The sequence below is a fragment of the Telluria antibiotica genome (genome assembly GCF_011682055.1).
Lineage (GTDB): Bacteria > Pseudomonadota > Gammaproteobacteria > Burkholderiales > Burkholderiaceae_D > Telluria > Telluria antibiotica.
Window position 1 is genome coordinate 298,059 of record NZ_JAAQOM010000004.1, and the last position, 100,311, is coordinate 398,369.

General features: G+C 65.5%; 88 protein-coding genes, 3 tRNA genes, 1 other RNA gene and 3 pseudogenes (1 of these 95 cut by a window edge). 48 read left to right on the forward strand and 47 right to left on the reverse strand.

The window, feature by feature from the left end:
• From HAV22_RS08935 to HAV22_RS08945, 3 genes are all read right to left on the reverse strand, one after another.
• Positions 1-243, reverse strand: the 5' portion of a protein-coding gene (locus tag HAV22_RS08935; RefSeq protein ID WP_166858616.1) for an RsmB/NOP family class I SAM-dependent RNA methyltransferase. 1,053 nt of this gene lie to the left of the window's left edge; 243 of the gene's 1,296 nt are visible here — the first part of the coding sequence; it begins with the start codon at positions 241-243; its stop codon lies off the left edge, out of view.
• Between the two features lie 20 nt (positions 244-263).
• Entirely contained in the window at positions 264-875 is a 612-nt protein-coding gene (gene purN / locus HAV22_RS08940) for a phosphoribosylglycinamide formyltransferase (RefSeq protein WP_166858618.1), read from the reverse strand.
• A gap of 64 nt (positions 876-939) precedes the next feature.
• The gene (locus HAV22_RS08945; protein ID WP_166858620.1) at positions 940-1,389 is read right to left on the reverse strand and encodes a barstar family protein; all 450 of its coding nucleotides are present in this window, start codon (positions 1,387-1,389) and stop codon (positions 940-942) included.
• 385 nt (positions 1,390-1,774) lie between these two features.
• Here HAV22_RS08945 and HAV22_RS08950 point away from each other — a divergent pair, with 385 nt between their 5' ends.
• The 4 genes from HAV22_RS08950 (at position 1,775) to HAV22_RS08965 (ending at position 5,139) form a co-directional block, all read left to right on the forward strand.
• A complete protein-coding gene (locus HAV22_RS08950; protein WP_166858622.1) occupies positions 1,775-2,296 on the forward strand; it encodes a glycine zipper 2TM domain-containing protein in 522 nt (173 codons plus the stop codon).
• 137 nt (positions 2,297-2,433) lie between these two features.
• Positions 2,434-3,222 carry a class I SAM-dependent methyltransferase gene (locus HAV22_RS08955; protein ID WP_166858624.1) on the forward strand — a complete coding sequence of 263 codons (789 nt, stop codon included), beginning with the start codon at positions 2,434-2,436 and terminating at the stop codon, positions 3,220-3,222.
• 10 nt (positions 3,223-3,232) lie between these two features.
• Complete coding sequence (gene tfpB, locus HAV22_RS08960; RefSeq protein ID WP_166858626.1) at positions 3,233-5,005, forward strand: type IV pilus assembly ATPase TfpB; 1,773 nt, start codon at positions 3,233-3,235, stop codon at positions 5,003-5,005.
• Between the two features lie 58 nt (positions 5,006-5,063).
• Positions 5,064-5,139 (forward strand) — tRNA-Lys (locus tag HAV22_RS08965).
• Positions 5,140-5,193: 54 nt separating this feature from the next.
• Here the strand turns inward: HAV22_RS08965 and HAV22_RS08970 are convergent.
• Positions 5,194-6,777, reverse strand: coding sequence for a methyl-accepting chemotaxis protein (locus tag HAV22_RS08970; protein ID WP_166858629.1), 1,584 nt, complete (start codon positions 6,775-6,777; stop codon positions 5,194-5,196).
• A 421-nt stretch (positions 6,778-7,198) separates the two neighbouring features.
• Between HAV22_RS08970 and HAV22_RS08975 the strand changes: the two genes are divergently transcribed.
• Positions 7,199-7,274, forward strand: a tRNA-Lys gene (locus HAV22_RS08975).
• 388 nt (positions 7,275-7,662) lie between these two features.
• On the opposite strand, the gene HAV22_RS08980 is transcribed toward HAV22_RS08975, so the two are convergent.
• Positions 7,663-8,790 carry an alkene reductase gene (locus tag HAV22_RS08980; protein WP_166858631.1) on the reverse strand — a complete coding sequence of 376 codons (1,128 nt, stop codon included), beginning with the start codon at positions 8,788-8,790 and terminating at the stop codon, positions 7,663-7,665.
• Between the two features lie 143 nt (positions 8,791-8,933).
• On the opposite strand from HAV22_RS08980, the gene HAV22_RS08985 reads away from it, so the two are divergent.
• The gene (locus tag HAV22_RS08985; RefSeq protein WP_166858633.1) at positions 8,934-9,881 is read left to right on the forward strand and encodes a LysR family transcriptional regulator; all 948 of its coding nucleotides are present in this window, start codon (positions 8,934-8,936) and stop codon (positions 9,879-9,881) included.
• A gap of 188 nt (positions 9,882-10,069) precedes the next feature.
• On the opposite strand, the pseudogene HAV22_RS31805 reads toward HAV22_RS08985, so the two are convergent.
• From HAV22_RS31805 to HAV22_RS09000, 3 genes and pseudogenes are all read right to left on the reverse strand, one after another.
• Positions 10,070-10,186, reverse strand: a pseudogene (locus HAV22_RS31805) (ankyrin repeat domain-containing protein); the annotation flags it as partial.
• Between the two features lie 86 nt (positions 10,187-10,272).
• The gene (locus HAV22_RS08995; RefSeq protein ID WP_166858635.1) at positions 10,273-11,379 is read right to left on the reverse strand and encodes an S-(hydroxymethyl)glutathione dehydrogenase/class III alcohol dehydrogenase; all 1,107 of its coding nucleotides are present in this window, start codon (positions 11,377-11,379) and stop codon (positions 10,273-10,275) included.
• A gap of 50 nt (positions 11,380-11,429) precedes the next feature.
• Complete coding sequence (locus HAV22_RS09000) at positions 11,430-12,200, reverse strand: alcohol dehydrogenase catalytic domain-containing protein (protein ID WP_166858637.1); 771 nt, start codon at positions 12,198-12,200, stop codon at positions 11,430-11,432.
• Between the two features lie 227 nt (positions 12,201-12,427).
• Here HAV22_RS09000 and HAV22_RS09005 point away from each other — a divergent pair, with 227 nt between their 5' ends.
• The 5 genes from HAV22_RS09005 (at position 12,428) to HAV22_RS09020 (ending at position 16,135) form a co-directional block, all read left to right on the forward strand.
• A complete protein-coding gene (locus tag HAV22_RS09005) occupies positions 12,428-13,174 on the forward strand; it encodes a LysR substrate-binding domain-containing protein (protein WP_308789205.1) in 747 nt (248 codons plus the stop codon).
• Positions 13,175-13,188: 14 nt separating this feature from the next.
• Entirely contained in the window at positions 13,189-13,377 is a 189-nt protein-coding gene (locus tag HAV22_RS31645) for a hypothetical protein (RefSeq protein WP_308789206.1), read from the forward strand.
• 451 nt (positions 13,378-13,828) lie between these two features.
• Positions 13,829-14,533, forward strand: a complete 705-nt coding sequence (locus HAV22_RS09010) for a glutathione S-transferase family protein (protein ID WP_166858639.1) — start codon at positions 13,829-13,831, stop codon at positions 14,531-14,533.
• A 618-nt stretch (positions 14,534-15,151) separates the two neighbouring features.
• Positions 15,152-15,784 carry an energy transducer TonB gene (locus HAV22_RS09015; protein ID WP_166858641.1) on the forward strand — a complete coding sequence of 211 codons (633 nt, stop codon included), beginning with the start codon at positions 15,152-15,154 and terminating at the stop codon, positions 15,782-15,784.
• 117 nt (positions 15,785-15,901) lie between these two features.
• A complete protein-coding gene (locus HAV22_RS09020) occupies positions 15,902-16,135 on the forward strand; it encodes a hypothetical protein (protein WP_166858643.1) in 234 nt (77 codons plus the stop codon).
• A 113-nt stretch (positions 16,136-16,248) separates the two neighbouring features.
• On the opposite strand, the gene HAV22_RS09025 is transcribed toward HAV22_RS09020, so the two are convergent.
• From HAV22_RS09025 to HAV22_RS09040, 4 genes are all read right to left on the reverse strand, one after another.
• Positions 16,249-17,823, reverse strand: coding sequence for a family 16 glycosylhydrolase (locus tag HAV22_RS09025; protein WP_166858645.1), 1,575 nt, complete (start codon positions 17,821-17,823; stop codon positions 16,249-16,251).
• A gap of 260 nt (positions 17,824-18,083) precedes the next feature.
• Positions 18,084-19,562, reverse strand: coding sequence for a M48 family metallopeptidase (locus HAV22_RS09030; RefSeq protein WP_166858648.1), 1,479 nt, complete (start codon positions 19,560-19,562; stop codon positions 18,084-18,086).
• On the reverse strand, positions 19,550-21,667 hold the full coding sequence (locus tag HAV22_RS09035; protein ID WP_166858650.1) for a tetratricopeptide repeat protein: 2,118 nt from the start codon (positions 21,665-21,667) through the stop codon (positions 19,550-19,552). Before HAV22_RS09035 ends, HAV22_RS09030 begins: the two co-directional genes overlap by 13 nt.
• 180 nt (positions 21,668-21,847) lie before the next feature.
• Positions 21,848-24,460 (reverse strand): putative bifunctional diguanylate cyclase/phosphodiesterase, encoded by a 2,613-nt coding sequence (locus HAV22_RS09040; protein WP_166858652.1) that lies wholly within the window; start codon positions 24,458-24,460, stop codon positions 21,848-21,850.
• A gap of 229 nt (positions 24,461-24,689) precedes the next feature.
• Between HAV22_RS09040 and HAV22_RS09045 the strand changes: the two genes are divergently transcribed.
• Positions 24,690-25,262 (forward strand): TetR/AcrR family transcriptional regulator, encoded by a 573-nt coding sequence (locus HAV22_RS09045; protein WP_166858654.1) that lies wholly within the window; start codon positions 24,690-24,692, stop codon positions 25,260-25,262.
• Positions 25,259-26,668: a hypothetical protein gene (locus tag HAV22_RS09050; RefSeq protein WP_166858656.1), complete on the forward strand. Its 1,410-nt coding sequence runs from the start codon at positions 25,259-25,261 to the stop codon at positions 26,666-26,668. The genes HAV22_RS09045 and HAV22_RS09050 overlap by 4 nt, the downstream gene beginning before the upstream one ends.
• Here HAV22_RS09050 and HAV22_RS09055 read toward each other — a convergent pair.
• Positions 26,634-27,071: a hypothetical protein gene (locus HAV22_RS09055; protein WP_166858658.1), complete on the reverse strand. Its 438-nt coding sequence runs from the start codon at positions 27,069-27,071 to the stop codon at positions 26,634-26,636. The genes HAV22_RS09050 and HAV22_RS09055 overlap by 35 nt on opposite strands.
• Positions 27,072-27,361: 290 nt before the next feature.
• Complete coding sequence (locus HAV22_RS09060; RefSeq protein ID WP_166858660.1) at positions 27,362-28,330, reverse strand: sensor domain-containing diguanylate cyclase; 969 nt, start codon at positions 28,328-28,330, stop codon at positions 27,362-27,364.
• A 182-nt stretch (positions 28,331-28,512) separates the two neighbouring features.
• On the opposite strand from HAV22_RS09060, the gene HAV22_RS09065 reads away from it, so the two are divergent.
• Positions 28,513-28,588: transfer RNA gene (locus HAV22_RS09065), tRNA-Lys, on the forward strand.
• A 53-nt stretch (positions 28,589-28,641) separates the two neighbouring features.
• Here the strand turns inward: HAV22_RS09065 and HAV22_RS09070 are convergent.
• Positions 28,642-29,391 (reverse strand): annotated as a pseudogene (locus HAV22_RS09070) (NmrA family NAD(P)-binding protein); the annotation flags it as partial.
• Between the two features lie 178 nt (positions 29,392-29,569).
• On the opposite strand from HAV22_RS09070, the gene HAV22_RS09075 reads away from it, so the two are divergent.
• From HAV22_RS09075 to HAV22_RS09085, 3 genes are read left to right on the forward strand one after another with little or no spacing between them, the layout of a single operon-like run.
• Entirely contained in the window at positions 29,570-31,603 is a 2,034-nt protein-coding gene (locus tag HAV22_RS09075) for a TonB-dependent receptor plug domain-containing protein (protein WP_166858662.1), read from the forward strand.
• A gap of 2 nt (positions 31,604-31,605) precedes the next feature.
• The gene (locus HAV22_RS09080; RefSeq protein ID WP_166858664.1) at positions 31,606-32,133 is read left to right on the forward strand and encodes a YfiR family protein; all 528 of its coding nucleotides are present in this window, start codon (positions 31,606-31,608) and stop codon (positions 32,131-32,133) included.
• Between the two features lie 25 nt (positions 32,134-32,158).
• Positions 32,159-34,231, forward strand: coding sequence for a putative bifunctional diguanylate cyclase/phosphodiesterase (locus HAV22_RS09085; protein WP_166858665.1), 2,073 nt, complete (start codon positions 32,159-32,161; stop codon positions 34,229-34,231).
• Positions 34,232-34,249: 18 nt separating this feature from the next.
• Here the strand turns inward: HAV22_RS09085 and HAV22_RS09090 are convergent, their stop codons facing one another.
• Positions 34,250-36,091 carry a glycoside hydrolase family 13 protein gene (locus tag HAV22_RS09090; RefSeq protein ID WP_166858667.1) on the reverse strand — a complete coding sequence of 614 codons (1,842 nt, stop codon included), beginning with the start codon at positions 36,089-36,091 and terminating at the stop codon, positions 34,250-34,252.
• Between the two features lie 126 nt (positions 36,092-36,217).
• Here HAV22_RS09090 and HAV22_RS09095 point away from each other — a divergent pair, with 126 nt between their 5' ends.
• Positions 36,218-36,832: an IMPACT family protein gene (locus HAV22_RS09095; RefSeq protein WP_166858669.1), complete on the forward strand. Its 615-nt coding sequence runs from the start codon at positions 36,218-36,220 to the stop codon at positions 36,830-36,832.
• Between the two features lie 115 nt (positions 36,833-36,947).
• On the forward strand, positions 36,948-38,117 hold the full coding sequence (locus HAV22_RS09100; protein WP_166858671.1) for an MFS transporter: 1,170 nt from the start codon (positions 36,948-36,950) through the stop codon (positions 38,115-38,117).
• Here HAV22_RS09100 and HAV22_RS09105 read toward each other — a convergent pair.
• Both HAV22_RS09105 and HAV22_RS09110 read right to left on the reverse strand, forming a co-directional pair.
• Positions 38,114-39,073, reverse strand: coding sequence for a choice-of-anchor A family protein (locus tag HAV22_RS09105; protein WP_166858673.1), 960 nt, complete (start codon positions 39,071-39,073; stop codon positions 38,114-38,116). The two genes, HAV22_RS09100 and HAV22_RS09105, sit on opposite strands and share 4 nt — an antisense overlap.
• 71 nt (positions 39,074-39,144) lie before the next feature.
• Positions 39,145-39,723, reverse strand: coding sequence for a cysteine hydrolase family protein (locus HAV22_RS09110; RefSeq protein ID WP_166858675.1), 579 nt, complete (start codon positions 39,721-39,723; stop codon positions 39,145-39,147).
• Positions 39,724-39,833: 110 nt separating this feature from the next.
• On the opposite strand from HAV22_RS09110, the gene HAV22_RS09115 reads away from it, so the two are divergent.
• Entirely contained in the window at positions 39,834-40,742 is a 909-nt protein-coding gene (locus HAV22_RS09115) for a LysR family transcriptional regulator (RefSeq protein ID WP_229421151.1), read from the forward strand.
• Positions 40,743-40,853: 111 nt separating this feature from the next.
• Positions 40,854-41,090, forward strand: a complete 237-nt coding sequence (locus tag HAV22_RS31655) for a hypothetical protein (RefSeq protein ID WP_208296120.1) — start codon at positions 40,854-40,856, stop codon at positions 41,088-41,090.
• A 6-nt stretch (positions 41,091-41,096) separates the two neighbouring features.
• Here the strand turns inward: HAV22_RS31655 and HAV22_RS09125 are convergent, their stop codons facing one another.
• The 7 genes from HAV22_RS09125 to HAV22_RS09155 all read right to left on the reverse strand — a co-directional run bounded on the left by HAV22_RS09125 (position 41,097) and on the right by HAV22_RS09155 (position 50,556).
• Positions 41,097-41,933 (reverse strand): HDOD domain-containing protein, encoded by an 837-nt coding sequence (locus HAV22_RS09125; RefSeq protein ID WP_166858677.1) that lies wholly within the window; start codon positions 41,931-41,933, stop codon positions 41,097-41,099.
• Between the two features lie 338 nt (positions 41,934-42,271).
• On the reverse strand, positions 42,272-43,438 hold the full coding sequence (locus HAV22_RS31140; protein WP_229421152.1) for a BON domain-containing protein: 1,167 nt from the start codon (positions 43,436-43,438) through the stop codon (positions 42,272-42,274).
• A gap of 153 nt (positions 43,439-43,591) precedes the next feature.
• Positions 43,592-44,284 carry an NUDIX hydrolase gene (locus HAV22_RS09135; protein WP_166858679.1) on the reverse strand — a complete coding sequence of 231 codons (693 nt, stop codon included), beginning with the start codon at positions 44,282-44,284 and terminating at the stop codon, positions 43,592-43,594.
• 163 nt (positions 44,285-44,447) lie between these two features.
• Entirely contained in the window at positions 44,448-46,163 is a 1,716-nt protein-coding gene (locus HAV22_RS09140; protein WP_166858681.1) for a DUF8614 domain-containing protein, read from the reverse strand.
• A 90-nt stretch (positions 46,164-46,253) separates the two neighbouring features.
• Entirely contained in the window at positions 46,254-47,735 is a 1,482-nt protein-coding gene (locus HAV22_RS09145; RefSeq protein WP_166858683.1) for an efflux transporter outer membrane subunit, read from the reverse strand.
• A gap of 22 nt (positions 47,736-47,757) precedes the next feature.
• On the reverse strand, positions 47,758-49,371 hold the full coding sequence (locus HAV22_RS09150) for a DHA2 family efflux MFS transporter permease subunit (RefSeq protein ID WP_166858685.1): 1,614 nt from the start codon (positions 49,369-49,371) through the stop codon (positions 47,758-47,760).
• A gap of 18 nt (positions 49,372-49,389) precedes the next feature.
• Complete coding sequence (locus HAV22_RS09155) at positions 49,390-50,556, reverse strand: HlyD family secretion protein (protein ID WP_166858687.1); 1,167 nt, start codon at positions 50,554-50,556, stop codon at positions 49,390-49,392.
• Between the two features lie 111 nt (positions 50,557-50,667).
• On the opposite strand from HAV22_RS09155, the gene HAV22_RS09160 reads away from it, so the two are divergent.
• The 7 genes from HAV22_RS09160 to HAV22_RS09190 all read left to right on the forward strand — a co-directional run bounded on the left by HAV22_RS09160 (position 50,668) and on the right by HAV22_RS09190 (position 56,330).
• Positions 50,668-51,333, forward strand: a complete 666-nt coding sequence (locus HAV22_RS09160; RefSeq protein ID WP_229421153.1) for a TetR/AcrR family transcriptional regulator — start codon at positions 50,668-50,670, stop codon at positions 51,331-51,333.
• 126 nt (positions 51,334-51,459) lie between these two features.
• Positions 51,460-51,645 carry a hypothetical protein gene (locus HAV22_RS09165; protein WP_166858170.1) on the forward strand — a complete coding sequence of 62 codons (186 nt, stop codon included), beginning with the start codon at positions 51,460-51,462 and terminating at the stop codon, positions 51,643-51,645.
• A 191-nt stretch (positions 51,646-51,836) separates the two neighbouring features.
• Positions 51,837-52,334: a GFA family protein gene (locus HAV22_RS09170; RefSeq protein WP_166858689.1), complete on the forward strand. Its 498-nt coding sequence runs from the start codon at positions 51,837-51,839 to the stop codon at positions 52,332-52,334.
• A gap of 136 nt (positions 52,335-52,470) precedes the next feature.
• The gene (locus HAV22_RS09175; protein ID WP_166858691.1) at positions 52,471-52,881 is read left to right on the forward strand and encodes a DUF2141 domain-containing protein; all 411 of its coding nucleotides are present in this window, start codon (positions 52,471-52,473) and stop codon (positions 52,879-52,881) included.
• A gap of 8 nt (positions 52,882-52,889) precedes the next feature.
• Entirely contained in the window at positions 52,890-54,389 is a 1,500-nt protein-coding gene (locus HAV22_RS09180) for a carotenoid oxygenase family protein (protein WP_166858693.1), read from the forward strand.
• Positions 54,390-54,396: 7 nt separating this feature from the next.
• On the forward strand, positions 54,397-55,509 hold the full coding sequence (locus HAV22_RS09185; RefSeq protein ID WP_229421154.1) for a sensor histidine kinase: 1,113 nt from the start codon (positions 54,397-54,399) through the stop codon (positions 55,507-55,509).
• Positions 55,510-55,538: 29 nt separating this feature from the next.
• Positions 55,539-56,330 carry a LytR/AlgR family response regulator transcription factor gene (locus HAV22_RS09190; RefSeq protein ID WP_166858829.1) on the forward strand — a complete coding sequence of 264 codons (792 nt, stop codon included), beginning with the start codon at positions 55,539-55,541 and terminating at the stop codon, positions 56,328-56,330.
• Here HAV22_RS09190 and HAV22_RS09195 read toward each other — a convergent pair.
• On the reverse strand, positions 56,317-57,171 hold the full coding sequence (locus HAV22_RS09195; protein WP_166858697.1) for a helix-turn-helix domain-containing protein: 855 nt from the start codon (positions 57,169-57,171) through the stop codon (positions 56,317-56,319). The genes HAV22_RS09190 and HAV22_RS09195 overlap by 14 nt on opposite strands.
• A 116-nt stretch (positions 57,172-57,287) precedes the next feature.
• Between HAV22_RS09195 and HAV22_RS09200 the strand changes: the two genes are divergently transcribed.
• The 3 genes and pseudogenes from HAV22_RS09200 to aqpZ all read left to right on the forward strand — a co-directional run.
• Positions 57,288-58,244 (forward strand): alpha/beta hydrolase, encoded by a 957-nt coding sequence (locus HAV22_RS09200; protein WP_166858699.1) that lies wholly within the window; start codon positions 57,288-57,290, stop codon positions 58,242-58,244.
• 264 nt (positions 58,245-58,508) lie between these two features.
• On the forward strand, positions 58,509-60,743 hold the full coding sequence (locus HAV22_RS09205; protein WP_166858701.1) for an NADP-dependent isocitrate dehydrogenase: 2,235 nt from the start codon (positions 58,509-58,511) through the stop codon (positions 60,741-60,743).
• Between the two features lie 345 nt (positions 60,744-61,088).
• A pseudogene (gene aqpZ / locus HAV22_RS09210) lies at positions 61,089-61,826 on the forward strand (aquaporin Z); the annotation flags it as partial.
• A gap of 15 nt (positions 61,827-61,841) precedes the next feature.
• Here the strand turns inward: aqpZ and HAV22_RS09215 are convergent.
• The 3 genes from HAV22_RS09215 to HAV22_RS09225 form a co-directional block, all read right to left on the reverse strand.
• Positions 61,842-62,351, reverse strand: a complete 510-nt coding sequence (locus HAV22_RS09215) for a hypothetical protein (RefSeq protein WP_166858705.1) — start codon at positions 62,349-62,351, stop codon at positions 61,842-61,844.
• Positions 62,352-62,460: 109 nt separating this feature from the next.
• Positions 62,461-63,111 (reverse strand): CCXG family PEP-CTERM protein, encoded by a 651-nt coding sequence (locus HAV22_RS09220; RefSeq protein ID WP_166858707.1) that lies wholly within the window; start codon positions 63,109-63,111, stop codon positions 62,461-62,463.
• A 123-nt stretch (positions 63,112-63,234) separates the two neighbouring features.
• On the reverse strand, positions 63,235-64,113 hold the full coding sequence (locus HAV22_RS09225) for an NAD(P)-dependent oxidoreductase (protein WP_166858709.1): 879 nt from the start codon (positions 64,111-64,113) through the stop codon (positions 63,235-63,237).
• A gap of 157 nt (positions 64,114-64,270) precedes the next feature.
• On the opposite strand from HAV22_RS09225, the gene HAV22_RS09230 reads away from it, so the two are divergent.
• Positions 64,271-64,549, forward strand: coding sequence for a hypothetical protein (locus HAV22_RS09230; protein ID WP_166858711.1), 279 nt, complete (start codon positions 64,271-64,273; stop codon positions 64,547-64,549).
• Positions 64,550-64,576: 27 nt separating this feature from the next.
• On the opposite strand, the gene HAV22_RS09235 is transcribed toward HAV22_RS09230, so the two are convergent.
• A complete protein-coding gene (locus tag HAV22_RS09235) occupies positions 64,577-65,131 on the reverse strand; it encodes a hypothetical protein (RefSeq protein ID WP_166858714.1) in 555 nt (184 codons plus the stop codon).
• 552 nt (positions 65,132-65,683) lie between these two features.
• Here HAV22_RS09235 and HAV22_RS09240 point away from each other — a divergent pair.
• Both HAV22_RS09240 and HAV22_RS09245 read left to right on the forward strand, forming a co-directional pair.
• Positions 65,684-68,113: a discoidin domain-containing protein gene (locus HAV22_RS09240; protein ID WP_229421156.1), complete on the forward strand. Its 2,430-nt coding sequence runs from the start codon at positions 65,684-65,686 to the stop codon at positions 68,111-68,113.
• A gap of 270 nt (positions 68,114-68,383) precedes the next feature.
• Positions 68,384-69,415 carry a S41 family peptidase gene (locus HAV22_RS09245; protein WP_166858718.1) on the forward strand — a complete coding sequence of 344 codons (1,032 nt, stop codon included), beginning with the start codon at positions 68,384-68,386 and terminating at the stop codon, positions 69,413-69,415.
• 237 nt (positions 69,416-69,652) lie between these two features.
• Here HAV22_RS09245 and HAV22_RS09250 read toward each other — a convergent pair whose 3' ends face one another.
• From HAV22_RS09250 to aceE, 4 genes are all read right to left on the reverse strand, one after another.
• A complete protein-coding gene (locus HAV22_RS09250; RefSeq protein ID WP_166858720.1) occupies positions 69,653-69,997 on the reverse strand; it encodes a DUF1840 family protein in 345 nt (114 codons plus the stop codon).
• Positions 69,998-70,166: 169 nt separating this feature from the next.
• Positions 70,167-72,011, reverse strand: coding sequence for a dihydrolipoyl dehydrogenase (gene lpdA, locus HAV22_RS09255; protein WP_166858722.1), 1,845 nt, complete (start codon positions 72,009-72,011; stop codon positions 70,167-70,169).
• 9 nt (positions 72,012-72,020) lie between these two features.
• A complete protein-coding gene (gene aceF / locus HAV22_RS09260; RefSeq protein ID WP_166858724.1) occupies positions 72,021-73,355 on the reverse strand; it encodes a dihydrolipoyllysine-residue acetyltransferase in 1,335 nt (444 codons plus the stop codon).
• A 126-nt stretch (positions 73,356-73,481) separates the two neighbouring features.
• The gene (gene aceE / locus HAV22_RS09265) at positions 73,482-76,178 is read right to left on the reverse strand and encodes a pyruvate dehydrogenase (acetyl-transferring), homodimeric type (protein ID WP_166858725.1); all 2,697 of its coding nucleotides are present in this window, start codon (positions 76,176-76,178) and stop codon (positions 73,482-73,484) included.
• A gap of 308 nt (positions 76,179-76,486) precedes the next feature.
• On the opposite strand from aceE, the gene folD reads away from it, so the two are divergent.
• From folD to HAV22_RS09295, 6 genes are all read left to right on the forward strand, one after another.
• Positions 76,487-77,341, forward strand: coding sequence for a bifunctional methylenetetrahydrofolate dehydrogenase/methenyltetrahydrofolate cyclohydrolase FolD (gene folD / locus HAV22_RS09270; RefSeq protein ID WP_166858727.1), 855 nt, complete (start codon positions 76,487-76,489; stop codon positions 77,339-77,341).
• Positions 77,342-77,538: 197 nt separating this feature from the next.
• The gene (locus HAV22_RS09275; RefSeq protein WP_166858729.1) at positions 77,539-79,626 is read left to right on the forward strand and encodes a M3 family metallopeptidase; all 2,088 of its coding nucleotides are present in this window, start codon (positions 77,539-77,541) and stop codon (positions 79,624-79,626) included.
• A 22-nt stretch (positions 79,627-79,648) separates the two neighbouring features.
• Entirely contained in the window at positions 79,649-80,317 is a 669-nt protein-coding gene (locus HAV22_RS09280; protein ID WP_166858731.1) for a glutaredoxin family protein, read from the forward strand.
• A 13-nt stretch (positions 80,318-80,330) separates the two neighbouring features.
• Positions 80,331-80,756, forward strand: a complete 426-nt coding sequence (locus tag HAV22_RS09285; RefSeq protein ID WP_166858733.1) for a DNA polymerase III subunit chi — start codon at positions 80,331-80,333, stop codon at positions 80,754-80,756.
• A complete protein-coding gene (locus HAV22_RS09290; protein ID WP_166858736.1) occupies positions 80,753-81,127 on the forward strand; it encodes a DUF2486 family protein in 375 nt (124 codons plus the stop codon). The genes HAV22_RS09285 and HAV22_RS09290 overlap by 4 nt, the downstream gene beginning before the upstream one ends.
• A gap of 160 nt (positions 81,128-81,287) precedes the next feature.
• Positions 81,288-82,424, forward strand: a complete 1,137-nt coding sequence (locus HAV22_RS09295; protein ID WP_166858738.1) for a branched-chain amino acid ABC transporter substrate-binding protein — start codon at positions 81,288-81,290, stop codon at positions 82,422-82,424.
• Positions 82,425-82,596: 172 nt separating this feature from the next.
• On the opposite strand, the gene HAV22_RS09300 is transcribed toward HAV22_RS09295, so the two are convergent.
• Positions 82,597-82,911 (reverse strand): c-type cytochrome, encoded by a 315-nt coding sequence (locus HAV22_RS09300; RefSeq protein WP_166858739.1) that lies wholly within the window; start codon positions 82,909-82,911, stop codon positions 82,597-82,599.
• 195 nt (positions 82,912-83,106) lie between these two features.
• Between HAV22_RS09300 and HAV22_RS09305 the strand changes: the two genes are divergently transcribed.
• Entirely contained in the window at positions 83,107-83,331 is a 225-nt protein-coding gene (locus tag HAV22_RS09305) for a TIGR04438 family Trp-rich protein (RefSeq protein WP_166858741.1), read from the forward strand.
• Between the two features lie 350 nt (positions 83,332-83,681).
• Here HAV22_RS09305 and ilvD read toward each other — a convergent pair whose 3' ends face one another.
• Entirely contained in the window at positions 83,682-85,367 is a 1,686-nt protein-coding gene (gene ilvD, locus HAV22_RS09310; protein WP_166858743.1) for a dihydroxy-acid dehydratase, read from the reverse strand.
• Between the two features lie 116 nt (positions 85,368-85,483).
• Between ilvD and HAV22_RS09315 the strand changes: the two genes are divergently transcribed.
• Together HAV22_RS09315 and lgt are read left to right on the forward strand one after the other, a co-directional pair.
• Positions 85,484-86,371 carry a LysR family transcriptional regulator gene (locus HAV22_RS09315; RefSeq protein WP_166858745.1) on the forward strand — a complete coding sequence of 296 codons (888 nt, stop codon included), beginning with the start codon at positions 85,484-85,486 and terminating at the stop codon, positions 86,369-86,371.
• Between the two features lies 1 nt (position 86,372).
• Positions 86,373-87,185, forward strand: a complete 813-nt coding sequence (lgt, locus tag HAV22_RS09320; protein ID WP_166858747.1) for a prolipoprotein diacylglyceryl transferase — start codon at positions 86,373-86,375, stop codon at positions 87,183-87,185.
• A 134-nt stretch (positions 87,186-87,319) separates the two neighbouring features.
• Here lgt and HAV22_RS09325 read toward each other — a convergent pair whose 3' ends face one another.
• From HAV22_RS09325 to HAV22_RS09340, 4 genes are all read right to left on the reverse strand, one after another.
• Entirely contained in the window at positions 87,320-87,781 is a 462-nt protein-coding gene (locus HAV22_RS09325) for an EVE domain-containing protein (protein WP_166858749.1), read from the reverse strand.
• A 71-nt stretch (positions 87,782-87,852) separates the two neighbouring features.
• Positions 87,853-88,033, reverse strand: a non-coding RNA gene (gene ssrS, locus HAV22_RS09330) — 6S RNA.
• A 50-nt stretch (positions 88,034-88,083) separates the two neighbouring features.
• Positions 88,084-88,389 carry a cell division protein ZapA gene (locus tag HAV22_RS09335; RefSeq protein WP_166858751.1) on the reverse strand — a complete coding sequence of 102 codons (306 nt, stop codon included), beginning with the start codon at positions 88,387-88,389 and terminating at the stop codon, positions 88,084-88,086.
• A complete protein-coding gene (locus HAV22_RS09340) occupies positions 88,386-88,613 on the reverse strand; it encodes a hypothetical protein (protein ID WP_166858753.1) in 228 nt (75 codons plus the stop codon). The genes HAV22_RS09335 and HAV22_RS09340 overlap by 4 nt, the downstream gene beginning before the upstream one ends.
• A 385-nt stretch (positions 88,614-88,998) precedes the next feature.
• Here HAV22_RS09340 and groES point away from each other — a divergent pair, with 385 nt between their 5' ends.
• The 4 genes from groES (at position 88,999) to HAV22_RS09360 (ending at position 92,177) form a co-directional block, all read left to right on the forward strand.
• Positions 88,999-89,289: a co-chaperone GroES gene (groES, locus tag HAV22_RS09345; RefSeq protein WP_036232227.1), complete on the forward strand. Its 291-nt coding sequence runs from the start codon at positions 88,999-89,001 to the stop codon at positions 89,287-89,289.
• A 39-nt stretch (positions 89,290-89,328) separates the two neighbouring features.
• Positions 89,329-90,975, forward strand: a complete 1,647-nt coding sequence (groL, locus tag HAV22_RS09350; RefSeq protein WP_166858755.1) for a chaperonin GroEL — start codon at positions 89,329-89,331, stop codon at positions 90,973-90,975.
• A gap of 154 nt (positions 90,976-91,129) precedes the next feature.
• Positions 91,130-91,552 carry a hypothetical protein gene (locus HAV22_RS09355; RefSeq protein WP_166858757.1) on the forward strand — a complete coding sequence of 141 codons (423 nt, stop codon included), beginning with the start codon at positions 91,130-91,132 and terminating at the stop codon, positions 91,550-91,552.
• Between the two features lie 175 nt (positions 91,553-91,727).
• Positions 91,728-92,177 carry a hypothetical protein gene (locus HAV22_RS09360; RefSeq protein WP_208296122.1) on the forward strand — a complete coding sequence of 150 codons (450 nt, stop codon included), beginning with the start codon at positions 91,728-91,730 and terminating at the stop codon, positions 92,175-92,177.
• Between the two features lie 131 nt (positions 92,178-92,308).
• Here HAV22_RS09360 and HAV22_RS09365 read toward each other — a convergent pair whose 3' ends face one another.
• A complete protein-coding gene (locus HAV22_RS09365) occupies positions 92,309-93,037 on the reverse strand; it encodes an AraC family transcriptional regulator (protein WP_166858831.1) in 729 nt (242 codons plus the stop codon).
• Positions 93,038-93,178: 141 nt separating this feature from the next.
• On the opposite strand from HAV22_RS09365, the gene HAV22_RS09370 reads away from it, so the two are divergent.
• Positions 93,179-94,396, forward strand: a complete 1,218-nt coding sequence (locus HAV22_RS09370; protein ID WP_166858759.1) for an MFS transporter — start codon at positions 93,179-93,181, stop codon at positions 94,394-94,396.
• A 96-nt stretch (positions 94,397-94,492) separates the two neighbouring features.
• Here HAV22_RS09370 and glk read toward each other — a convergent pair whose 3' ends face one another.
• From glk to HAV22_RS30805, 6 genes are all read right to left on the reverse strand, one after another.
• Positions 94,493-96,355: a glucokinase gene (gene glk / locus HAV22_RS09375; protein WP_166858761.1), complete on the reverse strand. Its 1,863-nt coding sequence runs from the start codon at positions 96,353-96,355 to the stop codon at positions 94,493-94,495.
• Positions 96,355-97,983: an alpha-amylase family glycosyl hydrolase gene (locus tag HAV22_RS09380; protein WP_166858763.1), complete on the reverse strand. Its 1,629-nt coding sequence runs from the start codon at positions 97,981-97,983 to the stop codon at positions 96,355-96,357. The genes glk and HAV22_RS09380 overlap by 1 nt, the downstream gene beginning before the upstream one ends.
• A gap of 202 nt (positions 97,984-98,185) precedes the next feature.
• Entirely contained in the window at positions 98,186-98,512 is a 327-nt protein-coding gene (locus HAV22_RS09385; protein ID WP_166858765.1) for a YciI family protein, read from the reverse strand.
• The gene (locus HAV22_RS09390; protein ID WP_166858767.1) at positions 98,497-99,546 is read right to left on the reverse strand and encodes a hypothetical protein; all 1,050 of its coding nucleotides are present in this window, start codon (positions 99,544-99,546) and stop codon (positions 98,497-98,499) included. The genes HAV22_RS09385 and HAV22_RS09390 overlap by 16 nt, the downstream gene beginning before the upstream one ends.
• A 95-nt stretch (positions 99,547-99,641) precedes the next feature.
• Positions 99,642-100,049, reverse strand: a complete 408-nt coding sequence (locus HAV22_RS09395; RefSeq protein ID WP_166858769.1) for a hypothetical protein — start codon at positions 100,047-100,049, stop codon at positions 99,642-99,644.
• A 41-nt stretch (positions 100,050-100,090) separates the two neighbouring features.
• On the reverse strand, positions 100,091-100,311 hold a 221-nt coding region (locus tag HAV22_RS30805), incomplete at its 5' end, for a hypothetical protein (RefSeq protein WP_208296131.1).

Sequence of the window (100,311 nt, forward strand, 5' to 3'; positions counted from 1 at the left end):
TTCCGCCATGCCCAGCAGGGTGAGGCGGCGCATCGTCGCGCCAGTGCCGGCGAAATCGGTGAAGAAGGATTTATGGCGCAGTACTGCGTAGACGCATTCGGCGATGGCGCCGCGTTCGCGCCCGCCCAGGCGGGGATGGTCCTTGAAGTAGCGCGACAGGGTGACGTCGGCCGGGGACATAAAGCGCAGGATCTCGCGCAATACTTCTTCCGCATTGCCGAGTATCGCGGGTGGCAATCTCATGGTGTTCCTTGGAAATAAAATCAGGGGGTCGCGGCGATCCGGACCTCGCCGCCTTCGATGCTGAGCCTGTCTTCGATGAACAGGCGCACCGCTTGCGGATAAATGACGTGTTCCTCCGCCAGCAGGCGTTCCGCCAGGCTGTCTTCCGTGTCGCCCGGCAGCACGGGAATGCGCGCCTGGATCACGGCCGGGCCATGGTCCAGCTCGGCGGTGACGAAGTGCACGGTCGCGCCGTGTTCCTCGACACACGCGTCCAGCGCCTGCCGGTGCGTGTGCAGGCCAGGGAACAGCGGCAGCAGCGACGGGTGGATGTTCAGCATGCGGCCCGCGTAATGCTCGACGAACGGCGCCGTCAGGATGCGCATGAAGCCGGCCAGCACGACGAGATCCGGTTCGAACCGGTCGATCGTGGCTTGCAGGGCGGCGTCGAACGCGTCTCGGGTCGGGAATTCCTTGTTGGGCACGACGGCGGTCGGAATGCCGTGGCTTTGCGCAAATTCGAGGCCTTTGGCGTCCGGCTTATTGCTGATCACGGCGGCGATGCGGGCCGGCCAGGCTTCGGCCTGCTGCGCACGCACGATGGCTTCCATGTTGCTGCCGCGGCCAGAAATAAGGATCACGATATTTTTCATAAGCGCGCATTGTAACCCGAGCCGGTGGGCGGGCCCAAGGAAGCAAATGGCGGCAACGCCGCGCTTACTTGAAGGCGTGGGGCCCCACCCAGCCCACGGGTTGGGGCGCTTGCGGCTCTTCGAAGGAATAAAACACGCGGAACGGGACTTTTTTCTCGGCCCAGAATTCGGCTGCGTCGCGGAATACGTCGAGCAGGGTTTCGCGGGCTTCCTTGTCGAATTTTTGCGTATTCGGCAATTGGTCCAGCACGGCGATGAAGCCCGGTTGCGGCCCGGCGCCGGCGATGACTTCGGTCAGGCAGTTGCGCAGCGCGTCGAAATTCTTGCTGCACGGCTTGGGGAAAAAGAATTGCTCGCCGATGCGGGCACAAACTTGCTGCTTCGTCAGCGCGTTGGTGCACAGCGCATAGAGAAAGTGATGACCCATGCGCATCGCCTCCTTCTGCAGCTCCGGTGCACGGTAAGCGCGGATGGACTGCACAAGATTCGGCGGTACTCTCGTCAACAAACTCATTTTTTCCTCAAGTCACCCAGTCTGGTTCTGCTGCTCCAGGCGCGGTGTTGTGGAAGCGGCGGGCTTGTTCGCTTTCTCCTGGTCTCGTTTCTACGCGCCAATAAAACCCCAAGTCTCCTAAGGGTAACGTTTTGTGGTAAGCGAATCAACCCGAATATGGACGAGCCCGCCATATTTGTAAAAAAAGACGAGTTTTTTCATCCATTGTTGGCGGTTTTTCCACGCTTTTCTACTCTGAACAACCGGTTTCGACGGGTATACCTGCTGTTACATTTTGTTGCCACACGGATCGTAAACAATGACCAACTGGCGCTAAGATTCCATCATGGCGAATCGCCCTGACGACTACAACCGACCTGCAGCACCACCAGAACGAGGTATTACCATGAAATTCAATGCCAAACTGATTCTCTCCGCGATGGGCGTGTGCGCCCTGCCGCTGGCCCACGCCCAGACTGGCGATTTCGAAGACTTCGGCCGCGTGGTGCGTGTCCAGCCGCGCATCGAGCAAGTGCGTACGCCGCGCCAGGAATGCCGTACCGACTACGTCCAGACACCGGTCCAGCAGCAGCGCAGCCAGGCCGGCACGGTCATCGGCGGCATCGCCGGCGCCCTGCTGGGCAGCCAGGTGGGCCATGGCAACGGCAAGGTGGCTGCGGCCGCCGCGGGCGCGATCGCGGGCGGCATGGTCGGCGACAACGTCGACAACAATGGCCGCGACTACGGTCCGCAAGTGCAGGAACAGGCCGTGCAGCGCTGCCGCACCGTCGACTCCATCCAGGAGCGCACGAACGGCTACGACGTGACCTACGATTACCGCGGCCATACCTATACGACAGTCATGAACCGCGACCCGGGCAACCGCGTGCGCCTGCGCGTGTCGGTCGCACCGGACCAGTACCAGTAACCTTCACACTTCCGGTGCGGGGGACGCCCCCCCTTCTCCGCACCGTCGGCTCCTCCGCAGCGTCTGCTGCCATCCACGGCGCTTCTTGCGCTGTGGATTGACGCCACCGATAATAGGATGTTCCCTTCGCACATCCTATGCTCATCAAACGCAAATCCATCGAACAGGCCGAATCGTCGCGCCGTCCCGCCCGCAAGCCCAAGTTTGCGCCCGTCACCCTGTCCGAACAGGACGGTGTGCGCTTCCTCCATTTCGGCACCGAATGGATCCAGGGCGCCATGCGCATCCGCAAGCCGGACTGGCCGGAACTCGAATACGCCCAGCAGATGATGGCCTGGATGCTGTTCGTCGACGACCCGCAAGCTATCGTCCAACTGGGCCTCGGCGCCGCAGGTTTGACCAAGTTCTGCTATCGCCAGTTCCCGCAGGCGCACGTGACGGCCGTCGAACTGAATCCGGCCGTGATCTCGATCTGTAACGCGATGTTCAAGCTGCCGCCGGAAGACGAACGCCTGCGCGTGCTCGAGATGGACGCGATGGATTTCGTGCTGGACGATGCCCACCACGACGCGATCGACGTACTGCAATGCGACTTGTACGACGCCACCGCGCGCGGCCCCGTGCTGGACACGCCCGAGTTCTACCAGGCGTGCAATGCGTGCCTGACGGACCGCGGCGTCATGACCGTCAACCTGTTCGGCGACCACCCGAGCTTCGGCAAGAACATCAAGGCGATGCGCTTCGCGTTCGGGCACGTGATCTGCCTGCCCGAAGTCCACGACGGCAACGTCGTCGCGCTGTGCTTCAAGACGAAGCCGGATCTCGACAAAGACCGTCTCGCCGCGCGCGCCGCGCAGATCGTGGCGGCGACGAAGCTGCCCGCGAAGTCCTGGGTCAAGGGCATCCTTGCTCCCGCCGCGAACTGACGCTCCGACCATGCACAAGCCGAAAGCCCTCGACCTGCAAACCATTTTTTCGTGGCTGCTGGCCGACGGCATCGTCGAGAAATCGACCGTCAAGCCTCACTTCGCGCAGGCGCAAAGCATCCTCAAGAACGCGGTCGGGTCCATGCATCCGCTGACCGCGATCGCGCAGTGCAAGATCGTCTCGGCAAAGCCGCCCCATAAACTGCTCACCTTGGACGTGCTCAGCGAATGGTGCGCGACGAAAGTCGGCCTGCCGTTCTTCCGCATCGATCCGCTCAAGATCGACTTCACGAAGGTCGCCGACGTGATGTCGGCCAGTTACGCGGCACGTTTCAACATCCTGCCCGTCGAACTGGGGCCGGGCACGCTCGTCGTCGCCACGGCGGACCCATTCCGCACCGAATGGCAGGACGAGATCGCACGCATCTCGCGCCGCCGCATCGAGCTCGTGATCGCGAACCCGCTCGACATCGCGCAATACATCTCGCAATTCTTCAGCCTCGCGAAATCCATCCGCGACGCCAACAAGTCGAGCGGACAAGACCTCGCGCTGCGCAACAACTTCGAGCAGCTGGTCGAACTGGGCAAGACCAATAAACAGGTCGACGCAAACGACCAGCACATCGTCAACATCGTCGACTGGCTGTGGGGTTATGCGTTCGACCAGCGCGCGTCCGACATCCACCTGGAACCGAAGCGCGACGCGGGCGCGATCCGCTTCCGCATCGACGGCGTGCTGCACCAGGTGTACCAGGTGCCGGCCGTGGTGATGATCGCCATGACGGCCCGCATCAAGCTGCTCGGGCGCATGGACGTGATCGAAAAACGCCGCCCGCAGGACGGCCGCATCAAGACCCGTACCAACGATGGCCAGGAAGTCGAGCTGCGCCTGTCCACGATGCCGACGGCGTTCGGCGAAAAACTCGTGATGCGCATCTTCGACCCGGAAGTCGTCGTCAAGACCTTGCCGGAACTGGGCTTCCCGCCCGACGACGCGGCGCGCTGGGACGCGCTGACGAAGCGGGCGCACGGCATCATCCTCGTCACGGGCCCGACCGGCTCCGGCAAGACGACGACGCTGTACACCACCTTGAAGGCATTGGCCACGAGCGAAGTCAACGTGTGCACGGTGGAAGACCCGATCGAGATGGTCGAAGCGTCGTTCAACCAGATGCAGGTGCAACCCGGTATCGACTTGTCGTTCGCGGACGGCGTGCGCGCGTTGATGCGGCAAGATCCCGACATCATCATGGTCGGCGAGATCCGCGACCTGGAGACGGCAGAAATGGCGATCCAGGCCGCGCTGACCGGTCACCTGGTGCTGTCGACCTTGCACACGAACGACGCCCCGTCCGCCGTCATGCGTCTGCTGGAACTGGGCGTGCCGTACTATCTGCTGGAAGCCACGTTGATCGGCATCATGGCGCAGCGTCTCGTACGCACGCTGTGCCCGCATTGCAAATCGCCGGACGGCGAACTCTCCGACGACGTGTGGAGCGCACTGGGCGGCGCGTGGAACCTGCCGAAGCCGGCCACGGTCTACCGCCCCATCGGCTGCCCGGAATGCCGCCAGACGGGGTTCCGCGGCCGCACGGGCTTGTACGAACTCGTCACCGTGACCGAAGGGTTCTCGCGCCTCCTGCAGGAAAAGACGGACCTCGCCGTGCTGCGCCAGCAAAGCGTGGCCGACGGCATGAAGCCGCTGCGCATCGCCGGTGCCTACAAGGTGATGGAGGGCTTGACGACGGCGGAGGAAGTGCTGAAATCCACGGTGGCGCACTAGCGATTTACGTTACCTCTGGCGTAAATCAAAACGGCCCGCTATAATACGTGCCTTCTTCGGGTCGTTAGCTCAGTTGGTAGAGCAGCGGACTTTTAATCCGTTGGTCGCAGGTTCGAGCCCCGCACGGCCTACCAGAGATTCAACGAAAACGCCAGCCTTCGGGCTGGCGTTTTTGTTTTCGGGCTTGGTCAAGCCAGTTGCCGTGTCCTGGACTGGCGCGGCATGTCGGCCAGGTGGAACCGGGACACGACCGCCGCCAACTGCGCCGCCTGGTCCTGCAACGCGGCCGCGGCAGCCGCCGCTTCCTCGACGAGGGCGGCATTGCGCTGCGTGGTCTCGTCGATCTGGACGATGGCCTTGTTGATTTCCTCGATGCCGGAACGCTGCTCGACGCTGGACGCCGAGATCTCCCCCACCACGCCGCTCACACGCTGCACGCTGGCCATGATCTGGTCCATCGTATTGCCGGCCTGCTGCACCAGCACCGTGCCGGTATCCATCTGTTGGACCGAATCTTCGATCAATTGCTTGATCTCCTTGGCCGCAACGGCGCTGCGCTGCGCCAGGTTCCGCACTTCCGACGCGACGACGGCGAATCCACGCCCTTGTTCGCCGGCCCGCGCGGCTTCCACCGCCGCGTTCAGCGCGAGGATATTGGTCTGGAACGCGATGCCGTCGATGACGCCGATGATGTCGACGATCTTGCGCGACGCCGCGCTGATCGCGTCCATGGTCGTGATCACGTCACCCACCACCTTGCCGCCGTCGGCCGCCACGCTGGATGCCGACTGCGCCAATTGATCGGCGAGGCGCGCATTGTCGGCGTTCTGCCGCACGGTGGTGGTCAGCGCTTCCATGGCGGACGCCGTCTCCTCGAGCGAACTCGCTTGCCCCTCGGTGCGGGCAGACAGATCCATGTTGCCGCTGGCGATCTGCGCCGATGCCGTAGCGATCGCATCCGTCGAACCGCGCACCTGCCCCACCACCTGCGCCAGGCTTTGGTTCATGTCGCGCAGGGAGCGCATCACCATGCCCGTTTCGTCGCGGCTGGCCACTTCGATCTCGGCCGTCAGGTCGCCGCTCGCCACCCGCTGCGCGACCCCGATCGCTTCGTTCAACGGCCTCGCCACGATGCGCGCGACCCACATCGCCAGCACCAGCCCGACGCCGACCGCCACCATCAGTGCGGCGACGATCAGCTTGCGCGACATGTTGAAGACCTGCTCGGCGGCCTGTTCGGACGCATCGCTGCCCTCGTCATTGTGCTTCGACAGGGCTTCGAATTCTTCATTGATCTTGCGATAGATCTTGTTGGAGGCGCCCTTGAACAGCGCCCTCGCCTCGTCCTTGCTGCCCGCATGCGACAGCGCGATCAGCTTCGCACTCTCCGCCATATACGCGTCCAGATCCTGCTGGAACGCTGCGTAGATGCGCTTTTCCTCGGGATCCGATACCAGGGCAGCGAGTGCTTCCTGCTGCGTGCGCATGATGTCGCGGCGGGTCGCGAGCGCCTTGTCCGCCGTCGCCATCTCGGGTTCGGCATCCTGCAGGATGTGCGTGGCTTCCGAAATCCTGAAGCGCGCCAGCGACGTCTGCAACTCACCGATATGGCGGATGCCGGGCATCCAGTTCTTGGCAATCTCGGTGGACGAATTGCGGACCTTGTCCAACTGGACAATGGAAAATATTCCCATCACACAAGTCATCGCGACGACGGGGACGAATGCCACCAGTAACTTGTTGGTAATCTTTAAATGGTGGAACCAATGCATGATGTCTCCGGACGGCGTGCTGAAACCAACATTATGTACTTGCCGTGCGTCAACCCTCTAAGGCCGGGGCGTTCTGCTTACCGTAAGTTGCGCCACAACAACAATCCAATCGTCGTCGCGCTTTATTTCCCCTGATGAACCCGCTGTTGCTGTACGGCAACCACAGGGGCGGCGTCGATACCTATACTCGGTAGCATCGATGGGAAAACCGAGTTTCTCATCTTCGCCGCCGGGAGCCATCATGCGTCGTTTGTCGACCCTGTTTGCCGCCACGTTTGCCGCCGCGTTCGTCCTGAGCAGCCTGGCGATCTCTGCCGCGACGCCGTCTGGACGACCGGAAAAGCGCGGGCGCTGACCTGTTGTATTCGCAACAAACCGCTTAGCGAACGACGGCCGAGCCGCTATAATGCGTGCCTTCTTCGGGTCGTTAGCTCAGTTGGTAGAGCAGCGGACTTTTAATCCGTTGGTCGCTGGTTCGAGCCCAGCACGGCCTACCAAAGATTCAACAGGAAGCCCCCGCATTTCGGTGCGGGGGCTTTTTGCGTTCTGGTCCCTCTCTGGTCGCTTCGGAAAGTGTCCGGTCCTGTCCGATCCTGTCTGTAGCATCGGCAAACTTTTCTCTCACTAGACGGGTCTAAATTGGGCCTGGCACTGGGAAAATGGCCCAGCTCAGCGAGCTGACCAATTGCTCCGGATGACGCCAATCTGGATGCCGCCCCGATAATGGCCGAGCTCGGAGGTACCAGGTTCAGGACTCAACCATCTCTACAAGCATACCTTGATGCGGCGCGCTGCCCGTGGCCACATCGGCAAAAACGTTCGCCTCGCAGACGCAAAGTGCTCCCGCCCGGCGCCGAGCGGGAGCGGCATTCAAGCGCTGCGGTGTTATGCTGCCTGTTCAAGCGCCGGGTAGTCGGTGTACCCTTCTTCCCCGTGCGTGTAGAACGTCTGCGGATTGGGCACATTCAGCGGCGCATTGCGCTGCAGGCGCTGCACCAGGTCCGGGTTGGCAATGTACAGCCGTCCGAATGCCACCGCGTCGGCATGGCCCGATTTCACTGCGCCGAGCGCCATCTCGCGGTCGTAGCCGTTGTTGGCGATATATGTACCGTTAAAGGCCTTGCGCGCCCACGCGAAGTCGAACCCCGGCACGTCGCGCGCCCCACCCGTGGCGCCTTCGATGAAGTGAATGAATGCAATGTCGCGCAAGTTGAGCTGCTCGACCAGGTAGCCGAACAGCGCTTGCGGATTGCTGTCCGACAGGTCGTTGGCTGGAGTCACCGGCGACAGGCGGATGCCGACCCGGCCCGCGCCGATCTCGGCCACCACCGCGTCTACCACCTCGAGGGCGAAGCGGCAGCGGTTTTCGATCGAGCCGCCGTAGGCATCATTGCGCTGGTTGGCGCCGTCACGCAGGAACTGGTCGATCAGGTAGCCGTTTGCGCCATGCAGTTCAATGCCGTCAAAGCCGGCCCGGATCGCATTGGCCGCACCGCGGCGGTATTCATCGACGATCTGCGCGATTTCTTCCAGCGCAAGTGCGCGCGGCTCGGGCAGCGCCACCTTACCGGCACGCGTGTAGGCGATGGCATTGGCCGTCACGGCCGAAGGCGCAACCGGCTGCACGCCGCCGGTCAGGTTCGGGTGCGTCACCCGGCCCACGTGCCAGATCTGTGCCACGATCTTCGACCCGGCCTCATGCACCGCCCGGGTGATCGGCTTCCAGCCCTCAACCTGCTCTTCAGAATAAATCCCGGGCGTGGCCATGTAGCCCTTGCCGACTGGCGAGACCTGGGTGCCTTCGCTAATGATCAGGCCGGCATTACTGCGCTGCCGGTAGTAATCGATATTCATCGCGCTGCCCGGCACGTCGCCGCGCGGCTCATCGGCACGGCTGCGCGTCAGCGGCGCCATCACGACCCGGTTGGCGACCTCGATGTCGCCAATGCGCGCAGGTTGGAACAGTTTGTGGTGTTCGGCGTCAACGCCGACAGGGAATACGGAAACACTCATAGCATCAGGTCCATTCACAAGTTAAACCAACAGAAGCCGCGCTGTCACAGCAGCAAAGTATGATCACGCATTATGTCCATTCCTGGAGAGGTAGCATAGGCCGCCAGGATGATATGATCTATTCCCCAAAGGAATAAGTGCTTATGGATCGATTACGTCTGATGGAGACCTTCGTCCGGGTCGTGGAAACCGGCAATTTTTCGGCGGTCGCACGCGAGGAGCAGAGCACGCAGTCGGCGATCAGCAAGCAGGTGCAGGCGCTGGAAGCCCAGCTCGGCGCCCGGCTGCTGGTGCGTTCGACACGCAGCCATTCCCTGACCGAGGCCGGCCGGCTGTATTACGAGCGTTGCCGCCAAGTGCTCGATACGCTGGAAGAAGCGCGTGCCGAAGTCCATCGCGCTGAGCACGACGTGGCGGGCATGCTGCGGGTTGCCGCGCCGGTGGCGTTCGGGCGCCTGCACATCGTGCCACGGCTGGCGGGCTTTTACGCGCGATACCCGAAGATCAAGATCGACTTGCAGCTCGACGACAATTTCGTGGACCTGGTCGCGGGCGGGATCGACGTGGCCTTCCGCGTCGGCGAGCTGAAAGACAGCCGCCTGATCGCGCGCCGCATCGGCACCGCGCACCGCGCGACGCTGGCCTCGCCCTCCTACCTTGCGGCACACGGCGAGCCGCGGCATCCCGACGAGCTGCGGCGGCACCAGTGCCTCATGTACACCGGGCTGGCAAATTTCAATGAGTGGGTATTCCAGGACGAGGCCGGCGGCGCCCACCACGTCAGGGTCAACGGCAATTTTCAGTCAAACAGCTCGGAGGCGATCCGCCAGGCAGCGGTCGAGGGGTTGGGCATCAGCTACTCGACCTCATGGATTTACGGCAGCGATATCCGGGCCGGGCGCGTCAAGCCGATTCTGACCTGCTTTCGCCTGCCGCCGCTGCCCTTGAACGTGGTGTTCCAGCCGGCCCGCCGGCCATCATTGAAGATCACAAATTTTGTCACGTTCTTCACCGATGCGTTCGGCCGCGATCCGGACATCTCGCCGATGCTGTCGTCCGAGGGCGACGCGCTGCCGGCGCCCGGCCGTTGACGCGCGCGTGGAGCGCCCGCATACGCCGGCATCGCGCGCGTCGCGCCGGGCGCCGCTGGCAAGCAACTGCTCGACAATGGCGACGCGGTTGAACATGGCTGCTTCATGGGCGAGGTCTTGCCGTCAGATGAAACTTCTTCGACATCGGCGCCGTGCTTCTGCAGCCGCCGCATCATCGGCAAGTCGCCCTTGCAGGCGGCGCCTGCCAGTGGCGACTGCCCCATGTCATTGCGCATCCCGCGATCGGCGCCGCGTTCTAGCAAAACTTCCGCCACGTCCAGGTGGCCGTGGTAGCTGGCCAGCATCAGCACCGTGGTAGCTGGCCAGCATCAGCAGGCTGTGGCCGCGCTGGTTGCGGAAATCGACCGGCAAGCCGGCCGAAAACAACGGGCTAGTACAGCACCACCGAGCGGATCGATTCGCCCCGCTTCATCAGGTCGAAGCCCTCGTTGATCCGCTCGAGCGGCAAAGTGTGCGTGATCAGCTCGTCGATGCGCAGCTTGCCGTCCATGTACCAGTCGACGATCTTGGGCACGTCAGTACGACCGCGCGCGCCGCCGAACGCGGAACCCTTCCATTCGCGCCCCGTGACCAGCTGGAACGGACGGGTGCTGATTTCCTCGCCGGCTGCCGCCACGCCGATGATGAACGACTGGCCCCAGCCCTTGTGGCAGCATTCGAGCGCCTGGCGCATGGTGGTGGTGTTGCCGATGCACTCGAACGAGTAATCGGCGCCGCCGTCGGTCAGCTGGACGATGTGGTCGACCACGTTCGGCACCTCCTTCGGGTTGACGAAGTCGGTCATGCCGAAGCGGCGCGCGATCTCGACCCGCGCCGGATTGATGTCAACCCCGACGATCTTGTTGGCGCCCACCATTTTGGCGGCCTGGATCACGTTCAGTCCGATGCCGCCGAGGCCAAACACGACCACGTTGGCGCCGGCTTCGACCTTGGCCGAAAATACCACTGCGCCGACGCCGGTAGTCACGCCGCAGCCGATGTAGCAGGCTGTTGCAAACGGTGCGTCCTTGCGGATCTTGGCCACCGCGATTTCTGGCACCACGATGTAGTTCGAGAACGTGGACGTGCCCATGTAGTGGAACAGCGGCTTGCCGTCGATCGAGAAGCGCGAAGTCGCATCCGGCATCAGGCCGCGGCCCTGGGTGGAGCGGATCGCCTGGCACAGGTTGGTCTTGCGTGACAGGCAGAATTTGCACTGGCGGCATTCCGGCGTGTACAGCGGGATCACGTGGTCGTCCTTCTGCACCGAGGTCACGCCGGGGCCGACATCCACTACCACGCCCGCGCCCTCGTGGCCCAGGATGGCCGGGAATATGCCTTCCGGATCGGCGCCGGACAGGGTGTAGTAATCGGTGTGGCAAATGCCGGTGGCCTTGATTTCGACCAGCACCTCGCCGGCTTTCGGGCCGGCCAGGTCGACTTCCTCGACCGTCAGCGGGGCGCCGGCCTTCCATGCAATAGCAGCTTTGGTTTTCATATTGAGCAATGGTTCGTTGAAAAATTGATAAGGTCCTGCTGCGAAGGTTCTCAGAATCTGGACAGGACAATCTTGCCGCGCGCCTTACCGCTTTCGAGCAAGGCATGGGCACGCTTGAGGTTGGCCGCATTGATGGTGCCGAAATGCTCGGCCAGCGTCGAACGCAGCACGCCGGCGTCGATCAGTTCGTTGATGCGGTTCAGCAGGTAGTGCTGCACGATCGTGTCGTCGATCACGTGGTGGGCGCCGAGTTGCATCGCCCGCTCGCGCGTTTCCGGCCGCAAGGCAGTGGCGACCACCGTCATGAGCTGGCGCGCCAGCTGAACTAGGCTCGAGCCGACACCGCCAGCCCCGCCGATCACCAGCAAGACACCGGTGGCGTCTTGCTCCAGGCGCACCTGCAAGCGGACGAACAACAATTCCCACGCCGTGATCGAGGTCAGCGGCAAAGCGGCAGCGGCGGCATCGCCCAGACTGGCCGGCGCGCGGCCGACGATCCGTTCATCGACCAGGTGCAGCTCGCTGTTGGTGCCGGGACGTAGCAGCGAACCGGCATACATCACGCGGTCTCCCGGCTTGAACAGGCTGGCCTGGCCGCCCACCGCGCGCACCACGCCCACCACATTCCAGCCCAGTGTCCTGGCCTCGCCCACAGGCGGCGCCACCCCGCGCCGGACTTTGGTATCGACCGAGTTGACTGATACGGCATGTACTTCGACCAGCAGGTCACGCCCGGCCGGTTGCGGGTCCGGCAGCGTCAGGTCGACCAGGCATTCCGGTGCGCAGACCGGCGGAGATTCGCGATGGCCAACAGCTTTCATGCGAGGTCCTTGTTACGTGTTCAATCAATGGCAGGCCACGGCGACACCGAACGGCAAGGCAGATCGTACGAGTGTGCGCCAACGCTGGCGCGCGCAGATGCCTGTAGCGCGCGGTGCCTTACGGAAGAGCAAGTATGCAGGACAGCAAGCACATTGAATATGGGACAAGCACAATTTTAGAATTCCTGATTATGGAATAATGACGCTTTATTGCCCGGGCTATTGTTTTGAACAATACAGACTTGTTGCGCGTTTTTTGTATTGCCGCCGACTCGCTCAGTTTTCGCGAAGCGGCTGCTCGCCTGGCTATTTCCCCGCAAGGGGTCACGCGCGCGGTGCAGCGGCTGGAACGCCACTTTGGCGAACTGCTGTTTCATCGCAGCACGCGGCAAGTGCGGATGATCGAATTTGGCGCGCAACTGTCCGCCCGTGCGCGCGAATCGCTCCAGCAGCTCGACGCGCTGTTCCAGCGCCCTGGCGAATCGATGGGTTCGCAACTGCCGACCCGGGTACGGATCACCGCGCCGCGCAGCCTGGCGCGCATACACCTGCTGCCTGCACTGGTCGATCTGGCGACCGCGCATCCTTCGAGCATCCTGGACCTGCGCCTGGGCGATGAGATCGCCGACGTGGTCGACGATCAGATCGACATCGGCGTGCGGCTGGGATTCATGCGCGACAACAGGTTCGTCGCGCGCGCAGCGGCCAGGATGCAGTTCGTGATTGCCGCCGCGCCGGCACTGGTGGTGCGCACCGGCGTCCCGGCTTCGCCCGATGCGCTGGCGGCGCTGCCGACCACCGGTTTCATCGACAACACCAGCGGCCGGGTATGGCCGTGGTACCTTGCGGGAGAGCGCCTGTTCGTTCCGGCCGCGCCGGTCCTGCTGATGGACGATCCTGAAGCCGAGCGCGACGCGGTACTGGCCAGCATCGGTTACGGCCAAATGCCGTACTACTGGCGGCACCTTACCTAGCGACCGGGCGCCTGGTGACGGTGCTGGACCAGTTTGCGCCGCCGCCGTGGGACGTGTTCGTCTTCCGTCCGCAACGCGGCCCGGTGCCGCCCCGCATCCGCCTGGTGTTCGACGCCATCGTCTTCAGTTTGCAGGCGATTGCCAACGGGGTCCCTCCGGGCACGTCGGAACAGCGGGATGGGAACGAATCCAATCTCAATTAACATTCATCCAACGCAGCCCCACCGTACTCCGGATGCGCGCTGCGGTGGGAAGTGCGCCGCCTGTTGCACGCCCGACAACGCGGGACAGTCCAACTATTTCGGTCTGTCATTGAAAGATGTGCTAAGTATGAACCGGTATGAACCGCTCCGGCTTTCACGAAGGCCTTCATATAACCGTCTGACCGGCAAGGACCAGCTGGCTCTTCTACAATCCGGCAAATTGAGAGTGCCTAGAAGCGCACCCGCAAGATAGTCAATGACTATCAATTTCATATATACGATTTAACCTTAAGTTATCGTCGTTACCCTATAATCATTTTAAGTTTTCACGATGTTATGCCGATTGCAGCGGTTGGAGCGCGGCGATCGACGAGAACAATAGCCGGTTAATCCAACTTGGCCGTTGGGCGCTAGCAGCCCAACGTAGCCGATTTTGAAATGGAATGCATTCATGTCTAAACGCCTGAAACTCTACACGTCGCCATCGGCCTTTCCCAACCCGCAACGCCTGCGCCTGTTCCTCCACGAGAAGGGCATCGCCGACCAGTTCGATGAAATCATCTATGACATGACCCCGGGCGGTGACCAGCGCAAGTGGCCGCACCTGAAGCTGAATCCATGGGGTGAAACGCCAACCCTGTTGCTGGCCGACGGAAGCTATCTGTCGGAAACGGCGGCCATCGCGCGCTACCTCGATCAGCATTATCCCGGGCGTAAAATCATGGGGGCGACTGCGCTCGAGCAAGGCCAGGACACGATGTGGGAAAACCGGATCTGGACGCATATCTTGTACCGCATCGTCACTATGTTCCACGTGATGCACACTGGCCTGGGTCCCAAGCTGGAGCTGACTCACAACCCCCAGTGGGGGGAACATTGCCGGAAGGAAGCGTTGGCCCACGCCGCGCTGGTTGACCGTCACCTGGCCGACGGGCGCGCCTGGGTCCTTGGAGGCGATGTACCGACCTTCGCCGACATTACACTGTGTACGGCAATCGCGTTTTCCAAGTTCCCGGTCAACGCCACTCCGCTCGACGAGCGCTTCGAGCACCTCGACGCGCTGTGGCAGCGCTGGAAGAAGCGCTCCAGTTTCCAGGCGGCATATGCCGATGGCGGCAGCGGCCTCGACGAACTTGCCGACCTACGCAAGCCCTAATCGACGGCGCCGACCAGTCCTCGCAGACCATGTTCATGCGCTCCGCTACGAAGAACTCGACTGCGGTTTTTACTACTGAACGTCTTCCCTCATCGCTGTCTGGTGTGCATGTGTGCAGGCTTTTGACCATCGCCTGCCTGCACAGATCGGCCCTGGCACACATAAAGGAAGGGTTGTCTGGTCGCTCTCTGGTCGAGACCAGTTACAATAGGATCAAGGATCGTCCATCAGCGTCAAGGTCCGGTTACTGCCACGAAAAACGCGCACTCTGCCAATCGTTCTTGCGGACCAAGGAAGTACCTGACGGAACAGCCCGCGATCGGGCGACGAGGGCCGTGCGGTATGGGCTGGTTGTGGCACTTTTAATCCGTTGGTCGCTGGTTCGAGCCCAGCACGGCCTACCAAAGATTCGACAGGAAGCCCACGACTTCGGTTCGTGGGCTTTTTTGTTTCCCCAATTCTTCGGATTACCTTCAGCGGCATGGCGCCCTGCTTCGCCACCCGGTTGTCAGCGTGATATTGTTTCCATAATATACAGGCCTGTCGTCGCCTGAAGAGGCCGCCATGCCAACTGACGCCGCATTCGCTCGCCCACGGCCCGCGCTGTCGAGAATTGCCATGGTCGCTGCCCTCCACGCGCTGGTACTATTCGTTTTCATGTCCAGTGATCGCATCGTTCGGTCGAGACCGCCGCAAACGGTCATGCTGCTGGCCCTGATACCGCCGGAAATCGTCAAGCCACCACCTCCCCCGCCGCCGCGGCCGCACCGGCACGCAAGCAGGCCGCGCCCACCGGCCCGCGAGGCCGCCGCGCCGCCACTGCACGACATCGAAGTCGTACCGCGCACCGAAGTCGTCCCCACCATCGTCGACAATGCGATGCCGGTCGAGGTGGCCGGCGGCAAGCCCGACAGCACCGGCACCACCGGGGCCGGCGACGTGGGCGCAGGCACTGGCGGCGGCGGGGCCTCCGTCAGGGTGCGCGCGGTGCTGGATCCGGCCAATTGCGAGCGCCCGAGGCTGCCGTGGAGCGCCGAACAACGCAAGCTCACCGGCCATGTGATCCTGGCGGTGCTGATCAACGTCGACGGCAAGGTGACGGATGCACGTGTCGCCCGCTCGAGCGGCCATCCGATTCTCGACGAGACCGCCCTGAAAAGCGCGCATCGGTGCCATTTCGTGGCGGCGACGGTCGACAAGGCACCGGTACCATCGTGGGAGTTGTTCCGGTTCTCGTGGATGAACGATTGACGCCGGTGCCCTGCGTCTCCATCACCATGACATTAGGCGCCACCGGTTGCGTCTCCGATAGAACGGCGAGCAACACGCCGGCAGCGCACGTTTCCGGCCATCTCGTCAAGGATTGACATGAAACACGGACTGAAACTCGCCGGCATGATCGCCGCCATCGCCCTGCAGCTTCCCGCCCACGCCGACGAAAAGCCGGACGGATTGAAGGCGGAATGCCACAAAAGGTCGGCTCCTGATCGAGACGGGGCCCGGTCAGGCTGCGCTAAGAACGTCGTTCCCTCGAACACCGAAGCGGTCTCCGGCACCTGCGCAATGGTCCATTCCGCATCCTCCAACTGCACCGGGTTGTAGCGGATCGGCTTCGATTCACGAGGTTCCCGGCATCGCGAACAATGGTGCCGGTCGCCCTCTGCCGAATTCAGGCAAAAACGCCAGCCTCGGGCTGGCGTTTTTCGCTTTCGGGCTTACTTCGCGTAGATCGCTTCGTTGTCGAGATAATACGTGTCGCCCGTGTACGTATTCGGGTTCAGCATCAGCACGATCTGGTTGACGGCAGTGTCGGCCGTCTCGCCGTCGATACGATCGTTCATCAGGAACTTCAGCCGCTGCCAGCTGTTTTGAACCGTCGTGGTCGCCAGGTATTTCGAGTGGCGCCCCGACGGATAGTTGGACGCGGTGGCGACCTTGTTGTTCTCGAGCTGGATCAGGATCGGCGTCCCCACCGGCGCGGCGCTGTACACGTCCAGGTAGAACGCCTTGTCGCCGCGGACGAACGGTCCGGCATCCGGAATCGCCGTGGTGGTGGCCGTGATCAGGTCGTATTGCTGCGCGCTGCTGCGCACGTACTGGCCGACCGTCGTGGACGAGTTCACCGTGTTCGGCGCAGGATTCGCCGCGCTCCGGTTGAACGTCCCCGTTACCGTGGTGTAGGTCTGGTTATGGATCGTTTCGAAATCATCCAGGACGAGCGACTTCGTCAGCACCGGCGACACGGTCACGTTCAGGGTCTTGGTATAGGTGCCGCAGCTGTTCTTCACAGTCAAGTTCACGGGACCGCTCGTCGTGGCCCAGTTGACCGTCAGCGCGTTGCCGGTCGAGGTCTGGCCGGTCGGTGCCGTCCAGCTGTACGTCGATCCGCCCGCGTTGTCGTCCACCACGCTGTAGGTCGCGACGGTGTTGGGCTCGACGATGTGCTTGCCCGAGATGGACGGTTGCGGCACCGCGTACACGCGCACGTAGTCGACCTGCATCGTTTGCGGCAGCGCCGTGTCGTCCACGGTCCCGCCGAAATTGCCGCCGACCGCCAGGTTGAGGATCATGTAGTACTGGTAATTCTCGAACGTCCAGTCAGCAGGATTGGCGAGGTCGGACGGGGTCTTGGTCGCGTACAGCAGGTCGTCCACGTACCAACTGATACGGTTGGCGCTCCATTCGACGGCATAGACGTGGAAGTCGCTTGCCCACGTATCGGGCTGCTTGAGAATCTGGCTGGTCTGGAACTGGGCATTCGCGCTCGACGGGCCGTAGTGGATGGAGCCCAGCTGGTACATGGATTTCTGCCCCGTCGCCTCCTGGATATCGATCTCGCCGCTGGCCGGCCAGGCGACCGTGGTATTCGGCAGCATCCAGAACGCGGGCCACATGCCGTGTCCGCCCGGGATCTTGATGCGTGCCTCGAACCGGCCATGCGTCCATTGCCCGCCGTTGGGACGGTTCAGCGTGCGCAACCGCGCCGACGTATAGGATTTCGAACCCACCCGTTGCTTCTTGGCGGTAATCGTGAGCAAGCCGTTCGCGACGGTCGCGTTCGCCGTCTGGTACGACTGCAGCTCATTGTTACCCCAGCCACAAAGGCCGTAACTGCAGCCATCGCCGGTCTGGAATTCCCATTTGTTCGTATCCACGGCCGTGCCGTTGAATTCGTCGGCGAATACGGGGGTGGTACTCGGGCATTGCTGCGCGCCGGCGGCACCGGCCGTCAGTGCCAGCGCAGCGGCGAATGCGCGCGCCAGCGGCGCGGCGTGAAAACGTTCAGGCATGTGTAGTCTCCGTTGTGATTATCGGTATATTGAGCAAACGATGCAGCCGTTTGCTGCTCGGAACGTGCCTGGCACAAGCAAGCGCGGCTATGCCGGGACGGAGTTGGAAACGATTCCAATCGAGCTCGATCATCTTGACTTGAAGCGCGATTCACGTCAATTGAATTCATGCATATGTGGCATCGAACGCAGCGGACCCGCTGCCCGCCGCATCATTCCGCCATCACGCCGGAATCAGTGACACGAACACAGCCTCGTTTTTACGATGCCGGAGCGGTATCCGGACTTGATGTCGCCATGTATGCCTCGACGGTCGCGGCCGTGAGCCTGCCCTGGCACGCCTCTGCCAGCAGCTGACCGGGCTCGATGGTGATGCCGTCGCGCTTCAGCACCAGGCTCTCTCCCGGCCGGACGTGCAACGCAAATCCGGCATGACAAAGACTGGCGATCGCCCAGTCGCGCAGCACGTCGAGCACGTGGTTGCGTTGCCCTGCCGGCGACAGGAAGCTCGGGCCGTCGGGTTTGAGCCGCGGCCACCACGCATCGAGCGACAGCGCGATCTCGGGCAACCTCGTCAGCGGCAGTGCGTCGGGCGCCATATCGGTGCCCGCGAAACGGGCCTGGATCTTTTTGCCCAGCACCACATCGCCGAACGCATCCCAACCCAGCCCCGGCCAGTCGCGGCCTCCGATCCGCTCGAACCATATCGTTTCGAGACGCTCTTCACCGCCGAGCAGGCCCGCGCAATTCACGGGTCCGGACAAGCGGCCGCTGGCGCCACCCCCGAGCGCCGTCATCCGCTCGTCGAGCGACGGATGCGTGTCGTATGGGGATGACGTGCGCTCCGCCGCACCGTCGATCGCCTCCTGCACCTCGCGCCGTTTCGGCGCTGCGGCGCAAAAGCGGCGGTACCCGTCGAACACGGGCAGCTGGACGCTGCAGTTCAGCGCGGGCACGAGATCGTGGTGGAAATAGGCGAACCACATCGGTTCCAGCAGATGGATTTTTTCCAGTGCGGCACAGGCGGACGCCACGCCGAAATGCCGCGCGCTCAGCGCATCGGCCGCATACTCCTGCGCCCGCGACACGGCCGTCGACCGGCGCAGAAACCACTGGCCGTAGCGGCGGAACGGTTCGTCCAGAAAAAACACGGAGTCGTCGAGCGCGTGGACGGCAGTCCCGATCGAAAGGCGGGTGCGGTACACCCATGGCGTCAGCAAGGTATCGCCGCCGATGAAATGGCCGAATTCATGCGCGATGACGGCACCGAGTTCCGCTTCCGACAGCCAGACGAACAGCGGCATGCCGATGCCGATCGACAGCGTCTTGACCCGGCCGGTCCACGTACGCTCCGCCCGGATGAACGCCGTCGCCGTCGTGACGAGATGAACCTCGAACGGTGCCGTCACCCCCACCTTGGCGGCCACGCCTTCGATGAACCGGAACAGCTGCGGCGCTTCGTCCCGCCGCAAAGGCGTCGGCACGACGTCCGCAGCCGCCGACCCGGCGCGCCGTGGCCGCAGCGAATACGCCAGCGTGATGCCGGCGCACGCCGCGACGATGCCGGACAAATCGATGGTGTCGCGGAAGTGAAGTTGCGCGACCGGGATCGCCAACAGCCCGATCACGAGGCCGGCCGCGAGCAGCCAGAAGCCGAGCCACAGCACCACCATCAGCAGCGCGCGGCTGGCCAGCGAGCCGCTGTCCGGCGCGGCCTGGGCCGCACTCATGCCGGCCATTTGGCCAGCGCCTGCGTGACGACGCTGTGCAGCAGATCGGTTTGCGCCGCCTGGGTGCGCAGTTGGGCGCGCTCGGCGGCCGGCAGCGCCGCATTCCGCGAACGCACCAGCATCGCGGCCGCGCGCATGCCGGGCTCGAGGTCGGCGTCCGCCAAGGACACCGCGTCGCCCTGCACGAAACGCGTCAGCGTGCTGCGGTCGTTGCTGTCGACGCTGCGGCCGAAGTGTTCGAGTTTCGCCACGACGGCCTTGTCGTTCGTGCGCACGGCCTCGCCGAACAGCAATCCCCATTGTTCCGGGCCGAGCGCCATGACATCGCCCTGCGTCATGCCGCGTGCCAGCCGCACGGCCTTGGCGGGATCGCTGCGCAGGGCCAGCATCACCTGGACCAGCAGCGGCTGTTGTGCAGCGGCGGCGACCGGCTCCAGGCCGGCGCGCACGCGGATGGGATCGAAGGCCGCATCGGACGTGTCCTTCTTGTCGACAGCGTCCATCTGGCGGCGCGCATCGCCACCCGCCAGGCTGACCACCATCAGGTATTCGGCCAGGTGCTCGCCCCGGCTGTCGTCTTGCGGTGACTTCAGCAGCGAAGCGAGCAGTCCTGCCGCTTCGTTCGCGCGCTGCCTGGCGACCAGCGCTCGCACCTGGGCGTCGACGACGTCGGCCGCTGCGCGCGGCGCCAGCGCATGCAAGCGGTTCCATCCTTCGATCGTGCCGGCGTAATCGCCATGCGCCATGCGGCGCCACGTCAGACTGCGCAGGATATTGGGTTCGGTGCCATATTTGGCGGCCAGTTTTGCGAGCGCGTCGACGCCGGCCGGCCCCCGCAGCAGGCTTGCATACAGATACTGCGCCGCTGCGGAATCGGGCTGCTGCTTGGCCTTGTCCGCATATTCCTGAAGCACTTCCCGGCTTTGGCCGGCATTGTCACGGGCCATTTGATAACTGCGGTGCAGGACGATGTCATCCGGATGCATCCGCAACGCGCGCTGCGCCACCCGGATCGCTGCCGCATCCGACGCCTGCGACGCCGCAAACATGGCCAGGCCGATCGAGTCGCGATCCCACCCTTTGATTTCCGCTTCCGCTTCGAGGAACGGGGACGCATTCTTCATCGCGTCGTGTTGCGCCAGGTAATACATGCAGGTCATGTAGCCGGGTTTATCCTCCGGCCGTGCGAGATCGAGGTGAGTCCGATATACCCGCTCCGTGTTCTTGCTCATGCTGACCGTCTGCGGCGGCGCCGTGAATACGTCATCGATGCGCGGCAACTCGACGAATCGCTGGCCGCAAAACACAGCCGGTTCCGCTTGCGCTTCCTCGGTTGCAGGCTTATGCGAGAAATACGTCACCTGCTCCTTGAAGAGCGGCGCGGCGCCGGCGATATTCCACATCGTCATCCTGGAAGAACTGGCGACGTTTTCGTGCAAGGTATCGACGACCACGCCTTTCGCGGTCGCCTTGCCTTGCACGTCACCGGTCTTGACCGTAACGATGTCGTGCCCCATCGGCGCAATCGTGCGCTGCGTTCCACCCAGGTCGACATCGACCGCCACATCAAGGCCATTGACGACCACGACCTCTTGCGTGCGCGACTTGATGAACCCGTTGACCGCCCCCGACCCGACCAACAGCACCAGCAGCAGTGCCAGGCTCCTGCCGTACAGCCAGCCGAGCATGCTGGAAGGAACGCGCGCAAAGATATTCCATTTCGACGAGAACAGCGACGACCCGACTTTCCTTACGAGATAAGAACGCAAGGGAATGATTGGAATAAACTGCAGAGCTACAAAAGCGTGCGTGGCAATATAGGTGCCGTCGCTTTCGGCCTCCGAACGTCCCACGAACCCAAAGCCCACCGTGTTGAATGTACCGAGCGCAGGCGTGCCATTCAGTGGCTTGGCAAACAGGCGCCGCTGGCGCACGAGCGTCTTCAGCGTGTCCTGATGGGCTGGCAGGCGCTTGAACCATTTGGCCCACCCCAGGGCGCGGTAGACCTTGAAAGGATCTCCCGTCTCGATGGCACGACGGATCTTTGGATCCACCGCCAATACTTCGAGTTCCGGAATGCGCTGGACAAGATTCGCGGGATCTTTCAGGGACATGTTTCCGCCTCTAGAATATTTATTATCGGAAACTCTAACATTCCCAGGACGGCAAAATCAATTCATTAACGCGAAATAGGTACGCGTTAAAATCCACGTATTTTATGCGTGGAATTCTTCACGAATTCTCATGTCGTCCGCGATTGGATTTCAATTGAGGACAGTGCCCGAAAAAGCCGCCTACGCTTCCATCACGACGAAATTGCGCGCCACCGGCTGCGATTGCGCCGGCGGCATCGCCTTCGAGATCAGGTAGCCCTGGATCTCGTCGCAGTCGAGCGCGCGGAGCATGTCGACCTGCTCCATCGTTTCCACGCCTTCCGCGACGACGCGCATCGCGAGCGCGCGCGCCATCGTCACGATCGCCCGCACGATCACGATGCCGCCCTCCGTCTTGCCCAGCTGGACGATGAATGCGCGGTCGATCTTGAGGCCGTCGAAACTGAGCTTGTACAGCTGCGACAGCGACGAGTACCCGGTGCCGAAGTCGTCCAGCAACACCTTGATGCCCGTCTGGCGGATCGCCTGGATCGCACTCACGACGGAAGCCGTCTCGTTCATCACGGACGATTCCGTCAGCTCGACCTCGACGAGGCTCGGGTCGACACCGTGCAGCTCCAGCGCGCGGCGCAGCGTCTGCGCCACGTCGGTGTCGTTGAACTGGCGCGGCGACACGTTGATCGAGACGGGCACGAGTTTGTCGCCGTTCTTGGCCCAGAGCGCCAGTTGGGCACAGACCTTGTCGATCACGAGGTCGCCCAGCTTGAGCACGAGTCCCGTCTCCTCGACGAGGGGCACGAATTCCGCGGGCGACACGACGCCCCGCGTCGGATGCACCCAGCGCACGAGCGCTTCCAGGCTCGTGATCGAGCCGTCCGCAAGATCCACGCGGGGCTCGTAGTACATGACGAACTGGTCGTGCGCGAGCGCATGGCGCAGCTCGCGGATGCGTTCCAGGCGCGCCTTCAGCTGGTCGTGGAATGTGCCGTCGAAGAAGCGATAACTGCCGCGGTCGCTCGTCTTCGCGGAATACATCGCGACGTCGGCGTTCTGCAGCAGCGCGCGCGGTTCCTTGCCGTCGGTCGGGAACAGGCTGATGCCGATCGAGGCGCCCACGACGTATTCGCCGTACGACAAGCGGATGCTGCGGCGGAAGGCGCGCTGGATGCGCTCGCTCGCCTGCGCCGCGTCGAACGGATCGGCGATGGTGGCGAGTACGATCACGAACTCGTCGCCACCGAACCGCGTCACGCAATCGTGCGGCCGGACGGCTTCCTTGAGACGGTGCGCGGCCGTGCACAGCAGCTCGTCGCCGGCCGCATGGCCCCACGTGTCGTTGATCGCCTTGAAGCCGTCCAGGTCGATGAACAGCAGGGCAAACATCTTGTTCTCGCGCTCGGCGCGGGCGATGGTATCGCGCAGGTGGCTTTCGACCCAGTAGCGGTTGGGCAGGCGGGTGAGCGGGTCTTCGTTACTGCGCCGGAGCAGCTCTTCTTCATGCACGCGATCCTCGGTGACGTCGCGGGCCGACACGGCCAGGTTGTCGCCGTAGCGGAACATCTTCAGCGTGACCCACTTCGCCGGGAAGCTGTCGTGCGGGCGGCCCAGCGTCACTTCGTTGTAGCCCGTATCCATCGCGCGGCGCAGGCTCTCCATGCGCGTTTCCAGCACCTCGCCTTCGTACAGCTCCGTCACCTTCTTGCCGATCAGCTCCCGAGGTTCGCGCGCCACCAGTTCCGCGGCGCGCCGGTTGCAGTCGATGACCTCGAAGTCCTTGACGGCCTTCTCCCCGTCCCATTCGGGCCGCAGCATGTAGAACCCTTCGTTGCTGGCTTCCGTGGCCATCCGGTACGTATCGCGGATCACGCGCAGCTCGTGGTCGCGGCGCGCCAGGCGCAGCGAATTGCTCATCGCAAGCAGGCTGAACAGGGCCACCGTCACGGTCCCCAGCAACGCGCTGCTGATCCACGCGCTGCGCATCGCGTACCAGGGCGCGAGGGCGGCCTCGTAGTCGAGGCCCGCCACGGCATTCACGCCGCGGCGGTCGACGTGTTGCCAGCCGACGAAACGGGGGCGGCCGTCGCCGAACCATGCGCCGTCCTCGACCAGCATGCTGCCGGCCGACAGGCGCAACGACGACGCATGGACGAACCCGGGCTGGCGTACGGTGCCTGCCGCCCCCTCCGACCGCAGCGCCCGCGTACGCCCGTCGTCGCCGACGAGGGCCAGCAGGCCGTCCTGGCGGAAGACCGCCTCCGCATCGCTCCTCGTGAAATAGGCGGGGTCGACGGCAACGACGACGGCGGCCGCGAACTTGCCGTCGCGGTCCGACAATTCCCACGCGAAGAGCAGCCGGTGCCTAGGGCCGCCGCGACCGTCGATCGGCACTTCATCCACAAAGAAATTGACCGGGAAGCCGTGCTGCACGCGGGGGAGAACGTAAGCGGCGGCGGCCGGCGACAGCGTCGTCGGCGCGGTGGACGTCAGCACGCGGCCTTCGCCATCGACCACCGACACGAGCATGCGCGCGCCGTCGACGAACAGGCCGTGCTCCTCCGCGAAACCCAGGTGCACGTCGCCCTGCCTGGCCTCCCAATCGTATCTGACGTAGCGCGCGGTCTGCTCGACGGTGTCGATTTCGCGCTGGACCTGCTCGGCGTAGCCGTTGGCGAGCGTGCGTACTTCCTGCAGCGTCCGCAGTTCGAGTTGCTTGCGCTCGGCATGCAGTTGCTGGAACAGGATGAGCCAGGCAAGGCCCAGCATGATCAGCGCGCCGATCGGCCAGGCCAGCAAGCGCCAGAGGTGCTGTTTCCAGAATGCGGGGCCGCCCGTACTCGCATGACTCGCTGCCGTGATACGTGCTCGCAAGTCCGTCAATAGTTTGCGAAACATTGCTCGCCCCCGTCCGACATCCCCTGAATAGGAACCTACTGCTGATGCCGAAAAATTACAACGATTATCCATGCGCAAATTCCGGGGGGAATCGCTTGCGTCGCGGCGCCCCCAAGTATACCGTGTATACATGACGACCAAGCAACGAATTCTTGACATCGCCATCGACGAACTCGAAGCGAAGGGACTGTCGGGTTTGAGCCTGCGCGCCGTCGGCCAGAAGGCCGGGATCACGCCCATGGCCGTGTATCGCCATTTCGCCGACAAGGCCGCGTTGCTGGAAGCACTGGGCGCGCACGCACTCGACCTGTGGCAGCGCCGGGCCGAGGCGTACGCGGGCTTGCCGCTGCTGGCAGGCTTCGAGGCGATCGCGACGGCATTCGTCGATTTCGCACTGGATGAGCCGGCGCTGTTCGACGCCGCGTTCGTACTGCACACGCGCGCCGAGCGCATCTATCCGGACGATTTCGAGGCCGGCCGTTCGCCCGTCATCGGCGGCTTCGCGCGCCGGCTCGCGGAGGGACAGGCGGCGGGCCTCGTGCGCGCGGGCCCGCCGCTCGAACTCGCGATGGCCGTGTGGGGCGTGCTGCAGGGCCTCGTGACCCTGCACCGTTCCGGACGATTCAATCTGTCGCGCCCCGCGTTCACGGCACTGTGCCTGCGCTCGGCGGCGCGCATCTACCTCAAGGACGACGCACGATGACACGATGGGACATTGCTTGCGCACTGCTGGCGGGCGCATTGCTGGCGGTGGGCCACGACACCGGCCGGTTCGGCTGGCTGGTCCTCGCGGCGTCCGTGCCGCTGCTCGTGGCCGCCCTGCGCGCGCCGCGCGCGTGGCACGTCGCCGTGCTCGCTTTTGTGGCCGGATGGATGGGCGAGGCCGGCCCCATGTGGTTCTATGGACGGATCCTGCCGGCCGTGTACGCCCTCGCGGCCTGCCAGGCCCTGGTCTTCATGCTCACCGTCCTGTTCATGCGCGGGCTGTACCGACGTTTCCCCGCGGCCGTGGCCGTGCTCGGGTTCGCGGTCATGACCACGGCCCTGGACTATTTACGCGGTCTCGTCTCGCCGAACGGCAGCTTCTTCGCGCTGGGCTATGCGCTCGTCGACATCGTGCCCCTGCTGCAGACGGCCGCGCTGGCCGGTGTGCCCGGGCTGAGCTTTCTCGCGGCCGTCGTGCCGGCCGGGCTGGCCGTCCTGTGCGTGAGGCCGCGCGATGCGCGGGCGATCGTCTCCTGGTCGGTGCCCGTGCTCGCGGCGCTGGTGTACGGCTCCTGGCAGCTGGCGCAACCGCCGGGCCCCTCGGTGCGCATCGCCCTGCTCGGCGACGACCGCTACGCCGGCCGGGTGTTTCACCATCCTGACGCCGGCCCCGCCATCGCGGCCGCGTTCGCGGGCCAGGTCGCCGCGGCAGGCGCGCATGGGCCGGCCGCGATCGTCGTACCGGAAAAGATGCTGGCGCCCGGCGCCGCATTCACGCCGCCACCGGGCAGCGTCGTCGTCGCCGGCATCGATGCGCCCGCATCCGGGGGCCGGCGGCTGAACGTGGCCGCGCTGTACGGCCCCGGCGGTGCCATCGCGACGTACCTGAAGAAACGCATGGTGCCGGGCCTGGAAGCGGAATACGTGCCGGGCACGACGGAGCTGGTCACGCAGGTCGGCGGCCTGCGGACGGGCGTCGCCATCTGCAAGGACATGGACTTCGCACAAGACCTGCGCCTGTACGGCCGGCGCGACGTCGGCCTGATGCTCGTGCCCGCCTGGGACTTCGACCGCGACGCGTACCTGCATGGCCGGATGGCCATCGTGCGCGGCGTCGAGAACGGATTCGCACTGGCGCGCTCCGCATCGCAAGGGTTGATGACCCTCAGCGATGCACACGGCCGCATCGTCGCCGAACGGCGCACTGCGCAAGGGCCGGCGCTGCTCGTCGGCGACCTGCCGACGGGACGCGGCGGCACGGTCTACAGCCGCATCGGCGACGTGTTCGCGCAGGCCGCGGTGGCGGCGTGGCTGGGCCTGTTGGCGCTGCTGATGTGGCGGCGCAAGTGCCTGGCGCCGTCCGCCGGGTTCAGCGCTGCGCCATCTTCGCCGTCGCCACGATGACCTGGGCGAGGCGGGGATCCGTAACGTCGCGCGGCACGTAGCTCATCATCATGTCGTCGCGGGCGTCGCCGCGGTTGAATTCCATGACCACGTTGCCGTCGCGCGAGACGTACCGGTCCGGCGATTGCGCGACCAGGCGTATCGGCCGCTGCTTGTCGATCCGGGCGACGATGCCGTTGTTACCCGGCTCGACCTTCAGGTGCCAGCCGTTCGACAAGCGGTAGGCGCCGGTGACGGCGTCGATCTGGTAGTCCCCGATGAGATAGGGTGCGGGCGGGGCCGTCACCTCGACCGTCGTGATCGGGGTGGTGTCGTCGGCGACGGGATAACTCCCCGACTGGGCGCCGGCAATCGGGGCGAGCAGCAGCAGGGATGCGGGAAGTGCGAGAGAGAGCGGGCGCATGATCGTTCCTTCGAAACAGGTGGCGTACGGGACACGCACCACGCGCAGGCGCGCGGTGCCTGGGCCTTCCGGTGCCGCAATGCGGGCCTGGCCGGCAGCGACACCCTCAGTCTAGGCCCGCGCCGGCCCCCCGCAAGTCCTATGAAGGACGCATCACGAAAGAGTCTCGGTTCGACGAAAGTCAGATCGATGCGAAATGACACGCATGTGGCCGCTCCGGGCTGCTTCGCGTATCGGATGCACGGCGCGAACACGGCATATGCACGCCGGCGCGCGATGGCGCATGACGGTCACGCGGCGGGGGTGTCGCCGTCTACGACGACACGATTGCGGCCGCCACGCTTTGCCGCATACAAGGCCTTGTCCGCGGCCTCGATCAGTGCGGGAACTTCATGCAGGCGCGCGCGATCAAAGCTTGCGACACCGATGCTCAGCGTGACCATCGGCCAATGGGCCGCGGGTGCGTGCGGCAGCGCCAGTGCGGCCACGTGTTCGCGGATCGCGTTCGCGTGCAGTCGCGCCTGCTCGAGCGACGTGTCCGGCAAGACCGCCGCGAATTCCTCGCCACCATAGCGTGCCGCCACGTCGGCCGGGCGCTTCAGTTTGGCGGCGAGGGCCTGCGCGACGGTCGTCAGGCACGCGTCGCCCTGCTGGTGGCCGAAGTGGTCGTTGTAGGCCTTGAAGGAATCGATGTCGATCAACAGCAGAGACAGTTCGCCCTTCGCCCGTTGCGCGCGGCGCAGTTCGCGGTCCAGCGCGACGTCGAAATAGCGGCGGTTGGCGATGCCCGTGAGGCCATCGACGTACGACCGGGCACGCAGCGATTCCGCGTGGTCGAGCAGGCGCTTTTCACGTTCGACGGTGCCGCTGACGTCGCGGATCTCGATCAGGCAAAAGCGCTGCTCGCCGTCGCGGAACGGCGTCACCGTGATCGCCTGTTCGATGCGCGGTCCGTCGAAGCTGCCCGCTTCGCGCAGGGGAAATGGTGCCCGGCTTTCCGTTTGCGGGATGGCCGTGCTCGTGCCATCGGCCAGCGCCGCCAGGATGGCAGATTCGACGCGCGAACCACGCAGTTCGGGGAACACCTCGAACAGCGAGCGCTCGCGCACGCGGGCGGCGGCGCGGGCGGAACGCGGCACCATCCAGCCATTCCACAGCACGATGTTGTGACGGGCGTCGAGCACGATGATCCCGCTGTTGACGAGATTCAGTGCGCGCATGGACAGGTCGGTGGCGGTATCGGCGTCGATCGGGATCATGTTCTTTTTTAGTGTCCAAAAATCAATTGATGATACCGCAATTCAACCGCCGTGCGGCGCCGCAGGTGGGCTGGAACGCGCGCCGTGCGGCACCGGGCGGGCCCGCGTGAACCTGCAATTGTTGCCAATTTTCACGAAAACACTTGGCCATGCGCCGGCGAGCCGCTATAATGCTGGCCGTCGGGTCGTTAGCTCAGTTGGTAGAGCAGCGGACTTTTAATCCGTTGGTCGCTGGTTCGAGCCCAGCACGGCCTACCAGATACAGACAGGAAGCCCACGCATTTCGGTGCGTGGGCTTTTTGTTTTTCCGCTCAGCGCAGCCGCCGCGCGAGGTCGGCGACGACCCGTTCCAACGGCGTCGGCCCAAGCCGCGCGCCCGCGCCCGGGTCGCTCGCCATGTCGATGTGCGATCCGTTCAGGCCTCGGGTCATCTCGACGAAACCGGCCAGCGCGGCGTTCGAGAATCCGGCGTCCGCCAGCGCCTGGGGCCACTGCGCTTCCGGCAGCACGGCCACGTCGACGGGCGCGCCAAGCGTGGCCGAGACGATGGCCGCGACATCGTTCGGCGCGTAGTCCCGCGGTCCCGCCAAGGTGACGGCGCCCGTGCCCGTCCATTCTTCCCGTAACAGGGCCGCCGCGGTGGCACCGACGTCCGCCGTCGCCACCATCGGGGATGGCACGCTGCGGCGCGCGAGGAACGTCGGCAGCGTGCCGGTGCGCACGGCGTGTGCAATCAGCGGCGCCCAGTTCTCCATGAAGTAGGCCGCGCGCAGGAACAGGGCGGGAATGCCCGCTTCGCCCAGGCGCTGCTCGACCATGCGGTTCATGCCGATCCGGCCCGTGCCGCCGGCGCGGTCGCCCCCCACGGACGACAACGCCACAAGCCTGGGCACGCGGGCTTCGAGCGCGGCGTGCGCCGTTGTGAGCGCAATCCGGTCAGCCAGCTCGAACAAGTCGTCGCGCCCGTACTGCTGGGGATTGACGACGCAGGCGCCCCGGACGCCGCCGAGCGCCCTGGTCATCGCGCCCAGGTCCGTCAGGTCGGCGGGCGCGATCTCCGCGCCGCGTTCGGCAGCAACTGGTCGACGTCGTCACGTCGTTCGCGTAAAGGGTCGAGAACCTGACCAAATTCGTTTCCGCCGACAATTAATTGGCCCTAGTCAACAAAAGCGCTGTTGACGCCCCCTACACTAGGCGGCTCGTCCCTCAACCGCCGTGTGCTCGTCAAGGACCAGCTCTATGTCGTCGAACAAGGTTACGTCCCTGTCCCGTCGCATGTCGTGCGCGCTCGGCCTGCTGGCCGGCGGGCTCCACGGCGGCGCGCTGGCGCAGGCGGGTCCCGACCTGAACGCACTCCCCCTCGAGCAATTGCTCAACCTCGATGTCGTCACGGCATCGAAGATCCCCCAGAAGATCAGCGAAGCGCCGTCGTCGGTGACGGTGATCACGGCCGAGGACATCCGGCTGCGCGGCTACCGCACGCTCGCCGACGTGCTCCAAAGCGTACCGGGCATGACGGTGTCCTATGACCGCAACTACAACTACGGCAATGTGCGCGGCCTGGGCAATCCGGGCGACCTGAACACACGCCTCCTGATCCTGATCGACGGGCGGCGCCTGAACGACGTCGTCTACGACCAGGGCGCCATCGGCACGGAATTCCCCGTCGACCTGAACCTGATCGAGCGCGTCGAGTTCGTGCCCGGTCCCGGCTCCGCGATCTACGGCAGCAGCGCGTTCTTCGGCGTCGTCAACGTGATCACGAAAAGCGGCGTGGCGCCCGGCGGGGCCGCGCTGAGTGCCGGTGCGTTCACGGGCGGCGGCCGCGAGGCGCGGGTCGTGGTCGGCAACGGCGCGGCGGGCGGCACCGCACTGCTGCTGGGTGCCTCGTCGTTCCGCAGCGCGGGGCGCGACCTGTACTTTCCGGAGTACGACGACGCCGACGACGCGGCCAGCAACCACGGCATCGCCACGGGCCTCGACTACGATCGCTACCACCGGATGTTCGCCAAGCTGGACGTGGGCGGCCTCGTCGCCGAAGCGTATTTCGGCAGCCGCACGAAAGGCATCCCGACGGCGTCGTACGGCCAGCAGTTCGACGACCCGCGTCCCTGGACGCGCGACGAATACGCGGGCGCCGGCGTCACGTGGCGTCGCACCGTGTCCGACACGCTCGACGTGTTTGCCAGCGTGAACGTGGCACGCTACCGCTACACGAGCATCAACGTGACCGCGCCCGTCTCCACGGGCCCCACGCGCAACATCGACACGGCCGACAGCCGCAGCGGCGGCGCGGAACTGCGCGTCATCAGCAGCGCACTGTCCGGCCACAAGCTCATCGCGGGCGCGGAATACGTGCGCGACAACCGCCGGCAAATGGCCAACTACGACGTCGATCCGTACAAGCCCTACTTCGACCGGGATCACCCGAAGCACCAGGCCGCCCTGTACCTGCAGGACGAGATGCGGCTCGGCCCGCGCGTCATCCTGAACACGGGTGTGCGGCGCGACGCCGATTCCGAAGGCGGCGCCACGACGAACCCGCGCGTGGCCCTGCTGTACAAGACGGCGCGCCAGGTGACGCTGAAGGCCTTGTATGGCACGGCGTACCGCTCCGCCAACGCGTACGAGCGCTATTACACGTTCGACGCCCGGGCGAACCCGGCGCTGCGCTCGGAACGCATCCGGACGTATGAACTGGTGGCCGAATACTTCCCGACCGACCGCTTCCGCGCCACCGCGTCCGCGTTCCAGTACCGCCTGCGCGACATGCTGGCGCTGGCGAACGATCCAAATACCGGCAACCTGTACTTCTCGAACATCGACGCGGCCCGCGCCACCGGCATCGAACTGGAGGCGGAATGGCTGCGCGAGGACGGCAGCTCGCTCAAGGGCAGCGCGAACGTGCAGTCGGCACGCAACGACGTCACCGGGCAATGGCTCGCCAATTCGCCGCGCCGGCTGTTCAAGTTGACCTACACGTCGGCGCCGCTCGGCGAGCACCTGCGCGCGAGCGCAGAGTACCGCTTCACGGGCCGGCGCCGCACGGTGCAGGCGAGCGAGGTCGGGGCGTTCGGCGTCGTCAACCTGAACGTCGTCGGGACCGTCGGCACACACGTGGAACTGTCGGCCGGCGTGTTCAACCTCCTCGCCAAGCGCTACGCCGATTCCGCGAGCGAGGAGCACTACGACAACAGCACGCCGCCGCGCCACCTGAATGCGATCGGCCAGGACGGACGCACCTGGCGCGTCGTGGCAACGCTCCGGTTCTGACGATGACGTCCACCTGCCTCGCCCGCCTCTCCCGTACCCTGCTGCTGTGCTGCGCGCTGCTGCCGGCGGCCGCCTGGGCGCAGGAAGCCGGCGAATACGCGGCCAAGGCGGCGTTCATCTACAACGTCGCGCAGTTCAGCAGCCTGCCGAACATGAACGGCGTCGTGCGCCTGTGCGTGCTGGGCCGCGACCCGTTCGGCAGTGCGCTCGGCACGCTGGAGGGCAGGATGCTCGGCAACGCCCGCCTGACGATCCTCTATCCCCACACGGGCCCGGAAGCGCTGATGCAATGCCACATCCTGTACATCAGCGCGTCCGAGGCCGACGACATGGCGGCGCTCGCCGAGGGCGCACGCGCGGCCGGCGTGCTGACGATCGCGGATACGCCCGGTGCGGCGCGCCGCGGCGTGATGCTCGAACTGGTGCTGGACGACAGGCGCATCGCCTTCGAATTCAACGGCACCGCGGCGCGCGGCGCGGGTGTCGTGGTCAGCTCGAAGGTGTTGCGGCTGGCGCGTGCGATCTATTGACGAACGGCCGTGGCGGACGACAAGCATGGAACATTTCATCGAATGGATCAACCGGCAAGCGCTGAGCACCAAGCTCAAATGGACCTACCTCGCGACCTGCGGCGGCGTGATGTTCCTGTCGACGCTGTTCCTCATCGGAATCCAGCTGTATTTCTTCACGGCGGCGCTGATCCGGCAGACGCAATCGCAGGCGACCATGGTCGGGGAGACCCTGACGGCCGCGATGGCCTTCGCCGATACGGACGCCGCCCGCGACATCCTCTCCGCCCTGCGCGTCGCGCCGGACGTGCAGTCGGCCGTCGCGTATGACGCGCACGACCGCGCCTTCGTCAGGTTCACGCGCGACCCCGACACGCCGCCCGCCGCGCGCGACACGCGCGCGCACGAGACGGTGCTGGACGTCCGCGGCGTCAGCGTGACACGCCAGATCCGCGTCGGCAACCGCCTGCTCGGTACCCTCGTCGTGCACAGCAGCGTGACGAGCGTGTACCGCCAGCTCGCGCTGTACCTCGCATTGGCGCTGCCGATGATGCTGGCCCTGCTCAGTCTTTCGTATTTCGCGCTGTCGCGGCTGCAGCGCTTCTTCACGGCGCCGATCCTCGCGCTGTCCGCGGTAAGCGAGCAGATCTCGCGCCAGGGCGATTACTCGCTGCGCGCCGACGTGCCGCCGGCCGCCGACATCGGCCTCCTGGCGCGCACGTTCAACGGCATGCTCGACCGCATCCAGAAGCGCGAACGGGAACTGGAAGCGGAGATCAACGAACGCAAGCGCATCGAAGTGAAGCTCGACCGGCTCGCCCACTACGATCCCGTCACGCAGCTCAACAACCGCCACTTCTTCAACGAGCGCCTGGAAGCCGTCATCGCGCGCGCGCGCAAGTTTGACGAGCGCACGATCCTGATGTTCATCGACCTGGACAACTTCAAGACCGTCAACGATACGCTCGGCCACGACATCGGCGACGAGCTGCTGCGCCTCGTGTCCCGCCGGCTGTCGGAAACGCTGCGCTTCGGCGACGTCCTGTCGCGCATCGGCGGCGACGAATTCGGCATCATCCTCGAGAACGTGAACCAGGTGCGCATCGCGTCGATGATCGCGGAAAAATGCCTGACCAAGCTGGCTGACCCCATCCACATCCACGGCCACGACATCCACATCGGCGCCTCGATCGGCATCAGCGTCTACCCGGACGACGCGACCGACATGCACGCGCTGCTGAAATACGCAGACACCGCGATGTACTATGCGAAGAACGGCGGCAAGAACGCATGGCGCACGTTCACGCCCAGCATGCGCGACGACGCGCACAAGCGCTTCAAGCTCGACAACAACCTGCGGCGCGCGCTGGAACGCGACGAGTTCGTGCTGCACTACCAGCCGCAGGTCGATCTCAAGAGCGGCGACATCGTCGGTGTCGAGGCGCTGATCCGCTGGGTCCATCCGCAGCTCGGCATGGTCAGCCCCAGCGACTTCATCCCCGTCGCCGAGGACTCGGGCGTGATCGTGCCGATCGGCGAATGGGTGCTGCGCGAAGCGTGCCGCGACGTCAAGCGCTGGCACGAGCAGGGGTATCCGCTGCGCGTCGCGGTCAACCTGTCCGGGCGCCAGCTCAAGGAGAGCGCCCTCGTCGCCAACGTGCTGGCCACGTTGCGCGAAGTGGACGTCGATCCGTGCTGGCTCGAGCTGGAACTGACGGAGAGCATGCTGATGGATGCGTCGACCGACATCCTCGACCGCCTGCACGCGCTGACGGACGCCGGCATCCAGCTCGCGATCGACGACTTCGGCACGGGCTATTCGTCGATGAGCTACCTGAAGACCTTCCCCGTGCGCGCCTTGAAAGTGGACCGGAGTTTCGTGCGCGGCCTGCCGCAGAATCCGGAGGATGCCGCAATCACGCGCGCCATCATCGCGATGGCGCGCAGCCTCAAGATGGAGGTCGTGGCCGAGGGTATCGAGACGCAGGAACAGAACGACTTCCTGCGCGCGAACGGCTGCGACAAGTCGCAGGGCTATCTGTACGGCCGTCCATGCCCCGCCGCGCAGATCGGGCAGATGCTCGCGCGCACGCGGGTGGGCGCCTGCGCCGTCGACTGACCTGTCGGCGGGCGCCCGTCACCACTCCACGACGACGGACGTCATCGGCGGCAGCGCCAGCGGCACGCGCAGGTCGACGGCCGCTCCCGTCAGCACGTTCCTGCCCTGGTGCGCGTCCTTCACCATGCCGGCGAAGCGGGACATGTCCAGCTGCGTGGCCCTGGGATTCTTGTTCAGCACGACCATCACCGTCTGCTTGCCGTCGTGGCGGAAGTAGACGTATTGCCCGTCGCGCGGCAGGTAGTGGGTCAGCTTGCCGTGCTTGACGGCGGAACTGGTCTTGCGCCAGTTGAACAGTGTACGCACGAAGCGCTGCATGTCGCGCTGGCCGTCCGCGAGGCCGGCGCCGGTGAACGCATTCACGGTGTCGCCCGCCCAGCCGCCGGGCATGTCGGCACGCAGCACGCCGTCGTTGCGCTCCTTCGGGCCCTGGATCAGCATCTCCGTCCCGTAGAACACCTGCGGGATGCCGCGCGTGGTCGCCATCAGGATCACGTCCGTCTTCAGCAAGTCGACGTTGCCGTCCACCTGCGCCAGCGCGCGCGGGCGGTCGTGGTTGTCGGGGAAGACGAGCAGCTTCAATGGGTCCGCGTACAGCCAGTCCGCGGCGATGGTCTCGTAGATGCGGATCAGGCCCTGGCCGCCCTCCTCCGGCGCCGTCAGCGCCTGCGGGGCCGTGTCCACGAGGGGGAAATCCATCACGGTGGGCAGGCCGGAACGGTAGCCGTCGCGGTTGACGACGCCCTTCTGCCAGTACGCGACCATGTAGGGGCGGTCGTCCATCTCTTCGCCGACGATGTTCAGGTGCGGGTATTCCGTGGCGACGGCGCGGTTCCAGTCGACGAGGAACGCCGGGTCGGCATACGAGTACGTGTCCTCGCGGATGCCGGACAGGTTCGCGTACTCGATCCACCACAACGTATTCTGGATCAGGTAGCGCGCCGCCAGCTTGTTCTTCTGGTTCACGTCCGGCATCGACGCGTCGAACCAGCCGTCGAAGAAGCGCGCCTTCTCTTCCGGGGCCGCGTGGATGTCCTGCGCCACCGTGTGCTGGTTGTTCGTCTGCACGTACGTCTTGCCGTGGTTGATCCAGTCCGACGCGGGCATGTCCCGCATCCACCAGTGGCCCGTGCCGATGTGGTTGACGACGACGTCGTGGATCACCCCGATGCCGCGCGCGTTCGCGGCCGCCACGTAGTTCCGGTAATCCTCGTTGGTGCCGAAGCGCGGGTCGACCTTGTAGTAATCCGTGAGCGCATAGCCGTGGTAGGAGTAGGCCGGCTGGTTGTTTTCCAGCAGGGGCGTGGGCCAGACCATCGTGAACCCGAGGTCGTGGATGTAATCGAGGTGCGCCTGCATGCCGGCCAGGTCGCCGCCATGGCGTTTCGTCGGCTCGCCGCGGTCGCTTTTTTCGCGCATGCCGGCGTCGTCGTTGGCCGGGTTGCCGTTCGCGAACCGGTCCGGCACGAGCAGGTAGATCGCATCGCTCGAATCGAAGCCGCGCCGCGCCGCCGACCCTTGCCGGCGCGCTTCCAGCCGGTACGGATACGTCGTCACGACCTCGTTGCCCCGCTTGAACTGCAGCTTGATTTCACCCGGCCGCGCGGTGGCGCCGATCTTCAGGTTCACGAACAGGAAGTTCGGATTGTCCGTGCGCTCCACGCTGGCGATGCGCACGCCGGGGTAGGACAGCGCGGGCTGCAGCTCGGCGATCTTCTCGCCGTGCACCATCACCTGCAGGTCGGACCACTTCATGCCGACCCACCAGTTCAGCGGTTCCACGTGCTCGATGGCATACGGCGCGGCGCCCGCCCACATCGCGGGCACGAATGCCGAGATGGCCAGAATCAGTTTCTTCATGATGTCTCCACATTAATTTGTAGTAAAGTAACATCATAAACGCGCGTTTTCAAGGCATTATCAGCCGCAAATGTAGTTTTACTTCTACATGCAGTAAGACAGGAAATACAGTAAGCTGTACGCCCCATGCCGCAGACCATCCTCACCCCCGTCCACCACGAACTCATCATCAAGAAGAGCCGCTTCATCGCCTGCGTCCAGCCGATGCCCGACCGGGCCGGCGCGCAAAAGATCGTCGCGGGGCTGCGGGCCGCGCATCCGGGTGCGGCGCACGTATGCTGGGCACTGCTGGCGGGCGGGCAATCGGCGGCCGTCGACGACGGCGAGCCCAGCGGCACGGCCGGCCGGCCGATGCTCGACGTGTTGCGCCACCAGGATCTCGACGGCGTACTGGCGACCGTCGTGCGCTATTTCGGCGGCATCAAGCTTGGGGCCGGCGGCCTCGTGCGTGCGTACACGGACAGCGTCGCGCAGGCGCTGCTCGGCGCCGAGAAAATGCCCATCATCCGCCAGCGGCACCTGCGCTGCAACGCGCCCTACCCGCTCGAAGGCCTGATCCGGCGCGAGCTGGACGCGGCGGGCGCCACCCTCGACGACGTCGCGCACGCGGACGTGGTCTCGTTCGCTTTCCACCTGCCTGACGACAAGGCCGCGCCACTGGTCGTCCGCCTGAACGAAGCGGGCAATGGCCGTATTGACTGGATCAGGGAAACCGACGCGTCGCAAGCAGACTCGGCTTGATACCGCTATCATCGAGGGCTATACCGGACATCACGACTCGAAAGCGGACTCCTCCACCTTGAGTCGCCATAATGTCCGGCTTCCTCATCTCCACACGTCTTTTGGCGAAAACACAATGATCAAGAAAAGCCTGGCCCCGCTGGCCCTGGGCGGTTTCGGTATCGGCATGACGGAATTCGTCATGATGGGCATCCTGCCCGACATCGCGACCGGCCTCGACATCTCCATCCCGCAGGCGGGCTATCTGATTTCGGCGTATGCCGTCGGCGTCGTCGTGGGCGCGCCCACGCTCGTCAGCATGCTGTCGCACCGGCCGCCGCGCAGCGTGCTGATCTGGTTCATGCTGATGTTCACGGCATTCAACGCGCTGTCCGCGTTCGCGCCGAATTTCCACACGATGCTGCTGTTCCGCTTCCTGGCCGGCCTGCCGCACGGCGCGTTCTTCGGCGTCGGTGCCGTCGTCGCCACGCGCCTCGCCGACAAGGGCAAGGAAGCGGCCGCGCTCGCCAGCATGTTTTCCGGGCTGACGCTCGCCAACGTGCTAGGGGTGCCGGCCGGTACCTGGCTCGGCCACAATATGAGCTGGCGCTTCGTGTTCCTCATCGTGGCCGCCATCGGCCTCGCCACGATGGTCATGCTGCACAAGCTCGTGCCATATTTCGAGGCGACGCCGGGCGCCGGGCTGCGCCAGGACTTGAAAATCTTCCGCAAGCCGAACCTGTGGCTCGCGCTGGGCATCACGTCGATCGGCACGGGCGGCTTCTTCGCCTGGCTCAGCTACATCGCCCCGCTGCTGACGGATGTCACGCACTTCCACGCCAACACGATCCCCCTGATCATGACGGCGGTCGGCGTCGGCATGACGGTAGGCGTGAACGCGGGCGGCAAGCTGGCGGACCGCATGGCGCCGCTGCCGGCCATCGTCCTGCTGCTGATGTCGATGGTCGCGCTGCTGTGCATGAACGCCCTGCTGGCGTCGTCGCAGCCCGCGATGATGGTGCTGGCGTTCGCCGTCGGCGCGAATGCGCTGGCGCTGGGGCCGCCGATCCAGATGCTGCTGATCGAGCACTCGCGCGAGGCCGAGATGCTGGGCTCGTCGCTGGGCCAGTCCGGCTTCAACATCGGCAACGCGCTGGGCGCCTTCCTCGGCGGGATTCCGCTGACCCTGGGCTATTCGTACGCGTCGCCGCAATGGGTCGCGGCGGGCCTGGCGCTGTCCGGCGTGTGCCTCGCGCTCGCGATGCGGGCGCATGGCCGGCGGACCGCGGTGGCGGTGCCGGCTTAAGCGCGGCGGCGCTTCCTTCCGACGACGCCCACCGCGCCCAGCCCGGCCAGCACCAGCGCGATGCTGCCCGGCTCCGGCACCTGCGCGGCGGCCGGCCTGGCGCCGCCGCCGTCGAGCTTCAGCCCGGCGATGTCGACCGGGTTGAAGTAGTGATTCGAATTGACCTGCACCGTGGACGACCAGGTATCGACGATCACGTTGCCGTTGACGACACCCCAGTTCGCCGTCTGCGTCGCGTACGGCGCCAGCACGCTGCCGATCACGCCGCGCACGTCGATGCTCTTCGCTTCGTAGAAGTTGAACAGCACGTTGTAGCCGGCGAGCGGCTGGAAGCTGATGCCGTTGTTGTTGAAGGTGCCCGCGCTGCCGCTCACGTTGAAGACGAGCGTCTCGCCCGGCACAAGTTTGTCCAGCGTCCAGCTGCTGGAATTGGCGAACAGGTCCGACGACAGGTTGAAGATGTCGACGCCGCCGTTGCCGCTGCCCGTCACCTGCACGCCGCTCCACAGGGGCGCGACAGTCCCCGTGGCGTCGAGGCCGGACAATGCGCCGGCCACGCTCTTGTAATAACCGGCCGCCGCCGCGAAGTCGACCGGGTTGCTGGCAGCCATCTGCGGCGTCGCGGCCCACATCAGCGTGCTCGTGCCGCCGACATAGGCCTTGCCGTTCTCGATCGAGCCCCCCTGCAGCGACAGGTTGCCGCCGGCGACGAGCGCATAGCCGTCCTTGCCGAACGCATCCTTGTCGTTATGGTTGATCGAATAACTGGAAATCGTGACGTTGCCGCCGGCGACGACCGCACCCTCGACGTCGCTCGACGTCGACGTGAAATCGTGGATCGCATACAGGTTGGCACCGCCGACCGGCGCCGTCAGGTTCAATACGGTGGCTTGGGCGGAACCGCCGAGCGCGGCCGCTGCCAGAACAAGAAATCGCAAGTGCATGATGTTGATCATTTAATGTACTGACGCGACATTACATTGTTCGCGCTAACAATTCAATTAGTTTTCTCTTTTGGTAACAAATATTACAAATCTATCATTCGTCCTGCATAATCGGCCAGCACGTCTGCCGTCGTCAGCACACCGGCGAACTCCCCGTTCAGGCTCGCGACGGCCGTCGCATGCATTTGCTCCGCGCTGAAATACGTCCCGTCCGGCCCCGTGCGCTCGTGCGTGGCGCAGGCATCCTCGACGAGGAAAGTGCGAAAGCCGAGGTTGCCCGCCATGCGCGTCGTCGTCGACACGCAGTGGTCCGTCGTCAGGCCGCACAGCACGACCGTCGTGATGTCCGCGGCGCGCAACCGCGCTTCCAGGTCCGTGCCGATGAACGCGCTGTTCACGTCCTTGCGCACGATCGTCTCTCCCGCGCGCGGCATGGCTTCCCGCTTGAACGCGTGGCCGGGCGTGCCCGGATAGAACGCGCCCTCCTCGCTGCGCGAGCCGTGCTGGACATGGAACAGCGGCCGTCCCGTCGACCGCCACGCGGCAAGCAGCGCCGCGACGTGGCGCTCCGCATCCGGATTGTTGCGCCGGCCCCAGCGCGGGTCGAGGAAGCCCTGCTGGACGTCGATGACGACGAGGGCGGCATTGGCGTAGGTATGCATGCGAGTCCTTTGTGCGATGGCGATAAAACCCCATGGTCGCCGCCCCGTCGTGCCCGCGCTACCGAAATGGCCGATAATTGGTCCTTCAACCATGAAGGATTTCGATGGCCATGAAGCTCAGCCAACTTCACATGCTGGTGGCGGTGGCGGACCACGGCAGCTTCAGCGCCGCCGCCGCGCAACTCGATTGCACCCAGTCGCGCATCAGCCATGCGATCGCGGAGCTGGAGCGCGAACTGGGCACGCGCCTGCTCGCACGCAAGCACGACGGCTCGCTGCCGACCGAGGCCGGACTGCGCGTGCTGGACAAGGCGCGCCGGATGCTGCGCCTGGAAGACGACCTGCGCGCCAGCGCGCGCGCCGACGACGCCATCGCGGGCCGCGTGCGCATCGCGTGCTTCCGCAGCATCGGCACCCACCTGCTGCCGTATGCGGCCGAGGCGCTGGCGGTGCGCCATCCCGACCTCGTGCTCGACATCGACGACGGATGCAACGACCGCCTCGAGGTCGTCGCCGCGCTGCGTGCCGGCCGGGCCGACGTCGGCATCGCCCAGCTGCCCGTCGAGGATGGCTTCGATGTGCGGCCCTACGTGGCCGACGACTACATGCTCGTCGTGCCGGCGGGGCGCGACTTCGCCTCGCCCGTGACGTGGAACCAGCTGGACGGCCTGCCGTTCATCCGCCTCGGCTGCACGGGCGCGGATGCGATCCTCGCGCGCTGCCGCGCGGCAGGCCTGGAGGCGCCCGCCGCGCGCACCTTGGGCAACGACACGAGCATCGCGGCGATGGTCGCGCGCGGCATGGGCTGGTCGATCCTGCCGCGCCTCGCCACGTTCCCGGAAGCGGACGACGTGCGCGTGCTGCCGTTGCCCATCCCTGCGCGGCGCCAGTTCGCACTGGCAGGGCCGCGTGACGCGATGGCCAGCCCGCGCGTAAAGGCCGTGCTGGACGTATTGCGCGACCGACGGCTGCTGGCCGCGACGCGCGCAGGCCAGGCGGGCATCCTGCACTGGCCGTGACGAGGGCTTCACCAACACGGGAGTCCACCATGTCCGACCAGATCCGCAAGGCCCACGCCTTCCGCGCGCTCCATGCGCCGGGCGCGCCGCTCGTACTCTTCAACTGCTGGGATGCCGGCAGCGCGCGCGCCGTCGCGCTGGCGCCCGCGCGACCTGGACAGCCCGCCCGCGCCGCTGCCGACGACGGAGTTCAGCCACCGCGGGGTGGCGCTGAGTTTCTTTTCGACGATCACGACGTTCGGCACGCCGCGCGACATCACGATCGACGAGCTGCACATCGAGTCGTGTTTTCCGATGGACGAGGCGCCGGCGCAGTTTTGCCGCGGGGCCGCCCGCGTCAACGCGTGACGCCCGTCAGACGAGCAGCGCGCCGCCCATCGAGGCGCTGATCTCGGCCGCTTCGTCGATCATGCGGTGCAGGCTGTCCTCGTCGAGCAGGTAGTCGAGCGCGCTCTCGCTGTGTTCGGGCAGCGGCGGGCGCATCGTGCCGAGCGGCGACGGGACGCTGGCGTACAGGTTGGCCAGCAACAGGGTATCCAACAGCGTGGCGGGCGGCATGTGCAGCCAGGCACCGCGCAGTTCGAAGATGGCGTCGGCGACGGGTTCGGGCAGCGCCAGCTTGCGCGCCACTTCGCGTGTCACCACGTCTTCGCACAACTCCGCCCATTTTTCCGGGTCTTCGTCCAGCAGGCCGGGAAAACCGTCTGCGCGCGACAGCAGGTAGAAGCCGCCGACCTCGTGCACGATGCCGGCGAACATCGCCGTGTCCGGGTTGACGAACGTGACGCGGCGGGCGAACACATGGGCCAGCGCGGCGACCTGCACCGTGTGTTCCCACAACTGCTCGGCCTTGGCGCGCAGGTCCGGGTCCTCGATGCGGGCGCCGAACTGGCGCACGACAAGGCTCGCGACGAGCATCTGCAGATTGCGGTAGCCGATGCGCGTGACGGCCGAGCGCACGTTGGTGATCGGCTTGCCGCTCGAGTTGAACGTCGAGGAATTGGCGAGCGCTACCGTGCGCGCGGCCAGCTGCGGCTCGCCCAGCACGAGACGGATCGCGTCCTCGAGGTGGCAATCGGGATCGTTCAACGCTTCCTGCAGGCGCAGGACGGCGTTCACGCTGGTCGGGAAGGAAATCTCACCGCGCGCGGCCTGGGCGGCGATGGTTCCGAAAGCTTCGATTCTGTTCACGGCGGCGATTATACCGTGCCCCATCTGCTGTAAAAACAAATCGCGACGGGTATTCGAAAACTTGTGGTAGATCGGCCAAAACAACCGCTGTGTTCGCGCTAATGATGTGAACCGAAGCTGGTGCGGTTTCGCGGCGTCGCGAGCCGCTACCTGATCAATTACTCGGGCTGGCAGCGAGTGCTCGATGCGCGACGGCTGATGACGCCTGTACATTTGCTGTGCGCAGCCGTTCAGCTCGGCTAAGCGGCGGCGTCACCGAATTATCGCGAACACAGCCAAAAAAGCGGCCGGCCAACAATGGCCGGCCGCAATGGGCAGATCAGTATGGCAGAGGCCGCTTATTTGACCTTGATGGCACTCTTGACGCTCGTGACGCCGTCGACGCCCTTCGCGACCTTCACGGCCTTGTCGGCCTCGTCCTTCGAATTCACGAAACCGCTGAGCATCACGACGCCCTTTTCCGTCTCGACGTGGATGCCGAGCGAATCCAGGTTCGGCTCCTTCACGAGGCCGGCCTTCACCTTCGTCGTGATCGCGGTATCGGATGCGGCGACGCGCGTCTTCGCGGCGGCGTCGTGCGTCTTGTCGGCCGTCGTGGCCGCGGCCTGGCGGGTGTCGTCGCCGGCCCGGTCCATCGCATGGTCCGTCTTGCGGGCGGCCGTGGCCGTCGCGTCGCGCGTGTGGTCGCCCGCGCGGTCCATGGCGTTTTCGGTCTTCTGGGCGACAGTCGACGCGGCGTCCTTCGTCTTCTCGGCGGCCGCGTGTGCCACCTCTTTCGTCTTTTCAACAACTGTCGCGGCTGCGGCTTTCGTTTTGTCGGCTGCGGTCACGGCAGTGTCGTGCGTCTTTGATGCGGCGTGCTCGGTCGCATCGGCGGCGTTCGCGCGCACGGCCGACGGCTTCGTCTCGACGAGGCAGCTGGTCTTGGCGTCGCCGCTCATCTGCGCGCATTTGTCGACGGCCGCGGCCTTGGCCGGGTCGCGCGTGTCGGTACCCGTCACGAGGCCGCCGGAGCCCGTGCTGCCGCCGCCGCTGGCGCCCGTCGCGCCGCCGCCGCCGCTCGAGCCGACGGCCGTCGGGCGCTCGGTGCGCTCGGTGCGCTCGGCCTTGACGTCGGCCAGTGCCGCCGTGTGCACGGACTTCGCATTGTCCATGCAGCTGTCCTTCTCGGCACCGCTCCTGGCGTCGCACTTGGCCTTGGCGAGGTCGTATTCGGCATCGGCCACGCTGGCGCGGGCCTTGGCGTGGCTGGCGGCCGTGCGGTTGTACTTCGACAGCGCGTCGGCCTCGGTGCGGGTGCGCGTCAGCCGGGCTTCGGCCATGCACACGTCCTTGTCGTTGCCGCTCTTGGCATCGCATTTCGCTGTCGCAGCCCGGTATGCCGACTCCGCTCTCTGGGTGAGATTACGGTAGGTGGCCGGGTCGTGGTTCAGTGCCGCAGTGGGTGCGGCGGCAAAGCTCGCGCCTGCAGCCGTCGCGAGCAAGGTCGCAATCAGCGTTTTCATGGTCTTGTCCCTTGTGTTGTTTGTTGTGACAGCCAGATTTAACGCTCGGACGATACATACCTCTGTGCGGGAACGTACACTTGTCGAAAAAACCATAATTGAGCCGGCCGGCGTCCCGGCAACCCGCATGCCGATGGCACGGCCCGGGGAGGCTCAGTCGTCGCCCACCAAGCCTTCGCGCCACAGCGGTGCGACGTCCTCGAACGGCTTGCCGGCGGTGCCGAAGCGTGCACCGTCGCGCGCGAGGCGTACCCACGCGCGGGTGTCGTGGCCGTTGTGCGCGACCGGCTGGTCGTGCCTCAGCTTTTCCAGCCAGGCGTAGATGCGGCCATAGTCGCCGGGATGGCGGTCGTGGGTCCAGGCCAGCGCGACAAGGTCGGCATAGCCTTCCTCGCGGCGCGTCTCGCGCATCGCCTTCGAGGCGGCCAGCAAAGACGGATCGTCGGCCGTCTCCTCGCCCACTTCGACGAAACCGGCCGGCAGCGCATGCCACGCACCCTGCGCATAGCGCCAGCAATGGCCGATCTCGTGCGCGGCCATCGCCTCGATCAGTTCTCCCTGCTCGGCGGCCGGCACGCCCTCGAGCTGGCGCTCCGCGTCGGGATTGCCGCGCAGCGACAGCACGAGCTTGCAGCGGCCGCCCGCGAAACCCATCGCCATCGGCACGTCGTTGGGGCCGGCCTGCGGCTGCACGACGATGTCGATGGGCAAGTTCAGGCCGCGCGCGTACTCGAGAACGGGCAAGGCGGCGCCCAGCCAGCGTTGCTCCAGCGGCGTGAGGTCGGCGGCGGCGGCCGGGAGGGACACTGCGCAGAGCAGCGCGGCGGCGAGGACGGCTTTGGACATGATGGGCTTCCCGTTGGATATACAAAATTCCTAACGGCAATTTTATATCCGGGTAAACCCTGGTTTTCAGCAATATTTTTGCGCGTGTCCAAAAGCGTAATGTTGTCGGGAAAGCCCGCCGTTCCAGGCGGAACGGCGAGTTCAACCAATGACGCGTGGACGATCAGCGCACCAGCTTGGCAGCCGTCGTGAACGAAGGCCGGATGTCGTTCGGCACCGACTTCATGTGGTCCAGCGCCTTCTGCACGTCCGGGCGGATGACGACGTAGCGCTTCATGAGGTCCTGCGCGCGGGCATAGTCGCCCGTGGCTTCGATCGTCAGGAATTCGCGGTCGAGGTCGGCCACGGCGCCCTTGATCTTCGCGAAATCGACGGAGAACGTGCCATCGCCGTGCGACACGAAGCCGCCCTTGTCGAGCAGGTAGTTCATCTGGATCGCCATGCCGCGCGCGTGCGAATCGGTCAGGCCGAAGTGCAACGTGCGGAAGCCCGACGCGAGGTAGGTGTTGTACAGCTTGCGCTCGGCGGCAGCACCCTGCCCCAGCGACTCCTTCAACTGCCCCTTGTCCATCATGTAGGCGAGCGCCCACAGGCCCGTGACGTCGGCCTTCGCTTCCTCGATGGTCGAATAGGTGTCCTTCAAGTCCTGGCGCGGCGTGGACGGCTGGCCGTTCTGCGTCGTCGCGTGCGGGCCCAGGCCGTGCATGATCTCGTGCGCGAGGATGTGCGTGAAGAACGAGTCGAAATCGAGATCCTTCTGGTCGGCCGGGCGCAGCACGAGCTTCGAGATCGGAGTGAGCGTCGCCTCGAACTTCGCTTCCTGGACGTTCTTCAGCATCACGCGCTTGGAGCCGCGCTGGCGGATGATGCGCTCGTCGTTCGGCAGGTTGTAGGCGGCCGTCTGCACGCCCATGTTGCCGTCGCCGGCGCCGTAGACCTGGTTCACGACGACCATCGGCGCGATCGCCCCGACCTTCGGATTGCGGTACCTGGCATCGAGCGGCAGGTTGTCTTCCAGTTCCTGCATGTGCGTGCCGAAGAAGTTCAGCTTGTCCGTCTCCTTCTGGTCGCGCACGTTCACGTACGCCTCGAACGCGGCCTTGTAGCCGAACAGTTCGTCGTTATACGTCTCGTACGGGCCGATCGTGACGTCGACCGGCGAATCCAGGTCCATCCACGCGAAATCGGACGCGAGGTAGTCGTTCGACAGGAACGCGTCGGCGCGCAGGTTCAGGAATTTTTTCAGCGACGCGTTGTCGGTGGCGTTCGCCGCATCCTTCAGCAGCTTCGCCAGTTTCTGCAGCTCGGTGCGGTATTCGTCCGAGTACTTCACGATCGCGAATTTGCCGGCCTTGTCCTTGCGGATGACGGTGAAGAACCACTGCGCCTGCTCCTTGTCGGCCGCCGGCAGGCCGTTCATCCACGCCTCGAGTTCCTCCTTGCTCGCCCCTTCCGGATAAAAATTCGCGCCCGCCGGCTTCTCGGCCGGGATGGCGATGCCGGCGTACGTCGCGGGCATGAACGAGTGGTTGCCGTCGATGATCGACCACGGCCCCTTGTTCAGCCAGAAGTAGTCGCGGCGCGCATGGCCCAGCGCCGTCTTGTCCTTCTGCAGCGCGGTCCACAAGGCTTCGTTGCCGGACCAGCGCTGGCGCAGCTGCAGCATGTCGACGATCTTGGCCGCTTCGATCAACTTGGCGATGGCGACGCGGTCGCCGGCCGACAGCTTCGACGTATCGGCCGTCAGGTCGACCGGCGCGAAGCGCTTGGCCATGGCCTGCAATTGCGTGACGGTGGCGGGTGCCGCGGCATCGGCGGCGTGGACGATGGCGCACAGGGTCGCTGCGGCCAGGGCCAGTGGGGCGAGGAGTTGCTTCATTGAGGTCCCTTGTGAGGTTGCAATCCTGCGATTGTAATCCTGTTCAGGGACCGGGAGGCCGGTGCCGCGGCGGGCGGCACCGGGACCGGATCAGCGCGACGCCTGCGCCACCGTCGCCTCCGGCGCACCCTGCTGCCAGCCGCCGCCCAGCGCGCGCGCGACGGCGACGGTGGCCAGCAGCCGCTGCGTGCGGATCTGCGCGGCGGCGCGGTCGGCCGCGAGGGCGGAACGCTGGGCGTCGGTGACGTCCAGGTACGTCGACACGCCGCGGTCGTACCTGGCCTGCGCCACCTGCACGGCGCGCGCGGCGGCCTGCTGCGCCTGCGCCTGCACGTCGCCCTGCTGCTTGCGCTGCTGGACGTCCGACAGCGCATCCTCCACTTCGCGCAGCGCCGTCAGCAGGCGTCCCTCGTGGTTCGCGACGGCTTCGTCGTAGCGCGCCTTGGCCAGCGTCGCGTTGGCGCGCAGGCGGCCGCCTTCGAACACGGGCAGCGACAGCGCCAGCGGTCCGACCGAGAACTGGCGCGCATTGCCCTGCGCCAGATTGCTCAGCGTTTCCGACGCAAAGCCGAAGTTACCCGTCAGCGACACGCTCGGGTAGAACGCGCCCTCGGCCACGCCCACCTGCGCATTGAAGGCCTTCAAGGTCGCGACGCTCGCCGCGAGGTCGGGACGCTGGCCCAGCAGGCTCGCCGGCAGGCCGACGGGGATCGCGGGCGGCTGCGGCAACGTGGCCGCCACGCCGGCGGCGGCCGGCGGCAGGATCGCTTGGCTCGGCGACGCGCCCACCAGCACCGCGAGCGCGTGTTCCAGGGTGTTGCGCTGGCGCTGGGCTTCCTGGATGTCGGCCTCCGCGTTCGCACGCTCGATGCGCGTGCGCGACACGTCCAGCTCGTTCGACAGGCCCGCGTTGAAGCGCGCCTCGATCAGTTGCTGCGATTCGCGCCGCGTGGCCAGCGCATCGTTCAGGATGGCGATGTCGGCGTCGAGGCCGCGCAGCTGCCAGTACGTCGTCGCGACCTGGCTTGAGAGCATCAGCATGACGCCATCGCGGTCGTCCTGCGCGGCGAGTGCCTGCGCGTCGGCCGCTTCGACGGCGCGGCGCACGCGGCCCCACAGGTCGAGCTCATACGAGAAATTCGCGCCGACCGAGTACTCGGTGCCCTTGATCGACTTGTGGCCGAACGTGACGCCCATCGGCGTCTCCGCCGACGTGCGCGAGTTCGAGACGCCGGCGGACACGCCCACGGTCGGCAGCTCGCCGGTACGCGTGATGCCCAGCTGCGCCTGCGCCTGCACGAGGCGCTGCGCGGCCGCGCGCACGGTCGGGCTGTCGTGCAGCGCGCGCTGTTCCAGCTGGCTCAAGGTGGCGTCGCCGAACACGGTCCACCAGTCGGCGGGCAGGCGCACGGCCTGCTCCTGGGGTTCGGCGGCGCCGTGGCGGTATGCGGGCGTATCGGCACCCTGCGGCGCGACGAAATCCTTGCCGACGGTGCCGCAGGCGGACAGCAGCGCGGCCACGGCCAGCGCGACGGCGGTGTGAACGACAGGTTTGATATAAATAGTTTTCATCTTTTATCCATGAATGCTTGGTTCAGTGGCCACCGCCACCGCCGCCGCTGGGCGACTTGACCTTGTCCGAGAACCACAGCGGGATGATCGCCACCAGCAGGATCACGCCGACGAGGAAGAAGCCATCGTTGTAGGCCATCACGAAGGATTCTCTCCGCACGATGCGGTCGATGGCGCCGATCGCCTGCTGCGCCGCCGTCGCCGGGTCGATGCCCTTGGCGATGAAGGCTTGCGTCAGCGTGTCCAGCCGGCTCTGCGTGGCGGCGGATGCCAGCGATACGGCTTCGCCGAGACGCTCCGAGTGGAAGTGTTCGCGGTTCGTCAGCGCCGTCGCGAGCAGCGCGATGCCGACGGAGCCGCCCAGGTTGCGGGTCATGTTGAACAGGCTCGACGCCGACGGCATGTCTTTCGGCTGGATCCCGGACATCGCGAAGTTCGACAACGTCAGCATCACGAACGGCTGGCCCAGTGCGCGAATGATCTGCGACAGCATCAGCTGGTCGTAGCCCGTGTTGGCGTCCATGTGCGCATTCATCAAACACGACACGCCGAACAGCGCGAGGCCGAAGGAGCACAGGAGGCGGTTGTCGATCTTTTGCGACATGCGCGCGACGAACGGCATCACGAACAGCTGCGGCAGGCCCACCCACGCGATCACTTCACCGATCTGCATCGGCGAGTAGCCGGCGATCTGGCCCAGGAACAGCGGCAGCAGGAACGACGAACCGTACAAGCCCATGCCGATCACGGCGGACAATCCGGTCGCGACGAGGAAGTTGCGCTGGCCGTACAGCCCGAGGTTGACGAACGGGTCGGCGCGCCAGAAGTTCGTCACGACCCAGCCCAGGATGCCGACGATCGCCAGCGCCGCGAACGTGATGATGAAGCTCGACTGGAACCAGTCCTTCGAATTGCCCTCTTCCAGGAAGATCGTCAGGCTCGCGAGGCCCAGCGCCATGAAGGCGATGCCGAGCCAGTCGGCCTTGTACAGCGCCTGCAGGTTCATGGGCTCGCGGTCGATGCCCCAGTACATGCCGGCGATCAAGAGCACGCCCGGCACCCAGTTGATGTAGAAGATCGACGGCCAGCCGTACAACTCCGTCAGGTAGCCGCCCAGCGTGGGGCCCATCGCGGGCGCCAAGGTGGCCGTGAGGCCGAACATGGCCATGCCGACGGCGCGCTTGGCCGGGGGCAGGCGCGTCATCACGAGGGTCATCGCCATCGGGATCAGGGCGCCGCCCGTAAAACCCTGCAGCATGCGGAACACGATCATGCTGGAAAGGTTCCACGCGGTGCCGCACAGCGTCGAGAACGCGAGGAACAGTCCCGTCGTCAGCATCAGGTAGCGGCGCTGGCCGAGGGCGCGCACGAACAGCGCCGTCATCGGGATCACGACGATCTCGGCGCACAGGTACGCGGTCGAGATCCACGAGCCCTCTTCCTGCGTGGCCGACAGGGTGCCCAGGATGTCGCGCAGCGACGAGTTGGTGATCTGGATGTCGAGCACCGCCATGAAGGCGCCCAGCATGCCGGCCAGCACCGCGATCCAGGTGCGCGCGTCGATGCGGGCACCGTTGGCCGGGGCCCCCGGCGGCGCGTGCGGCGGCGCCATCGGTTTGGTGATCGTGGTGGACATGGTGCTTCCCTGGTTTATTTAGTGAGCGGCGGCTTGCTGTTGCGGTGCTTTCTGACGGAGGTCGATCTCGACGACGGTCGACATGCCCGGCACGAGGCGGCCCGCGTACTTCTTGAGGTCTTCCGGTGCGAACGTGATCTTCACGGGCACGCGCTGGACGATCTTCGTGAAGTTGCCCGTCGCGTTATCGGCCGGCAGCAGCGCGAACTGGTTGCCCGACGCGGGCGAGAAGCTGTCCACGCGGCCCACGAGTTCGTGCTTCGGCAGCGCGTCGACGTCGATCTTGACTTCCTGGCCCGGCACGATGCCCGGCAGCTGCGTTTCCTTGAAGTTCGCGACGACCCACACGTCGTCCTGCACGATGGCGGCCAGTTGCTGGCCCGGCTGCACGCGCGCGCCCACTTCCACGCTGCGCTTGCCGACGCGGCCGGACACCGGCGCGACGATGCGGTTGTAGCCGAGCTGCTGGCGGGCGTCCTTCAACTGCGCCTGCAGCACTTTCACTTGCGCCTTCAGCACGTCGCGCGCCGACATCGCGGCGGCGATCTGCGCCTTCGCGGCGCTGGCGTTGTCGCGGCGCGCCGTCACGTCGGCCGTGGCGCCTGCGCGCGCGGCCGTGGCGGCGTCCACTTCGGCCTTCGACACGGCCTTCATCTGGCTGTTGTACAGTTGGCCGTAACGGTCGGCGTCCTGCTTGGCGCGCACGAGGTTCGCTTGCGCCTGCACGACCTGCGCCGCGGCGGCCGAGGCCTGCGCCCTGGCCTGCTCGACGGCGGCGTCGGCCTGCACGATCTGCTGCTGCACGCTCATGATCTGCGCCTGGATCTGCTCGACCTTCACGCCCTGGTCGGCCGGGTCCAGCTCGGCCAGCACGTCGCCGGCCTTGACGACCTGGTTATCGTCGAACATCACCTTCGTCACGACGCCGGGGATGCGCGACGACACCGGATGCACGTGGCCCGTGACGTAGGCGTTTTCCGTCTCGACGAAATAATGGCTGCGGTACCACATGCGGCCGCCCGCGGCCAGCGCGGCGGCGGCGATCAGCCCCACCACGATCAGCACGCGCTTCGGAGGCCCTTTCCTGGCATTCGCGGGGGTGGCGGGCGCGCCCATGGCTGCCGGGGCACCTGGCGGGACGGCGGCGGCCGGCTTGTGGTCCACCGTGGTTTGGGTATCTGGCATGTGAGCTCCGAATGAAAATGAAATTGGTCAATCGCATTATTGGACAACTTTTTGGCAAAGTCAAGAAATGAAACGGTTGCATTTCATTTGAGATTCCACTAGCATGGAGGCATGGACAAACATATGCATGACGCGGCCGAGTGTGCCGGCAAAGCCGCCGGCAGGCCGAAAGCCGCCGACGTCGAGGCGCGTACGCAGGAGCTGCTGCAGGTCGCCGGAACGCTGTTTCTCGCCAACGGTTACACGAAGACGAGCCTGGAAGCGATCGCCCGCGCGGCCCACGTCGCGGTACGCACAATCTACGTGAAATTCGGCGGCAAGGCCGGCCTGCTGGCCGCCGTGCTCGCTGCCAAGCGCCACCGCTTCTTCCGCAGCCAGCCGATGGAGACGGATACCCGGCCGTTGCGCGAAATCATCGACGACTTTGCGCACCAGATGTACGCGCTGATCTCGTCGCAGGAAGCCATCGCCCTGCAACGGATCGTTCTGGCCGAGGCGCCGACGAATCCCGAGCTGGCCGAGGCGTTCTGGAACGGCGGCCCGCGCAAGACGCGCGAATTGCTGATGCGCTTCTTCTCGCGTCCGGACATCCGCGCCCAGATGCGGCCGGACGTCCCGGTCGACCTGCTGCCCTGCCACCTGATGGCCACCATCACGGGCGAGCTGTTCATGAACCTCATGCGCCCGCCGCACGTCGTCGACATGGAGAAGGCGAAGCGCGACCTGGAAGGCCGGATGGACCTGTTCTATCACAGCATCCTGCCGCCCCGGCAGTAATTCCATTTTGATAATGTGCGTCATCGCACCGACCTGATCGGTGGGAAACGGCATCCTGTGTTCTTTGAAGGAGGATGTCATGAATAACAAAAGCACAAAGACGGCAGTTCGCCGCAAGGAGGGTGCATGAGCAAATCGTCCCGTTACGAATGGCGCGACCAGCAGGCCGCGCTGCACGAGCGCATGAAAGGTTTCCTGGCCAACCCGAGCAATGAACAGCTCGAGGCCGTCGTCGCCGAGATGCGCGCGTACGCGAATGCCGCGCAGAGCGGCGCAATCGAGATTCCGCAGCGCTGGACCGCCTACGCCTGACGCTCGTCTCATCTCACACCACGGCAGGAACACGCTCGCGCGGTTCCTGCCGTTTTCTTTGGCACAATACGGGTACCACTCCAGCAGACTCGAAAGGAACACGCACATGGACAACGACACGAAGCCCTCCTTCATGCTGGAGACGTTCATCCGTGCCGAGGACGGCCACGTGCTGAAATTCAGGTGACGCCATGACCGACACCACCGCCAGGTGCGCGTGCGGCACCGTCGAGGTCCGCGCCAGCGGCGCACCGCTCGCCACCGCCGTCTGCTACTGCAAGGATTGCGCGGAAGGCTGGCGCCGGCTCGAAGGGCTGCCCGGTGCAACTCCCATACGGGAAGCCGATGGCGGCACGGCGTACCAGGTCTACCGCAAGGACCGCGTGCACTGCGTGGCCGGGCGCGCGCACCTGCGTCCGTTCAAGCTGCGCGACGGGTCGGCGACGAACCGCGTCGTGGCCACGTGCTGCAACACGCCGATGTACGTCGACTTCGACGACGGCAAGCACTGGGTGTCGATGTGCCGGCGCCGCTTCGGCGCGGACCAGGCGCCGCTCGACATGCGCGTCTGCACGGGCAAGCGCGGCCCGGGCGAACTGCCGGACGACGTCCCCGCATACCGCGGCTATCCGCTGCGCTTCATCGGCACGCTCGTCGCCGCCCGGGTCGCGATGCTGTTCGGCCGCTGACGCTGCATGTAGCACCCTCCATTTCGCGCCGCCCAATCGCATTTCGCGCCGCCTGGCTGCAGGTCGTCGCATCGCCGCCATGAGCACGATGCGCCTGGCTACAGTGTGCCCATCGACACCCACACTGGAGCCCATCATGATCCGCACCGCCATCCTGACCCTGACCCTCGCCGCCCCGCTCGCCGCGCACGCGGCCGACCTCGTCGTCCACGTCGCCAACGTCAAGTCCGACCAGGGCCAGGTGCGGGTCGCGCTGTACGACAATGCCGACGCCTTCCTCAAGCGCCCCATGCGCGCGGCCGAGGCGCGGGCGGACAAGGCCGGCACGACGCTCGTGTTCCACGACGTCGCGCCGGGAGACTATGGCATCGCCGTCTACCACGACGCCAACGACAACGGCCGCATGGATCGCAATCTGATGGGCATCCCGACGGAGCCGATCGCCTTCAGCAACGACGCGCAGGGCCGCATGGGCCCGCCGGCATTCGACGCCGTCAAGCTGGCCGTGCCGGCCGCCGGTCTCGATACCACCGTCTCGCTGCGCTGAGGTCCGCCATGCAGCGCCGCCAATTCCTCAAAGCAGGCCTCGGCCTCGCCGCCCTCGGCGCCGCCGGCTTCGCCCGCGCCGACGCCCACACGACGTACGAACGCTTCCACGCGGCCCTCGCGCGCGATCCGGGCCTTAGCGTGTACGCGAACCTGGAAGGCAACCAGCAGGGCCTCGCCGTCGTCGAAGGCCGCATGCCGGCCGAGCTGCAAGGCACGTTCTTCCGCAACGGGCCGGGCCGCTTCGAACTGGGCGGAGAACGCTACCACCACTGGTTCGACGGCGACGGCTACGCCCAGGCATGGCGCATCGGCGCCGGCACCGTGGCGCACCAGGGCCGCTTCGTCGAGACGCGCAAATTCCTCGCCGAGTCGGCGGCCGGGCAATTCCTGTATCCCGCTTTCGGCACGAACATCGCCCGCAAGGGCTTTCGCGACAACGACAGCCTGAACACGGCGAACACGAACCTCCTGCCGTTCAACGACCGCCTGTACGCGCTGTGGGAAGGCGGGTCCGCGACGGAGATCGATCCGGACACGCTGGCGACCATCGGCATCCACACGTGGCGCGACGACCTGGCCGCGATGCCGTTTTCCGCGCATCCGAAGATCGAGCCGGACGGCACCCTGTGGAATTTCGGCGCGCTGCCCGGCGGCGACAAGGTCGCGCTGTACCGCATCGGCGCGCACGGCGACGTGCTGCAGGCTCGTGTCGTCGAGATACCGCAGCTCGCGCTGCTGCACGATTTCGCCGTCAGCGCGCGTCACCTGATCTTCGTCGTGCCGCCGTATGACGTATCCGCAGATGCGACCCTGAGCCTGGCCGAGCGCCACGTGTGGGCTGGCAGCACGCGCGGCACCCGCGTCGTCGTGGTCGCGAAGGACACCCTGGCCATCCGCCGCGTCTACGAACTGCCGCCGCATATGGTCTTCCACTTCGGGAATGCGTGGGACGAGGCCGGCGGCGCCGTCACCCACTTCGACCTCGTGCTGCACGACGGCGACATGCTGGCCGCCACGAGCCGCGTGATGGAAGGCGAGCGCGAACCGAACCGCCCGTCCGCGCATGCGGCCACGCGCATCAGCCTCGACCACGCGACGGGCCGCGTGCGCACAGCGCGCCTGCTCGACGGCGCCGAATTCCCCCGCGTGACGCCAAACGTCGTCGGCCGGCGGCACGGCCGCCTCGCCCTGCTCTCCAGCGATGCGCGCAATACGGCACTCGTGCTGGACACCGTGAACGTCGTCGACACGGACACGGGCCGCGCGGACAGCTGGCGCTTCGGCGCGGGCTGGCGCGCGGAAGAGCACGTGTTCGTGCCGCGCCAGGGCGCACGCCGCGAGACGGACGGCTGGCTCGTCGGCGTCGCCCAGGACACGACGACCAACACGAGCGCGCTCACGGTGTTCGACGCCGCACGCGTGCACGCGGGTCCCGTCGCGCTGGCGCGGCTGCCCTATCGCACACCGCATTGTTTCCATGGTAATTTCCTGGCTGCTCAATCGTAAGGACATCATGCCGCACGCTACCGACATACCCTCGCTGCACCCGCTGGAGATCTTTCCGCCGTTCCGGCGCTGGCCCAGATCGCCGCAGCGCGAAATCGTCTTCACGATCATCTGGGACGCCATCGTCGGCGTCGTGCTGGCTTGTGTGCTCTACGTGTCCGGGAGCGGCAAGCCGTTCGTGCCGCTACTGGCGGAGATGCTGGTGGCGTCAAACGCCATCGGCTTCCTCATCCACGGCATGATGCACGTGCTGCGCCGCGTCGCGCCCGGACGCACCGGCCCGGCCATGCGCGCCGCCCGGCTGCTGCTGACGGCATGCTGCGCGTTGGTCGGCATGGCCTTCACGGACGCCGTGATGGGTGGCGGCGGCACGTTCGCCACGCTGCTGCACACGGGCGCGCTCGGACGCTACCTGCCGGGCGCCGGCGCCGTCGCGCTGCTGATGGCGGCCGTGCTGGCGGCCGGCGAGCGCCGCGTCGCGCGCGAGCTCGAGGCCGCGCGCCAGCAGGAACAAATCGCGGAGGCCGCGCGCCTGCTGGCCGAAGCGCAGCTGCGCACTTTGCAGGCCCAGATCGAGCCGCACTTCCTGTACAACACGCTGGCCAACGTCGTGAGCCTGATCGGCCCCGACCCGGACCGTGCCCGCCACATGCTGGAGCGCCTGATCGATTTCCTGCGCGCGAGCCTGTCGGCCAGCCGCGCGGAACACGCGACGGTCGGCGCCGAGGTCGACCTCGCACGGGCCTATCTCGACCTGCTGACGGTGCGCATGGGCACGCGGCTGCGCTTTCGCATCGACGTCGAACCGTCGTGCCGCGACGCCGTCATCCCGCCGATGCTGATCCAGCCGCTCGTGGAAAACGCCGTCATGCACGGCATCGAGCCGAAGGTCGAAGGCGGCACCGTCGTCGTGTGCGCGCGCCGCACGGACGCGGGCCTGTGCGTGGAAGTGCTCGACGACGGCGCCGGCCTCGTACCGGCGGCGCCGCGGCCCGGCAGCGGCGTCGGATTGTCGAACCTGCGCGAGCGGCTGCGCACCTTGCACGGAAATAGTGCTCAAGTACAATTGCTCGAAAATCAAGACGGGGGCGTGACGTCGCGCCTGATCCTGCCGATCTAATTCACTTTCGAGGTGCCGCTATCGAACCCATCCGCGCCCTGGTTGCCGACGACGAACCGCATTTGCTGGCCTACCTCGAGGAACAACTGGCGCTCGCCTGGCCGGACCTGCGCATCGTGGGCCGTGCCGGCAACGGCATCGAGGCGCTGCGCCTCGTCGACGAGCTGGCGCCCGACGTCGTGTTCCTCGACATCCAGATGCCCGGCCTGAACGGCCTCGACCTCGCCGCCCGGCTGGCGGACGACGCGCGCGCGCCGCAGGTCGTGTTCACGACGGCGCACGAGGCGTACGCGCTGCAGGCGTTCGAGCACGCCGCCTTCGACTATCTGCTGAAGCCCATCCGCCTGGAGCGGCTGCAGCGCACGGTCGAGCGCCTGAAGGAAACGCTGGCGGCGCCGGCGCCCGCGGCACCGTCCGCCGACCTGCTGGCCGGCCTGCTGCGCCAGCTCGGCGTCGCCCCCGCGCCGGCCGCCGCGCCCGCCCCTGCCGCTGCCGCGCCGCTGCAATGGATCCGCGCCGCGCAAGGCCAGGAGACGCGGCTGATCGCCATCGATGAAGTCATCTACTTCCAGAGCAACGACAAGTACACGAGCGTATTCGTCGCCGACGGCGAGCACCTGATCCGCACGCCGATGCGCCAGCTGCGCGAACAGCTCGACGCGCAGCAGTTCTGGCAGATCCACCGCAGCGTGATCGTCGCCGCGCGCCACGTGGCCGGCACGCGCACGGATTTCCGCGGCCGCCTGCTGGTCACACTGAAGGGCCGCGACGAGCAGCTCGTCGTCAGCCGCAACTACGCCGACCTGTTCAGGCAGATGTAGCCGACCGCGCGGCCCGGTACCCGCGCGGCGCCACGCCCAGGCGCGATCGGAAGTGGTGGTTGAAATTCGACAGCGTCGCATAGCCGCAGCGGCGCGCGATCTCGGCGACGGGACGGTCGGAACGGGCGAGCAGCAGGCAGGCCTCGGCGATGCGCAGATCGTTCACGTAGATGCTGAACGGCTTGCCGACGAGCCGCTGGAAGCTGCGGCTGAACGCGGCCGGTGTCACGTGCAGCAGCGCGGCAGCGTCGGCGACGCGCAGCTCCGCATGCAAGTTTGCCCTGATCCAGGCCAGAAGCGCATCGATGCGGCGCCCCGGTGCGCCAGCCGGCAGCGCGAGCGGCCCGGCACGCAACGGACGCATGGCGGATTGGGCCGCGGCGAGCCGCCCGAGCAGCGCGAGCGCGCCGCCCAGCAATGCGAGGTTGTCGTCGGCCGGCAAGGCCAGCAGCGCCGCGCGGACGGCGTCGCCCAGGGTTGCCTCGATCCGCCACGCGGCATTCGCGCGCGCCAGCAAGGGCCGCATCGCCTGGCGCCATTCCGGGAACGCGTCCAGCTCGGGGCGCAGCAGCAGTTGCAACACCGTCACGCGCACATGGCCTTGCTGCGGCCCGGACGTATGCCACGTGTGGGCGACGCGCGGGCCCAGCAGCACCAGATCGCCTTCCTCGAACGGTTCGACGGAATCGCCCACGAAGCGCAGCCCGCGGCCGCGCTCGATCCACGTCAGCTCGATCGCTTCGTGCACGTGCAGCGGGCCGGAAAAGGCGTCCTGCTCGAGGCGCAACAGCCGGACACTCTGCGTGTCGGCGGCCGGAATTGATTCCCAGATGACGTTCATGCGGCCGATTGTACGGCAGCAGGGTCAGAAAACAGTCGATATTCGTTGGATTTGGCTGTCTTGCCCAGCGCCCGGCATGCCTATACTCCTGACCGGTTCAACATGTCCACGCCACCATGATCGCTGCCCATCGTTCCGTAACCTCCCTCCCGCGCCGCCGCCTCCTGCAAGCCGGCGCCGCCTGCCTGCTGGCCCCCCCGTTGTCGCGTGCCGCGCACGCCGCGCCTCCCGCCCCGTTCGGTCGCGTCGAACGGTGGGAAAATTTTTCGTCGCACCACGTCGACCCGCGCCACGTCGACATCTGGCTGCCGCCCGACTACGCCACGAAGGCCGGCGCCGGGCACCGCTTCGCCGTCGTCTACATGCACGACGGCCAGATGCTCTTCGACCCGACGACCACATGGAACGGCAAGTCCTGGCGGATCGACCTGGCCGCACAACAGTTATTGGCCGCGCGGCCGGACGGTGACTTCATCGTCGTCGGCCCCTGGAACAACGGCGTGCTGCGCCACAGCGAATACTTTCCGGCGAAGTTCCTGCCGCACCTGCCGGATGCGGTGCGCCGGCCGTTCGTGCGCGACGCCCTGCACGGCAAGGCGCGCAGCGACGATTACCTGCGCTTCCTCGTCGAAGAACTCAAGCCCGCCATCGATGCGCGTTTCGCCACCCGCACCGGGCGCGACACGACCTTCCTGATGGGGTCGAGCATGGGCGGCCTGATCAGCTGCTATGGCCTGTGCGAATACCCGGCCGTCTTCGGCGGCGCGGCGTGCCTGTCCACGCACTGGATCGGGACATTCGAGCGCAACGACGCCTTCCCGGCCGCGGCGCTGGCCTACCTCGAGCGCGCCGCGCCGGCGCCCGCGGGCGTGAAGCTGTGGAGCGACCGCGGCACCGTCGGACTGGACGCGCTCTACGACGATGCGTTCGCTCGCGTGACGGCGCTGTTGCGGCGCAAGGGCTATGCCGCGCCGGACTTCGTGTCGCGCGTCTACGACGGTGCGGCGCATGACGAGAACGACTGGGCCGTGCGCGCACCCGACGCGCTGGTCTTCCTGCTGCGCGGGACCTGAGCCGGCGCGCGACCCGCCCCACCTATCCCGCATTGCGGAAGGGTTTACCACTATCCGATCCGCGAAGGTCGTGCAATAATAGCGCCTGTCCTATGTCTTATATAAGACTTAGTCTTGTGGCAACACATGTTCATGGCTGCCGGATCGACGTTTGACGGAGTATGATCCCTCGATCTGTTCACCGCGCTGGCACAGTGGCCTGGACAGCCGACGTTTTTTTAGTACTAGTATTCGAAACCTTCCCGCACATCGAGGAACAAGCGTATGAGCAGTGATCAGACCATCATCTACACCCTAACCGACGAGGCGCCCCTGCTGGCCACCCACGCCTTCCTGCCTGTCGTCGAGACGTTTGCCAAACCTGCCGGCATCCACATCGAAGAGAGCGACATCTCCGTCGCGGCGCGTATCCTCGCCCTCTTCCCCGAGTACCTGTCGGCGGACCAGCGCGTGCCGGACGCCCTGTCGGAACTCGGCCAGAAGACGCTGCAGCCGGACGCGAACATCATCAAGCTGCCGAACATCTCGGCCTCGGTGGGCCAGTTGCAGGCGGCCATCAAGGAACTGCAGGGCAAGGGCTACAACATCCCCGACTACCCGGCCGATCCGCAATCGGACAAGGAAAAAGAGATCAAGGCCCGCTACGGCAAGTGCATCGGTTCCGCCGTGAACCCGGTGCTGCGCGAAGGTAACTCGGACCGCCGCGCGCCGAAGGCCGTCAAGGAATACGCGCGCAAGAACCCGCACTCGATGGGCGAATGGTCGCAGGCGTCGCGCACGCACGTGTCGCACATGACGCACGGCGACTTCTACCACGGCGAAAAGTCGATGACGCTCGACCGCGCGCGCGACGTCAAGATGGAACTGGTCACGAAGAGCGGCGAGACGATCGTCCTGAAGCCGAAGGTCTCGCTGCTGGAAGGCGAGATCATCGACTCGATGTTCATGAGCCGCAAGGCCCTGCTCGAGTTCTACGAACAGCAGATCGAAGACGCGCACAAGACGGGCGTGATGTTCTCGCTGCACGTGAAGGCGACGATGATGAAGGTGTCGCACCCGATCGTGTTCGGCCACTGCGTCCGCACCTTCTACAAGGAAGCGTTCGAGAAGCACGGCGCCCTGCTGGACAGCCTCGGCGTGAACGTCAACAACGGCATGGCCGACCTGTACAACAAGATCGCCAAGCTGCCGGATTCGCAGCGCGAAGAAATCATCCGTGACATCCACGCCTGCCAGGAACACCGCCCGGCGCTGGCGATGGTCGACTCGGCCAAGGGCATCACCAACTTCCACTCGCCGAACGACGTGATCGTCGACGCGTCGATGCCGGCAATGATCCGCGCCGGCGGCAAGATGTACGGCGCCGACGGCCGCCTGAAGGAAGTCAAGGCCGTGATCCCGGAATCGACGTTCGCCCGCATCTACCAGGAGATCATCAACTTCTGCAAATGGCATGGCGCCTTCGACCCGCGCACGATGGGCACCGTCCCGAACGTCGGCCTGATGGCCCAGCAGGCCGAGGAATACGGCTCGCACGACAAGACCTTCGAAGTGCAGCAGGACGGCGTCGCCAACATCACCGACCTGGCGACGGGCGAAGTGCTGCTGTCGCAGAACGTCGAGAAGGGCGACATCTGGCGCATGTGCCAGGTGAAGGACGCGCCGATTCGCGACTGGGTCAAGCTGGCCGTCACGCGCGCACGCAACTCGGGCATGCCGGCCGTGTTCTGGCTCGACCCGTACCGTCCGCACGAGAATGAACTGATCAAGAAGGTCAAGACCTACCTGAAGGATCACGACACGGAAGGCCTGGACATCCAGATCATGTCGCAGGTGCGCGCGATGCGCTTCAGCCTGGAGCGCGCATGGCGCGGCCTGGACACCATCTCGGTGACCGGCAACATCCTGCGCGACTACCTGACCGACCTGTTCCCGATCCTGGAACTGGGCACCAGCGCGAAGATGCTGTCGATCGTCCCGCTGATGGCCGGCGGCGGCATGTACGAGACGGGCGCCGGCGGTTCGGCACCGAAGCACGTGCAGCAGCTGACCGAGGAAAACCACCTGCGCTGGGACTCGCTGGGCGAATTCCTCGCGCTGGCCGTGAGCTTCGAAGACCTCGGCCTCAAGACCGGCAACGCGAAAGCCAAGCTGCTGGCCAAGACGCTGGACGCCGCCACCGGCAAGCTGCTGGACAACCGCAAGTCGCCGTCGCCGAAGACCGGTGAGCTCGACAACCGCGGCAGCCAGTTCTACCTGTCGATGTACTGGGCGCAGGAACTGGCCGCGCAGACGGAAGACACCGAACTGGCCGCCTACTTCGCGCCGCTCGCCAAGCAACTGGCCGAGAACGAGCAGAAGATCGTGTCGGAACTGCTCGAGATCCAGGGTCGCCCGGCCGACATCGGCGGCTACTACAAGCCGGACAACGCCAAGGTCAAGGCCGTAATGCGTCCGAGCGCAACCTTCAACCAGGCACTGGCCAGCGTCGGCGCCTGATCGGAGACGGCGCCCCGCGGCGCCATCGTCCGCACAACCCGGTACCGCGCAAGCGGGCCGGGTTTTTTTGCGCCTATATGATCGGTATCATACTCACTCAATAATTACAACTATGCAATATTAGTGTTTCCGCCAGTTCAACGTCATTTGTATGATGCTTGGTCCTGCGCCGAACACATCGACGGATTCGCCACGCGGGTCCCTGCGCTTTTGTGTCGGCATGCGCGCCGACGGCGCCTTCTTCAAACGCAGGTCGCCGCGTGCGATGCCCGCGCCATGCCGGCCGACCCGGACGAATTCACCCGCACAGGATCGAAGCGGCGCTGGACGCGCCACCACTTAAAGGAGAACACCATGTACCGTAAATGCATCGCCGAATTCATCGGCACCTTCTGGCTCGTGCTGGGCGGCTGCGGCAGCGCCGTGCTGGCCGCGGCCTTCCCCGGCGTCGGCATCGGCCTCGCCGGCGTCTCGCTGGCCTTCGGCCTGACCGTTCTCACGGGCGCGTATGCGCTGGGCCCGATCTCGGGCGGCCACTTCAACCCGGCCGTCACCGTCGGGCTGTGGGCCGGCGGCCGCTTCCCTGCCCGCGACATCGTCCCGTACGTGGTCGTGCAGGTGCTGGGCGCGATCGCGGCGGCAGGCGTGCTGTACCTGATCGCGAGCGGCAAGCCCGGCTTCGACCTCGCGGGCGGCTTCGCCTCGAACGGCTACGGCGAACACTCGCCCGGCAATTATTCGCTGACGTCGGCCGTCGTCACGGAACTGGTCATGACGTTCATGTTCGTGCTGATCATCCTGGGCGCCACGCACACCCGCGCGCCGGTGGGCTTCGCCGGCCTCGCGATCGGCCTCGCGCTGACGCTCGTCCACCTGGTCAGCATCCCCGTCACCAACACGTCGGTGAATCCGGCACGCAGCACGGGGCCCGCACTGTTCGTCGGCGGCTGGGCGCTCGCCCAATTGTGGCTGTTCTGGATCGCGCCGCTCGCGGGCGGCCTGCTGGCGGGCTGGCTGTACCGCGGCCTGCTGGACCGCGACGTGACCGAGCCTGACGTGACGGGCCGGCCGACCCGCGGCTGAGCCGCCGGCAACCGCTCAGCGCGCCGCGTCGCGCAGCGGCAGGCAGCTCCACGGTTCGTACATGACGGCGTAGCCCGTCTCCACGCCGACCTGGTAGCACACCTTGCCGTCCGCGGCCTGGCCCGCGGGCGCCCAGGCAATCGGACGGCCGGCGCGCACGTCGGACCTGTCGACGACGACCAGTTCGTGCGCCGCGCTGTCGTCGCGGGGCCGGAACCGTACCCGCAAAGCCGGCGCCTGGCCGGCCGGGCGGTCGAACTGCACGGCGATGCCGGCGCGTCCGCCATCGCGCACGAGCAGGCCGCGCGGGCGCGGCAGCGCGTCGATGGATTGTCCGTATCGGGCGTCGAGACGGCGCAGGTCCAGCGCATAGTCGTTGAGCACGAGGTTGATGTCGAAGCCGGCCAGCTGGAACGCGCAGCGATACAGCTCGTAGCCTTTCAGGTCGCGCGGAAACGCGGCACCGCTGACCGCCGTGGAAATCCAGACATGGTACGGGGGCGCCCGCCGCGAAAATCGTTCCAAAATACACGAGATCGTTAAAATCGCGTGAATTCAAGCGCGCCGGTGCGCCGCCGGATCAGCCCAGTTTGCCCTGCCGCCGACGGAGCCTGCGGTGACGAGCGTTCCCGACTCAGGCCGACTTGCGACGACGACGACGGATGAGGGCCATGACGCCGGCGCCCAGGCCGAACGTCGCAATGCTCATCGGCTCCGGCACGGCGTTCAGCGTGTCGCTGCCGGCGAACGTCTTGAACGCGGCGGTGTTTGCCGCCTTGAACTGCGCCTGCTGGCTGCCGTCGCAGCACGCTTCCATCCCGTAGATCTTCAGTTCGTGGTTGCCGGCCGCAAGGACGGCAGAACCCGTCAGGCTGCCGTTCGCCGTCGCATAGTTATTGGCCCACCACATGTCGTGCGCGTTGTAGCCGAGCGCGACGCCGTCGACGAACAGCGCGCCGCCGTAGCCGAAATCGACGCCTGTACGGAAATTCCAGGTGCCGGCCTGCGCGGACGTGACGCCGAAATCGATCGTCGCCTCGAACGCATAGTTGCTCAGCGCGCCGAAATAATTCTTGACCGTCACGTTGTCGTACGTCGCCACTGTCTTGCTGCCCTTGTAGCCGGCAGGGTTGGCGATGTCGGCATCGACCGCCGCCTTATACGCGGCGGCACTCGTGTGCGTGCCCACGGGGCCGGTCGCGACCTGCAGGGTGATGACGCTGGCGTTGGCGTCAAGGGCGAGGCCGGCGAGCAGCGCTGCGCAGCATGCGGTACGAACTTTCATCCTGGGTTTCCTTGGAATGTTTTGACTAATATCAATATATCATTCCATGAAGAACCATTTCATTACAAAAATGAATGTTCGTTGTTATTTTCTTACTTAGTGTCAATACAGCGCAACACGCCGTTAATTGAGCCCTCCCTGCCGCGCCGCGTGCTTGCCCAGCGCCGCCAGGTCGAGGTCGGCGTCACCCTGCGCGACGGCGTCCTGCAACGTTGCCTGCAACGTCGAGCCGAACGCGAGCGGCAGCCCCCAGTCCCGGCCCGCCTCGACGGCGAGGCGCACGTCTTTCAGGCCCAGCGACAATTTGAAGCCGGCGGGCGAATAACGCTCTTCCGCGATCATCCCGCCGTAGCCCTTGTAGACGGGCGAGCCGGCAAACAGCGTGCTCGTCACCAGGTCGATGAAGTCCGCGGCCGGCACGCCGTGCGAGCGCGCGAGCGCGGTACCCTCGCCCGTCGCCTCGATCGCGCAGGCGAGCATCAGGTTGCACGCGAGCTTGACGGCGTTGGCCTGCGCCGGCTCGCTGCCGAAGCGCCAGGTCTTTTGTCCCATCAGGTCGAACAGCGGCTGCACGCGCGCGATCAATTCGTCGCTGCCGCCGGCCAAGATGTTCAGCTTGCCCGCTGCCGCCACGTCGACACGGCCCAGCACGGGCGCGGCAACGTAGCCGATGCCGCGTTCGACGTGCAGCGCCGCCATCTCGCGGGCGAACGCGACGGAGACGGTAGCCATGTTGACGTGGATGCTGCCGGGCGCCATCGCGTCCAGCACGCCGCCGCCTTGCAGCACGGCGCGGGTCGCGTCGTCGTCCGCGAGCATGGTGAAGACCACGTCGGCGATGCCGCACTCGGCGGGCGTCGCGGCCGGCTTGGCGCCCAGCGCGGCCAGCGCCTGCACGGGTTCCGGGCTGCGGTTCCAGACGTGCACGGGCTGGCCGGAGCGCAGCAGGTTGGCGGCCATGTGGTGGCCCATGCTGCCCAGGCCGATGAATGCGATGCTCATGGATTGGCTCCTTGGTCAAAAGGCTATTAGACCAGCAATTGCCGACGTTCGCTGCCACCGTTCGGCTCACCTCTTTTTCGGACTGCTTGCCTATTTTCCATTGTGTTCGCGCCCAGACGACACATGTAGGGGGCACCGCAACCCATGGAGGGTCACCATGAAACGCATCGTTGCATTGTGGCGCGTCGTCGCCGGCCAGGACCTGCGCCTGCTGTGGTTCGCCCTCCGGCACGAGAACCGCCCCGTGTGGTTGTTGCCCGGGCTGGCTGGCTTGGCGCTGTTCGCCGTCGAGCCGTTGAATTTCGCGCTGCCCGTCGTCGGCGCCGTGGATGAGCTCGTGCTCGTGCCGCTCGTCCTGCACGGCATGGTCAAAATGCTGCCCGCGCACGTGCTCGACGGTTTTGCGCGCAGCGGACGCGTGCGGCGCCGGGGTTGATTAAAACGGCGATGCGGCGGCGCCGGCTCAGGGCCGGCACGCCGGCAACGCCGCCCGCAGCCGGTTGACGTTGTTCACGAAGTCTTCGGCGCTCGCCTGCGGGTATTTTTGTACCTGGTCATTGATCTTGACCTGGTTGAACACTTCTTTTCCCTTGCACGTGACGAACACGACCTCGCCATCGCGTACCAGCGCGGAGCGCGTGTCGACCAGCGACAGCGCGAGGCCATGGTCAAGGACCTGCTTCACGCCGCTGAGCGCCATCGTCTTCAACACGCTGCCCAGGAACCCCTCGTCCTTGTCCTGCGCGTCCTGCGGTTCCATGACTTTCTTCATGCCGTAGTCCGTCAGCTGCAGGTACACCGTCTCGTCCTTCAACATCATTTCCGACCACTGGTTCGTCGACAGCAAGCGCGGCTTCCCGGAGGCCGGCCGCTGGCGCGGGACGACGCGCTCGGGCCCATCCTTGTCATCGATCGTGATGCTCGCACCGTGACGGCTGTCGTCGGGTGAACGCGCGTGGGCGCAGGTCGCGCTCGCCAGGAGCGCAGTGGTGCAGAGGATGGCGCGGATCATGTTCATGTATTTTCCCAGTCTTTCCAAATTCCAAAAACGCGGTCGAAGGTGGCGGACGTCGTTCGATCGTCCCGTGTCGGGTCAGCGGGATCACGATAGCGGAAGCCGCTCCCCGTCGGCCCGCGGTTTGCGACGGACGGCACGATCCGGGTGCCGGGCGGTGGTATTCCCGGTGGACGCGGTGTGAGCCGCCGGCAGGCCGGCCGCAACCAATCTCGTTAACGCCAAGCCGAACGGCTCTCATTTGCACTAATGCTACATTAATAAAACGCAATATTTATACATACGAAATATATTGCCGCGCGGAAATATGACTGCCATAATTTAACAGTTTGATGCTCGAACAAATGCCTCGCTTCGAAACGAGGCTGCGTGCAAGGCGACGGGGACGCCCGGAACGCCGTTGAACGTGACGGTTCCGGCATGCGATGACGTATTGCCAAGAATGTTGTCGCGGCAGTCACAATTAGCCTGCCGGTGAGTTATATTTATTAACGAAGGGTACCGATGAAAACCAGTTCCAAAGACTCGTCCACGAAGATCCGAACAAAGGCACGCATGTTCGATCGAACCGGCATCGCCGCTGCGCTGTTCGCGCTCGGCACAGCCGTACTCCCGGGTTACGGCGCCGCGCAGACCACCGGATTCGTGCATCCAGGCGCGCCGCTCACCCTCTCCGACCTCCAGACGGTCAAATCGTACGTCGATCAAGGCAGGGAGCCATGGCGATCGGCCTACGAGCAACTGGCGAACGACGGCAAGGCCAAACTCACCTACGGCATGGCGGGTCCGTACGCGACCGTGAGCCGCGCTCCCGACCTGAATCTCTGGCCATGGCGCAACGACATGGTCGCGATCTGGAACCTTTCGCGCATGTGGTATTTCACGGGCAACCGGGACTATGCGAAGAAGGCGCACGACATCCTGATGGCGTGGGCCACCACGCAGACCGCGTTCTCGGGGCGCGAGTCGATGCTCGACCTGGGCGACTACGCCTACCTGTTCGTGGGCGGCGCGGACATCCTGCGCGGCACGTGGCCAGACTGGACGGATGCCGACACGGCCACCGTGAAGGCCTATTTCGCCAACGTGCTGATGCCGGCATCGAACCCCTACGGCGAGAACATGTTCGGCGCCGCCAACAAGGGCGCGCTCGCGCTGAACGCGCTCGGCTTGATGGCCATCTTCAACGACGACACGGACACGCTGAACCGGGTCGTTGCCCAGACACGCACGCTGGCCCACATCGGGCTGCGCAGCTCCAACGACATCGGCATGCTCGGCGACTCCCTGCGCGACCAGGGACACGCCCACGGCCAGCTCAAATCGCTGACGATGCTTGCGGAAGCGCTGTGGAAACAAGGCATCGACGTCTATTCCGATTTCGACAACCGCCTGCTGGCGGCCGGTGAATACTTCGCGCGCGTGAACGAGCTCGCGCCCACGCCGTTCCTCCCGTTCGGCACGACCGATGCGTACTACGTCGCCGACAACACGAACCGCGGATGGGGCGGCGCCGGAGGCGGCAACATCGCGCTCAATCAGATCTATGGCGCCTACGTCGTCCGCAAGGGCATGCAGGCACCGTACATCGCGCAGCGGCGTCTCTGGATGCCGGTGGACAATAGCAGCTTCATGTTCCTGAAGGACGTCGACACCTCGACGGCGACGCCGCCGGCGCCTCTGGCCGTCCCCGCGACTGCCTCGATCACGTCGGGATTGGCCGATGTCGACATCGGAGGCGCCGTGCCGGCCGGCTCGGCCACCTACGCGGACGGCAGATGGACCGTGAACGGCGGCGGCGCCGAAATCTGGGGCACAAGCGACAGCTGCCACTTCGCCTACCGGGCCCTCACCGGCGACGGCGCCATCGTCGCGAAAGTCGAATCGGTCCAGAACACGAACCTGTCCGCGAAGGCGGGCGTCATGATGCGCACGAGCCTCGCCCCGGGCGCGCCGCGCGCCTGGATGGCCGTCACCAACCGGATCCAGGCCGAGCAGAACATGCAGAACCTGTCCGTGTACGGCGGCTCTAACTACGGCAACAAGGCCTTCAATATCGCGAACACCGTGCCCTCGTACTGGGTGAAGCTCGAGCGCATCGGGAACATGATCACCGGTTACGTGTCTCCCGACGGCACCAACTGGGCGGCCACCGACGTCGGCCGCATCGACGGCCCGCTTCCCGACACGATCTACGTCGGCCTCGTGGTCGCCTCGGTCGCCAACGGCACGCTGAATACGTCCACCTTCAGCAACGTCCAGATTACGGGCGGCGACGGTGGCGCGCCGGCCGCCATCCCGGCCGCACCTGCCACGCTGCTGGCCGAGCCGGGCGACGGCGCCGTCCCGCTGCGCTGGCAGCAGTCGTCCGGCGCCACCAGCTACGCGGTCCTGCGCGCCACCTCGAGCGGCGGCCCCTACACGACCGTCGCGGCCAACGTCACGGGCGGCAGCTACATCGACACCACGGTGGCCAACGGCACGACCTATTACTACACCGTCACGGCGACGAATGCCGCCGGCACGAGCACCAATTCGCCGGAGGACAGCGTCACGCCGGTGCACCCGCTGGTGAACGTCGCCACCGGCGGCGCTCCCAACGACAGTGCGAACAACCCGGCCAACGCCAAGTACGTCTTCGACCAGAACTCGGGATCGTACTGGTTCTACAAGGGCGTGATGGGCTGGCTGCAGTATGACCTCGGGCACACGGAGACGGTGCAGCGCTACACGGTCATCAGTTCCACCGACCTGATCGGGCGCGATCCGAAGGACTGGCAGTTCCAGGGCTCGAACGACGGCGTCAACTGGACCACGCTCGACACGCAGAGCGGCCAGGCGTTCCCCTACCGCATCCAGATGCACAGCTACACGGTCGCGAATCCGGGCGCCTATCGCTGGTACCGGCTCAACATCACGTCCAATAACGGCGACACCGCGTTCACGACGCTGGCCGAGATCGGGTTGTACGCTGCGAAGCCGTAACACCTGCTCCACGTAGACATCGAGGCCGTGCCCAGTCGGCACGGCCTCGATGGGTTTGCTCCGACCGTCCCCCTTGTGCTTTGACGACGATAGCGCGGCGCTCGGTCCAGTCACGTGCAAGATTCCGTGCTGGTCAAGTTACCGTTCAGTATGCAGGCTGGGTGATTGCCGAAAATACTACCAGTCGATAGTAATTTTTATGCTACTCTGATTCCACTTCATTGCCCTCGCAATGAACCCGCTACGTCTTACACATTGGCAAAGGAAAAAATGAAAAAGAAATGGATCGTCGTACCGTGTTTGCTGCTATTCACCACGCTCGGCGCCTTTGCCGCCACGCCCGAGCAGCAACCCAAAATTGCCGTCGACAGCGCGACGCGCATGCAAACGATCGATGTGCTGGTAGCAAGGCTGAACGATCACTATGTCTTTCCCGACAAGGCCAAGCAGGCCGAAGCGGTCCTGCGCCAGCGCCAGCGCGAGGGCAAGTACGATGCGATCACCGACGGCGAACAGCTGGCAAAACAGCTCACGGCCGACCTGGCCGGTGTCCTTCATGACCAGCACTTGATGGTGGGATTCGACCCCGGACTGGTGCCGCCCGACCGTGAAGTCGGGCCGCGCCCCACCACGCTGGCCGAGTGGGAACGCATTGCGCCCCCCGAGGTGCGCCAGCGCATCCTCGCGTCGAGCCTTGGCGTGGAAAAAGTCGATCACCTGAGCCCCAGAATCGGATACCTCGAACTATCCGGTTTCCCGCCGCCTTTCCTCGTGACCGGAAAATATGCGGCAGCGATGGACAAGCTCGCCGACACCGACGCCCTGATCGTCGACCTGCGCAATAACCACGGTGGCACACCGGACGGGGTGACTTTGCTGGTCAGCTATTTCGTCGATGAGCGTACGCGCGTCAACGACATCTGGGATCGCGATACCGGTGTCTCCACGCCGCATTGGACGGTCGATCAGCTGGACGGCAAGCGCTATGGCGGCAAGAAACCGGTCCTGATCCTGACGGGCCCCGGCACGATGTCGGCCGGTGAAGACTTTGCCTACACGATGCAGACGCTGAAGCGCGCCACGCTGATCGGCGAGCGGACCTGGGGCGGCGCCCACCCCACGCGTCCCTTCCGCCTCGGCGACCATTTTTTCGCCGCGATACCCGGTGCGCGCACCATCAGTCCCATCACCCACACCAACTGGGAAGGCGTGGGCGTCATACCTGATGTCGCAGCGACGCCGGACAACGCACTTGCGGTGGCGAAGGACATGCTGCAGCGCCGGCTTCAGGGAACGAATTGACCGTGGATCCGGCATAAAAAAAGCCGGGACGCAGGGTCCCGGCTCGTTACGACGGACAGCGCTGACATCAACGTTGCGCGGCGGCGGCAAGTCGGTGCAGGCGCCTTCGCAGGCCTCTGCCGCCCTGCCGATCGATTCGCCCGACGTGGGGTGCGGGCGGATCGCCTCGCCGATATCCACGCCATCCGCGCCCATCTCGATGGCCAGCGCGACTTCGCCGATCACTGCTGGACTACATCAGATATTCCAGGTGACGACACTGGCCGAGCGTCGCGCCGCGCGCATCATCTCCAGCAGCGGAAACAGATGCGCCCCGAAATCGACGGCTTCCTGGACCTGGGGAAAATGGCTTACACCTTCGGCGGCATGGTGCAATTCGACGTCCTGCGCCAGCGCTTGTGTCGGCGCATGCAGTTTGCTTTGCACCGTCGTCGCTTCAAGTGCCCCGATCACGTTGTCCAGCTCGCTGGCAGAGAAATAGCCGTTGGCCGTGTTCTTGCCGAACGGCGCGAGCGCCTTTTGCGCGTGACGGTCGAGCATCAGGACATCGGCAGCGGCTTTCGATTTGAATTTGACGAGCATGGCATTTCCTTTTAGCGCCGGCAAGGCTGCGGCAACAAGACCAGTCTAGTGAAATGCTTGCAAAAAAGTCGTAAAAATTAAGCCGTTTGCTTCGGCTGCCCCGGCTTTCTCCGTGGCGTAAACAAAAAAACCGGGACACGCGGTCCCGGTTCTTCGCGGCGCGCCGAAATCAGCGCTTGCGCGGCGGCGGCAAGTCGGTGCAGACGCCTTCGTAGGCCTCCGCCGCCATGCCGATCGATTCGCCCAACGTGGGGTGCGGGTGGATCGTCTTGCCGATGTCCACGCCGTCCGCGCCCATCTCGATGGCCAGCGCGACTTCGCCGATCATGTCGCCGGCGCTCGTGCCGACGATCGTGCCGCCGATGATGCGATGCGTCTCCGCGTCGAACAACAGCTTCGTGAAGCCTTCCGAACGGCCGTTGGCGACGGCGCGGCCCGAGGCGGCCCACGGGAAGTGGCCCTTCTCGATCTTGATGCCCTTCGCCTTCGCTTCGTCTTCCGTCAGGCCGACCCACGCCACTTCCGGATCGGTGTACGCGACGGACGGGATCACCTTCGCATCGAAGAAGGCCTTCTCGCCGTGCGCGGCTTCCGCGGCGACGTGGGCTTCATGCACGGCCTTGTGCGCCAGCATCGGCTGGCCCACCAGGTCGCCGATGGCGAAGATGTGCGGCACGTTCGTGCGCATCTGGCCGTCGACCGGGATGAAGCCGCGGTCGGAGACCGCCACGCCGGCAGCTTCCGCGCCGATCTTCTTGCCGTTCGGGCTGCGGCCGACGGCCACCAGCACGAGGTCGTAGACCTGCGCTTCCGGTGCCGGCTGGCCTGCCTCGGCGGCTTCGAACGTGACCTTGATCCCTTCCGGCAGCGCTTCCACGCCGACGGTCTTGGTCTTCAACATGATGTTGTCGAAGCGGGCCGCGTTGAACTTCTGCCAGACCTTGACGGCCTCGCGGTCCGCGCCCTGCATCAGGCCATCCATCATCTCGACGACGTCGATGCGCGCACCCAAGGTGGAGTACACGGTCGCCATCTCGAGGCCGATGATGCCGCCGCCGATGACGAGCATGCGCTTCGGCACCTGGCGCAGTTCCAGCGCGCCGGTGGAGTCGACGATGCGCGGATCTTCCGGCACGAACGGCAGTTTCACCACGGCCGAACCGGCCGCGATGATCGCCTTCTGGAACGCGACGACCTTCTTCGCGCCGTCGGCACCGGTCACCTCGATGTGGTTCGGGCTCAGGAATTTACCGACGCCCTGCACGACGTTGACCTTGCGCGACTTGGCCATGCCGGCCAGGCCGCCCGTCATCGTCTTGATGACCTTGTCCTTGTACGCGCGCAGCTTGTCGATGTCGACGTCCGGCTTCGCGAACGACACGCCCAGGTCCGCCATGTGCGCCGTCTCGTCCATGATGTGCGCCACGTGCAGCAGCGCCTTGGACGGGATGCAGCCCACGTTCAGGCACACGCCGCCCAGCGTCGCGTACTTCTCGACGAGGACGGTGTTCATGCCCAGGTCGGCCGAACGGAAGGCGGCCGAGTAGCCGCCGGGGCCTGCGCCCAGGACCATCATCTCGCATTCGACGTCGACCGGGCCGGTATAGCTGGCCGCGTTCGGGATGGGTGCGGGCGGCGTTCCGGCGGCCGGTGCCGACGGGGTCGGGTGCGCCGGGGCGTACGAATCGGCCGGCTTGTTGGCCGGTGCCTGTGCGGCGGCAGGTGCCGGAGCGGCAGCGCTCGGCGCAGACGCCTCGCCCGCGCCCGCGCCCGCGCCGGCTTCATCGAGGGTCAGCAGCAGCGAACCTTCGTTCACCTTGTCGCCGACCTTGACCTTCAGTTCCTGCACGACGCCCGCGTGCGTCGACGGGATCTCCATGCTGGCCTTGTCCGATTCGACGGTGACGAGCGACTGGTCGACCTTGATGGTGTCGCCGGGCTTGACCATCAGTTCGATGATTTCGACGTCCTTGAAATCGCCGATGTTGGGGACTTTGACTTCAACGGTGCTCATGGGCTCTCCTTACAGCAGCGTCTTGCGCAGGTCGGCCAGGACATCGGCCAGGTAGGTCGTGAAGCGGGCGCCGGCGGCACCGTCGATCACGCGGTGATCGAACGACAGCGACAGCGGCAGCATCAGGCGCGGCTGGAATGCCTTGCCGTCCCAAACCGGTTTCATCGACGACTTGGAGAGACCCAGGATCGCGACTTCGGGTGCATTGATGATCGGCGTGAACGCCGTACCACCCAGGCCGCCCAGCGACGAGATCGTGAAGGTCGCGCCCTGCATGTTCGCCGGCGACAGCTTGCCTTCGCGCGCCTGCGCCGACAGCTCGCCCATCTCGGTGGCGATCTGCGACACGGACTTCTTGTCGGCGTCCTTGATGACGGGGACCACGAGGCCGTTCGGCGTGTCGGCCGCGAAGCCGATGTTGTAGTACTTCTTGAGGATCAGCTGGCCGTTGGCTTCGTCGAGCGACGCGTTAAAGTTCGGGAACTTCTTCAGCGCGGCGACGGACGCCTTGATCACGAACGCGAGCATCGTCAGCTTGACCGGCGACTTGGCTTTCGCGTACGCGGCGTTGGAGTCCACGCGCAGCTCTTCCAGGTCGGTCACATCCGCTTCTTCGAACTGCGTCACGTGCGGGATCATGACCCAGTTGCGGTGCAGGTTCGGGCCGGAGATCTTCTTGATGCGCGACAGCGGCTGCGCTTCCGTCTCGCCGAACTTGGAGAAGTCCAGCGACGGCCATGGCAGCAGGTTCAGGCCTGCGCCACCGCCCGCACCTGCCGGTGCCGCGGCCGGGCCGGCGGCCAGCGCCGACTTCACGAAGCCCTGCACGTCCTGCTGGGTGATGCGGCCCTTCGGACCGGAACCCTTCACCTTGTTCAGGTCGACGCCCAGTTCGCGCGCGAACTTGCGCACGGACGGCGACGCATGGGCGGATGCGAAGCTCGCGGCCGGTGCCGCGGCGGCGGCCGGTGCTGCAGCAGGCGCAGGGGCCGGTGCCGCGGCAGGAGCCGGCGCAGGCGCTGCGGCCGGAGCCGGCGCAGCAGCAGGTGCCGGTGCAGCGGCGGCAGGTGCCGCAGCCGCTGCCGGAGCAGCTTCCGCGCCGCCGGCCGCTTCCTCGAGCAGCAGCACGAGCGAACCTTCGGCGACCTTGTCGCCGACCTTGACTTTCAATTCCTTCACGACGCCCGCATGGCTGGACGGGATCTCCATGCTGGCCTTGTCCGATTCGACCGTGATCAGCGACTGGTCGACCTTGATCGTGTCGCCCGGCTTGACCATCAGTTCGATGACTTCGACTTCCTTGAAGTCGCCGATATCGGGGACTTTGACTTCCACAATGCTCATAGTGTGTTAGCTCCGTATTCTTATCGTTAGCTCGTAGGGTGGGCACCCCGTGCCCACCAATGTGTGCGGCACGCGAACGTCATGGTGGGCACGGGGTGCCCACCCTACGTTGCATGCGCCAGAGCATTACTGGGTCACAGGATTCGGCTTGTTCGGATTGATGCCGTACTTGGCGATCGCCTCCGCCACGACCTTCGTGTCGATCTTGCCTTCTTCGGCCAGCGATTTCAGCGCGGCGACCGTGATGTAGTAACGGTTCACCTCGAAGAATTCGCGCAGCTTGGCGCGGGTGTCCGAGCGGCCGAAGCCGTCGGTGCCCAGCACCTTGTACGTGCGGCCGCTCGGGATGTACGCGCGGATCTGCTCCGCGAACAGGCGCATGTAGTCGGTCGTCGCGACGATCGGGCCTTCGGAACCCTGCAGCAGCTGGGTGACGTACGGCACGCGCGGCGCTTCCGTCGGATGCACGAGGTTCCAGCGGTCGGCGTCCTGGCCGTCGCGGGCCAGCAAGGTCAGCGACGGGCACGACCACACGTCGGCAGCGACGCCCCAGTCGTTCTTCAGGATCTCGGCGGCGAACACGGACTCGCGCAGGATGGTGCCGGAGCCCATCAGCTGCACGCGCAGCTTGGAAGATTTATCGCCTTCCTGCAGCAGGTACATGCCCTTGACGATGCCCTCTTCCGTTCCCGGCTTCAGGCCCGGCTGCTCGTAGTTCTCGTTCATGATGGTGATGTAGTAGAACACATCCTCCTGCTTCTCCACCATGCGGTGCAGGCCGTCCTGGATGATCACCGCCACTTCGTGCGCATACGTCGGGTCGTACGGGACGCAGGTCGGGATGGTCGCAGCGAAGACGTGGCTGTGGCCATCTTCGTGCTGCAGGCCTTCGCCGTTCAGCGTCGTGCGGCCGGCCGTACCGGCCATCAGGAAGCCGCGGGCGCGAATGTCGCCGGCCAGCCAGGCCAGGTCGCCCACGCGCTGCAGGCCGAACATCGAGTAGTACGTGTAGAACGGGATCATCACGCGGTTGTTCGTCGAGTACGACGTCGCCGCGGCGATCCACGAGCACATGCCGCCCGCTTCGTTGATACCCTCTTGCAGGATCTGGCCCGCCTTGTCTTCGCGGTAGTACATCACCTGGTCCTTGTCGACCGGCTCGTACAACTGGCCCTGCTGGTTGAAGATGCCGATCTGGCGGAACAGGCCTTCCATGCCGAACGTACGCGATTCGTCGACCAGGATCGGGACGATGCGCTGGCCCAGCCCCGGGTCCTTCAGCAGCGTCGTCAGCGTACGGACATAGGCTTGCGTCGTCGAGATCTCGCGGCCGGCGGCGGTCGGGTCGGTGACGGCCTTGAAGGTCGACAGCGGCGGGACCGGCAGCTTCTCGTCGGCCTGCTGGCGGCGCTGCGGCAGGTAGCCGCCGAGGGCCTTGCGGCGCTCGTGCAGGTACTTCATTTCAGGCGCGTCGTCGGACGGCTTGAAGAACGGGATCTCGGCCAGCTTGTCGTCCGGGATCGGGATGGCGAAGCGGTCGCGCATCTCGCGGATCGCCTCGTCGTCCAGCTTCTTGGTCTGGTGCGCCGTGTTGCGCGCCTCGCCCGACTTGCCCATGCCGAAGCCCTTGACGGTCTTCACGAGCAGCACGGTCGGGGTGCCCTTGTTTTCCTGGGCGTTCTTGAAGGCGGCGTAGATCTTGTGCGGGTCGTGGCCGCCCCGGGTCAGGCGCCAGATGTCGTCGTCGGTCATGTTCGCGACCATCTTCAGCAGCTCGGGGTGCTTGCCGAAGAAGTGCTTGCGCACGTACGCGCCGTCCTTCGCCTTGTAGTTCTGGTATTCGCCGTCGACGGTTTCCATCATCACGCGCTGCAGGATGCCGTCCTTGTCCTTGGCCAGCAGGTCGTCCCAGCCCGGGCCCCAGATGACTTTGACGACGTTCCAGCCGGCGCCGCGGAAGTCCGCTTCGAGTTCCTGGATGATCTTGCCGTTGCCACGCACCGGGCCGTCCAGGCGCTGCAGGTTGCAGTTGACGACCATGACGAGGTTGTCGAGCTTTTCGCGCGCGGCCATGCCGATCGCGCCCATCGATTCCGGCTCGTCCATCTCGCCGTCGCCGCAGAAGACCCATACCTTGCGGTTGTCGGTCTTGGCGATGCCGCGGGCTTCCAGGTACTTCAGGAAGCGCGCCTGGTAGATCGCCATGATCGGGCCCAGGCCCATCGACACGGTCGGGAACTGCCAGAAGTCCGGCATCAGTTTCGGGTGCGGGTACGACGACAGGCCCTTGCCGTCGACTTCCTGGCGGAAGTTCAGCAGCTGCTCTTCGGAGAGGCGGCCTTCCAGGAATGCGCGGGCATAGATGCCGGGCGACGAGTGGCCCTGGATGTACAGCAGGTCGCCGCCGTGGTCTTCGGTTTCGGCGTGCCAGAAGTGGTTGAAGCCGATGCCCAGCATGTTCGCCAGCGAGGCAAACGACGAGATGTGGCCACCGAGGTCGCCATCGAGGCGGTTGGCCTTGACGACCATCGCCATCGCGTTCCAGCGCATCCACGAGCGCAGGCGCTCTTCGTATTCCAGGTTGCCGGGGCAGTGCGCTTCCAGGTGGGCCGGAATCGTGTTCACGTAGGCGGTGTTGCTCGAGAACGGAACGTGGGCGCCGCGGCGGCGCGCCAGATCGACCAGGCGCTCCAGCAGGTAGTGCGCGCGATCGGTACCTTCGAATTCGATGACCGCTTCAAGCGCGTCGAGCCATTCCTTGGTCTCGAGCGTATCCGGGTCGTTGGCGGCTTGTGCCGTCAACTGGTCGAGTTGAGCTGACATTTGCTACGTCTCCTTGAGTGTGGTGCCCCACCCGATCCTGAATTCGTCACGGACGTTTGGTGGCGAAAAAGACTATCTCTTGATAAAAGCCTGCCGATTCTACCAGTGGAGCGCGCAATTTTCAAAATATGATATTCAATTTCATAATGTGGGAAGATCATATGCGCCGGGCATGGCTCGGCAGCGGCAGTCCGACGCGGGCACGTCTATAAATATGACAACGAACGCCGCCAAGCGGCGCGCGATATCCCGCTTGATACCTTGCGGCGCTTATAATTTCGTTTTTGTCCAGCACACGAGCCCCCGCCATGCCTGCCCAACTGATCGATGGAGTCAAACTTTCCCAACAACTGCGCGCCGACATCGCCGCCCGCACCGCCGCCCTCACGGCCGCCGGCCACAAGCCCGGCCTCGCGGTGATCATCGTCGGCGACGACCCTGCCAGCCACGTCTACGTGCGCAACAAGGTCAAGGCGTGCGGCGACGTGGGCTTCCACTCCGTGCTGGAAAAATACGAGGCCGATTTCTCCGAGCAGGCGCTGCTCGACCGCATCGCCGCGCTGAACGCGGACCCGGCCATCCACGGCATCCTCGTGCAGATGCCGCTGCCGAAGCACATCGACCCGTCGAAGGTCATCGAAGCGATCGCGACGACGAAGGACGTGGACGGCTACTCGGTGCTGTCGGCCGGCGAACTGATGACCGGCCTGGAAGGCTTCCGCCCGTGCACGCCGTACGGCTGCATGAAGCTGATCGAGACGACCGGCGTCAGCCTGCGCGGCAAGCACGCCGTCGTCATCGGCCGCAGCAACACGGTCGGCAAGCCGATGGCGCTGCTGCTCTTGCAACAGAACGCCACCGTCACCATCTGCCACAGCGGTACGCCGGACCTGGGCTACCACACGCGCCAGGCGGACGTCGTCGTGGCCGCCGTCGGCCGCCGCAACACGCTGACGGGCGACATGGTGAAGCCGGGCGCCATCGTCATCGACGTGGGCATCAACCGCAACGACGAGGGCAAGCTGTGCGGCGACGTCGACTTCGACAGCGTCAAGGAAGTCGCCGGCCACATCACGCCGGTGCCGGGTGGCGTGGGGCCGATGACCATCACCATGCTGCTCATGAATACGCTGGAGTCGGCCGAGCGCGTGGCGAAACGCTGAGAACCGTGCGATGCGGTCGGCGAACGTCCGCGTGGGCACGGGGTGTCCACCCTACGCGTTCGTGAATGCCCGGATTCGGCCGGCCCGGGTAAGTTACAGGTAGGGTGGGCTCCCCGAGCCCACGCGCGACGTGTGCGATCCGCTAGCGTCGGCCCAGGTAGTAAGATGGCGGTGAGATTGAATAAAGGACTCTAGATATGACGACCGAAACGACCAATCCCCTCCTCGACTTTTCGGGCCTGCCCCGCTTCGACCTGATCCGTCCCGAGCACGTGACGCCCGCGATCGAGCAGCTGATCGCGGAAGCGCGCACCGCCGTGACCACGGCCGAGGCGCCCGCGGACGGCCCGGTCACGTGGGACAACTTCGTCGTCCCGCTCGAGGAAGCGACGGAGCGCCTGGGCCGCGCCTGGGGCATCGTCAACCACCTGAACCACGTGATGGACACGCCCGAGCTGCGTGCCACCTACAACGAGAACCAGCCGAAGATCACCGAGTTCTGGACGGAGCTGGGCCAGAACGAGGCGCTGTTCGACAAATACAAGCAGTTGCGCGCGAGCGCCGACTTCGCGAACCTGACGCCGGCCCGCAAGCGCATCGTCGAGAACGCGCTGCGCGACTTCCGCCTGGGCGGCGCCGAGCTGCCGGAAAAGCAGAAGGAACGCTTCGCCGATATCCAGGAAGAGCAGGCCAAGCTGTCCACGCGCTTCTCGGAAAACGTGCTGGACGCGACCAACGACTATAAATTGCTCGTCACCGACGAAGCCGACCTGTCCGGCCTGCCGGACGACGTGAAGGCCGCCGCGCGCGCCGCGGCGGAGCGCGACGGCAAGACGGGCTGGCAATTCAGCCTGCACTTCCCCTCGTATTTCCCGATCCTGCAATTCGCCGACAAGCGCGAGCTGCGCGAACAGATCTACCGCGCCAACGCCACCAAGGCGTCCGAGATGGGCGCCGTGTTCTCCGAGCTGGAGAAATGGGACAACACGGGCAATATCGCCCAGTTGCTGAAGCTGCGCGATGAAGAGGCCAAGCTGCTCGACTTCCAGAGCTTCGCGCACGTCTCCCTGGAACCGAAGATGGCCGAGACGCCGGAACACGTGATCGAGTTCCTGGAAGACCTCGCGCGCCGCGCGCGCCCGTACGCCGAGAAGGACCTGGCCGAGTTGCGCGCGTTCGCGAAGGACGAACTCGGGATCGCCGACATGCAAGCCTGGGACGTCGCGTACGCATCGGAAAAGCTGCGCGAAAAGCGCTACGCGTTCTCCGCGCAGGAAGTGAAGGAATACTTCCCGGAGCCCAAGGTCGTCGCCGGCCTGTTCGGCCTGATCTCGACACTGTTCGACGTGACGATCGCCCCGGACGATGCGCCCGTCTGGCATCCGGACGTGCGCTTCTATCGCATCGAAAAGAACGGCCAGCTGATCGGACAATTCTATCTCGACCTGTATGCGCGGCCGGGCAAGGGCCAGGGCGCGTGGATGGACGATGCGCGCGGCCGTCGCCTGACGACGGGCGGCATCGTGCAGACGCCGATCGCGTACCTGACCTGCAACTTCACGCCGCCCGCTGAAGTCGACGGCAAACTGCAGCCGTCGCTGTTCACGCACGACGAAGTGACGACCTTGTTCCACGAATTCGGCCACGGCCTGCACCACATGCTGACGGAAGTCGACGAGCTGTCCGTCTCGGGCATCTCGGGCGTCGAATGGGATGCCGTCGAGCTGCCGTCGCAATTCATGGAAAACTTCTGCTGGGAGTGGGACGTCCTGCAAGGCATGACGGCGCACGTCAAGACGGGCGAGCCGCTGCCGCGCGCGCTGTACGACAAGATGCTCGCGGCGAAGAACTTCCAGTCAGGGATGCAGACGCTGCGCCAGGTCGAGTTCTCGCTGATCGACATGCACCTGCACTACGACTTCGACCCGACCAGCCAGAAGACGGTGCAGGACCTCGTCGACGAGGTGCGCACGAAGTTCTCCGTGCTGATTCCGCCGTCGTTCAACCGCTTCCAGCATTCGTTCGGCCACATCTTCGCGGGCGGTTACGCGGCCGGCTACTACAGCTACAAATGGGCCGAGGTGCTGTCGGCGGATGCCTATGCCGCGTTCGAGGAAGCCGTCGAAGTGGGCGGCGGATCGCTTCTCGACGAGACGGGCAAGCGCTTCCACCGCGAGATCCTGGCAGTGGGCGGTTCGCGCCCGGCGCTCGAATCGTTCAAGGCCTTCCGCGGCCGCGAGCCCAAGATCGACGCGCTGCTGCGCCACAACGGGATGCAGTCCTGAACGCACGACGGCAATGAAACGGATGCACGCAGCAGGTGAACGGAAACGGCGCGCGCGCCTGTGCGCCGCGCTGCTCGTCCTCGCCGCCAGCGCCGCCGCCGCGCAGGGCCAGGTGTACAAGTGGAAGGACGCCGCCGGCGTCATCCACTACAGCGACACGCCGCCGCCGGCGGGCCAGGCCAAGGTGCTGCGTCCGGACAACCAGCCGGCCGTGGCGCCCGCGCTGCCGTACGAACTGGCGCGTGCCGTGCGCAATCACCCCGTCACCTTGTACACGACGACGCGCTGCGGTGCCTGCGACCGGGGCCGCGCCCTGCTGCGTGCACGCGGCATCCCGTTCGCGGAAAAGACCGTGACCACGGCCGAAGACCAGCAACAGTTGCACCGCATCGGCGGCAAGGACGAGCTGCCGCTGCTCGTCGTCGGCAGCCGCCAGGTGACGGGCTTTGCCGCCGACACGTGGAACGAAGCGCTCGATTCGGCATCGTATCCGCGCAAGACGATGCTGCCGCCCGGTTACCAGACCGGCACCGCCGAAGCGGCCGCGCCGGCCACCCTGCCCGCACCGCCGCCGCGTGAGCAACCCGCGCCCGCGCCCGATGCGGCCGCGGCGCAGGCGGAGCGGCAACAGCCGCGCCAGCCGCCCAAGCCGCCGGTGCCGAAGCCGGCCAAGCCGGATTTCCAGTTTTGATGACCCGACTGCCATGACCCGGATCGACTTCCACACCAACATCCCCGACAAGCTCAGCTACGTGTGCCGCCTCGCGCGCAAGGCGTACGCGGCGCGCGCAAAGCTCGTCCTGCTGGCCGACAGCCCGGCCCAGGCCGAGGCCCTGAACGAGGCGCTGTGGACCTTGTCCGGCACCGACTTCATCCCGCACGTGATGGCCGGCGATCCGCTGGCGCCGGAGACGCCCGTCATCGTCACGGCCGACGAGAACGCCGAACTGCCGCACCGCGACATGCTCGTGAACCTGACGCGCCGCACGCCGGCCGGGTTCGACCGGTTCGCGCGCGTGTTCGAGATCATCTCGACGGACGAGGAAGACGCCGCCGCCGGCCGCGCGCGCTACGTCGCGTACAAGAAGCAGTCGTACGAATTGACGCACTTCGTGGCGGGCCAGTCATGAGCGACATTCCCTTCAACGACGAAAGCATTCCCGTCCTGACCGAGGTCGTGGCCGAGACGGCGCCGCCCGCGCCGGCGCCCGAAGCGCCCGCCCCGCAGGCGGACACCCGGGCCGACACCGCGCCGCGGGAGCTCGACGACGAGGCCTGGCGCGCACTCGAGGAACGCCTCGTCGCGCGCGTGCTCGACCGCCTGCAGGACCGCGTGGAGCTGGTGCTGGAAGACCAGGTCCGTAGCGGCATGGCACCCGTGCTCGACGCCGTCGTGACGCGGCTGGCGACGGAACTCCGCGACGGGTTGCAGGTGACGGTCGAGCAGGTCGTCACGCGCGCCGTCGCGCAGGAGCTGGCGCACCTGCGCACGCGCGGCTGAGCGCACCGTTCGGCGCACCATTTGGGAACCTGCCGCGCCATCGGTGTGCAGCGCCAAATCTCTCATCCGGAACGCTTTGCGCCGGCAGCAAATTAAGGTAACTTTGCGTTGCGCAATAACGTGCGGCGATACCAGCTGCCCTATTCTTCCTGGAGAGAACATGCAGGTCACTACGAAACTCATCCCCTTCGCCATCGCCCTCGCCTTCGCGGGTACGGCCGGCGCGCAGCAGGTCGTCAAGATCGGCCACGTGGCGCCGATTTCCGGCCCCAGCGCGCACCTCGGCAAGGACAACGAGAACGCCGCGCGCATGGCGATCGACGAGCTCAACGCGAAAGGCTTCACGCTGAACGGCAAGAAGGCCACGCTGCAGCTGATTTCCGAAGACGACGGCGCCGATCCCAAGCAGGGCACGGCGGTGGCGCAGAAACTCGTCGACGCCAAGGTGAACGGCGTCATCGGCCACCTGAATTCCGGCACGACGGTGCCCGCGTCGAAGATCTACAACGATGCCGGCATCGTGCAGATCTCGCCAGCCACGACGGCGCCCGTCTACACGCGCCAGCACTTCCCCGGCGCGTTCCGCGTCGTCGCCAGCGACGCCAAGCTGGGCAGCACGCTGAGCAAGTATGCGATCGACACGCTGCACGCGAAGAACATCGCCATCATCGACGACCGTACCACCTACGGCCAGGGCGTGGCGGACGAATTCGCGAAGGGCCTCAAGAAGCCGGGCATCAAGGTCGTGGGCCGCGAATTCACGAGCGCGACGGCCACCGACTACACGGCGATCCTCACCTCGATCAAGGCGAAGAAACCGGACCTGGTCTTCTTCGGCGGCATGGACTCCGTCGCGGGCCCGATGCTCAAGCAGCTGAAGGCCCTCGGCATCAACGCCGTGTTCATGGGCGGCGACGGCATGTGCACGGACGCGCTGGGCCGCCTCGCAGGCGACGGCCTCGGCGAGAACCATGTGTATTGCGCGGAAGCGGGCGGCGTCAAGGGCCCGCAGGAAAAGGTGATGGACGACTTCCGCGCGCGCTACAAGCAGAAGTTCAACATGGACGTGCAGCTGTACGCGCCGTACGTCTACGACTCCGTGATGGTGATGGCGAAGGCCATGCACGACGCCGGCTCGGCCGATCCGGCCAAGTACCTGCCGGTCCTCAAGAACATCCGCTACGAAGGCGTGACGGGCACGATCCAGTTCGATGCCAACGGCGACATCAAGGACGGCGCGCTGACGCTGTTCACGTACCGGGGCGGCAAGCGCACGAAGCTGGACGTGATCCGCTAAGCGGAACGTCATCCGCCGATCATGTAGGGTGGGCACCCCGTGCCCACGCGTACGTGTGCGAAACGCCGGCTTCCGCGTGGGCTCGTGATCGATGCCCCGCATCGATCACCCCACCCTACAAAAAAGCGCGCCTGCTACTGCAAGGCGCGCTTTCCTTTTGAGACAGCAGAAATTATTTCTGCGCCAGCACCCACTTCACGAGCGTATGGGCTTCCGCTTCGCTGACTTGCGGGTTGGCCGGCATCGGCACCGGACCCCAGACGCCCGAGCCGCCCTTCATGACCTTCTGGACCAGCTTGCCTTCAGCATCCTTCTGGCCTGCGTATTTGGCGGCGACGTCCTTGTACGCCGGGCCCACCAGCTTGGTCTGCACGGCGTGGCACGCCAGGCAGTTCTTCGATTTCGCCAGCGCGGCGGCGTCCTGCGCGAACGCGCTGGTCGATGCGACGGCAGCGACAGCAACAAACAACATCAGGGAACGTTTCATCAGTTTATCTCCAGTTGGGGCGTTTCTAATAATTCGATTCTATCGTGTTTCCCCGCCTGTGGCGGCGTGGACATATTCGGTAACGGCTGATACATATTTCCGTTGACGGGATGGCAGGAATCCGTTGTTTCACGGCATCATTGCGGTAACATGGCCTTGGAAAGCAACGCCCAAGCAATACCCAAAGGAATCGCCATGCCCCTCATCCTCTTGATCCTCGCCCTCGTCGTCCTGCGCTACTTCGAGGTCTGGCGCTTCGCCGAACTGTCCTGGTGGTGGATAGTCGGCCTGATGGTCGTCGCCTTCATCTGGTTCGAATTCATCGAAAAGATGCTGGGACTCGACAAGCGCAAGGCCCACGACCTCGACGAGAAGCGCCGCAAGGACCGCGTGAAGCAGAGCTTCGGAAAGCGCAAATGATGCGCCCGGCAGCTTAGCACGTCCCCTTCGTGATCGGACATGCCAGCCGCCGTATAGCGCCTGTTCCAAACGCGTATGCAAATTCGGGGTCAGAGCACTTTCTGCTGAAAATTCGGGGTCAGAGCACTTTTTCGTACAATGGTGCTCGCGCTTCCAACACCGTCCAATTCACCGTACCGCGGTAACAGTTCGCGATGACGGTACGGCCGGAGCGCGTGACGAAGTGCCTCCAGAATATTGCGCAAAAATCCGCTCTGACCCCGAATTTACAAAAAATCGTGCTCTGACCCCGAACTTGGGCCGCGAGCTTGCGAACCTGTAGCGTCTGTTCGCCGCGCGTAGGAAACCGTTCAGCAGGTGACGGCACCCTTGCTGGCCGGCTGCGCCAGTGCGGCGAACTTGGCCAGCACGCCGCTGGTATAGCGCGGCGCCGGGCGCACCCAGGCCGCGCGGCGGCGCGCGATCTCGTCGGCCGGGACGTTCAGCTGGATCAGCTGGCGGTGCGCGTCGATCGTGATCGAATCGCCTTCCTGCACGAGCGCGATCGTGCCGCCCTCGAACGCTTCCGGCGCCACGTGTCCCACGACCATGCCCCAGGTGCCGCCGGAAAACCGCCCGTCCGTGATCAGCCCGACGGATTCGCCCAGCCCCTTGCCGATCAATGCCGCCGTCGGCGCCAGCATCTCCGGCATGCCGGGACCGCCGCGCGGCCCCAGGTAGCGCAGCACGAGCACGTCGCCCGGGTTGATCCGGTTGGCGAGGATCGTGTCCATCGCGCTGTACTCGTCGTCGAACACGCGCGCGGGCCCCGTGATCACGGGATTCTTGAGGCCCGTGATCTTCGCGACGCAGCCTTCCGGCGACAGGTTGCCCTTCAGGATCGCGAGGTGCCCTTCCTTGTACAGCGCGCGGTCCAACGGACGGATGACGTCCTGCCCGGCCGGCGGCGCGGACGGCACGTGCTCCAGTTCCTCGGCCAGCGTGCGTCCGGTGATGGTGATGCAATCGCCGTGCAGGAGGCCCGCATCCAGCAGCAGCTTCATGACCTGCGGGATGCCGCCCGCGCGGTGCAGGTCCGTCGCGACGTACTCGCCCGACGGTTTCAGGTTGCAGATCACGGGCACCTTGCGGCGGATCGTCTCGAAATCGTCGATGGTCCACTCCACGTCCGCCGCGTGCGCGATGGCGAGGTAGTGCAGCACGGCGTTCGTCGAGCCGCCGGTCGCCATGATCACGGCGACGGCGTTCTCGATCGATTGTCGCGTGATGATGTCGCGCGGCTTCAGGTCGCGCTTGACGGCGTCCACGAGCACGCGCGCGGACTGCGCGGCCGATGCCGTTTTCTCGTCGTCCGGATTGGCCATCGTCGACGAGTACAGCAGCGACATGCCGAGCGCCTCGAACGACGACGACATCGTGTTCGCCGTGTACATGCCGCCGCACGAGCCGGACGACGGACAGGCGTTGCGCTCGATGCCGTCGAAATCCTCCTGGGTCATGCGCCCCGCCGTGAATTCGCCCACGGCTTCGAAGGCCGACACGATCGTGAGGTCCTTGCCCTTCCAGTGCCCCGGCTTGATGGTGCCGCCGTACACGTAGATGCCGGGGACGTTCGTGCGCGCCAGCGCGATCATCCCGCCCGGCATGTTCTTGTCGCAGCCGCCGATGACGACGACGCCGTCCATCCACTGGCCGTTGACGCACGTCTCGATGCAGTCCGCGATCACCTCGCGCGAGATCAGCGAGAACTTCATGCCCTCCGTGCCCATCGACATGCCGTCGGAGATCGTCGGCGTGCCGAACACCTGCGGATTGGCGCCCGCGTCGCGGATCGTGGCGATGGCGGCGTCGGCCAGCTTCTGCAAGCCGGCATTGCACGGCGTGATCGTGGAATGGCCGTTGGCGACGCCGATCATCGGCTTGTCGAAGTCCGCCTTTTGATAACCCATCGCGTAGTACATCGAACGGTTCGGGCTGCGGGCGACGCCTTCGGTCACGTGGCGGGAGCGGCGGTTGTAGCGCGCTGGGTCGGACATGGTCGGCTCCTGATGGGACGATTTTTCCAGCATGCCGCGAGGAGCCGTCCGCGTCAAATGGGCCGTCACGCGTGCTTCTGATATGCTGCGCGAATCACAGCCATGCCACCCATACGATGAACATAGAAACACGCCAGCTGCGCTACTTCGTCACCGTGGCCGAGGAATTGCACTTCGGCCGCGCCGCGGCGCGCCTGCACATGACGCAGCCGCCGCTGTCGCAGGCGATCGCCGCGCTGGAAGATGGCCTCGGCACGGCGCTGTTCCTGCGCAATCGCCGCACGGTCGCGCTGACGCCGGCCGGCAGCGCCCTGCTTCCGGAAGCCCGCCGCATCCTCCTCGAGGCCGCGCTGCTGCCCGACCTGGCGCGCCGCGCCGCGACCGGGGAGACGGGACGGCTGGCGCTCGCGTTCATCACATCGGCCGACTACAGCGTGCTGCCGCCTTTCCTGCGCCGCTACAGCGAGCGCTATCCGGGCGTGCAGCTGTCGCTGCAGGAAGCGACGTCGGACGTGCAGATCGACGAGCTGCTGCGCGGCCGCATCGATGCGGGCCTCCTCATTCCGCCGCTGCCCGAGCGCGCGCGCGCGGCGCTCGACTACATGAAGGTCCTGGACGAGCCGCTGATCCTGTGCGCGCCCGCGGGCCTGCTACGCAAGAAGGGCCCCGTCGCGCTGCGCAACCTGCCCCATCTGCCGTTGATCATTTTTCCGCGCGAGATCTCGCCCGCGCTGCACGATGCCATCCTGTCGTGCTTCCGTGCGGCCGGCATCACGCCCGCCATCGGCCAGCAGGCGATCCAGATGCAGACCATCGTCAGCCTCGTCTCGGCGGGCATGGGGTTGGCACTTGTGCCACAATCCGTGTCGAACCTGATGCGCCCGGGCGTAGAATACCGTGCCCTCGCCGATCCGACCCCGCTGGTCGAAACCGGCATCGCATGGCGCCGCGATAACGCGTCGCCCGTGCTGCAGGGCTTCCTGGAACTATTGAGGACTATTTAACATGCTCGTTCACCCGCAACCGAATCCGGTCGCATTCCACATCGGCCCCGTCGAGATCCACTGGTACGGGATCATGTACGTGGTCGCCTTCGCCCTGTTCATCCTGCTGGGCCGCGTGCGCATCAAGACGCAGGCCCACGTGCAGGCGCAGGGCTGGACCTACACCGACCTCGACGACATGCTGTTCTACGGGATGCTGGGCGTGGTGATCGGCGGCCGCCTCGGCGAAGTGCTGTTCTACCGCCCGGATTATTATTTCTCGCATCCGGCCGAGATCCTCATGACGTGGCATGGCGGCATGTCGTACCACGGCGGCTTCATCGGCGTGCTGATCGCGATGGCGCTGTGGGCGCGCAAGCGCGGCCGCAACCTGCTGGACGTGTACGACTTCATCGCGCCGATGGTCCCCATCGGCTACGCGTGCGGGCGCCTGGGGAATTTCATCAACGCCGAGCTGCCGGGCCGCCTCGCCGATCCGAACCTGCCGTGGGCGATGCTGTGGCCTGGTGTGGAAGGGCCGCGCCATCCGTCGCCGCTGTACCAGATGCTCGTCGACGGCCTGCTCGTCTTCGTGATCATGTGGCTGTTCGCGCGCAAGCCGCGCCCGCGCCTGGCGGTGGGTGCGCTGTACACGCTGCTGTATGGCTGCGCGCGCTTCTTCACCGAGTATTTCCGCGTGCCCGATTGGGAGACGCATGTGATGGGGCTGCCGATCACGTCGGGGCAGGTGCTGTCGCTGCCGATGATCGTGGCGGGCATCATCATGCTGGGGTGGGCCTACTCGGATGCGAACAAGCGGGCCGTGCACGCGTAACGGTTCCGCGAACATTCGCGTGGGCTCGGGGAGCCCACCCTACGGCATCTGCATCCACGGAACGCGGATGATTCGTAGGGTGGGCACCCCGTGCCCACCGTGCCGTCACGTTTCATTTGAGGGCCACCGAGGCCTCAAATGCCCATCAATTCCAGCACTTTATTCCACTGTCCCTGCGTCACCGGCGAAATGGACAACCGGCTCCCCTTCTGCAACAGCACCATGTCTTCCAGTTCCGGCACGCCACGCATGTCGGACAGCGGCAGATAACGCCCTTCCGCCACCGCCGTCACGTCGACGGAGATCCAGCGCGGGTGCTCGCGCGTGGCCTTCGGATCGAAGTAGTGGCTGCCTGGCTCGAATTGCGACGCGTCCGGATACGCCCCGCTGGCCACGCGCGCGACGCCCGCCACACCGGGCACGGCGCAGCTGGAGTGATAGAACAGCACGCCGTCGCCGACCTGCATCTGGTCGCGCATGAAATTGCGGGCCTGGTAGTTGCGCACGCCGAACCACGCGACCGTCTTGCCGGGCGCGTTCAGCACGTCGGCAAAGCTCACTTCACCGGGCTCGGATTTCATCAGCCAGTAGCGCATGCGCGGCACTCCTTCGAAAAACGTCGAAAAAAAAAGCGGTTGCGACCTCATGGTCCGCAACCGCTCGTGTGTTTATCCCCGCCTGTGCCGTTTTTGCCGGCATCCCGAACCTGACGGCTCAAGGTGGTCGCGGTCAGCTCAGTTTCGGGTTCGTCGGACTAGCGACGATCGCGCCCACCAAACATGTTCCACAACCTATGCGAAAGAATGGTTCAAGGAATATATGGCAAATCTCGAACACCGCAGGGTAGACCGCAGTTTACTACGATGGCCGGGCATGTCAAACCCTTTTCCGCCTCGAATCAGTGTTCGCCGTCCGAGAGTGCGGCATCCAACACCGTGTGCATTGCCTCGAGTTTTTGCTTGACTTCGAGGATCGTCATCTCCGACAGTGGGCCTTGCGGCGCCTTCACGGACAGGAATTCGGCCGCCACCGACAGCGCCGCCATGACGGCGATGCGGTCCGTACCCTTCACCTTGCCGGAGTCGCGCAGCGCGCACATTTTGCCGTCAAGGTAGGCCACGGCCTCGCGCAGCGTCTTCTCTTCGCCGTCACGGCAGGCCAGGCGATACGGCTGGCCCATGATGTTCACGTCGAGCTGGATCATTGCGCGGCCTCCGCGTCATCGGAGGTTTCGGGAGCGGGTTCGAGGTGGGCCAGCAGGCCCTCGACACGCTGCTGGGCCGCGAGCAAGCGGTGCTTGAAGTCGACGTTTTCCGCGCTGAGCAAGGCGTTTGCCTGGCGCAGCAGATAGTTCTCGCTGCGCAGTGCCTGGGTCAACTGGGCGAGCCGGTCGATCTTGTCTGATAGGTCTTGGAATTCGGAAATCATCCATAACTATAGGATCGAGTTGAATTTTTCGTCAACAGGCGCGCGTGCGCGTGCGCCCCGCGACCGGCCGCCCGAGGCCGATTGTGCGCCCCGTCCAGGCGAATCGGTGTTACGCTCGTCGGATTGTCTTTCTACTCACCGCCGCACGGTTCACGCCGCGGCGCGCCTGCGCATTGTCCCCAACCGGTCAATCCGGTTGCGAAACCGCAAAAAAGTCCGTTAAAACACGAACACTGTGGCTTGAAATGCGAAATTATCGTCCCTATAATTAGCACTCGTTAGTAGAGAGTGCTAACAAACCTTTCTACGCCGCAGCGAGCCGATACCAAGGATGGCGCGCTGCGGTCCCTGGATAGCCTGTCAAACCAACTACAAGGAGTTTTGCATGAACCTTCGCCCATTGCACGATCGCGTGATCGTGAAGCGTCTCGACCAGGAAACCAAGACTGCATCCGGTCTGATCATCCCCGATGCGGCGGCCGAGAAGCCGGACCAAGGTGAAGTGCTGGCCGTCGGTAACGGCAAAGTGCAAGAGAACGGCAACGTCCGCCCGCTGGAAGTGAAAGTCGGCGACCGCGTCCTGTTCGGCAAGTACTCGGGCCAGTCCGTCAAGGTCAACGGCGAGGAGCTGCTGGTCATGCGCGAAGAAGACATCATGGCCGTCGTGGCCCAGTAATTCGTCCAATAACTTCCTGAAAAATTCGGAGAATCAAATATGGCAGCTAAAGATGTAGTGTTCGGCGACGTTGCACGCGCCAAGATGGTCGAGGGTGTCAACATCCTGGCCAACGCAGTCAAGGTCACCCTGGGCCCGAAAGGCCGCAACGTCGTGCTGGAACGTTCGTTCGGCGCCCCGACCGTCACCAAGGACGGTGTCTCGGTCGCCAAAGAGATCGAACTGAAAGACAAGCTCATGAACATGGGCGCGCAGATGGTGAAGGAAGTCGCGTCGAAGACCAGCGACAACGCCGGTGACGGCACCACCACCGCGACCGTGCTGGCACAAGCCATCGTCCGCGAAGGCATGAAGTTCGTCGCCGCCGGCATGAACCCGATGGACCTGAAGCGCGGCATCGACAAGGCCGTCGCCGCCACCGTCGAAGAACTGAAGAAGATCGCCAAGCCGACCACGACCTCGAAAGAGATCGCGCAAGTCGGTACCATCTCGGCCAACTCGGATTCGTCCGTCGGCGAGCGCATCGCTGAAGCGATGGAAAAAGTCGGCAAGGAAGGCGTCATCACCGTCGAAGACGGCAAGTCGCTGAACGACGAGCTGGACATCGTCGAAGGTATGCAGTTCGACCGCGGCTACCTGTCGCCGTACTTCATCAACAACCCGGACAAGCAGGTCGCCGTCCACGAGAACCCGTTCATCCTGCTGTGCGACAAGAAGATCTCCAACATCCGCGACCTGCTGCCGGTGCTGGAACAAGTCGCCAAGGCTGGCCGTCCGCTGGTCATCGTCGCCGAAGACATCGAAGGCGAAGCGCTGGCGACCCTGGTCGTCAACAACATCCGCGGCATCCTGAAGACCGTCGCAGTGAAGGCCCCTGGCTTCGGCGACCGTCGCAAGGCCATGCTGGAAGACATCGCCATCCTGACCGGTGGCCAGGTGATCGCCGAAGAAGTCGGCCTGACGCTGGAAAAGGTCACGCTGAACGAACTGGGCCAGGCCAAGCGCGTCGAAGTGGGCAAGGAAAACACCATCATCATCGATGGTGCCGGTGCTGCCGAATCGATCGAAGCGCGCGTCAAGATGGTCCGCGTCCAGATCGAAGAAGCGACCTCGGACTACGACCGTGAGAAGCTGCAAGAGCGCGTGGCCAAGCTGGCCGGCGGCGTTGCCGTCATCCGCGTCGGTGCCGCGACCGAAGTCGAGATGAAAGAGAAGAAAGCACGCGTGGAAGACGCGCTGCACGCCACCCGCGCTGCCGTCGAAGAAGGCATCGTCCCGGGCGGCGGCGTGGCCCTGCTGCGTGCGCGCGCCGCACTGCAAGTCAAAGGCGACAACCCGGACCAGGAAGCCGGCATCAAGATCGTCCTGCGCGCAATGGAAGAGCCGCTGCGCATGATCGTGCAGAACGCCGGTGAAGAGCCGTCGGTCGTCGTCGCCGCCGTCATCGGTGGCCAGGGCAACTACGGCTACAACGCCTCGAACGGCACCTACGGCGACATGGTCGAAATGGGCGTGCTGGATCCGGCCAAGGTCACCCGCTCGGCACTGCAGAACGCAGCGTCGATCGCCGGCCTGATGCTGACCACCGACTGCATGGTCTCGGAAGTCGTCGAAGACAAGCCGGCTGCCGGCGGCATGGGCGGCATGGGTGGCATGGGCGGCATGGGCATGGACGGCATGATGTAATAGCCGGACAGGCTGCCGGCATCGCGCCGGCACCGTTCACGACAAAGCCTGCGGGGTTCGCGCCCCGCGGGCTTTTTGTTTGCCCGCCCGAACCGTGCGAGCCCGCGCGCGCAGGCGCTGCATACTGGCGGCATCGAACGGAAGCGGAGGCACCATGGCGGCAGTCAACCTGGACGAACTCGAACACGCGGCAATGGTCGTCGACGACGGCGAGGGCCGCGCCCGCGCCCTCGTCGCGCGCGCGACGGGCATGATCCACGTGCTCAACGACGACTACATGGACGAGGAAGCGCCGCTGCCGGCCGATGGCGGCGCCGCCGATGCGGCATACGTCGCCGTCCCGCCCGCAAGCACGCTCGGCATCGGCGACCCGCTCGTGCTGCGCTTCGCGGCCGCTCACCTGGCCGGCGACCAGGCCGCCGTACGCGACCTCATGCGCGCCCAGGACACCGACGGCTTCGACCGGCTGCTGGAAGAGCGCGGCGCGACCGCCGCGTGGCAGCGCTTCCGCACGGAGGAAACGCGCACGGCGCTGCAGCGCTGGTGCGACGAGCACGGGTTGCAGCTCAAGGGCTGATGCGCGTGATGGTGGGCACGGGGTGCCCACCCTACGATACGCGCCCAGCCGTAGGGTGGACACCCTGTGCCCGCCAAATGCGCGCGAGACGCGTACGCCGGATGGGGCACCGACTGCTGAGTTGCCGGGTGACACCAGTTGGTTTAGACTGGTTCTTTCTCCCCATCGAGCCGCCATGTCCGCACGTCCGATCCGCCTGCTGAGCGCCACCCTGTTCGCCCTGGGCGCGCTCGCCGCCTGCAAGGGCGAGAAACCGGCGCCGGCGCCGAAGCCTGCCGCCGTCCAGGCGCCGGCCGCGCCCGCGCGCACGCGCGAGCAGGCAATCGCCACCCTGATGGCGCTGCCGGAGCTGAAGACCTGGTCGGAACAAATCGAAAAGCGCTCGCACGGCACGGCCCACGGCGCCGTCATCGAAGACGATCCGACCCCGCGCGTCATCGGCGGCAAGGCGTATTACCAGCTGAGCTTCGTCGAAGACCGCAAGCAGAACGTGCACCGCCGCGCCAGCTTCCTCGTGGCGCACGAGGGCGACGAGATCCTCGTCGAAGACCTCGACAACGACACCGTGCAATCGCTGGCCGAATGGCGGCGCAACATCCGCAACGTCGAACTGAAGTCCGGTTGACCGACGACAAAACGGCGACCCTACAACGCGTCTATCGTGGACGCTGCCGCTGACTGTGCTGCGTCACCGCGCATTCGCGTGACCGGTGGCGTCACTCCTCCCCCGGTCGGCGGCGCCTCTCATCCTCCCTTTCAGCGCTGCGCGCGCCACTCCGCCAGATAGTGCTGCGGCGTCTTGCCCAGCAGCTTGCGGAACATGCTCGTGAACGCACTCGGGCTGGCATAGCCCAGCGCCTGCGCCGCGTTGCCCACGCTCTCGCCGCGCGCCAGCATCTCGAACGCGTGCGCCAGGTGCACCTGCTGGACCCACTGGCGATAGTGCAACCCCGTCTCGCGGGGGAATAGCCGGATCAGCGTGCGCGCGCTGGCACCCGCGTCGAGCGCGTAGTCGTCGAGCCGGCGCAGGTTGCCCGGATTCGCCATGATGTCCCCGCACAGGGCCTGCAGGCGGCGGTCGCGCGGCCACGGCACGGCGATGGGCACCGTCTCCATCGCCGCCAGCTCCGACAGGATCAGCCGCGCCAGCGCCTCGCCGCGCCCGCCGGGCGGATAGTCGACGGGTTCCAGCGACAACGCCAGGATCAGCTCGCGCAGCAGCGGACTCACTTCCAGCACCCGGCAGCCGTCGACGAGGCCGTCCGCCGCGTCCGCCTCGATGTACAGCGCCCGCATGTTGACGCGGCTGAGCATCGTCAGCTCGTGCACGACGCCGGGCGCGATCAGCAGGGCGCGGCGCGGCGGGATGATCCACACGCCCAGCTCCGTGCGCACCCGCATCACGCCTTCGCTCGCGTACAGCAGCTGCACCCACGGATGGCTGTGGGCCTCGACGAGTTCGCCGTGCGGCACGAGGGACGGCATGGCCGTCACGCTGCGCGGCAGCTGGCGGAATTTCTGGCGGTAGCGGGGCGATGGCGTGAGTGTCACTTGGGCGACGAAAGATGGAATATGCGTTCGAATTGCACATATTACACTGGCCTGCCATTCATCGAGAAAGCCACCATGACCACGCCAAGCTCGCCCGTTGCAGGCGCGGCCGGGCCGGCCAGCGCCGCGCCCGGGACCGTCCTGCAGATCCTGTTTTCCGTCGCCTTCGTGCACCTGCTGAACGATTGCGTGCAGGCCGTCCTGCCGTCGATCTATCCGCTGTTGAAGGACCAGTTTTCGCTCAGCTTCACGCAGGTCGGCCTGATCACGCTGACGTTCCAGTGCACCGCGTCGCTGCTGCAGCCGTGGATCGGCCTTTACACCGACAAGCGCCCCCTGCCCTTCCTGCTGCCGGCCGGGATGTGCGTCACGCTGGCCGGCGTCGGCCTGCTGTCCGTCGCCGCCAGCTTCGGCATGCTGCTGCTGGCCGCCGCCATGATCGGCGTCGGTTCGTCGACCTTCCACCCGGAAGCGTCGCGCGTGGCGCGGCTCGCATCCGGCGGCCGGTTCGGCTTCGCGCAATCGCTGTTCCAGGTCGGCGGCAACCTCGGTTCCGCGTTCGGCCCGCTGCTCGCGGCCGCCATCATCGTCGGGCGCGGCCAGGGCCGCATCGCCTGGTTCATGCTGTTCATCCTCGCGGCCGTAGCGGTGCTCGTGGGCGTGGCGCGCTGGTATGCCGGGCACCTGCAGACGTCCACGCGCCGCGCCGCCGCGCATGCCGGCCCCTTGCTGCCGCGTGCGACGGCCATGCGTGCGCTCGTCGTGCTGGCGCTGCTCGTGTTCTCGAAATACGTCTACATGTCGACCTTGTCGAGCTATTACACGTTCTACCTGATCGAGAAATTCCGGGTCCCCGTCGGCACGGCGCAGTTGTACCTGTTCGCGTTCCTTGCGGCCGTCGCCGTCGGCACGTTCGCCGGCGGGCCGATCGGCGACCGCATCGGCCGCAAGCGCGTGATCTGGGTGTCGATCCTCGGCGCCGCGCCGTTCACCTTGGCGCTGCCGTATGCGGACCTGTTCTGGACGGGTGTGCTGTCCGTGGTGATCGGGCTCGTGATGTCGTCCGCGTTTTCCGCGATCGTCGTGTTCGCGCAGGAGCTCGTGCCGGGCAAGGTCGGCATGGTCGCGGGGATCTTCTTCGGGCTGATGTTCGGCTTCAGCGGCATCGGCGCCGCGGCCATGGGGCAGATTGCCGATGTGGCGGGCATCGAGACGGTGTATCGGATTGCGGCGTTTCTGCCGTTGCTGGGGATTCTTGCAGCGCTCTTACCGAAAATTGAATCACATCGTTAATTCGTAGCGTGGGCTCCCCGAGCCCACGCGTAACGCTAACCTGCTGCAAACGTTCGCGTGGGCACAGGGTGCCCACCCTACGTCGGCATCGGTACCTTAGCTGTCCAGGTGAGAGATGAGCGCCCTGCGCCCCTCCCCTTCACCTTCCACCGCCGCCGGCGGCAACGCCCGCGCATGATGCACGTCGACGGAGATGCCGACCGCCATGATGTCGATGAGGAGCAGCTGCAAAATCCGCGAGATCATCGCGAGGAAATGCGTGCTGTCCTCCGCGTGATCGACGGCGAGCAGCACGTCCGCGCGGCGCGCCAGCGGCGACTGGCTGTTGCAGATGGCGATGACGTCGGCACCGGCCGCGCGTGCCGCCTCCACGGCCGACAACAGGTCCGGCAGGCGGCCCGAATTCGAGATGGCGACGACGACGTCGCCCGGCCCCAGCAATTCGGCCGCCAGCTTGAACAGGTGCGAGTCGCCGTACAGCGCCGTCGGGATGCGGAAGCGGAAGAACTTGTGCTGGCCGTCCAGCGCCACCACGCGCGAATTCCCCATCGCGTAGAACTCCACGCGCTTGGCGCGGCTTACCAGTTCGATCGCACGGTCGATGGCGCGCACGTCCAGCTGGTCGCGGAACTGCAGGATCGCGGAGATCGTGTTGTCGATGACCTTCGCGGACAGGTCGTGCGTGCTGTCGCTGCCGCGCACCTGGCTGTGGCGCACGGGGATCGAGCCCGTCAGGCTGCTCGCGAACTTCAGCTTGAAGTCGGCGAGGCCCAGGAAGCCGAGCGAGCGGCAGAAGCGGATCACGGTCGGCTGGCTCACGTCCGCGAGCTTCGCGATGCCGGCGATCGGCTCGTTCAGCACGAGGCGCGGCTGCTCCAGCACGAGGGCCGCCACGCGCTGCTCGGCCGGCGTCAGTTCCGGCCGCAGCTTGTGGATGCGGTCCATCAGCGTGTTGCCGCCGCTGCGGCCGCGCAGGTGTTCGGACAGGATGTTCGCGACGCCGTCGAACGCCACGTGCGGCGTCGAGATCACGTACGTCGGGATGTCGGACAGGTAGCTGGAAAAACGGCCCTTCGCTTCGAAGCGCGTGCGGAACGGCGACGTCTTGAACCACTCGCCCAGGCGCGGCACGATGCCGCCGCCGATGAAGATGCCGCCGAACGCGCCCAGCGTCACCGCGAGGTTCGCCGCGGCGCCGCCCAGCATGCCGCAGAAGCATTCCAGCACTTCGAGGCACAGCGGGTCGTTGCCCTCGAGCGCGCCCGTGATGATCTCGGCCGACGTGCGCGGCGGCGTGTCGACGCCGTTGCGTTCCGCGAGCGCGCGAAAGATGATCTCCATGCCGGGGCCGGAGATCAGGCGCTCGTTCGACACGTGGCTCCATTCGCGCCACGCCGTCTTCAGGATCGCGAACTCGCGCTCGTCGCTGGGCGCGAAGTTCACGTGGCCGCCTTCGCTGCCGAGCGTGACGAAGCCGTCGACGGTCGGGATACCGCCCGAGACGCCCAGACCCGTGCCCGGCCCCAGCACGCCCAGCACGGCGCCCGGCACGGGTTTGCCTGGGCCCACCTGCATCAGGTCCGATTCTTTCAGGCCCGGGATCGCCATCGCCAGCGCCGTGAAGTCGTTGACGATCAACAGCGTGTCGAGACCGAGCTCGCGCCGCACGGCGTCCGTCGAAAATTCCCAGGGCCGGTTCGTCATCCGGACGTAGTCGCCGTCGACGGGGTTCGCGAGCGCCAGCGCGCCGTGGTGCAGGCGCGCGTCCGCGTGTTCGTCCAGGTAGAAGCGCAGCATCGGGACGATGCCCGAAAAGTCGTCGCACTTCAGCACGCGCACGGAGCGGTAGGTGCCCGGCGCCGTCTGCAGCGCAAAGCGCGCGTGCGTGGCGCCGATGTCGGCCAGAAGGCGCGCACCGTCGGCGAACGCGGTGCGGGTGTTGTCGGGTTGTTCTTCCATTACGCGATTGTACCGAACCAGCCGCCGTATGGCGGCAGCGTGACGGTCGTGCCGTTCACGTCGCCCTGCAGGCCGTGGCCTTCCAGCTTCGTCGCGCCGGCCGCTTCAGGCCAGTCGAACGTCAGGTCCGCATCGGTCACGTTGAATACGGCCAGCACGGACGGGGTGCCCTCGGCATCGCGACGCAGCGCGAGCGCCTGCTCGGGCACGTCGAAGAACACGATGTCGCCGCGCGTCAGCGCCGGCTGCGTGCGGCGCCAATGGATGATCGTGCGCGCGAAGTTCAACGTGGAATGCGGGTCCTTGTCCTGGCCTTCCTCGGCCAGTGCCACGTGCTCCGGCGGCACGGGCAGCCACGGCGTGCCCGTGGTGAAGCCGGCGTGCGGCGCGTCGTTCGTCCACGGCATCGGCGTGCGGCAGCCGTCGCGGCCCTTGAACTCGGGCCAGAACGTGATGCCGTACGGGTCCTGCAGGAGTTCGTACGGGACGTCCGCTTCCGGCAGCGCCAGCTCGTCGCCCTGGTACAGGCAGGGCGTGCCTTTCAGCGACAGCTGCAGCGCCAGCACCAGTTTTGACAGCGCCGGGGTCCGTTCGCCGCTCGACCAACGCGTCGCGACGCGGATCGAATCGTGGTTACCGACCGACCACGACGCCCAGCCATCCTTCACGCGCGCATTGAATTCCTCGACCTGGCGGCGGATGTGGCGGCTGGAGAACTGCGGCGTCAGGAGGTTGAAGCTGTAGGCCATGTGCAGCTTGTCGCCACCCGACGTGTAATCGGCCATGACCGCGAGCGAATCGTCCGCGCCAACCTCGCCGATGGCGACGGCGCCGTATTCGTCCAGCAGCTTGCGCAGCTTTTGCAGGAACGCGATGTTCTCGGGCTGGGTCTTGTCGTGGATGTGGGCCTGCATGCCGTACGGGTTCACGTCCGTGACGGTTGACGTGTCGCGCACCAGCGCGGGCGGATTGCTTTGCAGCGTGCGATCGTGGAAGTGGAAGTTGCAGGCGTCCATGCGCACGCCGTCGACGCCGCGCTCGAGCCAGAAGCGCAGCGAATCCAGGTGCGCCTGCTGCACCTGCGGATTGTGGAAGTTGAGCTGCGGCTGGCTGACGAGGAAGTTGTGCATGTAGTACTGCTTGCGGCGGCTGTCCCACTGCCACGCCGAGCCGCCGAACACGGACAGCCAGTTGTTGGGCGGATTACCGTCCGGGAGCGGATCGGACCACACGTACCAGTCGGCTTTCGGGTTGTCGCGGTTCGACCGGCTTTCGACGAACCACGGGTGGTTCTCCGCCGTGTGCGCCATCACCTGGTCGATCATGATCTTCAGGCCCAGCGCGTGCGCACGCGCGACGAGCGCGTCGAAATCCGCGAGGGTGCCGAACAGCGGGTCGACGTCGCAGTAGTCCGCGATGTCGTAGCCGAAGTCCTTCATCGGCGACTTGAAGAACGGCGACAGCCAGACGATGTCCACGCCGAGGCTGGCGATGTAATCCAGCTTGGCGGTGATGCCGGGAAGGTCACCCACGCCGTCGCCATTCGTATCGAGGTAGCTGCGCGGATAGACCTGGTAGATGATGGCTTCGCGCCACCACGGATTCTTGTCGTGCGATGGAATGGTCATGGGTGTCCCTTTGGTAATTTTTACGCAATATACAGGATGAGACACGCCGTGACAATCGGCGCAAAAATGCGCGATTTATTTAAATATGCATGTAAATCATATACTTACTGCAATTTCACCAAAAGGCCATCATTCAGATCGGTAGTCAAACTACATCATCAAGTGTGAATCTGTCGCGCCAATCGAACGGCGCGGAGCAGCGTCACTCCTGCAACGGCCAGACTTCGATCGTGCCATGCGCAACCGCGCAGGGCGATGTCGACACGAGCCGGATCGCCTCCGCCATGTCGGCCGCTTCGATGATCGCGAACCCGGCGACGGGCAGCGGTGCCGACATGAACGGCCCGTTCTCCGTCTCGACGCCGCGCGCTTCCGGATTGCGGACCTGGACGGGTGCGCCCGCGATGCCGATCAACGCGCCGCGCCGCTTCAGCTCCGCATCGTTGGCGTGGGCCGCGTTGCGGACCTCGAGGCTGGTCCGGTCGTAACCGGCGCGGTCGCCGTAACCGATCGTCACGAATTTGGGCATGTTTCCTCCTGTGTGTGCGGGACTGCGGTCTTTCTACGACCAAGAAAAAACATCAGCAGCAATGCGATCGCGTTGGTCACCAGCTTGAACACGATGTCCTCGCGTGCCGCGTCGCGGAAGCCGAGGAAGCTGATCAACATCGCGCCCGTCAAGGCGCCGGCGAACAAGAAGTACGAATGGCGCTGCGACCATGCCGCGTGCGACGTCCAGCGCGGCAGCACGAGCACGACGATGAGCAACACGGCGGCGCCGGCCGCGAATACGGCGGGCGCGGAAAGCTGAGGGGCGATGCCGAAGGCGAGAACCGCGAGCAGGAACCACAACACGCCCCACAGGCCGCCGAGCCCTGCGACGACCGCCGGGCTGGCCGGACGCCAGGCGCGGCCGAACGCCGGCGGGAATTGGATGCCCCAGGCGATCAAACCCACGATGACCGCGATGCCCGCCCCCAGCTCGACACGGGTCGGGTTGTACAGCGGCAGATGGAACGTCTTGACCCGGGCGATGTGTGTCCACGCGAACCACGCCATGATGGCGCCCAGTACGAACAGGATCGCGAGGACGACGGCCATCGGCGTGCTGAGCCAGGTCCCGTCGCGCCGGTCCGGGAAAACCAGTTCGGCGACCAGCGTGGGGAACAGTACGACCCATGCCGCTTCGTAGACGAGCGCCCAGAGCGCGTAGACGTAATTGATGCCGCCGGCGCGGCCCCACTCCACGCCCTTGATCTGGATGACGAGCGGCGCGAGGCTCGTCTGCTGGATCACGAATTCCTCGGCGACGGCCAGCGCGAGGGCGAACAACAGCAGGCTGCTCCAACCGAGCTTCAGCTTGCGCGCGAGGCCCCGCAGCAGGACGGCGCCGCCGCCCCAGACCAGGATCTCCATCAGCAGCACGGGCGGGAACGCGATCAAGGTGGACAGGCGCGTTCCGCCGAGCAGCAGCTCGGTGAACGTGGGCGCCAGGATCATCATCAACAGTGCCGGTGCGGCTCGTTGCCACACGGTCGTGCGCGCGTTCGGTTGGATATCCATTGCGGCTCCCGCTGTGGTGGTGAAACCGGAATATCCTGGCAGTGTAGCGGATTCAATGACCGGTGCGCGGCCATTGTGGTCCTCGTCACGCGTTTTTAGTCCGACTCGTCACCCCATTCCCACGAGACGTCCGTGACGTCCGGTGCGCACGAACAAAACACGCTGACACAGGCATTGCCGGAAACGACCAGCCATTCCCGGCGCACCCGCTCAAAAGTTTCAAGCGTATCCTCTTCCGTCGACCACCCTCCCTGCTTTACTTCCAGCACATAGCTTCCACGCGCAAATCCGTCCGACACCCAATAACGCGTCAAGTCCGATTCATCGAGCAGACGAAATCCCGATGGCCTTGTGAAGTGGACCTTGAGTCCCCGAACAATCCCATTGATTCGCGAGCACGCCACAATAATGGTCAGATTTCCGTGGGCATAGTTAAGTGACTCTACGTCTGACGTGTCGTGAAAAAAGTTTGTTGAAAAGAACGGTTGCGTCTCAATCGACATTTTTTTCAAACATTCTTTATCTGGACCAATTAGATCAAAGATCAAGCCGGACCATGAAACAGATAACTATCAACTGAATAATTCTCCAGTCGGCTCTTGTGTACTGTAGCGGCTTTGTTGCACAAATCCGTCCCCGCGGCGGCCAAGCTGGGCCACGGGTAAACTGACGGGATGAGTGCACCAGCCAAACCGAAATACCGAACGACCAACTGGAAGGAATACAACGAAGCGTTGAGAGCGCGCGGCTCGCTGCTGGTTTGGC

Excerpts from the sequence above, each read along its gene's own strand:
- ilvD (WP_166858743.1), bottom strand. The coding sequence starts at position 85,367 with ATGTCCGACCCAGCGCGCTACAACCGCCGCTCCCGCCACGTGACCGAA.
- groL (WP_166858755.1), top strand. The coding sequence starts at position 89,329 with ATGGCAGCTAAAGATGTAGTGTTCGGCGACGTTGCACGCGCCAAGATG.
- HAV22_RS08950 (WP_166858622.1), top strand. The coding sequence starts at position 1,775 with ATGAAATTCAATGCCAAACTGATTCTCTCCGCGATGGGCGTGTGCGCC.
- HAV22_RS09060 (WP_166858660.1), bottom strand. The coding sequence starts at position 28,330 with ATGATCCCGATCGACGCCGATACCGCCACCGACCTGTCCATGCGCGCA.
- HAV22_RS09155 (WP_166858687.1), bottom strand. The coding sequence starts at position 50,556 with ATGCCAGATACCCAAACCACGGTGGACCACAAGCCGGCCGCCGCCGTC.
- HAV22_RS31140 (WP_229421152.1), bottom strand. The coding sequence starts at position 43,438 with ATGAAAACGCTGATTGCGACCTTGCTCGCGACGGCTGCAGGCGCGAGC.
- HAV22_RS09225 (WP_166858709.1), bottom strand. The coding sequence starts at position 64,113 with ATGAGCATCGCATTCATCGGCCTGGGCAGCATGGGCCACCACATGGCC.
- HAV22_RS09025 (WP_166858645.1), bottom strand. The coding sequence starts at position 17,823 with ATGCCTGAACGTTTTCACGCCGCGCCGCTGGCGCGCGCATTCGCCGCT.
- HAV22_RS08980 (WP_166858631.1), bottom strand. The coding sequence starts at position 8,790 with ATGAGTGTTTCCGTATTCCCTGTCGGCGTTGACGCCGAACACCACAAA.
- HAV22_RS09090 (WP_166858667.1), bottom strand. The coding sequence starts at position 36,091 with ATGAAGAAACTGATTCTGGCCATCTCGGCATTCGTGCCCGCGATGTGG.
- aceE (WP_166858725.1), bottom strand. The coding sequence starts at position 76,178 with ATGTCAGCTCAACTCGACCAGTTGACGGCACAAGCCGCCAACGACCCG.
- HAV22_RS09365 (WP_166858831.1), bottom strand. The coding sequence starts at position 93,037 with ATGCCGTCCCTCGTGCCGCACGGCGAACTCGTCGAGGCCCACAGCCAT.
- HAV22_RS09075 (WP_166858662.1), top strand. The coding sequence starts at position 29,570 with ATGTCGTCGAACAAGGTTACGTCCCTGTCCCGTCGCATGTCGTGCGCG.
- HAV22_RS09370 (WP_166858759.1), top strand. The coding sequence starts at position 93,179 with ATGACCACGCCAAGCTCGCCCGTTGCAGGCGCGGCCGGGCCGGCCAGC.
- HAV22_RS09230 (WP_166858711.1), top strand. The coding sequence starts at position 64,271 with ATGAAACGCATCGTTGCATTGTGGCGCGTCGTCGCCGGCCAGGACCTG.
- HAV22_RS09145 (WP_166858683.1), bottom strand. The coding sequence starts at position 47,735 with ATGAAAACTATTTATATCAAACCTGTCGTTCACACCGCCGTCGCGCTG.
- HAV22_RS09280 (WP_166858731.1), top strand. The coding sequence starts at position 79,649 with ATGCACGCAGCAGGTGAACGGAAACGGCGCGCGCGCCTGTGCGCCGCG.
- HAV22_RS09185 (WP_229421154.1), top strand. The coding sequence starts at position 54,397 with ATGCCGCACGCTACCGACATACCCTCGCTGCACCCGCTGGAGATCTTT.
- groES (WP_036232227.1), top strand. The coding sequence starts at position 88,999 with ATGAACCTTCGCCCATTGCACGATCGCGTGATCGTGAAGCGTCTCGAC.
- HAV22_RS09135 (WP_166858679.1), bottom strand. The coding sequence starts at position 44,284 with ATGTCCAAAGCCGTCCTCGCCGCCGCGCTGCTCTGCGCAGTGTCCCTC.
- HAV22_RS09095 (WP_166858669.1), top strand. The coding sequence starts at position 36,218 with ATGCCGCAGACCATCCTCACCCCCGTCCACCACGAACTCATCATCAAG.
- HAV22_RS09235 (WP_166858714.1), bottom strand. The coding sequence starts at position 65,131 with ATGAACATGATCCGCGCCATCCTCTGCACCACTGCGCTCCTGGCGAGC.
- HAV22_RS09385 (WP_166858765.1), bottom strand. The coding sequence starts at position 98,512 with ATGCCCAAATTCGTGACGATCGGTTACGGCGACCGCGCCGGTTACGAC.
- HAV22_RS09015 (WP_166858641.1), top strand. The coding sequence starts at position 15,152 with ATGGTCGCTGCCCTCCACGCGCTGGTACTATTCGTTTTCATGTCCAGT.
- HAV22_RS09055 (WP_166858658.1), bottom strand. The coding sequence starts at position 27,071 with ATGCGCCCGCTCTCTCTCGCACTTCCCGCATCCCTGCTGCTGCTCGCC.
- HAV22_RS09085 (WP_166858665.1), top strand. The coding sequence starts at position 32,159 with ATGGAACATTTCATCGAATGGATCAACCGGCAAGCGCTGAGCACCAAG.
- HAV22_RS09020 (WP_166858643.1), top strand. The coding sequence starts at position 15,902 with ATGAAACACGGACTGAAACTCGCCGGCATGATCGCCGCCATCGCCCTG.
- folD (WP_166858727.1), top strand. The coding sequence starts at position 76,487 with ATGCCTGCCCAACTGATCGATGGAGTCAAACTTTCCCAACAACTGCGC.
- HAV22_RS09290 (WP_166858736.1), top strand. The coding sequence starts at position 80,753 with ATGAGCGACATTCCCTTCAACGACGAAAGCATTCCCGTCCTGACCGAG.
- HAV22_RS09315 (WP_166858745.1), top strand. The coding sequence starts at position 85,484 with ATGAACATAGAAACACGCCAGCTGCGCTACTTCGTCACCGTGGCCGAG.
- HAV22_RS09285 (WP_166858733.1), top strand. The coding sequence starts at position 80,331 with ATGACCCGGATCGACTTCCACACCAACATCCCCGACAAGCTCAGCTAC.
- HAV22_RS09300 (WP_166858739.1), bottom strand. The coding sequence starts at position 82,911 with ATGAAACGTTCCCTGATGTTGTTTGTTGCTGTCGCTGCCGTCGCATCG.
- HAV22_RS09050 (WP_166858656.1), top strand. The coding sequence starts at position 25,259 with ATGACACGATGGGACATTGCTTGCGCACTGCTGGCGGGCGCATTGCTG.
- glk (WP_166858761.1), bottom strand. The coding sequence starts at position 96,355 with ATGGAAGAACAACCCGACAACACCCGCACCGCGTTCGCCGACGGTGCG.
- HAV22_RS08995 (WP_166858635.1), bottom strand. The coding sequence starts at position 11,379 with ATGAAAACCAAAGCTGCTATTGCATGGAAGGCCGGCGCCCCGCTGACG.
- HAV22_RS09160 (WP_229421153.1), top strand. The coding sequence starts at position 50,668 with ATGGACAAACATATGCATGACGCGGCCGAGTGTGCCGGCAAAGCCGCC.
- HAV22_RS09110 (WP_166858675.1), bottom strand. The coding sequence starts at position 39,723 with ATGCATACCTACGCCAATGCCGCCCTCGTCGTCATCGACGTCCAGCAG.
- HAV22_RS09010 (WP_166858639.1), top strand. The coding sequence starts at position 13,829 with ATGTCTAAACGCCTGAAACTCTACACGTCGCCATCGGCCTTTCCCAAC.
- HAV22_RS09030 (WP_166858648.1), bottom strand. The coding sequence starts at position 19,562 with ATGGCCGGCATGAGTGCGGCCCAGGCCGCGCCGGACAGCGGCTCGCTG.
- HAV22_RS09220 (WP_166858707.1), bottom strand. The coding sequence starts at position 63,111 with ATGAAAGTTCGTACCGCATGCTGCGCAGCGCTGCTCGCCGGCCTCGCC.
- HAV22_RS09205 (WP_166858701.1), top strand. The coding sequence starts at position 58,509 with ATGAGCAGTGATCAGACCATCATCTACACCCTAACCGACGAGGCGCCC.
- HAV22_RS09000 (WP_166858637.1), bottom strand. The coding sequence starts at position 12,200 with ATGAAAGCTGTTGGCCATCGCGAATCTCCGCCGGTCTGCGCACCGGAA.
- HAV22_RS09105 (WP_166858673.1), bottom strand. The coding sequence starts at position 39,073 with ATGATCAACATCATGCACTTGCGATTTCTTGTTCTGGCAGCGGCCGCG.
- HAV22_RS09305 (WP_166858741.1), top strand. The coding sequence starts at position 83,107 with ATGCCCCTCATCCTCTTGATCCTCGCCCTCGTCGTCCTGCGCTACTTC.
- HAV22_RS09100 (WP_166858671.1), top strand. The coding sequence starts at position 36,948 with ATGATCAAGAAAAGCCTGGCCCCGCTGGCCCTGGGCGGTTTCGGTATC.
- HAV22_RS08985 (WP_166858633.1), top strand. The coding sequence starts at position 8,934 with ATGGATCGATTACGTCTGATGGAGACCTTCGTCCGGGTCGTGGAAACC.
- purN (WP_166858618.1), bottom strand. The coding sequence starts at position 875 with ATGAAAAATATCGTGATCCTTATTTCTGGCCGCGGCAGCAACATGGAA.
- HAV22_RS09150 (WP_166858685.1), bottom strand. The coding sequence starts at position 49,371 with ATGTCCACCACGATCACCAAACCGATGGCGCCGCCGCACGCGCCGCCG.
- HAV22_RS09140 (WP_166858681.1), bottom strand. The coding sequence starts at position 46,163 with ATGAAGCAACTCCTCGCCCCACTGGCCCTGGCCGCAGCGACCCTGTGC.
- lgt (WP_166858747.1), top strand. The coding sequence starts at position 86,373 with ATGCTCGTTCACCCGCAACCGAATCCGGTCGCATTCCACATCGGCCCC.
- HAV22_RS09245 (WP_166858718.1), top strand. The coding sequence starts at position 68,384 with ATGAAAAAGAAATGGATCGTCGTACCGTGTTTGCTGCTATTCACCACG.
- HAV22_RS09045 (WP_166858654.1), top strand. The coding sequence starts at position 24,690 with ATGACGACCAAGCAACGAATTCTTGACATCGCCATCGACGAACTCGAA.
- HAV22_RS09395 (WP_166858769.1), bottom strand. The coding sequence starts at position 100,049 with ATGTCGATTGAGACGCAACCGTTCTTTTCAACAAACTTTTTTCACGAC.
- HAV22_RS09250 (WP_166858720.1), bottom strand. The coding sequence starts at position 69,997 with ATGCTCGTCAAATTCAAATCGAAAGCCGCTGCCGATGTCCTGATGCTC.
- HAV22_RS09115 (WP_229421151.1), top strand. The coding sequence starts at position 39,834 with ATGAAGCTCAGCCAACTTCACATGCTGGTGGCGGTGGCGGACCACGGC.
- HAV22_RS09180 (WP_166858693.1), top strand. The coding sequence starts at position 52,890 with ATGCAGCGCCGCCAATTCCTCAAAGCAGGCCTCGGCCTCGCCGCCCTC.
- HAV22_RS08945 (WP_166858620.1), bottom strand. The coding sequence starts at position 1,389 with ATGAGTTTGTTGACGAGAGTACCGCCGAATCTTGTGCAGTCCATCCGC.
- HAV22_RS09380 (WP_166858763.1), bottom strand. The coding sequence starts at position 97,983 with ATGACCATTCCATCGCACGACAAGAATCCGTGGTGGCGCGAAGCCATC.
- HAV22_RS09295 (WP_166858738.1), top strand. The coding sequence starts at position 81,288 with ATGCAGGTCACTACGAAACTCATCCCCTTCGCCATCGCCCTCGCCTTC.
- HAV22_RS09035 (WP_166858650.1), bottom strand. The coding sequence starts at position 21,667 with ATGTCCCTGAAAGATCCCGCGAATCTTGTCCAGCGCATTCCGGAACTC.
- HAV22_RS09240 (WP_229421156.1), top strand. The coding sequence starts at position 65,684 with ATGTTCGATCGAACCGGCATCGCCGCTGCGCTGTTCGCGCTCGGCACA.
- HAV22_RS09390 (WP_166858767.1), bottom strand. The coding sequence starts at position 99,546 with ATGGATATCCAACCGAACGCGCGCACGACCGTGTGGCAACGAGCCGCA.
- HAV22_RS09340 (WP_166858753.1), bottom strand. The coding sequence starts at position 88,613 with ATGATTTCCGAATTCCAAGACCTATCAGACAAGATCGACCGGCTCGCC.
- lpdA (WP_166858722.1), bottom strand. The coding sequence starts at position 72,011 with ATGAGCACCGTTGAAGTCAAAGTCCCCAACATCGGCGATTTCAAGGAC.
- aceF (WP_166858724.1), bottom strand. The coding sequence starts at position 73,355 with ATGAGCATTGTGGAAGTCAAAGTCCCCGATATCGGCGACTTCAAGGAA.
- HAV22_RS09170 (WP_166858689.1), top strand. The coding sequence starts at position 51,837 with ATGACCGACACCACCGCCAGGTGCGCGTGCGGCACCGTCGAGGTCCGC.
- HAV22_RS08955 (WP_166858624.1), top strand. The coding sequence starts at position 2,434 with ATGCTCATCAAACGCAAATCCATCGAACAGGCCGAATCGTCGCGCCGT.
- HAV22_RS09335 (WP_166858751.1), bottom strand. The coding sequence starts at position 88,389 with ATGATCCAGCTCGACGTGAACATCATGGGCCAGCCGTATCGCCTGGCC.
- HAV22_RS09195 (WP_166858697.1), bottom strand. The coding sequence starts at position 57,171 with ATGAACGTCATCTGGGAATCAATTCCGGCCGCCGACACGCAGAGTGTC.
- HAV22_RS09355 (WP_166858757.1), top strand. The coding sequence starts at position 91,130 with ATGGCGGCAGTCAACCTGGACGAACTCGAACACGCGGCAATGGTCGTC.
- HAV22_RS31655 (WP_208296120.1), top strand. The coding sequence starts at position 40,854 with ATGCCGGCAGCGCGCGCGCCGTCGCGCTGGCGCCCGCGCGACCTGGAC.
- HAV22_RS09175 (WP_166858691.1), top strand. The coding sequence starts at position 52,471 with ATGATCCGCACCGCCATCCTGACCCTGACCCTCGCCGCCCCGCTCGCC.
- HAV22_RS09275 (WP_166858729.1), top strand. The coding sequence starts at position 77,539 with ATGACGACCGAAACGACCAATCCCCTCCTCGACTTTTCGGGCCTGCCC.
- HAV22_RS09325 (WP_166858749.1), bottom strand. The coding sequence starts at position 87,781 with ATGCGCTACTGGCTGATGAAATCCGAGCCCGGTGAAGTGAGCTTTGCC.
- tfpB (WP_166858626.1), top strand. The coding sequence starts at position 3,233 with ATGCACAAGCCGAAAGCCCTCGACCTGCAAACCATTTTTTCGTGGCTG.
- HAV22_RS09080 (WP_166858664.1), top strand. The coding sequence starts at position 31,606 with ATGACGTCCACCTGCCTCGCCCGCCTCTCCCGTACCCTGCTGCTGTGC.
- HAV22_RS09165 (WP_166858170.1), top strand. The coding sequence starts at position 51,460 with ATGAGCAAATCGTCCCGTTACGAATGGCGCGACCAGCAGGCCGCGCTG.
- HAV22_RS09360 (WP_208296122.1), top strand. The coding sequence starts at position 91,728 with ATGTCCGCACGTCCGATCCGCCTGCTGAGCGCCACCCTGTTCGCCCTG.
- HAV22_RS08970 (WP_166858629.1), bottom strand. The coding sequence starts at position 6,777 with ATGCATTGGTTCCACCATTTAAAGATTACCAACAAGTTACTGGTGGCA.
- HAV22_RS09200 (WP_166858699.1), top strand. The coding sequence starts at position 57,288 with ATGATCGCTGCCCATCGTTCCGTAACCTCCCTCCCGCGCCGCCGCCTC.